This window comes from Paraflavitalea sp. CAU 1676 (assembly GCF_029223285.1).
Taxonomy (GTDB): domain Bacteria; phylum Bacteroidota; class Bacteroidia; order Chitinophagales; family Chitinophagaceae; genus Paraflavitalea.
Genome location: NZ_JARHUJ010000007.1, coordinates 230,686 through 346,028 on the forward strand (window position 1 = coordinate 230,686; position 115,343 = coordinate 346,028).

At 50.9% G+C, this 115,343-nt stretch carries 89 protein-coding genes (2 of these 89 only partly in view); 41 read left to right on the plus strand and 48 right to left on the minus strand.

Translation table 11 applies throughout. From position 1 onward, the window contains the following. The 6 genes from P2H89_RS23375 to P2H89_RS23400 all read left to right on the plus strand — a co-directional run. Positions 1–1,064, plus strand: the 3' portion of a protein-coding gene (locus P2H89_RS23375; protein ID WP_275831494.1) for a FecR family protein. The gene continues 148 nt to the left of window position 1, outside the view; the window shows 1,064 of its 1,212 coding nt (coding positions 149–1,212); its start codon lies beyond the left edge, outside the window; its stop codon occupies positions 1,062–1,064. 210 nt (positions 1,065–1,274) lie between these two features. Continuing rightward, complete coding sequence (locus tag P2H89_RS23380; protein ID WP_275831496.1) at positions 1,275–4,703, plus strand: SusC/RagA family TonB-linked outer membrane protein; 3,429 nt, start codon at positions 1,275–1,277, stop codon at positions 4,701–4,703. A gap of 9 nt (positions 4,704–4,712) precedes the next feature. Continuing rightward, positions 4,713–6,197 carry a RagB/SusD family nutrient uptake outer membrane protein gene (locus P2H89_RS23385; protein WP_275831499.1) on the plus strand — a complete coding sequence of 495 codons (1,485 nt, stop codon included), beginning with the start codon at positions 4,713–4,715 and terminating at the stop codon, positions 6,195–6,197. Between the two features lie 11 nt (positions 6,198–6,208). Beyond that, on the plus strand, positions 6,209–6,937 hold the full coding sequence (locus P2H89_RS23390) for a DUF4843 domain-containing protein (RefSeq protein ID WP_275831501.1): 729 nt from the start codon (positions 6,209–6,211) through the stop codon (positions 6,935–6,937). A 17-nt stretch (positions 6,938–6,954) separates the two neighbouring features. Beyond that, the gene (locus P2H89_RS23395; protein ID WP_275831503.1) at positions 6,955–8,457 is read left to right on the plus strand and encodes a PKD-like family lipoprotein; all 1,503 of its coding nucleotides are present in this window, start codon (positions 6,955–6,957) and stop codon (positions 8,455–8,457) included. 36 nt (positions 8,458–8,493) lie between these two features. Continuing rightward, complete coding sequence (locus tag P2H89_RS23400; protein WP_275831505.1) at positions 8,494–9,603, plus strand: TlpA disulfide reductase family protein; 1,110 nt, start codon at positions 8,494–8,496, stop codon at positions 9,601–9,603. A gap of 140 nt (positions 9,604–9,743) precedes the next feature. Here the strand turns inward: P2H89_RS23400 and P2H89_RS23405 are convergent, their stop codons facing one another. Beyond that, complete coding sequence (locus tag P2H89_RS23405) at positions 9,744–10,223, minus strand: hypothetical protein (RefSeq protein ID WP_275831506.1); 480 nt, start codon at positions 10,221–10,223, stop codon at positions 9,744–9,746. 72 nt (positions 10,224–10,295) lie between these two features. After that, positions 10,296–12,230, minus strand: coding sequence for a UvrD-helicase domain-containing protein (locus P2H89_RS23410; protein ID WP_275831508.1), 1,935 nt, complete (start codon positions 12,228–12,230; stop codon positions 10,296–10,298). A gap of 153 nt (positions 12,231–12,383) precedes the next feature. Between P2H89_RS23410 and P2H89_RS23415 the strand changes: the two genes are divergently transcribed. Both P2H89_RS23415 and P2H89_RS23420 read left to right on the plus strand, forming a co-directional pair. Then, the gene (locus P2H89_RS23415; RefSeq protein ID WP_275831510.1) at positions 12,384–13,517 is read left to right on the plus strand and encodes an Sb-PDE family phosphodiesterase; all 1,134 of its coding nucleotides are present in this window, start codon (positions 12,384–12,386) and stop codon (positions 13,515–13,517) included. Between the two features lie 415 nt (positions 13,518–13,932). Continuing rightward, positions 13,933–15,312: a PQQ-dependent sugar dehydrogenase gene (locus P2H89_RS23420; protein WP_275831512.1), complete on the plus strand. Its 1,380-nt coding sequence runs from the start codon at positions 13,933–13,935 to the stop codon at positions 15,310–15,312. A 99-nt stretch (positions 15,313–15,411) separates the two neighbouring features. Here P2H89_RS23420 and P2H89_RS23425 read toward each other — a convergent pair whose 3' ends face one another. Next, positions 15,412–16,662: an aminotransferase class V-fold PLP-dependent enzyme gene (locus P2H89_RS23425; protein WP_275831514.1), complete on the minus strand. Its 1,251-nt coding sequence runs from the start codon at positions 16,660–16,662 to the stop codon at positions 15,412–15,414. 110 nt (positions 16,663–16,772) lie between these two features. Between P2H89_RS23425 and P2H89_RS23430 the strand changes: the two genes are divergently transcribed. Further along, positions 16,773–17,234, plus strand: a complete 462-nt coding sequence (locus P2H89_RS23430; protein WP_275831517.1) for an Lrp/AsnC family transcriptional regulator — start codon at positions 16,773–16,775, stop codon at positions 17,232–17,234. Here P2H89_RS23430 and P2H89_RS23435 read toward each other — a convergent pair. The 3 genes from P2H89_RS23435 to P2H89_RS23445 form a co-directional block, all read right to left on the minus strand. Then, positions 17,229–18,704, minus strand: a complete 1,476-nt coding sequence (locus P2H89_RS23435) for a TolC family protein (RefSeq protein WP_275831519.1) — start codon at positions 18,702–18,704, stop codon at positions 17,229–17,231. The two genes, P2H89_RS23430 and P2H89_RS23435, sit on opposite strands and share 6 nt — an antisense overlap. A gap of 78 nt (positions 18,705–18,782) precedes the next feature. Beyond that, on the minus strand, positions 18,783–21,962 hold the full coding sequence (locus tag P2H89_RS23440) for an efflux RND transporter permease subunit (protein ID WP_275831521.1): 3,180 nt from the start codon (positions 21,960–21,962) through the stop codon (positions 18,783–18,785). Positions 21,963–22,061: 99 nt separating this feature from the next. Then, positions 22,062–23,186, minus strand: coding sequence for an efflux RND transporter periplasmic adaptor subunit (locus tag P2H89_RS23445; RefSeq protein ID WP_275831523.1), 1,125 nt, complete (start codon positions 23,184–23,186; stop codon positions 22,062–22,064). 806 nt (positions 23,187–23,992) lie between these two features. On the opposite strand from P2H89_RS23445, the gene P2H89_RS23450 reads away from it, so the two are divergent. Then, positions 23,993–25,510, plus strand: coding sequence for a hypothetical protein (locus P2H89_RS23450; RefSeq protein WP_275831525.1), 1,518 nt, complete (start codon positions 23,993–23,995; stop codon positions 25,508–25,510). Between the two features lie 50 nt (positions 25,511–25,560). On the opposite strand, the gene P2H89_RS23455 is transcribed toward P2H89_RS23450, so the two are convergent. Beyond that, on the minus strand, positions 25,561–25,731 hold the full coding sequence (locus P2H89_RS23455; RefSeq protein WP_275831528.1) for a phosphatidate cytidylyltransferase: 171 nt from the start codon (positions 25,729–25,731) through the stop codon (positions 25,561–25,563). Between the two features lie 188 nt (positions 25,732–25,919). Here P2H89_RS23455 and P2H89_RS23460 point away from each other — a divergent pair, with 188 nt between their 5' ends. From P2H89_RS23460 to P2H89_RS23470, 3 genes are all read left to right on the plus strand, one after another. Next, complete coding sequence (locus P2H89_RS23460) at positions 25,920–27,011, plus strand: AI-2E family transporter (protein ID WP_275831530.1); 1,092 nt, start codon at positions 25,920–25,922, stop codon at positions 27,009–27,011. Positions 27,012–27,068: 57 nt separating this feature from the next. Then, positions 27,069–27,542: a 23S rRNA (pseudouridine(1915)-N(3))-methyltransferase RlmH gene (locus P2H89_RS23465; protein ID WP_275831532.1), complete on the plus strand. Its 474-nt coding sequence runs from the start codon at positions 27,069–27,071 to the stop codon at positions 27,540–27,542. 133 nt (positions 27,543–27,675) lie between these two features. Beyond that, the gene (locus tag P2H89_RS23470; protein WP_275831534.1) at positions 27,676–28,317 is read left to right on the plus strand and encodes a rhomboid family intramembrane serine protease; all 642 of its coding nucleotides are present in this window, start codon (positions 27,676–27,678) and stop codon (positions 28,315–28,317) included. Here P2H89_RS23470 and tilS read toward each other — a convergent pair. Both tilS and P2H89_RS23480 read right to left on the minus strand, forming a co-directional pair. After that, entirely contained in the window at positions 28,295–29,722 is a 1,428-nt protein-coding gene (tilS, locus tag P2H89_RS23475; protein ID WP_275831536.1) for a tRNA lysidine(34) synthetase TilS, read from the minus strand. The genes P2H89_RS23470 and tilS overlap by 23 nt on opposite strands. 86 nt (positions 29,723–29,808) lie before the next feature. After that, entirely contained in the window at positions 29,809–30,123 is a 315-nt protein-coding gene (locus P2H89_RS23480; RefSeq protein ID WP_275831538.1) for a tetratricopeptide repeat protein, read from the minus strand. A 131-nt stretch (positions 30,124–30,254) separates the two neighbouring features. Between P2H89_RS23480 and P2H89_RS23485 the strand changes: the two genes are divergently transcribed. The 7 genes from P2H89_RS23485 to P2H89_RS23515 all read left to right on the plus strand — a co-directional run bounded on the left by P2H89_RS23485 (position 30,255) and on the right by P2H89_RS23515 (position 35,828). Beyond that, positions 30,255–30,998 (plus strand): electron transfer flavoprotein subunit beta/FixA family protein, encoded by a 744-nt coding sequence (locus P2H89_RS23485; protein WP_275831540.1) that lies wholly within the window; start codon positions 30,255–30,257, stop codon positions 30,996–30,998. Between the two features lie 78 nt (positions 30,999–31,076). After that, positions 31,077–32,042, plus strand: a complete 966-nt coding sequence (locus tag P2H89_RS23490; RefSeq protein WP_275831542.1) for an electron transfer flavoprotein subunit alpha/FixB family protein — start codon at positions 31,077–31,079, stop codon at positions 32,040–32,042. Positions 32,043–32,136: 94 nt separating this feature from the next. Continuing rightward, on the plus strand, positions 32,137–32,736 hold the full coding sequence (locus P2H89_RS23495) for a bifunctional nuclease domain-containing protein (RefSeq protein ID WP_275831544.1): 600 nt from the start codon (positions 32,137–32,139) through the stop codon (positions 32,734–32,736). Beyond that, a complete protein-coding gene (gene ispE, locus P2H89_RS23500) occupies positions 32,736–33,578 on the plus strand; it encodes a 4-(cytidine 5'-diphospho)-2-C-methyl-D-erythritol kinase (protein WP_275831546.1) in 843 nt (280 codons plus the stop codon). The genes P2H89_RS23495 and ispE overlap by 1 nt, the downstream gene beginning before the upstream one ends. A 14-nt stretch (positions 33,579–33,592) precedes the next feature. Further along, complete coding sequence (locus P2H89_RS23505) at positions 33,593–33,724, plus strand: hypothetical protein (RefSeq protein ID WP_275831548.1); 132 nt, start codon at positions 33,593–33,595, stop codon at positions 33,722–33,724. A gap of 87 nt (positions 33,725–33,811) precedes the next feature. Further along, positions 33,812–35,047: an ornithine--oxo-acid transaminase gene (gene rocD, locus P2H89_RS23510; RefSeq protein ID WP_275831550.1), complete on the plus strand. Its 1,236-nt coding sequence runs from the start codon at positions 33,812–33,814 to the stop codon at positions 35,045–35,047. Between the two features lie 256 nt (positions 35,048–35,303). Continuing rightward, positions 35,304–35,828, plus strand: a complete 525-nt coding sequence (locus P2H89_RS23515; protein ID WP_275831552.1) for a hypothetical protein — start codon at positions 35,304–35,306, stop codon at positions 35,826–35,828. 69 nt (positions 35,829–35,897) lie between these two features. On the opposite strand, the gene P2H89_RS23520 is transcribed toward P2H89_RS23515, so the two are convergent. The 4 genes from P2H89_RS23520 to P2H89_RS23535 all read right to left on the minus strand — a co-directional run bounded on the left by P2H89_RS23520 (position 35,898) and on the right by P2H89_RS23535 (position 40,684). Next, positions 35,898–36,293: a hypothetical protein gene (locus P2H89_RS23520; RefSeq protein ID WP_275831554.1), complete on the minus strand. Its 396-nt coding sequence runs from the start codon at positions 36,291–36,293 to the stop codon at positions 35,898–35,900. Between the two features lie 319 nt (positions 36,294–36,612). Continuing rightward, the gene (locus P2H89_RS23525; RefSeq protein WP_275831556.1) at positions 36,613–38,154 is read right to left on the minus strand and encodes an arylsulfatase; all 1,542 of its coding nucleotides are present in this window, start codon (positions 38,152–38,154) and stop codon (positions 36,613–36,615) included. A gap of 132 nt (positions 38,155–38,286) precedes the next feature. Then, the gene (locus P2H89_RS23530; protein WP_275831558.1) at positions 38,287–39,048 is read right to left on the minus strand and encodes a hypothetical protein; all 762 of its coding nucleotides are present in this window, start codon (positions 39,046–39,048) and stop codon (positions 38,287–38,289) included. 133 nt (positions 39,049–39,181) lie between these two features. Continuing rightward, positions 39,182–40,684, minus strand: coding sequence for an alpha-L-fucosidase (locus P2H89_RS23535; protein WP_275831560.1), 1,503 nt, complete (start codon positions 40,682–40,684; stop codon positions 39,182–39,184). Between the two features lie 303 nt (positions 40,685–40,987). On the opposite strand from P2H89_RS23535, the gene P2H89_RS23540 reads away from it, so the two are divergent. Further along, a complete protein-coding gene (locus P2H89_RS23540) occupies positions 40,988–41,566 on the plus strand; it encodes an outer membrane beta-barrel protein (protein ID WP_275831562.1) in 579 nt (192 codons plus the stop codon). A gap of 2 nt (positions 41,567–41,568) precedes the next feature. Here P2H89_RS23540 and P2H89_RS23545 read toward each other — a convergent pair whose 3' ends face one another. Together P2H89_RS23545 and P2H89_RS23550 are read right to left on the minus strand one after the other, a co-directional pair. After that, positions 41,569–42,678, minus strand: coding sequence for a hypothetical protein (locus P2H89_RS23545; protein ID WP_275831564.1), 1,110 nt, complete (start codon positions 42,676–42,678; stop codon positions 41,569–41,571). Between the two features lie 183 nt (positions 42,679–42,861). Continuing rightward, complete coding sequence (locus P2H89_RS23550; protein ID WP_275831567.1) at positions 42,862–43,752, minus strand: hypothetical protein; 891 nt, start codon at positions 43,750–43,752, stop codon at positions 42,862–42,864. A gap of 394 nt (positions 43,753–44,146) precedes the next feature. Here P2H89_RS23550 and P2H89_RS23555 point away from each other — a divergent pair, with 394 nt between their 5' ends. After that, a complete protein-coding gene (locus tag P2H89_RS23555) occupies positions 44,147–45,040 on the plus strand; it encodes a class I SAM-dependent methyltransferase (protein ID WP_275831569.1) in 894 nt (297 codons plus the stop codon). A 68-nt stretch (positions 45,041–45,108) separates the two neighbouring features. On the opposite strand, the gene yiaA is transcribed toward P2H89_RS23555, so the two are convergent. Both yiaA and P2H89_RS23565 read right to left on the minus strand, forming a co-directional pair. Further along, a complete protein-coding gene (gene yiaA / locus P2H89_RS23560) occupies positions 45,109–45,555 on the minus strand; it encodes an inner membrane protein YiaA (RefSeq protein ID WP_275831571.1) in 447 nt (148 codons plus the stop codon). Positions 45,556–45,708: 153 nt separating this feature from the next. Then, positions 45,709–46,272 carry a Crp/Fnr family transcriptional regulator gene (locus P2H89_RS23565; RefSeq protein ID WP_275831573.1) on the minus strand — a complete coding sequence of 188 codons (564 nt, stop codon included), beginning with the start codon at positions 46,270–46,272 and terminating at the stop codon, positions 45,709–45,711. A gap of 184 nt (positions 46,273–46,456) precedes the next feature. Here P2H89_RS23565 and P2H89_RS23570 point away from each other — a divergent pair, with 184 nt between their 5' ends. Further along, positions 46,457–51,613: an Ig-like domain-containing protein gene (locus tag P2H89_RS23570; RefSeq protein WP_275831575.1), complete on the plus strand. Its 5,157-nt coding sequence runs from the start codon at positions 46,457–46,459 to the stop codon at positions 51,611–51,613. Positions 51,614–51,618: 5 nt separating this feature from the next. Then, complete coding sequence (locus tag P2H89_RS23575; RefSeq protein ID WP_275831577.1) at positions 51,619–52,647, plus strand: type IX secretion system membrane protein PorP/SprF; 1,029 nt, start codon at positions 51,619–51,621, stop codon at positions 52,645–52,647. A gap of 5 nt (positions 52,648–52,652) precedes the next feature. Here P2H89_RS23575 and P2H89_RS23580 read toward each other — a convergent pair whose 3' ends face one another. The 5 genes from P2H89_RS23580 to P2H89_RS23600 form a co-directional block, all read right to left on the minus strand. Further along, on the minus strand, positions 52,653–53,489 hold the full coding sequence (locus P2H89_RS23580) for an alpha/beta hydrolase (protein WP_275831579.1): 837 nt from the start codon (positions 53,487–53,489) through the stop codon (positions 52,653–52,655). Positions 53,490–53,648: 159 nt separating this feature from the next. Then, a complete protein-coding gene (locus P2H89_RS23585) occupies positions 53,649–54,155 on the minus strand; it encodes a hypothetical protein (RefSeq protein ID WP_275831581.1) in 507 nt (168 codons plus the stop codon). A 132-nt stretch (positions 54,156–54,287) separates the two neighbouring features. After that, positions 54,288–54,821, minus strand: a complete 534-nt coding sequence (locus tag P2H89_RS23590) for a hypothetical protein (protein WP_275831583.1) — start codon at positions 54,819–54,821, stop codon at positions 54,288–54,290. Positions 54,822–54,983: 162 nt separating this feature from the next. Next, entirely contained in the window at positions 54,984–55,283 is a 300-nt protein-coding gene (locus tag P2H89_RS23595) for a hypothetical protein (RefSeq protein ID WP_275831585.1), read from the minus strand. Positions 55,284–55,534: 251 nt separating this feature from the next. Further along, on the minus strand, positions 55,535–56,587 hold the full coding sequence (locus P2H89_RS23600; protein ID WP_275831587.1) for an endonuclease/exonuclease/phosphatase family protein: 1,053 nt from the start codon (positions 56,585–56,587) through the stop codon (positions 55,535–55,537). Between the two features lie 429 nt (positions 56,588–57,016). Between P2H89_RS23600 and P2H89_RS23605 the strand changes: the two genes are divergently transcribed. Next, positions 57,017–58,609, plus strand: a complete 1,593-nt coding sequence (locus P2H89_RS23605; protein ID WP_275831589.1) for an ATP-binding cassette domain-containing protein — start codon at positions 57,017–57,019, stop codon at positions 58,607–58,609. Positions 58,610–58,716: 107 nt separating this feature from the next. Here P2H89_RS23605 and P2H89_RS23610 read toward each other — a convergent pair whose 3' ends face one another. After that, positions 58,717–59,436 carry a hypothetical protein gene (locus P2H89_RS23610; RefSeq protein WP_275831591.1) on the minus strand — a complete coding sequence of 240 codons (720 nt, stop codon included), beginning with the start codon at positions 59,434–59,436 and terminating at the stop codon, positions 58,717–58,719. A 312-nt stretch (positions 59,437–59,748) separates the two neighbouring features. Here P2H89_RS23610 and P2H89_RS23615 point away from each other — a divergent pair, with 312 nt between their 5' ends. Then, complete coding sequence (locus P2H89_RS23615) at positions 59,749–61,206, plus strand: M20/M25/M40 family metallo-hydrolase (RefSeq protein WP_275831593.1); 1,458 nt, start codon at positions 59,749–59,751, stop codon at positions 61,204–61,206. A 113-nt stretch (positions 61,207–61,319) separates the two neighbouring features. Here P2H89_RS23615 and P2H89_RS23620 read toward each other — a convergent pair whose 3' ends face one another. From P2H89_RS23620 to P2H89_RS23665, 10 genes are all read right to left on the minus strand, one after another. Further along, positions 61,320–61,931: a c-type cytochrome gene (locus tag P2H89_RS23620; protein WP_275831595.1), complete on the minus strand. Its 612-nt coding sequence runs from the start codon at positions 61,929–61,931 to the stop codon at positions 61,320–61,322. Positions 61,932–61,970: 39 nt separating this feature from the next. After that, a complete protein-coding gene (locus P2H89_RS23625) occupies positions 61,971–62,909 on the minus strand; it encodes a helix-turn-helix transcriptional regulator (RefSeq protein WP_275831597.1) in 939 nt (312 codons plus the stop codon). A 145-nt stretch (positions 62,910–63,054) separates the two neighbouring features. After that, positions 63,055–63,882: a hypothetical protein gene (locus P2H89_RS23630; RefSeq protein ID WP_275831598.1), complete on the minus strand. Its 828-nt coding sequence runs from the start codon at positions 63,880–63,882 to the stop codon at positions 63,055–63,057. 115 nt (positions 63,883–63,997) lie between these two features. Beyond that, positions 63,998–65,059, minus strand: coding sequence for an amidohydrolase family protein (locus P2H89_RS23635; protein ID WP_275831600.1), 1,062 nt, complete (start codon positions 65,057–65,059; stop codon positions 63,998–64,000). 15 nt (positions 65,060–65,074) lie between these two features. Beyond that, a complete protein-coding gene (locus P2H89_RS23640) occupies positions 65,075–66,406 on the minus strand; it encodes a hypothetical protein (RefSeq protein WP_275831602.1) in 1,332 nt (443 codons plus the stop codon). Positions 66,407–66,439: 33 nt separating this feature from the next. Further along, complete coding sequence (glsA, locus tag P2H89_RS23645; protein WP_275831604.1) at positions 66,440–67,462, minus strand: glutaminase A; 1,023 nt, start codon at positions 67,460–67,462, stop codon at positions 66,440–66,442. A 104-nt stretch (positions 67,463–67,566) separates the two neighbouring features. After that, positions 67,567–68,877: a porin gene (locus P2H89_RS23650; protein ID WP_275831607.1), complete on the minus strand. Its 1,311-nt coding sequence runs from the start codon at positions 68,875–68,877 to the stop codon at positions 67,567–67,569. Between the two features lie 12 nt (positions 68,878–68,889). Further along, positions 68,890–69,936 (minus strand): type II asparaginase, encoded by a 1,047-nt coding sequence (locus tag P2H89_RS23655; RefSeq protein ID WP_275831610.1) that lies wholly within the window; start codon positions 69,934–69,936, stop codon positions 68,890–68,892. A 20-nt stretch (positions 69,937–69,956) separates the two neighbouring features. Further along, positions 69,957–71,435 carry an aspartate ammonia-lyase gene (locus P2H89_RS23660; protein ID WP_275831612.1) on the minus strand — a complete coding sequence of 493 codons (1,479 nt, stop codon included), beginning with the start codon at positions 71,433–71,435 and terminating at the stop codon, positions 69,957–69,959. Positions 71,436–71,470: 35 nt separating this feature from the next. Further along, positions 71,471–72,679, minus strand: a complete 1,209-nt coding sequence (locus P2H89_RS23665; protein ID WP_275831614.1) for a DcaP family trimeric outer membrane transporter — start codon at positions 72,677–72,679, stop codon at positions 71,471–71,473. Between the two features lie 160 nt (positions 72,680–72,839). On the opposite strand from P2H89_RS23665, the gene P2H89_RS23670 reads away from it, so the two are divergent. After that, a complete protein-coding gene (locus P2H89_RS23670) occupies positions 72,840–73,865 on the plus strand; it encodes a DUF481 domain-containing protein (protein WP_275831617.1) in 1,026 nt (341 codons plus the stop codon). Positions 73,866–74,060: 195 nt separating this feature from the next. Further along, the gene (locus P2H89_RS23675; protein WP_275831619.1) at positions 74,061–75,182 is read left to right on the plus strand and encodes a hypothetical protein; all 1,122 of its coding nucleotides are present in this window, start codon (positions 74,061–74,063) and stop codon (positions 75,180–75,182) included. 117 nt (positions 75,183–75,299) lie between these two features. On the opposite strand, the gene P2H89_RS23680 is transcribed toward P2H89_RS23675, so the two are convergent. The 6 genes from P2H89_RS23680 to P2H89_RS23705 form a co-directional block, all read right to left on the minus strand. Beyond that, entirely contained in the window at positions 75,300–77,825 is a 2,526-nt protein-coding gene (locus P2H89_RS23680; protein ID WP_275831621.1) for a DPP IV N-terminal domain-containing protein, read from the minus strand. A 188-nt stretch (positions 77,826–78,013) separates the two neighbouring features. Beyond that, a complete protein-coding gene (locus tag P2H89_RS23685) occupies positions 78,014–81,205 on the minus strand; it encodes a glycoside hydrolase family 2 TIM barrel-domain containing protein (protein ID WP_275831623.1) in 3,192 nt (1,063 codons plus the stop codon). Positions 81,206–81,290: 85 nt separating this feature from the next. Further along, positions 81,291–82,268 carry a DUF1735 domain-containing protein gene (locus P2H89_RS23690; RefSeq protein ID WP_275831624.1) on the minus strand — a complete coding sequence of 326 codons (978 nt, stop codon included), beginning with the start codon at positions 82,266–82,268 and terminating at the stop codon, positions 81,291–81,293. A gap of 32 nt (positions 82,269–82,300) precedes the next feature. Next, on the minus strand, positions 82,301–84,091 hold the full coding sequence (locus P2H89_RS23695) for a RagB/SusD family nutrient uptake outer membrane protein (protein WP_275831626.1): 1,791 nt from the start codon (positions 84,089–84,091) through the stop codon (positions 82,301–82,303). Between the two features lie 26 nt (positions 84,092–84,117). Beyond that, complete coding sequence (locus tag P2H89_RS23700; RefSeq protein ID WP_275831628.1) at positions 84,118–87,420, minus strand: TonB-dependent receptor; 3,303 nt, start codon at positions 87,418–87,420, stop codon at positions 84,118–84,120. An 87-nt stretch (positions 87,421–87,507) separates the two neighbouring features. Beyond that, a complete protein-coding gene (locus P2H89_RS23705; RefSeq protein WP_275831631.1) occupies positions 87,508–88,674 on the minus strand; it encodes a FecR family protein in 1,167 nt (388 codons plus the stop codon). Between the two features lie 250 nt (positions 88,675–88,924). Here P2H89_RS23705 and P2H89_RS23710 point away from each other — a divergent pair, with 250 nt between their 5' ends. From P2H89_RS23710 to P2H89_RS23720, 3 genes are all read left to right on the plus strand, one after another. Beyond that, the gene (locus P2H89_RS23710) at positions 88,925–89,467 is read left to right on the plus strand and encodes an RNA polymerase sigma-70 factor (RefSeq protein ID WP_275832094.1); all 543 of its coding nucleotides are present in this window, start codon (positions 88,925–88,927) and stop codon (positions 89,465–89,467) included. Between the two features lie 158 nt (positions 89,468–89,625). After that, entirely contained in the window at positions 89,626–90,048 is a 423-nt protein-coding gene (locus P2H89_RS23715; protein ID WP_275831633.1) for a VOC family protein, read from the plus strand. A 194-nt stretch (positions 90,049–90,242) separates the two neighbouring features. Further along, a complete protein-coding gene (locus P2H89_RS23720; RefSeq protein WP_275831635.1) occupies positions 90,243–91,283 on the plus strand; it encodes a BF3164 family lipoprotein in 1,041 nt (346 codons plus the stop codon). Positions 91,284–91,309: 26 nt separating this feature from the next. Here the strand turns inward: P2H89_RS23720 and P2H89_RS23725 are convergent, their stop codons facing one another. After that, on the minus strand, positions 91,310–92,194 hold the full coding sequence (locus tag P2H89_RS23725; RefSeq protein WP_275831638.1) for an AraC family transcriptional regulator: 885 nt from the start codon (positions 92,192–92,194) through the stop codon (positions 91,310–91,312). 140 nt (positions 92,195–92,334) lie between these two features. Here P2H89_RS23725 and P2H89_RS23730 point away from each other — a divergent pair, with 140 nt between their 5' ends. Further along, positions 92,335–94,809, plus strand: coding sequence for a glycoside hydrolase family 95 protein (locus tag P2H89_RS23730; protein WP_275831640.1), 2,475 nt, complete (start codon positions 92,335–92,337; stop codon positions 94,807–94,809). 88 nt (positions 94,810–94,897) lie between these two features. Here the strand turns inward: P2H89_RS23730 and P2H89_RS23735 are convergent, their stop codons facing one another. Beyond that, the gene (locus tag P2H89_RS23735; RefSeq protein WP_275831641.1) at positions 94,898–96,127 is read right to left on the minus strand and encodes an MFS transporter; all 1,230 of its coding nucleotides are present in this window, start codon (positions 96,125–96,127) and stop codon (positions 94,898–94,900) included. Between the two features lie 160 nt (positions 96,128–96,287). Between P2H89_RS23735 and P2H89_RS23740 the strand changes: the two genes are divergently transcribed. Next, entirely contained in the window at positions 96,288–97,139 is an 852-nt protein-coding gene (locus tag P2H89_RS23740; protein WP_275831643.1) for a polysaccharide deacetylase family protein, read from the plus strand. A gap of 55 nt (positions 97,140–97,194) precedes the next feature. Here P2H89_RS23740 and P2H89_RS23745 read toward each other — a convergent pair whose 3' ends face one another. The 4 genes from P2H89_RS23745 to P2H89_RS23760 form a co-directional block, all read right to left on the minus strand. Then, complete coding sequence (locus P2H89_RS23745; RefSeq protein ID WP_275831645.1) at positions 97,195–98,472, minus strand: TCR/Tet family MFS transporter; 1,278 nt, start codon at positions 98,470–98,472, stop codon at positions 97,195–97,197. 114 nt (positions 98,473–98,586) lie between these two features. Beyond that, positions 98,587–101,001: a mechanosensitive ion channel domain-containing protein gene (locus tag P2H89_RS23750; RefSeq protein WP_275831647.1), complete on the minus strand. Its 2,415-nt coding sequence runs from the start codon at positions 100,999–101,001 to the stop codon at positions 98,587–98,589. Between the two features lie 47 nt (positions 101,002–101,048). After that, entirely contained in the window at positions 101,049–101,900 is an 852-nt protein-coding gene (locus P2H89_RS23755) for a hypothetical protein (protein WP_275831648.1), read from the minus strand. A gap of 49 nt (positions 101,901–101,949) precedes the next feature. Continuing rightward, on the minus strand, positions 101,950–102,990 hold the full coding sequence (locus P2H89_RS23760) for a DUF4421 family protein (RefSeq protein WP_275831650.1): 1,041 nt from the start codon (positions 102,988–102,990) through the stop codon (positions 101,950–101,952). Positions 102,991–103,198: 208 nt separating this feature from the next. On the opposite strand from P2H89_RS23760, the gene P2H89_RS23765 reads away from it, so the two are divergent. The 5 genes from P2H89_RS23765 to P2H89_RS23785 all read left to right on the plus strand — a co-directional run bounded on the left by P2H89_RS23765 (position 103,199) and on the right by P2H89_RS23785 (position 108,972). Beyond that, positions 103,199–103,486 (plus strand): hypothetical protein, encoded by a 288-nt coding sequence (locus P2H89_RS23765; RefSeq protein ID WP_345799376.1) that lies wholly within the window; start codon positions 103,199–103,201, stop codon positions 103,484–103,486. Positions 103,487–103,908: 422 nt separating this feature from the next. Then, complete coding sequence (locus tag P2H89_RS23770; protein WP_275831652.1) at positions 103,909–105,324, plus strand: OmpA family protein; 1,416 nt, start codon at positions 103,909–103,911, stop codon at positions 105,322–105,324. A gap of 324 nt (positions 105,325–105,648) precedes the next feature. Beyond that, positions 105,649–106,857 (plus strand): glycosyltransferase, encoded by a 1,209-nt coding sequence (locus P2H89_RS23775; RefSeq protein ID WP_275831655.1) that lies wholly within the window; start codon positions 105,649–105,651, stop codon positions 106,855–106,857. Positions 106,858–106,867: 10 nt separating this feature from the next. Next, the gene (locus P2H89_RS23780) at positions 106,868–107,956 is read left to right on the plus strand and encodes a glycosyltransferase (protein ID WP_275831657.1); all 1,089 of its coding nucleotides are present in this window, start codon (positions 106,868–106,870) and stop codon (positions 107,954–107,956) included. Beyond that, a complete protein-coding gene (locus P2H89_RS23785) occupies positions 107,953–108,972 on the plus strand; it encodes a glycosyltransferase family 4 protein (protein WP_275831659.1) in 1,020 nt (339 codons plus the stop codon). Before P2H89_RS23780 ends, P2H89_RS23785 begins: the two co-directional genes overlap by 4 nt. On the opposite strand, the gene P2H89_RS23790 is transcribed toward P2H89_RS23785, so the two are convergent. Then, a complete protein-coding gene (locus P2H89_RS23790) occupies positions 108,967–110,436 on the minus strand; it encodes a glycoside hydrolase family 130 protein (protein ID WP_275831660.1) in 1,470 nt (489 codons plus the stop codon). The genes P2H89_RS23785 and P2H89_RS23790 overlap by 6 nt on opposite strands. Before the next feature lie 195 nt (positions 110,437–110,631). On the opposite strand from P2H89_RS23790, the gene P2H89_RS23795 reads away from it, so the two are divergent. Continuing rightward, entirely contained in the window at positions 110,632–110,901 is a 270-nt protein-coding gene (locus tag P2H89_RS23795) for an RNA-binding protein (RefSeq protein ID WP_275831662.1), read from the plus strand. 327 nt (positions 110,902–111,228) lie between these two features. Beyond that, complete coding sequence (locus P2H89_RS23800; protein WP_275831664.1) at positions 111,229–111,408, plus strand: hypothetical protein; 180 nt, start codon at positions 111,229–111,231, stop codon at positions 111,406–111,408. Positions 111,409–111,518: 110 nt separating this feature from the next. Here P2H89_RS23800 and P2H89_RS23805 read toward each other — a convergent pair whose 3' ends face one another. Beyond that, positions 111,519–113,453 (minus strand): IPT/TIG domain-containing protein, encoded by a 1,935-nt coding sequence (locus P2H89_RS23805; protein WP_275831666.1) that lies wholly within the window; start codon positions 113,451–113,453, stop codon positions 111,519–111,521. Positions 113,454–113,739: 286 nt separating this feature from the next. Between P2H89_RS23805 and P2H89_RS23810 the strand changes: the two genes are divergently transcribed. Next, positions 113,740–114,609: an alpha/beta hydrolase gene (locus P2H89_RS23810; RefSeq protein WP_275831669.1), complete on the plus strand. Its 870-nt coding sequence runs from the start codon at positions 113,740–113,742 to the stop codon at positions 114,607–114,609. Positions 114,610–114,737: 128 nt separating this feature from the next. Here P2H89_RS23810 and P2H89_RS23815 read toward each other — a convergent pair whose 3' ends face one another. Continuing rightward, positions 114,738–115,343 carry the 3' portion of a DUF488 domain-containing protein gene (locus P2H89_RS23815; protein ID WP_275831670.1) on the minus strand. The gene runs 279 nt beyond the window's last position, so the window shows 606 of its 885 coding nt (coding positions 280–885); its start codon lies off the right edge, out of view — the gene reads right to left on this strand; it ends in the stop codon at positions 114,738–114,740.

Consider the following 115,343-nt stretch of genomic DNA (forward strand, 5'->3'; position numbering starts at 1 on the left):
AGGGCGGCACCGTACCCGCCACCATCGCCCAAAAGATCGCCAGCCGCATCCAGGCACACGAACAACAGCAACAAAAAGCAAAGGTCATCAGTCTCGCGAAATGGCTCACCGGCGCCGCAGCCGCAGCAGCCATCGCTGCCATCGTCTGGATTACCTGGCCACTTAATAACAAAGCGCCCCAGGATCAACTCGTCACCAACCACCCGGCCAATGATCGCCTGCCCGCCACCGAGGGCGCAACGCTCACCCTGGCCGATGGCAGCACCGTATTGCTCGACTCGCTCACCAATGGAAATATCGCCACGCAGGGAGGTATACAAGTGTCTAAACAGGGCGGACAGGTCATCTACAGCGCACCGCCCGCAAACAACGACAATAATGCTCCCATCGCTTACAATACCATGGCCACTCCACGCGGACGCCAGTTCCAGCTCGTATTGCCCGATGGCACCAAAGTATGGCTCAATGCAGCCTCTTCCATTCGTTATCCAACAGCCTTCAACGGCAACGAACGGAGAGTATCTATAACAGGAGAAGCTTATTTTGAAGTAGCGAAGCTCGCGGGCAAACCCTTTAAAGTGAACTTCTCGTCACCAGCCGCAGGCCCCGCCGAAGTAGAAGTGCTCGGCACCCATTTTAACATCAACACCTATAGCGACGAATCCGCCAGCCGCACCACCCTCTTCGAAGGCAGTGTGGTCATGCGCCCCGTCGATACCACAAGTACTATGCCCATGGTGGGGCTCAAACTTACACCGGGCAGGCAGGCTGTGCTCCATCGCAAAAACGATCAGCCACAACTCCAGGCATTCGATGCCGATCCTGGATCGGTACTCGCCTGGAAGAACGGACGCTTCCGCTTTCAAGACGCAACCATTCAGCACATCATGCGCGATGTATCGCGCTGGTACGATGTGGACATCATATATGCCAAAACCATCCCTGAAAAAAGATTTACGGCCGACCTATCCCGGCAAACCAGGTTATCAGATTTCCTGAAAGTGTTAGAACTAAGCGGATTCCGCTTCACCATCGATGCAAAAACGCTGACGGTCGCACAGTAACGATCGTCGCTTCGGTTCGCTTGCTCAGAAATAAACCTTACAAACAAATTCCGTACAGGAGCTTGTAAACAAAAAACCGCCCCGGCTGCCACCGGAGCGGAAAACGTTCAGGCTGCCTGCCGATCCCGGAAACGAATCCGGATTATCGGCTGCATCATGCTATCCCCATTCCGGGAAGATTGACATTGTTAACCCAAACTAATCGAAGTTATGCAATTACGCGCAACCATAGCCCTGCGTGACAAGGGGCTATTTCTAAAAACGCTGGTGATCATGAAACTGACAGCCCTGCTACTGCTTACAACCGCCCTCCATGTCGCAGCCACCGGTTACTCGCAAACAGTAACCCTCAGGGAGAAAAATGCGCCATTGGAGAAGGTGTTTAAATTGATCCAACAACAAACCGGGTACGATTTCTGGTTCGAAAGCGCCCTGCTCCAAAAAGCCGGCGCCACACACCTCGAACTCAGCAAAGCATCCCTCACCGAAGCACTCGATGCCGCCCTGAAGAACAGCCCGCTCACCTACGAGATCGTTGGCCGCATCATCGTCATCAAAGAGAAAACCATCACCCCCGCACCACGCAACTTCGCCGATATCGTTTACATCACCGTAAAAGGAAAAGTAGTCGACGACAAAACAGGCGAACCCATCGTGGGCGCCAGCGTCATGATCAAAGGATCGCAACGCGGCACTTCTACCAATAAGACCGGCGAATTCTCTATCACCGCCATCGATGGCAACCGCCTCATCGTGAGTTTTGTTGGGTACGAAACCAAGGACCAACTCGTAAAAGACGGAGAAACAGTCCTCATCCGCCTCACCACCTCGCCCAGATCGATGCAGGAAATGGTGGTAACAGGTATCTTCAACCGGCCCAAGGCCAACTTTACCGGAGCAGCCTCCTCCTTTACGTCGGAAGACCTCTCCAAAGTCACCAATGGCAATGTGCTCAATGCCCTCCGCGCACTCGACCCCTCGCTGCAAATAGCCGAGAACATATCCCTCGGCTCCAATCCCAACGCCATGCAGAACGTTGTGCTGCGCAATGGCAATAGCCTGGTCGACCTCAGCCAAACCAGCAAGCCCAACCCATTCAACTACGCCAACTCACCCAATACCCCCCTCTTCATACTCGATGGTTTTGAAACGACGCTGCAGCGCATCAATGACCTCGACATGAACAGGATCGTAAAAGTAGACATCCTGAAAGATGCCGCCGCCACCGCCATCTATGGTTCACGTGCAGCAAATGGCGTAATAGTCATTGAAACACTTCGTCCACAAACTGGCCGCCTTCGTGTTACCTATACCGGCAACCTCGAAGTAGAAACACCCGACCTCTCTGGCTACGACCTGCTCAACGCCAAAGAGAAACTCGACCTCGAACAAAAAGTAGGCGTTTACAATGACAGCTGGGGCAGCAATGAAGAAAACCTCTCTTACTACTACTCCGCACGCCATAAAGCAGTAGAAGCAGGCGTCAATACCGATTGGCTCGCCCAGCCCCTGCGCACCGGCATCGGCCACAAACACAATGTCTATATCGAAGGAGGCTCTTCCGATGTACAATACGGCATCGGCGGCACCTACCAGAACCGTGCCGGCGTCATGAAAGGCTCCTATCGCGAAAACATTACCGCCAACTCTTACCTGGCCTATCGCTACGGCAACTTCAATATCCGCAACGATTTCTCGATCGCCTTCAACAAAGGAGTAAATTCTCCCTACGGAAGCTTTCAACAATATACGCAGCTTAATCCCTACTGGTCGCCCTACGACAGCACCGGCAACTACGCCATCTACCTCGAAGAGGTAAAGAACAATGTAGGCGCCAGGCTCACCAATTTCGACCAGTTCAATAACCTGAACGGACAAACAGGCGGCCGCCCCCTCAATCCCCTGTACAACGCACAGTTGAACTCGAAGGATCAAAGCAGCTACCAGAACATCTCGAACAACCTGCAATTGCAATGGCAGGCCGCACAATGGCTGCGCATCTCGGGCCGCCTCGCTTATACCCGCCAGGCCGATGAGTCCGACCTCTTCCTGCCGGCTCAGCACAGTTCCTTTTACGCAACGCCTACCTTCGAGAAAGGGTCCTATACAAAAGGCTATGGAAAGATGACCCGCCTCGAAAGCATGCTCACCGCAGATGTGAACAAGCGTATCGACAAGCACCTCCTCTTCGGTACCGCCGGCATCAACGTACAGGAAACCAAATACAGCACCTCCGGTTATAAAGTGATCGGCTTCCCGAGCCCCAACCTCAGTCAGCCCATACTCGGCAACCGGTTTGTAGATGGATCCAAGCCCAGTGGCACCGAAGCCATCAGCCGCCTCGCCGGCTTCCTCAGCAACCTGAGTTATGCCTACGACAGCCGCTACCTGCTCGATCTCTCCTGGCGCCTCGATGGCTCCTCTCAGTTCGGAACCGCCAATACCTTTGCGCCATTCTGGTCAACCGGTATCGGATGGAACCTGCATAATGAATCCTTTGTGCGCAACCTCAATTACGTCACCCGCCTCAAGTTGCGTTACTCCGTAGGATATACCGGCTCACAAAACTTTGCCAGCTTCCTCGGCATACCCACCAGCCAGTATTATACCGGGCGCGATTACCGCGGCATCATCGGCACCTACCTATTGGGTTATGGCAACAAGAACCTGCAATGGCAGAAAACACTCAAGCACAATATCGGAGCCGATATCACCCTCTTCAACAAACTCGACATCACCGCCAACTACTTCATCGAAAACACGGAAGGAAGTATCGGCGCCGTAACCACGGCCCCATCCAGTGGCTTCAGCCTCTATAGCGAGAACATTGGCGACATTGCCTCCAAAGGGTGGGAAGTACAGGCCCGCTTCAACATCATCAGCAGGCCCGCTACGCGCGATAACTGGTCAGTGTTCGTGAACATGATGCACGTGCGCGGCACCATCGAGCGGGTATCCAATACGCTCGAAGAGATCAATAAGATCGCCAACACCACCAAGACCACTACACCGGTTACCCGCTATGCCGTTGGCCAGTCTACCAGCGCCCTCTGGGCCGTTCCTTCCCTGGGCATCGATCCCTCCACCGGGCTCGAGATCTATATCAACCGCGATGGCAAACTCACCAACGTATACGACCCGCGCGACCAGGTAGTAGCCGGCGATACCCGCTCCGATGTGGAAGGGGTATTCGGTACCAACCTCGAACTGAAAGGCATCGGCTTCAACGTATTCTTCAGGTTCCGCGTAGGCGGTCAGGCCTATAACCAAACCCTGGTAGACCGCGTGGAGAATGTATCTTATAGACTCTACAACGTAGATCGCCGTGTGTACCAGGAGCGCTGGATGAAACCCGGCGACCTCGCCTTCTACAAAGGTTTCATCAACGCCGCCGGATTCACTACCGAAGCCACCAGCCTCACTACCCGCTTTGTGCAGGACGATAATCTGCTCAGTTGCGAAAGTGTCTCCGCGTACTATCGTTTCGCCGAGAAGTTCAATAAGAAATGGGGATTGCAGAACACCCGGCTCACCTTCTATACGAGCGACCTGTTCCGTATCTCCAGCATCAAACGCGAAAGAGGTATCGACTACCCTTTCAGCCATACTTATACCCTTCAATTCCAAACCACTTTTTAATTGAAGCACATGACAAACAGATCACGCTATATAACCTATATGATCGCCGTCGCCTTCGCTGCAGGATCACTGAGCTCCTGCAAGAAATGGCTGGCCGTGGATCCGCAAACCGTCGTCAAGGAAGAGAAACAGTTCGCCAACCAACAGGGCTTCGCCGAAGCACTCACAGGCGCATACATGAAGATAGGCACCGATTCGCTCTATGGCCGCCACACCAGTTTCGGCACGCTCGATGTATTGGCGCAGTATTACGAGAACAAGACCAGTACCAACAACGTATATGGACAAACTGCCCGTTACAACTACCTGAACGAAGGGCTCAACGCGACCGAAAATACCCGCGCCAACATTAATAATATCTGGGCCGGCATGTACAATGCCATCGCACTATCCAACTACATCCTGCAGAATGTGGACAACGGCGCCATCAAGGGCAATGCCTATAACATCATCAAAGGAGAAGCGATCGGCCTGCGCGCCTTCCTGCACTTCGATCTGCTGCGCATGTTTGCCCCGGCCTACCTCGACGGCGCCAATGCGGGCAAACCAGCCATCCCTTTCCTCGATCAGTTTACCGTGGTGCCCCAGCAAAAGAAAACCGTGGGCGAGATCATCAACCGCTGCGAAGCCGAACTGCTCCAGGCACAACAACTGCTCAGCGTACATACCGAGATCGACCAGATAGCCGCCAACCAGGGCTCTACATCGCTCGACCTCTTTTTGATGTATCGCCAGAACCACCTCAACTACTGGGCCGTGAAAGCGACCCTCGCCCGCCTCTATCTCTACAAAGGCGACAAGGCAAAAGCCCTGCAGTTTGCCAAGGAGGTAATAGACAGCAAGAAGTTTGGCTTTGTCACTACGGCCGAACTCAATACCGATCCCACCCACATCAATTCCGACCTTACGTTCACGAAAGAACATATCTTTTCGATCTACGTATCGGGCTTGAAAACAAATGCCGATAACTATTTCAAACAAACCGGCATTTCCGTAGAGGTGGCCGACCTCTTCAGCACCCGCGCCAAACTCGACGCGCTCTACGAAACCACCGTCACCGGATATGGTTCCGATTACCGCCGTGTAGACCTTGGCCGCCTGTGGACACAGGTCACTACCGCCGTTGTCTATAGCAAAAAGTACCTGGTGGAGAACCTCACCAATGTAAAACAGCGGCTGGTACCCAACCTGCGCCTCTCCGAAATGTACCTCATCGCGGCAGAAGCAGCACCTTCATCAACAGAAGGAGTAGGCTACCTCAATACGTTGAGGGCAGCCCGCCTGCTACCCGCACTCGATGCGGCCATTACCCCGGCCAACCTCGACAATGAGATCATGAAAGAGTTCAGGAAAGAAATGTATGGCGAAGGGCAGGCATTCTTCTTCTACAAGAGAAGGAACACCCTCAACATACCCGATGGCGTAGGCAACCCCATGAGTGAAGCCAAATATGTATTCCCCTTCCCCCTCGCCGAAATCCAGTTCGGAAAATAAAAACAACAGCAATGAGAACAACGACATACATCCTATCATGCATCACGGCAGTACTGCTCCTTGCAGCCTGCAAAAAGGCGGAGGAACTGAAGTACCAGGAGGATCCGCGCGTCTATTTCACCAAATACGTCACCAATCCCGATAGCATCATCTACTCCTTTGCCGTGCAGCCCAACGACGTCACCACCACTACGGTGCCGCTCACATTCCGCATCATGGGCACCGCCGTTAACCGCGACCGCGTCATCAACCTGCAGGTAGATGATTCCAGTACGGCCAAACTGGGTTATCATTTCACGCTCGGCAAATTGGTAATACCCGCCGGCCAGTACCAGGCCGAAGTGCCGGTCACCATTTACCGCAAGCCGGGACTCAAGGACAGTCTGCTCAACGCCTACTTCACCGTGAAGGAATCGGCCGACTTTAAACCCGGCTACGATGATTACGCCAGCAGCCTGAATAAGAAAACACGCTTGCAGTACAAGATCACCGTCAATGATTACCTGCTCAAGCCAACCAGTTGGGAATGCTGCATCGCCGGCTACCTGGGCGCTTACTCGGCCACCAAATTCCGCTTCGTGATCCTGGTAACGGGTAAAACCTCGTGGGATTCCGGGCTCGACCGTACACCCGGTATCATGAACTTCGTAACCACCACGGCCAAGAATGCCCTGCGCGATTACGAAGCAGCCAACGGGCCCATGCTCGATGAGAATGGCCAGGTAATCACCTTCCCCTAATCAAAAAACGACAAACCATGATCCGGAATCAATCACTATATAAAAGCCTGCTCGCTGCCTCCCTGCTCACCGCTGCTGCTGCCTGCTATAAAGACAAAGGAAATTATTCCTATACCGAAACCAATACCGTGACGGTCGCCATCAGCAATATTGAGACCAATGGTACGCTCAATGTGAACCAGGCCGATACCCTGCGCATCACACCCGTCATCACCCAAACCCTCGGCAAAGACGAGAGCCGCTTTGCGTATGAGTGGAAGATATTCGACAACAGCCCCACCTCGTCCTATACCGAGCCACGCATCGTGGTATCCAAAAGCCGGGATCTTAAGATACCCATCATAGCCCCCAACTTCACGCTGGGGCAACGCTATCGTTTTTCCTATAAGGTAACCGATACCGTAACGCAGATCACGGCCATGTACACCTTCAATGTACAGGTAGTGAACCGATTTGCCACCGGCTGGGTGGTATTGCAGGATCTTCCCAATGGCGGCGATTTCTCCATGATCTTGCCCGGCGATGTGGTCGACCACAAGATCTTTGCCCAAACCAATCCCGGCACACCCCTCGGCAGCGGTACACCGGTGCGCATGGATATCCCCTTCCCCTCGGTAGATGACGCCATCTCATCGCCCGGTAAGAAGTTCTTTGTGTATCATCCCAATGGAGGCATAGAGCTGGACTACACCTCACTGAAGAAGCGCTACGACCTGCAAACCATGTTCTTCAATCCACCCGCAGTATTGAAGCCGCAGGGCATTTCCTATTGGACCTATCCCAACCAGGTGGCGTATGCCTCTTTTGGCACCTTCGTGAGCAACCGTAAAGTGTATATCTCTGAAATGGGTGGCTATCCCGGCGCCAAGAAGTTTGGCAGCGAACTGGCCATGGCCAACAACTCCAACGACTACGAAGCAGCGCCCGATGCCTGGCAGGGCATCAGCTGGCCCATCGTGTTCGATCACAAGAACAAACGTTTCCACATCGTGCGACCTACCAAGCTCGACAACTTCCCCGATACGGTGAGCACCGTGGCCAACCTCAACAACCTGAAGAAGGACCTCGTGTACATGGATGAATCGAATATCGTGCGCGCCTACAACGCCATCCTGAAAGACGATGCAGGGCAACGTCACCTGCTGCGCATAACCTTCTCCAGCACCGATTATATCCTCACCTCCTTCATCCAGGCGATGAATGCACCGGACATAGAGCAGGCCACGGCTTTTGCCTCCAATCCAACCAGCCCGCATGTCTTCTACGGAGCAGGCAACAAACTCTACCGCTATGAAGTAACGTCCAACAGCAGCACACAGCCGTTCACGTTCCCGGCCGGAGAAAGCATCACGCATATCCGCTTCCGCGGCGGTCCCGAAATGCTCGTAGCTACCTGGAATGGCACCGAAGGCAAACTATATCGTTTCACCATCAGCAATACCGGCGCCATCAGCACCGGCACGTATATCAAAGAATACACCGGCTTCGGCAAAGTCATCGACTTGAAGTATAAAGGATAAACAAAAACATCATTCAATAAAACCATCAACCATATCATGAACAGGCATATCGCGGCCATTACCCAGATCACGCTCTGCACCCTCATCGGTGCAGCAGCCCTCGGACAGCAAAAGAAAACTACCGGCTATACCATCACCGGCCATGTAAAAGGACTGGCCGACCAGAAAGTCTATATCAGCCACTACCTCGACGGCGGGCAGATCCTCGACTCCACCGAATCGAAGAACGGCGCCTTTGTATTGAAAGGCGTATCCCCCGGCGCTTACTGGCATTATGTACGTGCCGAAAAATACCGCGGCGGCTTTCCGCTCTTTGTAGAGAATACGACCATCACGGTCGAAACCGATACCACCTTCAAGGATCCGCAGGTTACTGGCTCCGCTACACATATACAATACAAAGAGTTCGCAGCCATCTTTCAAATGATCCACGAGAAAGCAGCCTCACCCCATTACAAGTTCATAGAGTTCGAAAAGACCAAAGACTCGGCCGTATATCGCCAGGCCAAGAAGGAATGGGATGAAGTGGGTCAGGAAGCCGACAGCCTCTTCACCGAATTTGTAAGGAGAAACCCCTCCTCCCCCGTAGCGGCCTTCGCCATTCAGGATCGGTTTGTGAACTACAACAACCCGATGAAGATCGAAGAATGTTACAAGCTACTAAAGCCAGGTGCCCTTAACAGCACTTATGGCAAGCAGATCACGGAATACCGTAAGATTGCGGCGCTCACCGCCATCGGCGTTAAGCCCTCCTTTACCGTGGTCGATACTACAGGTAAAAAGGTTAGTCTGAAGAATTTCAAGGGGCAATATGTACTGGTCGATTTCTGGGCCAGCTGGTGTGGTCCCTGCCGCAAGGAAAACCCCAATATCGTGAAGGCCTACCAGAAATACCACGATAAAGGATTTGAAGTAGTAGCCATCTCCCTCGATGATAAGCGCGCCGCCTGGATCAAGGCCATTCAGACCGATAAGTTGCCCTGGATCCACCTGTCCGATCTCCAGGCCTGGAAGAGCGACCTCGTGATGCAGTATGGCATCAAGTCGATACCCACCAGCTTCCTCGTGGATAAGGATGGAAAGATCATCGCAAAGAATTTAAGGGGGAAGGACCTCGAAGATACGCTGGCCGGTTTGCTGCAGTAACTGGTGCATGGCAAACAAGTCTTCCCCTAAAGAGCCCCCGTTTAGTTTTTAATCCTGCCTTCAAACTAAAAAAGTCACTCGCCATGAGTGATTTTTTTTATAGGTAATCTTGCAGCCTTTTGATCCCGTTTCATGATGCGCTACAAATTAGCCCACCACTCCCGCATCTCTTTTATAAACCCGACGAGGCATAGCAGCGCAACGACCCCAAAGAGTATTCCCCACCATAGCGGGCCTTTATCGCCGGTCTTGGCTTTTTCCTGCGACAGCTTGTTCGCAAGATCAACATAACTATGAGATGGATTTGCTTTCCAATAATACACTTCTATCGTAGGAGACTTGGGGAGTTCCAGAAAGGAATGAGAGCCACTATAGGTGGCACTGTCCACCTGATAACTATAAGTAAATTCGTACGAATTGGCCCGGAGCCCTTTAATGGAGACGTTGGTTTCTTTGTATTCCTTGCTGAGTACCGCAGTAGCGCGGCCATCGTCGGCAATCACTTTTTCATAGTGAGTGATCAGGTCGGCATCACTGCCTTTCAGGTAGTCCGAAATACATCCCTTGGATAGATAGGAAAAGCCAATAATGGCAATGATCGCATAGATTTTACTCAACATGTGACGAAGGGTTTGAGGGTTATAACGTGAATCTACAACCTTTTCCCCATGTCCGCAATACCCATGCCTCAGCTAGTCCAGCCCCAGCTTCCTGATCCGCATTTGCACTGCACCTTTCGTGCGGCCAAAATGTTCCGACAGTTCGGCCAGGCCTACCCCGTCGCCATACATGATCGTGAGTTCATCGTCCATCGTATTGGTCCAGGCTTTATTCGCCGCTGCATGTTCCCGGCTCGCCTGCTCATACGCTTCCCGCGCCTGCTCCTCCCCGGTCACCAACCGCTTCAATAGCTTTAATTTGTCAGCCACCCCACCTACCCTGCCAGCTGGCAGTTTGTTAACCGATTCATTTCCTATGGCTCGGGAACCACCGCCACTCCTGTACTTCACCTTATCGCCATCCGGTTTATCCCAGCCTTTTTCCAGCTTCTTCCAATTTCCGGTAGCAGTACCACCCTTGCTGCCAGGTTTTACTGCCTCCTTCACCCCCAGTCGCTTCTTCATCGGCAAAGCCTTGATATGCGAAGTGAAGGAAAACCCCTCCGGCATCATATCATCGGGCATATACAATAATCTTTTGGCGCGGGTTACTGCTACGTACAGCAGATTGATCTCTTCATTCAACCGCGCCAGGTCCACATCCTCCTTCTTCTTATCGTCTTTGATCTTCTTGAGGCGTACTTCGGTGATGAAGTCATCAGCCAGCGTCACCTCATCGTATTCGATACCCTTACAGCGATGCACCGTGGAGAACACCATATCGGCCTTATCCTTGTCATTATCGCTCACGTGTTTGGCACGGATCGAATTCAGGATGATGGGCAGCTCATTGCCATACTCCTTCACGATCTCCACCATCATACCCAACTGTTTGTCTTCTGTTTTTTCGATGTACTCTTCGAGGTCTTTCATATCCTTCATGCCACCGATCATTTCATCGCGGATCAATTGCTTCTTATCATTGTACAGGTTGAGCACATCGTACAAGGAAGCGCCTTCATCGGCATACGTATAAGAATTGAGGTTGCCCTCGAAATAGATCTTCTTTAACTTGCCTTCCTGCACCTGCCCGATCGCCGCCAGCAACAAGCCCAGGTTCGAGCGGGCGATCACCGCTTTTGATTTCATGGTTGTGCCCGCGCCTTTACCATTGATCGTTACCTCAATCTCCTGGTCGATATGCGCTTTATAGCTCAACACCCGCTTCGCTAAGTCGGCAATATCCTGACCAAAACGGAAGCTCGTCGACAGTTGATAGGTCTTGAAGTCTGCCTTCTCGAGCGAGTTCACCGCAAAACGCCACCCGTAGATCTGCTGGTGCGTATCGCCTACGATCACTTTAGTGGCCGTTTGCCGGAAGAACACATCCAGCATCGCCGCCGATGCATCCTGCCCCTCATCAAACAAAATGAAATCATAAGGAAGCCTGGGCGCCATGAGCTGAAACTTCTTCAGGTAAAAATCATGGATGATCTCCACCTCCCCCTTGTCCATCATCGCCAGCAGGCGACGTGTACCCATTTCAAGGGCTTCGTAGTGCTGCTTCACGAACTTCTGCGCTACTTTGTCGGTAACCAGTTCGGCATAATTAAGGTCCTGCACACGCTGTTTATCGCTGTTGCAGAAATAAGCCACGAATTTGATGATATGGTTGGCGAGGATATGTTCGGCATGCCGCTCACCGCTGCTGCGCAAGCTCAGCATCGACACGATCTCGGCGGTCTTATACCCTGCCGCGCGCACCTTGTAATTATGTTTGAAGACGACCGCCTTATAGGCAAGCGAATGCGCCGTCTCTACTTTCACATGGCCCAATTGTTGGGCTTCGAATTTACGGACAGCCTCGAGCTTCACCGCCTTGTTGAAAGCGAGGTACAGGATACGGCTATTGGGCCGCGCCTTTGCATATTCAATGATCGTGGAGGTCTTGCCCGACCCCGCCACCGCATTGATCCTGATATCACCCTTCGATTGAATAATTGCCTTTTGCTCCGCCGTCAAAGTCATGGTGCGAAAATACACCACCCGCTCAAAACCCGGCTGGCATATTTTAGGACAGCATTCACCACCCGCAAAAAAACGCACCAATAAATAATGCAGCCTTAACGAGGCGGTTTCCCAAAATCCATTACCTTTTACCCCTTAAAATCGCTATCCCGCATGCACAAACTATCCCTGCTGCTCCTTTGCCTGTTATCATTGACAACATTTGCACAAGAGGAAGAAGAAGCGCCCCACAGCCACCGCATGGGCCGCAGCCTTAAGTTTCCCGATGTACCGGGCTACAAAGTCTTGAAGTGCGACCTGCACATGCATACCGTATTTTCCGATGGCAGCGTGTGGCCCGATATCCGGGTGGCCGAAGCACTCAAAGACGGACTCGATGCCATCTCCCTCACCGAGCACCTCGAATACCAGCCCCACAAGGCCGATATCCCCCACCCCGATCGCAACCGCTCTTACGAGCTCGCCCTCAAAGAAGCAAAAGACCACAACCTGCTCATCATACGCGGCTCCGAGATCACCCGCAAAATGCCGCCCGGCCACAACAATGCCGTCTTCATCCAGGACGCCAACAAAATGCTGATCCAGGATTCGGTAGAAGTATTCCGCGAAGCAAAAAGGCAAAACGCCTTCACTTTCTGGAATCACCCTATGTGGACCAGCCAGCGCCCCGATGGCGTAGCCACCCTCACCCCCATGCACAAAATGCTTATTAAGGAAAAACTCCTTGATGGCATTGAAGTAGTGAACGACAATTCCTATTCCGACGAATCCCTGCAGATCGCCCTCGACAACAACCTCACCATCATGGGCACCAGCGATGCGCACAAGCTCGTCGACTGGACCTTCGGCATTCCCAAAGGCGGCCACCGCCCCGTTACCCTGGTATTCTCCAAAGATGCCACGCCCGAAGGGATCAAAGAAGGATTGATGAACCGCCGCACCGTGGCTTTCTTCAAAGACCTGCTCATTGGCCGCGATGAATACCTGATACCACTCGTGAAGGCATCGCTTACAGTGACCAGCGCCAAATACATTGCCAAAACATCCGTACTCTCTGTAACCATAGAAAACCTTACCAGCGCCGAATTCACGCTGATGAACCGGTCGAAATACACCTTCCATGAACACAGTGATCTCGTCACCATCCCGGCAGGCGGCAAAACAGTGATCAAAGTGAAAACAAAAGATAAGATCAGCTCCATCGATCTGGCCTTCGAAGTGCTCAACGCCATACACGCCCCCAATAGCCACCCGTCCATAACCATTACTGCACAAGTCAGTCAGTAGATATACACCCCAGGAAGAGAACGTCTCCCATCAAGAAGACGTTCTCTTCTTTAGGTTACCCTATAATGCTGGTGCTGATCGGCTTTTATTCTCTTTCACGCTGTGGCAGTATCCTACTGTGCAATTGCTTCCACAACTATTCTCCTCCTGCGGTGGACCACATCCCTTAATCAGCGGCCGCAACAACCTTTCCATTACATTAACCGTATTCTTATTGCTACCAGTCAAAACTTGTTGACTATCACATTCCCCTTTTTATTCCCCGCTCTCTTTAAACCGGCCTGAAAGCTATTCATTAAAGCACGCCCTGTTTCCCTTCAACAGTAGAATTATAAGCAAAAGCATAGGCTGCAGTGTAGAGAAATCTGCTGCGTCTGCTGCAGGGAATCTATTTACTCACCAAAATTCACTAGTCATGAAGTATAAACCAGCTAATGATGCCTCCCGCAAAATCAGGAGGTTCGCAGTATTGTGCGTTGTCGTATGGCTATTCATACTCCCGTCATGTAAGAAAGATGATGACCACCCCGACGAGCAAAAAGCAGTGGATATAAAAGAGATCGCAAGCGGCTTTGTTTCTCCCATCCAATTAGTGGCCTCCCCCGACGACACCAAACGCTTATTTGTCATTGATCAGGTTGGTAAGATCTGGATCATCGACAAAGACAACAACACCCTACCCACTCCTTTTTTGGATGTCAGCAGTACATTGGTGCCTTTGAACCCCGGTTTCGACGAACGGGGATTGTTGGGCCTGGCTTTTCACCCCGACTACAAAAACAACCGCCGCTTTTTTATCTATTACCAACTACAGCCACGTAGTGGCGGACCAGCTTCAGGCGTCTTATGGAATAACCTCAGCCGTATTTCGGAATTCACCACATCTGGCGACCCGAACTTAGCCAATACGGGTAGCGAAAAGGTCTTGTTGGAATGGGACGATCCGCAATTCAATCACAATGGCGGAACACTGGCATTCGGCCCTGACGGATTCTTGTACATATCCGTTGGCGACGGTGGCAGTTCCAACGACACAGCGGTAGGCCATGTGGAAGATTGGTATGTAGCTAATAAAGGAGGCAATGGCCAGGATGTTGAAGCCGACCTATTGGGCAACGTATTGCGTATTGATGTAAATACCGGCACGCCCTATGGCATACCGTCCGATAACCCGTTTGCCAATAAGACGGGCCGCGACGAAATTTACGCCTATGGTTTTCGTAATCCTTACCGCTTCTCTTTTGATATGGGTGGATCACATCAGCTGATCCTCGGAGATGCCGGACAGTTGTTGTGGGAGGAGATCGATGTGGTGACCAAAGGTGGCAACTATGGATGGAATGTGAAAGAAGGCAGGCATTGCTTTGATGCTGCCAACAGCCTGTCGATACCGGCATCCTGTCCCGCAGCAGACAACCTCGGAAATCCATTGATCGATCCCGTGATAGAGATCAACAACTGGCAAAATCCGTCGGGCGGCAGGGCCACCACGGTGATTGGCGGACATGTTTACCGCGGCCAGGATATCGAAGGCTGGGATGGGAAATACATCTTTGGAACATTCTCTCAAACGCCAACAACAACGGATGGAGAGTTATTTTCAGCGATGCCTGCCGGTAATTCGTGGACTTACCAGGAAGTATCACTGAAGAGCCATCCCGACGATATCGGTTACTACCTGAGAGGGTTCGGACAAGATAATGCAGGAGAAATATACCTCACCGTATCTTCTTCGATAGGCCCGCAGGGCACTACCGGCAAAGTCTTTAAACTCGTACAAGTACCCGGAAATTAGGAGAATTGCTGTCTCAAAACCAACACCGGCACAGGATGAATTAATTTTGAGACAGCTTTTTCATGGCTATACTGGCTGCCCGTCAGCTGAAGTATAAAATTATTGAGAAACGATCGTTTCTATCGCTTCCATGAACCGATCAATCTCCTCCTTCGTATTGTAATAATGCGGTGAAGCACGGATCGCCCAACCCACTCCCTTCTCATCGAAATCAAGTACGCCAAAAGCGCGATAGCTCGGCACCACATTGATCTTGCGACGGTGCAACGCCTGCACCGTCTCTACCGGATCTCCACCTGCTATATGAAACGTTACCAGACCACCCAATACAGGCCCGCGATCCAGCACCCTTACCCGGCTAAGCCTGCCCAACGCTTCGCGCATCATGCCCGACAACCACTGCACTTGCTGCCATATACGATCTTCTCCGATCGACCGGCAGTAAGCGATCGCTTCCATCGTTCCGATCACCGTAGCATAATTGAACTCCCAATCCTCAAAGCGCTTCGCATCCGGCTGCTGACGATATCGATCCTTACTCGTCCACTCCGCACCGCGCATATCGATGAACAACGGCTCCAGGCCGGCCCGCAAGGCATTATCCGAAATGTACAGCGCGCCCGTACCCCGCGGTCCCCGTAAGAACTTACGGCAGGTAACGCTTAAAAAGTCACAGCCCAACGCCTGCACATCGAGCTTCATTTGCCCGGCACTCTGGCAGGCATCCAGGATATACCAGGTCTTGCCCGGATGCAGGTTCACATAAGAGCGGTACACCGCCGCAATCGCCTCCACCGGTTGTACCAGGCCCGAATTGGTAGGCACATGCGTAATGGCCAGCAACCGCGGCCGGTAACGGTGCAGTTTCGCTTCGAGATCCTGCACGTTCACCCCGCCCAAGGCAGCATTGTCGATATGCACGATCACCACCCCCAGTCTTTTTTGCAGGGAAAGGAATTGAATTTGGTTAGATACAAAGTCGTCGCGGTCGGTGAGGATAACATCCCCCTTTTCAAAAGGAATGGACGACAAAGCCCTGGTATAGGCATCTGTGGCGCTGGCCGTAAAGGCGATCTGGTCTGCCCGGCAATTGAACAACAGGCCAGCCTCTGTATAAAAGGCCTTGATCAGGTCACCCTGCCAGGCAGCGGCCTCATACCCGCCCATCGTAGCTTCCAGCTGAAGATGGTCCAGTTGCACCTGCAGCACACTGTCCGGCATCAGTCCGGCCCCGGCATTATTAAAATGAATCACCCGCTTCGCACCCGGCGTATCCCGCCTGAACTGTTGCAATTCCCTGTCCGAAAAAACACTGCCCACCTGCGTTAGCGTAGAAGATAAGTTAAGCATAGCCTTATGTTTTATCACACAAAGCTACCAGCGCAGGCACGCACAATAAACGCACAGTTGGCTCCCGCGCGCCCAAATTCATTTATTTTTACCGGTACAACGCATAAACTATGCAACCACTCGATGAACAGGACAAACAGCTGTTAAAACTCCTGCAGCAGAACAACCAGCTAACCACCAGCCAGTTGGCGGAAAAGGTCAACCTCAGCCAAAGTGCCGTACAGCGCCGCGTAGCGCGGCTGCGGAAAGAGAAGATCATAGAAGCGGATGTATCGATCATCTCCCCCGCCGCTGCCGGCATCGGCATCACCTGTGTAGTGGATATCATATTACATGAAGGCGGATCAAGATCCATTGATCAGTTCAAACACAGCATGCAGAAGGCCGAAGAAGTTGCCCAATGTTATTATGTGACCGGCACCTACGATTTCGTGCTCATCGTCAACACACGCGACATGCAGCATTTCGAACAGTTTTCGAAGAAACAACTGATGGACAACCCCAACGTAAAACACTTCTACACCCATGTGGTCATGGACCGGGTAAAAGCAGGATTCCACATCGCGTTATAGCGACTGCCAACCCCCTCCCAGCGAACGGTACAATTGCACCTGCGCCACATATATATCCCTTTGCTGACGGGCCAGCTGCAATTCAGCCTCCAGCACGTTCTTCTGTGCCGTGATCACTTCCAGGTAATTCGCATACCCCGATAGGTACAGGTCCCGTGCCGTAACCACCGCCTCTCGTAACTGCGTCACTTCCTGATCTTTCATCTGCCACGAGGCACGCGTATTTTGCACCGCACTCAGGTTCGTCACCACTTCGCTATAAGCATCCAGTAAGGTTTGCTGGTATTGGAACACTGCTTCCCGGTTAGCCGCATTCGCGATGGTATATTGCACACGCAGTTCGCCCTGGCGGAAGAAAGGCGCCGTAATGCCGCCCAGCACACCATACGTAGCAGAGCCACCCTTGAACAAAAGCCCCGGCGTAAAGGCATTGAGCCCCGCATATGGACTGATCACCAGCGAAGGCAGAAAGGCTTTCCGCGCCGCCACCACGTTCTCCTGCGCCGCCTGCAGTTGAAATTCATACTGGCGTATATCCGGACGGTTCGACAGTAAGGCAGCCGGCACGCCGGCCGCTATCGTGGCACCAAGCCCCTTCATCGCACGGGCCGTATCGCGCACGATGTGCTGTGGATAGTTACCTGCCAATGCATTCAGCTCATTCTCTACACTCACTCTTTCCTGGCGGATGTTGAATTCAATAGATTTTGTATTGAGCAGTTGTGCGTTGAACTGCTGTACCGCCAGTTCAGTAGCGCGCCCTCCCTCTTTCTGCACCTTCACGATCTCCAGCGCTTCTTCCTGTAGCTTCACGTTACGTTGCACGATCACCAGTTCCTGATCGAGCGCCAGCAAGTGATAGTATCCCTGCGCCAGCTTCGACACCAGGTTGGTTACCACAAACTGCCGCGCCTCGCGGGTAGACAGCACTTCCGCCTGCGCCGCTTTCTTCAAATGCTTCAGCTTACCCCACACGTCGATCTCCCAATTGCTGCGCAGACCGATGAACACATCTGTGGTGGGGCCCACCGGTATCCGTTGATCCTTATTGATATTGGGCGAAAGATTGGTATCGAAATTACCCACGCCATTCAACGTGTAGTCGCCATAACGGTCGGCACTACCGCTTACCACACCATCCAGCGAAGGCAACAGGGCGCCGCGCCGGGCCACCAGCCTCGCCTCTGCCACGATCACCCGTTGCAGGGCGATCTGCAGATCCGTATTACGCTTCATAGCCGAATCGATGAAAGTCACGAGGTGTACGTCGGGAAAGAAACGCCGGAATTCCAGTACAACAGCATCGGCTCCAACGCCCTGCTGTACGGAATCCTGCCGGCTGTACTGCTCAGGCAGCGCCCTGATGGCTGAAACAGGTTGCGGCGCCATCACCTTACAACCGGCAGGCAGTACACCCATGACAAGAACAAATAAGTATAAATAATTACGATGCTTTATCAAAAGGTTCATTGGTTCTCTGTTTGAAATTTGAAATCACCGGCTTCAATGGCTCGTAGCCTCGATGCCTTGTTGCCTCGATGCCTCCCGTCACCCATGTACTTCGTCCGGCACCAGCCCCTCCACAGGTCCTGTATTCCTCGTTGCCTTGTTGCCTCGATCACTCGGTGCCTTCTTCGATGCAAACAACACATACAAGCCCGGCACCAGGAACACGCCGAGTATCGTACCCGTCAACATGCCCCCTGCCGCTGCCGTACCAATCGAGCGATTACCCATGGCACCCGCGCCCGATGCTACACACAAGGGTATCAAACCCGCAATAAAGGCAAAGGAGGTCATGAGAATAGGCCGCAATCGCGACACCGCACCTTCCCGTGCCGCCTGCAGCACAGTAAGCCCCTCCTTTTGTCGCTGCACGGCAAACTCCACCACCAGGATGGCGTTTTTACCCAGCAAGCCAATGAGCATCACCAGCGCCACCTGCGCATAGATATTGTTCTCCAGCCCCGCCACCAGCAGCAACGCAAAGGCGCCTGCAATACCAGCCGGCAATGAAAGGATCACCACCAAGGGCAACAGGAAGCTCTCATACTGAGCCGCCAGCAGTAAATACACGAACAACAGGCAGATCATGAAAATATAAATGGCCTGGTTACCCGACAGGATCTGCTCCCGCGTCATACCGCTCCATTCATAACTATAGCCGCGCGGCAATACACTGTCGGCCGTTTGTTGAATGGCCGCAATGGCCTGCCCGCTCGTATACCCCGGCGCCGCATCCCCATTGATCATCGCCGCCGTGTACATATTGTATCGCGTGATCTGCTCCGGACCAAACACCTTCTCCATCTTAATAAAGTTGCTGTAAGGCACCATTTCGCCCTTATCGTTCTTCACATACAGCTTCAACACATCTTCGGGATTCGCCCTGTACTGCGGCAATGCCTGCAGCATCACTTTGTACATCTGCCCGAAGCGGATGAAATTGGTAGCATAGTAACTACCCAGCAGCGTTTGCAGCGTACTCATCGCATTATCGATCGTAATACCCTGCTTGGCCGCCATCTCCTGGTCAACATGAATTACGTATTGCGGAAAGTTGGGATCAAAGCCCGTGAACGCACCGGAGATAGCCGGGTTGTTGTTGACAGCTGCGAGAAAATCTTCCGTCACCTTAGCCGTTGCCCGAAGATCATCGCCCCGGTTCTGGTTCAACAGGCGGAATTCGAAACCTCCCGCATTACCGAAGCCCGGCACCGTGGGCGGTGAAAAGAAATCGATGGTCGCATCGGAGATATGCCTTGTCTTATGCTGAAGCACTTCGATCAGTTCGGGCACGGTCTCCTTCCTTTTCTCCCAACTCTTCAGGTTGATCATCGCCATGCCATACGATGCACCCGTAATGTCACTCATCAAACTGTACCCGGCCAGCGTGCTCACGTTCTCGATGGTACTCATACCGCCAATCGATTGCTGTACGGCATCCAGTACCGCTTCGGTACGCTCTACCGTAGAACCGGGCGGCGTGGTCACGTTCACATAGATCATGCCCTGGTCTTCCGAAGGAATGAAACCGGTAGGCAATACCTTGCCCGAGATCCAGATCGCCCCCACAAAGAACACCAGCATCAACGCCGTCACCAGCCTCCGGCCCGCCATCCACTGCACCATGCGGCCATACTTACGCTCCGTGCCATCATATACTTTATTGAAGGAACCATAAAAGCGTTGTAACAAATTCTTCTTGCGCGTGCCCGGTGGTGTGTGCTTCAACAGCAAGGCACACAAAGCAGGCGTCAGCGTCAGTGCATTGATACCAGAGATCACGATCGCCATGGCCAATGTTAAAGAGAACTGGCGGTAGAATACCCCTACTGGTCCACTCAAAAAGGCCACCGGCACAAACACGGCCGACATCACCAGCGTGATCGCTACGATCGCACTGCCGATCTCCTTCATCGCCGCCACCGTAGCATCCATCGCACTCATATGAAACTGCGTCATCTTTACGTGCACCGCTTCCACTACTACGATCGCATTGTCCACCACAATACCGATCGCCAGTACCAACGCAAACAGGGTTAGCATGTTAATGGAGAAACCCAGCATTTGCATAAAGGCCAGCGTACCCACCAGCGCCACCGGCACCGCCAGTGCCGGGATCAGCGTAGAACGGAAATCCTGCAAAAAGATGAACACCACCAGGAACACCAAAAGGAATGCTTCCACCAGCGTTCGCAACACCTCGTTAATACTCGCATCCAGAAAGCGGCTCACATCATACGCATAGTTGTACACCATGCCCGGCGGAAATACCGTAGACTCCAGCGTTTCCATCTTCGCTTTGATATTGGCGATCACCTCCTGCGCGTTCGATCCCGGCCGCTGCTTGATCATGATCGACGCCGATGGCCGGCCATCCGTCTTCGACACCATATCATAACTCACCGTACCAAACTCCACATCGGCAATATCCTTCAACCGCAATACCGACCCATCATTGTTACCACGCAACACCACTTGCCGGTACGCTTCGGGCGTATTGAACTTGCCCGTATACTTTAATACATATTGTTTGGCCTGCTTGTCCTTGCCCGAGTTCTCACCCGTAACACCCGGCGCCGCCTCGATATTCTGCGCACGCAGGGCCGCAATGATCTCTTCCGTCGAAATATTATACGCCAATAATTTGTCGGGCTTCAACCACACCCGCATGGAGTAATCGCGCGAGCCCATAATATCTACAAACCCTACCCCATTGATCCGCTTCAGCTCCTGCAGGATATTGATATCCGTAAAATTGTAAATGAACTCTTCATCGGCCGCACTGTCCTTACTCATTACATTCAGGTACAGCAGCATACTGTTCACTTCCTTCTCGGTCGTAACCCCGGCCTTGATCACTTCTTCGGGCAACTCATCGAGCACCGTCGTAACCCGGTTCTGTACATTCACCGCTGCCAGATCGGGGTCCGTACCCACTTCAAAGAAGACCTGCACCAGCGTAACACCGTTGTTACTGCTTACCGAGTTCATGTAGGTCATGCCCGGCACGCCATTGATGGCGCGCTCCAGCGGCGTAGCCACTGCTTTGGCGCATACCTCGGCATTGGCGCCATTGTAACTGGCCGTGACCACCACCGAGGGCGGCACGATATCGGGAAACTGCGTAACCGGTAAAGTATATAAAGCCAGCACACCGAGCAGCGTGATGACCAAAGAGATCACCAGCGACAACACCGGCCTGCGTATAAATTTTTCAAGCATGAGTAATAGTTAAGATTGAAACATCACATAGGAAAAATCATGACCACCGCAACAGGCCACCACCCGTTACGCTCGCCGGCACTACAAAGCCAACGCAGGTTATTCGGCGCTTTCCGCCATCACCGATTGCATAGAGATCTCCCGCGGCACCACCGTGTTGCCTTCACGGATATTCTGTACACCTTCATACACGATGCGGTCTTCGGCCGACAAACCCGATTTCACCAGGATAAAATCCTCCACCCGTGTATCGGGCACAAAACTTTTCATCTTCACCCGGTTGCTCTTATCCACGACAAACACATAGTTTTTGTCCTGTATCTCAAAAACCGACCGCGAAGGGATCATCAATGCATTAGGAACCGTGGAGGTCACCATCACTTTACCACTGGCGCCATGCTTTAGTATTTTAGACGGATTGGGGAAACTAGCGCGGAAAGCAATAGAACCCGTAGCAGGCTCAAACTCACTTTCCATCGTTTCTATCTTGCCCTCATATTTATAATGGGAGCCATCGGCCAATACCAGGTTCACCGTTTCACCAATGCGGTTACCCGCCTGACCGGCCTTTATATAATGGAGGTATTCGTTTTCCGACACATTGAAATAGGCATGCATGGAGCGGATGTCTGATACAGTGGTCAGCAGCGCTCCCTCCGCGATGAGGCTGCCCAGCTTATGCGGAATACGATCGATGATGCCATCAAAAGGAGCGCGTATCATGGTATAGGCGAAGCGGATATTGGCCTTTTCTAACTGCGCCTGCGCTTCAGCTACCTTCGCATTGGCCACCGCTACGCGGGCCTTGGCCAGTTCCAGTTCAGAGGCCGGCAACACATTTTTACCCACCAGGGTCTTTACGCGCGTCATCTCCACTTCAGCCGCTTTTACTTCGGCGCCTGCACTCGACAACTGGGCCGATGCTTCCGAAACAGCTACTTTAAACTCCGCTTCATTGAGCCGGAACAGGGGCTGTCCTTTCTTCACGAGCTGACCTTCATCCACCAGGATCTGCTCCAGGAAACCATCCACCTTGGCGCGCAATTCAACATTCTGGAACGCATTGATGGTAGCCACGTACGAGCGGTGCAGCAGGGTATCCTTATACCCCAGTTGCAAAACCGGTAATTCAAGGTCCTTTTGTTTTTCTTTGGTATTGCCTTTTACCGTACAGCCAGTCAGATACAACAGGGCCAGTACAGCGGCAACTTGTACAATCTTCATAACAGATAATATTGATGTAGAGTAATGCCAGAATTAGGCAGCAATAAGCATCGCTGCTACACAGCCCAAGCCATATAGCGCAATGCATCACCGTAGATGTTTACGACATGAATAAAAGCCTTAACAAGGCATGATAGGGAACAATAAAAAGGAAAACGCCCGGTCAGAAAGGAGTAAACCGGAACAGGAAAATATAGTAGAATGGAAAGATCTTATGTGCGTTGCCTGCGGGAAGTGCCACAGCAACATCCCGATGTTCTGCAGATCGTGTATCACCCGAAGGCGCCTGTACAGAAACCAGGTAAGGAGAAATAGCCCGCAAACGAAGCCGGTGTTTCAGTTGCCGGGTTATCGGCGGACGGCCGCTGAAGCACTCATTGTCGTCCTGGTGCATCGCCGCTGCCTGTATCCTTTCGAAGTTCGTGCAGCAGGCATGATCGCAGGCTTTCGGCTGCGGATCAAAACGAGGCCCTTCTGCGCGGGAAATACTTCCCAGCAGAACACAAAGAACAACTTGTATGACGAATCTTATATGCACAATGATAGCCGCGGCAAAAGTAAGGCGATACGATCATATTGACCAGCTTCTAATCAACTCTTAATACACGCCTTAAGATAATCTTAACATACCACCTTATATATAGGATCAGCATAGCCACGCATAACGATTTTGGCTCATTTTAATAAAGTCATTCCGGCAATGGGAATAAAACAATTGGCATACGATACATAACCCGCTGGTCGTTAAGCACCTGAATTGTGGCACGCCGATGGGAACATAGGCATTGTACTCAAATCCGTATGTCATGTACCCTTTTTACAAGTTGATCAGATCATTCCTTTATTCACTGCTCCTGATGCTGGCTGCATTAACAGTCCATGCACAGCCTTGCACTCCGCAGGGTGTTGAATCGGTGTATGGTACCAACAATACCTGGATCGGTTATGTATACGAAGGAAGAAATTTTGAAACCTATAAAGGCTATATCAATGAAGGCAACGCAGCAAGCGCTACGTTCAATGAAACCTTCGGCGGCGACCAGGTGAACTTCGCCACCAATGGTTGCCCGGTATATACCGAAGAGTTCAGCGTTCGTTTCAGGCTCACAAAAACATTTGCCAATGCCAACTACAACTTCACCGTTGGCGCCGATGATGGCTACCGCCTCAGTCTCGATGGCGGCAATACCTGGGTCATCAACCGCTGGAACGATCAGAGCTATACGGCCACCAGCTATGAAACAAGCCTCAATGGCACCTACGACCTCGTCGTGGAGTTTTATGAGAACCATGGCGGCAACCGCGTCTCCTTCGATGTAGTGGCCATCTGTACCGGCGATGGCAACCCATCGGATTATGGCAACAACAATACCTGGACCGGCTACCTCTACCAGGGCACCAACTTCAACAAGTATAAAGGGTATATCGCCCGTGGCGATGGCATCAGCCTCAACTTCGATGAGAGCTTCGGTGGTTCAAACGTCGCCTTCATGACCAGCAATTGCAGCATCACCACACAAAACTTCAGCGCCCGCTTCCGCTCAAAGACCACGCTGAACGGTAGCTACCAGTTTACCGTAGGCGGCGATGATGGATACCGCCTCAGCCTCGATGGCGGCAACACCTGGATCATCAACCGCTGGAACGACCAGGCTTACTACTCCTCCACGCAAACCATCTACAACCTAAGCGGCATCTACGACCTCGTATTGGAATATTATGAGAACGGCGGCGACAACAGGCTTACCTTCTCCGCGTCACAATTAAGCTTACTGCCGGTTACCCTGCTAAGCTGGAATGCAAAACCTGTCAACAACAACCAGGTGCTGCTCAACTGGAAAACAGCCGATGCGGTCAACTTCCATCATTACATCGTGCAAAAGAGTTTCGACGGACAGGCATTTCAAAACATCGGGCAGGTAACCCCACAATCCGGCAGCGATGTACAAACGTACAGCTTCACCGATCAGCAAGTCAATGGTGGCCGCATCTGGTACCGCCTCGCCATGGTCGATAACGATGGATCGATCCGGTACTCAGTCCTCGCATCTGTAATGCTCCAGGAAATAAAAGCTATGCGCGTATTCCCCACCATCGTGGAGAACAACCAAGTGTATGTAGAAAGTCCCGCCAACATGAACCGCGCCCTGGTAGAATGGGTCGATATGAACGGCCGTTTATGGAAGACCGAGCAACGCGCACTCGTTGCAGGCCGCCAGTCATTGAACCTGCCAGCCATGGCAGGCAAGGCAACCGGATCGTATATAATACGTATCACAGGAGAGAACGGACTGCGTTATAGCCAGCACATCATTATAAAATAAGTACAGGAAGGCGAACCATCAACAGGCTGCCGGCGAGTTCCGGCGGCCTGTTACTTTTTACCAGCCATACGGGCAATAATAAATATGATGAGCCCCACCACGGCAGCTACGATCAAAATACCGGTCCATACCCCGGCTTTAAAGATACCTCCGATCACTTCACACGAACTTAACCCCACCATCGCGCAAACGGCCAGCAGTAAATAATTTAAACGGATCATAAAGAGAAGTTTAGATTGACCATGCAAAACCATTGCCATGCGCCTGCATGCCCCCTCCCATCTTCTTCCACGCCCACCCCTCCTATAGCCCCCTACTACTTCCTGCGATGCCTGTTTACCCCCGGGGCACAAGAATTGATAGCAGTACGGTATTCGTAATAAACCAACTGACACCTAAACACTTATCGATGACACCACAACAGCCCTTCTACTTCAGGTTCACCATGGTGCTGCTGATGCTTGCACTGATCGCCGCCTTCATCTCCCTCGGCAGCGACCTTATCGTACCATTTTCCCTGGCTATGCTGCTGGCCATCCTCCTGATGCCCATCTGCAACTGGTTGCAGCGAAAAGGGATCGGCCGTGTACCCGCAGTATTACTGTCCCTGCTCGCTGCCTTCCTGTTGATCGGCGGCGTATTCTATTTCCTGTCATCGCAGATCGCCTCCTTCTTCAACGATATCGACCAGATCAAGAAAGGCATCAATATGCACCTGCACACCCTGCAAAACTGGGTCAAACAACAATTCGGTTTTTCCTTCAGGGAACAGGAACAGCTGGCTACCGATTTCGTGAGTTCGATGAAGAGCTCCGGACAGGGAGCGCTGGGCAGTACCTTTAGTTCACTGATGGATGTGGTCATAATACTGACCCTCTTGCCGATCTATTCTTTTTTGTTGTTATATTACCGGTCACTGATCAGGCAATTCCTCATCGATGTATTCGGCAATACGCCGCAGAAAGACGTGGCCGCCATCCTCAATGAATCGCGCGTGGTGGTGCAGAGTTATATGATCGGATTGGTCATTGAATTTGTGATCGTTTCTGTGATCAATTCCATTGGCTTCCTGATTTTGGGCATCAAGTATGCCATCTTCCTGGCTGTATTTGCAGCGGTGCTCAACATATTGCCTTATATCGGCATGCTCATCGCCTCTATCTTTTGTATGGCGGTCACCCTCACCACCTCCACCGATATCCGCGATCCGCTTTGGGTGCTGATTGTGCTGCTCGCCGTTCAGTTCGTCGATAACAACATCATCATGCCAAGGATCGTAGGCTCCAAAGTAAAGCTCAATGCGCTGATGACGATTGTAGGGGTAGTCGTGGGCGGACTTCTTTGCGGCGTTCCCGGCATGTTTCTCTCCATACCAGCCATCGCGATCCTGAAGATCATCTTCGACCGCATTCCCGAACTGAAGCCCTGGGGCAATTTGCTGGGCGATGAACAGGACAGCTCGAAAAGCACCCCGAAAAAGAAAACCACAGCGGCCACCTGAAACACAACCATAGCCGCCGTTTCTTGGCCATAACATTATCTTCTTTAGTTTTACAGTATGAAGATCCAATTCTGGTCGGTCGGTAAAAAACATGAGACCTACGTCAATGCAGGCATCGAAGATTTCACCCACCGTATATCGAAATATTATCCGGTACAGTGGACCATCATTCCCGTTCCTAAAAATGCGGGCATGCTGAGTGATATGGACCTCAAGAAAAAAGAAGGCGAAACCATCCTCGAATGGCTCGAGCAGGGCGATTACCTGGTAGCCCTCGACGAAAGGGGTAAAATGCTGAGCTCGGAAGGATTGGCCAAACTGGTACAAACCCGCGCCAACGAAAGCACCAAAAAGCTGGTATTCCTGATCGGTGGGGCCTATGGCATCGATGCGGCCGTTCTGAAACGCGCCAACTTTACCTGGTCGCTCTCCGACCTTGTATTTCCCCATCAACTGGTGCGCCTTATCCTGGCCGAGCAGGTATACCGCGCTTGTACCATCATCCGTAATGAAAAATATCACCACAGTTAAGCTGCCCGTCTTCATCGCAACACATCCCGGTCGCACCAGTAAACCTGTTGAACCTCACTATCCGGCGTGAAAAGTTGCACCAGAATTGGTACTGTCCACTTTTTGAGTAGATTTGAGCCCAATAGCAACAGCCATGAGCATTACTTTAATAATTATTATAATAACGGTACTGATCTCGATCTCGGCCTTTTCGAATGATAAGATAAACAATGACCTGATCTTTTACCCGCCTGCGGTGACCTATCAGAAGCAATGGTACCGCTTCTTTAGTTGCGGGCTCATCCATGCCGACTGGATGCACCTCGGCTTTAACATGCTTGCCCTGTATTCATTTGGTGAAGCCACGGAACGCTTCTTCACCAACAGCATGTTTCACGAAAAAGGGAAATTGTTTTACCTGCTGATGTACATAACAGCACTGGGAGTTTGTTTGCTACCTACCTATGCCAAACACAAGGATGATTCTAGTTACCGCAGTCTCGGTGCCTCCGGAGCCGTTTCGGCGGTGATCTTTGCTTACATCCTGATCGACCCCATGGCCGATCTTCGCTTTTTTTTCCTCCCCATCCCAATGCCTGCCTTTGTCTTCGGGTTTATATACCTGGGTGTTACTTCTTACCTCGACAAACGCGGTGGTGGTAATATCAATCACTCCGCCCACTTATGGGGGTCTCTGTATGGAATTGCATTCCTGATTGTAATGGGTGCGATCTTCTCGGACTATCCCGTATTGGCCATGTTTATTGAGAGTGTCAAGAATTGGCGTCCGTTTTAGCAGAAAGTTCAATAACCACTTGCGTATGAGGGGTGATCTTGAAACGGTCATCGATGCGCATGCCCACCACCCAAACAATGCGTTTGTTGCATTCCAGCACCCATACCTTTTCTTTATCCGTTTGAGATAGTTTAAGGTCGATGAGGAAACGCGCTACCTTTTTCTTCTTTTGCATACCCAGGGGGTAGAAGTAGTCGCCCGTTTTCCAGCGCCTCAGCAGCAACGGAAACTCCAGCAACCGGCTATCGACATAAGCAACCGGGTTGTAGGGAGAAGGTACTTCTGCTTTACCGGCACCCTTTTTCTTTTTGCCGGTAGCCGCAGGTTCAGCAGCACTGGTAGCAGGAGTGATCACGGGAACATCCGCCAATGAAACGGATCTGATCGTTAGTTGTCCGCCTGCAAAATCCACTTGCCCCTCAGGGCCTTCTACCAATACATGCGTTGCTTCCTCATTCGCAAGGGGCGCAATGATAAGCCAGTTGCGGTTGCGAAAGATGCGGTGCGAAGCGGAAGCTACATAGCGCCCTGTTTCGCTGTCGAGCAAAGCCAGCATATCGCCCGTTTGCGCAGGCGAAAAGCCAAAGGGTTTGGCCATTTCATACAGCAGCGTAGCTGCAGCCGGGGCCTTTTTCAGTTTCAGCACCGGGATATGTATTTCGTTGCCCTTTACTTCCAGCAACTTCTTTACATGGTGCACAACAGACTCCTGGTACAGGGTCTCCACATCGCGGAACCGGGATATATTATCAGCGAGATTCGTCATTACTTCGGGATAGATCTTTTGTAATAGGGGCGCCACCTGGTGCCGCAGGTAATTGCGGCTATACTTATCCTGGGCATTGGAACTGTCTTCCACCCAGGTCAGTTGTTCCTGACGGGCAAATTCCACCAGCTCCTCTTTGGTGGCAAACAAGAGCGGGCGCACCACCATCGCCTGTTTGGGCAAAATGCCGCGCATGCCGGCAATGCCCGTGCCTTTGAAGAAATTCATTAATACGGTTTCGATATTGTCGTCGAGGTGATGGGCGGTGACGATGCAGGATAAGTTACTACTTTCCACGGCCACTAAAGACCTGAACCACGCATACCGCAGTTCGCGCGCCGCTACCTGTATGGATACTTTATGTTCATCGGCGTAAGCCTTTGTGTCGAAGGAACGCACCAGCACGGGCTTATCATACTTAGCGGCCAGACTGCGTACAAAAGCTTCATCCCGGTCGCTTTCGGCGCCGCGGAGCTGAAAATTGCAATGGACGATCACGAAATCGTAACCCGCCGCAGCGCATAGTGCACATAGCACGGCCGAGTCGACGCCGCCGCTCACGGCCAGCAACAACACATCGCGTCGATTGAACAGATGCTCCCGTTCCACGAATTCCGTAAATCGCTTCTGAAAATCCATTAATAAAGTAACTATCGATGATCAAATATCCAGGTCATATACCCACCCCTCGTTGCCTCCGTTGCCTCGATGCCTTGGTGCCTTCTCTATCCCTCCTCGAGGTCATCATACGCCCCCTGCAGCTCGCCCAGCGCATGCCGGTCGCCGGCCGCCCGGGCCGCCGCCATCCCTTTCTCGTACCAACCCAACGCCTCATTGGGCTCCCCCACCCGCTCCAGCAACTTGCCCAGGTGGTAGTAAGAACCCACGTAACCGGGGTTGCGGGTCAGTATCTCCTCAAATAATTTACGGGCAGCGTTTTCGTCGCCGAGCTTCACATATTCCAACGCCAGTGCATGTTTCAGGAAAGGATCGTCCGGACTGGCCTGCAGAAATGTTTTAAGTTTGTCAATTCGTTCCATCTTTTTCCCCCATTAAATTATTTCAAAACTATCTTTGCGGCACTTATATTTGTATAAGGATTGGTTGCATAAACAACCATCAATCCCACCCTGCAACGATTGCCAAAGCAGGGCTACAAAAATTAAACGTTATGAAGATTTTAGTTTGTATCAGCAAAACGCCGGACACAACGGCAAAAATAGCCTTCACGGATAACAATACGAAATTCGCGACCGATGGCGTACAATGGATCATCAATCCGTACGACGAGTGGTATGCACTCGTACGTGCCATCGAGTTGAAAGAAAAAGATCCTTCCACGGTATTGCACCTCGTTACCGTAGCTGGTGCTGATACAGACCCCGTGATCCGCAAGGCACTCGCCCTCGGCGGAGACGAAGCCATCCGCGTAAACGCCGATAGCCACGACAGTTTTTATATCGCGGCACAAATAGCCGAAGTGGCAAAACAAGGTAATTATGACCTCGTATTTACCGGCCGCGAAACCATCGACTACAATGGATCATCCATTGGTGGTATGGTGGCCGAGCTGCTCAACCTGCCTTACGTAGCCCTCGCTACCAAATTCGACCTCAATGGCACCACCGCCACCATCACCCGCGAGATCGAAGGCGGCGAAGAGATCTGCGAAGCTTCCCTCCCACTGGTAGTAAGCTGCCAGAAAGGAATGGCCGAACAACGCATCCCCAACATGAAAGGCATCATGGGCGCCCGTACCAAGCCGTTGAAAGTGGTAGAACCCGCAGCCACCGACGCCCTCACGACCATCGTAGGCTTCGAACTGCCGCCAGCCAAAGCCGGCGTAAAACTGATCCCGGCCGACAATCCTGCCGAACTGGTAAGATTGCTGCACGAAGAGGCCAAGATGATCTAAGCGCAGGCAGGTACGCACCAACAGGCGACCGCCCGCAATATGGTTCACCCATTAATCAACACTTCAAACAAAAGATTCATGTCTGTTTTAATATACATCGATCAGGCCGATGGCCACGTAAAGAAAGCATCTCTCGAAGCCCTCAGCTATGGCGCTAAAGTGGCCGCGCAACTGGGCACCACTGCCGAAGGCGTAGTACTGGGCACCGTTACCGAAGACCTCGCTGCCCTTGGTAAATACGGCGTTAAGAAGATCCACCACGTATCCAACGATACCCTCAATCACTTCGATGCACAGGTGTTCACCGCCGTGATCGCCCAGGCAGTAACCGCTGCCAACGCAACCGTCGTGATCTTCTCCAATAATGTAGATGGAAAAGCCATCGCCCCCCGCCTCTCTGCCCGCCTCAAGGCCGGCCTGGTGAGCGGTGCTGTGGCCCTGCCCGATACCAGCAATGGATTTGTGGTAAAAAAGAACGTATTCTCCGGAAAGGCATTTGCCAATATTGGTCTCAATTCGGCCATCAAGATCATTTCCCTTAACCCCAACTCGTACAAAGTAGAGGCAGGAGAAGGAACAGCCGAGGTAGCGGCCCTCAATGCCACCGTAGAAGCTTCCAAAGTAAAAGTAACCAAGGTTAATAAAGTGACCGGCGAAGTACCCCTCAGCGAAGCAGAGATCGTGGTAAGCGGTGGTCGTGGTTTGAAGGGACCCGAAAACTGGGGTCTGGTAGAAGAACTGGCGCACCTGCTGCACGCTGCAACCGCCTGTAGCCGCCCTGTGGCCGACGTACACTGGCGCCCCCACCACGAGCACGTGGGTCAAACCGGACTCGCCATTGCCCCCAACCTGTATATTGCGATCGGAATCTCCGGCGCCATCCAGCACCTGGCCGGCGTAAACCGCAGCAAGGTGATCGTGGTGATCAATAAAGACCCCGAAGCACCCTTCTTCAAGGCAGCCGATTACGGTATTGTAGGGGATGCGTTTGAGGTAGTGCCCAAGATCATCGAAGCAGTGAAGAAATTGAAGGGAGTAGCTTAAAATTCAGCTATTTCTATACAATAAAACTTGTAAATGCGGTTGATTGACAACCGCATTTATTTTTAGCAAAAAACCCTTAGTTTCGTGCTTTCGTATGAAAAAAATTGAGTTGGAAATAGTCGCGCTGTCACACAGCATCACCCAAACACATTCCTATGCAGTCGTACTGGGTGAAGTGAACGGACTGCGCCGGTTGCCCATAGTCATCGGCGGTTTCGAAGCACAGGCCATCGCGGTTGCCCTGGAAAAGATGCATCCCAGCAGGCCCCTGACACACGACCTCATGAAGAATTTCATGAATGCTTTCACCATTGACCTCCAGGAAATCATCATCTGCGACCTCCAGGAAGGTATTTTCTACTCCAAGCTGGTATGCGTTAGCGAACACGATACGGTAGAGATCGACTCCCGCACCTCCGATGCCCTCGCACTCGCCGTGCGCTTTGGCTGCCCCATCTATACATACGATAATATCCTCGAAAGCGCCGGCATCCTCATGGAAGACCCCTCCGGCAAGAAAAAACAGCCCAAAGAAGCCGTGGCCGCCGAAACAAGCGCCGGCTCCAACGAAGACCTCCGCGCCATGACCCTCGAAGAGCTCAACACCCTCCTCAATGAGGTATTGGACCAGGAAGACTATATCCGGGCCATCGCCATCCGTGACGAGATCAACAGCCGCAAAAGAGGCCGGTAATGATCCTTTTTCCCAATTGCAAGATCAATCTTGGCTTACACATCACCCGGAAGCGGGCCGATGGATACCACGACCTGGAAACAGTGTTCTATCCCCTCCCCCTGCGCGATGCAGTAGAGATCGTCCACACGCCCACCTCTGCCCAGGGATTTCCCCTGCACGAAAGCACCGGCGCCGTCGACCTGCACCTGACCGGATTACCCGTAAAAGGTCTCCCGGCCGATAATCTGTGCGTGAAGGCCTGGCACCTGCTGAAAAAGGACTACCCAGGCCTGCCGCCCATTCAACTGCATTTGCACAAGCATATACCCATGGGAGCCGGACTCGGTGGAGGTTCTGCCGACGCAGCCTTTACCCTCGTGTTGCTCAACGATAAGTTCAAGCTGGGTATATCCACCGACCAACTGCTCGACTACGCCCTGCAACTGGGCAGCGATTGTCCCTTTTTCATCATCAACAAGCCCTGCGTAGCCACCGGCCGCGGCGAACTGATGGAGACGATCTCCCTCGACCTGTCGAAATATACCTTCCTGCTGGTGTATCCCGAACTACACATCAACACCGGCTGGGCTTTTTCGCAGATCACCCCTGCCCCCGGCGCACAGCCCCTCAGCGACATCGTGCAGCAGCCTGTCGAAACCTGGAAAGATACCCTCATCAACGACTTTGAAGCACCAGTTTGCCAGCTCCACCCGCAATTGCAGCATATTAAAGACACCCTGTATGCAGCCGGCGCCGCCTACGCCTCTATGACCGGCAGCGGCTCCAGCTTTTATGGCCTGTTTGCTGACGGAAATGTACCTACGGACTTATTTCCCAGCTATAAAAGCTTTATTATATAAGCATATTTGGCATCATGCCGACACACCTCCCCCTTTCACAATCCGGTCAAAAGATCGTATCTTCGTTACTCAATCATTTTATTATCAACACAGGCACTTACATAGTTTACTTCCTGTTGCAGAACCTCGATCTGCTCAATCACTAAAGCTGCACCCGGCGGCCGGCAGCCTCCTGCCGGACCATAGCTCACGTCCTGTTGGTTCCCATTTTCATCACGTTTACGCTCATTATTATGCAACCTACTATCATGCTGTCCGATAAGACAAAATATTACCTCGATCTCGAAGAAAAATACGGCGCCCACAACTATCACCCGCTGCCTGTGGTATTGAACCGCGGCGAAGGTGTTTTTTTATGGGATGTGGACGGCAAACGCTACTTCGATTTCCTGAGTGGCTACTCGGCCGTAAATCAGGGCCATTGCCACCCTACCATCGTTGCAGCATTGATAGAACAGGCACAACAGCTCACACTTACTTCACGCGCCTTTCACAGCGACTTGCTGAGTGAGTTCACACAATACATCACCCGTTATTTCGGGTACGATAAAGTGTTACCCATGAATACCGGCGTAGAAGCAGTGGAAACCGCCATCAAACTGTGCCGACGCTGGGGCTATGATGTAAAAGGTATACCCGCCAACAAAGCGAAGATCATCGTATGCGCCCATAACTTCCACGGTCGCACCAGCACCGTCATCTCTTTCAGCACCGATCCTTCGTCGTACGATCGCTTCGGCCCCTTTATGCCCGGCTTCGAAGTAGTACCTTATAACGATCTCGCAGCGCTCGGCGCTGCCTTGCGCGACAAGGACGTGGCAGGCTTTCTCGTAGAACCCATACAGGGAGAAGCAGGCGTAGTAATACCCGACGAAGGTTACCTCGCCACCGCCAAACAATATTGCGAAGACGCCAACGTACTCTTCATCGCCGATGAAATACAGACAGGCCTCTGCCGCACGGGCAAAATGCTGGCCTGCGATCATGAAGATGTACGCCCCGATATACTCATCATCGGTAAAGCGTTGAGTGGCGGCACCCTGCCCGCTTCTGCCGTACTGGCCGACGACCCCATCATGATGAACATCAAACCCGGCGAACACGGCTCTACCTATGGTGGCAACCCACTCGCCTGTAAAGTATCGATGGCAGCCCTCCGTGTGTTGCAAGACGAAAACATGGCTGCCAACGCTACAGAGATGGGCGACCTGTTCCGCCGTGAACTGGTAGCTATCCACTCACCACACATCAACCTCATTCGCGGTAAAGGATTGCTGAATGCGATCGTGATCGATCATCCCAATCAGGAAGCCGCCTGGGATCTTTGCCTCGCCATGAAAGACCGTGGCCTGCTGGCAAAACCAACGCATGGCGATAAGATACGCCTGTCGCCACCACTGTGCATCAACCGCGATCAGGTACTCGAAGCAACTGCTATCATCATGGAGAGCTTGAAAATACTGGATTAAAGTACAAGCTGCCTCCATTTCACAAGTCGGTCATTCAATCCAAAGCATTGCCTGCATGGTGCTGAAATGACGGCCTTGGAGCGCTGTCTTTTTCCCAACAACGATTAGAATTCCCAATTCTGGATTCCCGCCCCGCTTTGGTGTCTGATGCACCCCAAAAACGGACGGCCTGTAATACCATTTCAGGCCAGGCGGCGTTATTACCCTCAGGTAGGATTTGTATCCACCACCCATTCATAATCCTAAACAAGTATCAATGAAGAAAACCATCCGTTCCCTTATGCTCGTATTGGGCACCGCAGTACTTTTTACGTTTTGTAAAAAGGAAGGCAATAGCTTCAAAAATTCATTTACCGTAAATGGCAATAGCTATTCGACCAACTATGCCATCAATACCGGTTACGAAAACAGCAACGGCGTCGTGACCTATTCCGATTTCTTTATCTCCTCAATCGATTTTACCTCCCCCAACTTTAACGGCAGGGTAAACGGCGTAGGCCTCACCTTCGATAATGCCGAACCAACACCCGGCACTTATACATTCAAAGATGACTCCGATCCCAGCTACAATCCTGCCACGAACTTCTTCGATGCTTATGCATTGGTAGATGTTGACTGGCAAACGGGCGGAGGTACCGAGTACGGTAACATCACCAGCGGCACAGCCACTGTTACGGTGAGCGGATCGCGGGTAACGATCAATTACGACCTCAACTTCAACGGCACCCGTTTAACCGGCTCCTACAGCGGTGCGGTAAAAATGGTCATTGAAGAAGAATAAAATATCTCCCATACAACAACAAAAAGGCCGTCGGGGAACCCCGACGGCCTTTTCCTTTATTAAAAGTCCTTATTTTTTATTCTCTATCACCTTCATATCCGGCAGCAGCGTCATCACCAGCAGCCCGGCAGCTGAAACCAGCATCACCCAGATACCCGCCAGCTTGGTAGGACAAATGCCCTTATAACAGCCGGTAAACACGATAAAACTCTTGATCGCATAAGCCAGGGTGAGCGCCCCCACCAGTAGGTTCCAGCGTTTGGCCCATACCCGGGGCACAAGGAAAAAGACGATCGCTACCACCGCCATCACCACAAACACCTTACCCGGCTTACCGTAGTTATTGTTCTCGGAAAAGAACCCCGTAAACGACTTGTTGAGGTCGGGATAAAAGGCCCAGGGTATAAAACAGCTGATCACCAGTAAAATTGCGGCACCGATGCCGATCCATTGAGAATACTTCATAGTTGAAAAAGAGGCGGCGAAGATAAACAAAACAGTGGAGCCGCAAGCAGCTGCTGCATCCCCCTGCTGAACAATTAAAAGCAACAAACTGCAGTAACGGTCAACAAATGAGCTGATTATATGAGCTAATCAGGTGGCGCTTCCATCCATTAAGGGCAAAATAATAGCCCGGGTAGACACCCAGGCTGACCAAAACTAACTGCTAATATGAGAAAATGCACTTGTTAGACTCTTTCGCATTAGCCGGGATTGCGGCCCGGCCACATTAAAAAATACGACCATCCTTTTAATATGGTTGGGCAAAGCCCGGTGGTCTTCCCTATTTCTTTTCCAGCACGGGTATCAGGAACTTACTCACTTCGGGTGTATGGTGCTCGTTCAGCATAATAGCCTCCATCCGCCGAACGATATCGGGATATTGCGCCGCCAGGTCACGTTCTTCACGCGGATCCTTTTCCAGGTCGTATAGCGCTGTTTTAATGACCCCCTTCATCAGGTTAAGACGAATGGCCTTCCAGTTGCCCATCCGCACAGCCTGCTGACCACCGTACTCGGGAAACTCCCAGTACAGATAATCATGCTGCTTTTGCGCCGCCGGTTTGCCGAGAATGGTTGGTAAAATGCTCACACCATCTATATCCGCCGGAGGCTTGACACCCAGCAACTCACAGAGGGTGGGCATCATATCGATATTCGCCGAGACCAGGTCGGACGTTGAACCCGCCTTCACTTTCCCGGGCCATTGAACGATAAATGGTTCGCGGATGCCGCCTTCATGCAGGAAGCCTTTGCCATAGCCAAATTGGCCACGGAAGGGACCAGCACTGTTGAAGAACACCGGATCAACGCCTGCATTACCCGCCGGTCCGTTATCGCTGCAGAACATGATGATGGTATTGTCGTACACCCCGGTCCGCTTCAATTCAGCGATTAGTTGCCCCACCTGCTCATCGAGCGTGGATATCATCGCTGCATATGTAGCCCGCGGGTAGCGGCAGGGGAAATAAGAATCGCCTAAGAAAGGTTTTTCATCGCCAAACTTCTGGTGGTAATAATCCACCCACTTCTGTGGCGCCTGCAGCGACACGTGCGGCAGCGGAGAGGGATAATAGAGAAAGAAGGGTTTGTCTTTGTTTTTATCGATGAACTTCACCGCTGCCTTGATGAGGAAATCGGGCGTATAGTCTCTTTGCTGGTAGATGGCATAGTTGGCCGGGTTGTTCGGATCAAGGCTATCAGGGAACTTCACCGCCGGGTCCATCACTTTATTGCTCAACGCCACGCGGTCTTCATTTTCCCACAGGTGACCAGTATAGTAGGTATGATCCTGCCGTTGGCAGATGAAACCATAGAAATAGTCAAAGCCCTGGCGATTGGGCACGCCGCTGGTAAAGGGAGCGCCGAGCCCCCACTTACCTACCATGCCCGTGGTGTAACCGGCACTTTTAAGCACTTCAGCAATGGTGAGGGTTGAATCGGGAATTGGCCTTTGCCCTTCGAGAAAGGGATTGGCCTCCATGGCTTTAAAATCCCATACGGGACCTCGCTCACCCCATTCGTCGTTGCCGCGGATATAGGCCCTGCCGGAGTGCTTGCCCGTCATGAGCAGGTAGCGCGAAGGCGCACAAACAGGAAAAGTATAATGCTGCGTGAAGCGCATGCCGTTCTTAGCGATCTGGTCGATATGGGGCGTTTCGATCTTCTGTTGCCCGTAACCCCCCAGTTCACCATAACCGAGATCATCGGCCAGGATGTATACGATATTGGGCCGGCGGGGCGATGTCACTTTCGGTCTGGCAGATTGAGCCAGCGTACTAAGGACAGAAAAAGTCAGCGATAGCAGTAACAGGTATTTGTACATAGTGCGGAAGCTTTATAGAGGGCCGAGCCGCATACATTGCAGCGGCAATAGCCGGTTCAGCACCCTGAAAATAAAGGAATTTAGCTTCGCACGAAGCAAACTTAGGTGTGCACACGTTTGCGCTGAGGACGCTTAAAAATTGAAACCTATGTGGATGATGTAGCGGTATCCGAGGGTGCTGGTGCGCATGACGCCATTAGCATCGATCTGCTCATCACTGAAAACATAGTTCATGCCTGGAAACTTTTGCGTAAGCGCTTGTTTCAGTCCGTCTACGATTTGTGCTTTGGTGGCAGGATCGATATTGCTATCAAAGGTTGCCTTGTAATTGTAGATCCCCAATCCTGGTCCGGCCAACACGAGGTCCAGCGCAACACGTTTCCAGAATATAAACTGGTACCCTAACTCAAAACCGATGGTGTGGATGGAGAACTTTGAATTGGACGTCACACTATTCGTAGCGGTGCTGTTTTTACGTTGCCATTCCAATTCATTCTTAAACTGATTGAAGGAGTAATAAGGACCTATATACAAGCCATGCGGTGCATGATGTTTATTTTCGCTGGCGAGGTAAAAACGGTAATCGATCGAAAGATTAACGCCACTTCTTTTGCCATCTTTTTCTACGTGAAAACTATCGGTCGAGATGCTGACCAGTTTGGGTAACGAAATGCGACCCACATTAACAGAAATGCTTTGCCGGTGCGAAAGGAGCCGCTCGTATCCAAGAACGACATATTGATCGGCCCCGAAAATGAGCGCTCCGGACAGATTGTACCTGATAATATTTTTTCTATAAGGAGTTGTATCGCTTGTGGCGTTTGTTTCCTGCGCTGTGCTGCCTTGGGCAACCAGGAGAAAGGATAAGAGGCAATATAAAAATGTTGCTCTCATATTGATGGCGCGTATCAAAGACACTGCCGAAATACCTGTTCCGCCAACAGCGAAATAGATTGTTTTAGCTTTTCACCCCAGAAAGGCAACCTGTGTTGCTGCGTCCTATCCGGGAATGCTGAGTATCAGCCGCTTACTTCCTATTTCCCCTATCAATCACATGGATCTCATAAATCGAAGGAGGCGCCGAGGCTTTGGTGATGCGCAGGCGCAGCTTGCTGCTGCGGTAACTCCGCACCAGCCTGATCACTTTGCAGTCGCCCATCGGTTCCTGCCCCAAATAGACCGTTTGCCATTGACCGTTCAGCCAGGCATCCACACTGTACTCCTGGATGCGCGGCAACCTTACCTGCGAAAAACCATCGGGCAGCTCTTTTGTATCCTTGTACTCAAAGATGCTGATCTTATTGAAAGACTGTGCAGGATTCAGCGCGATCTCGATCGTCGCAAGCGTATCCTTCGAAGCCCAGCGGCTATCGAGGTTGCCATCGGTGAGTTTAGCCGCATCATAACGGTTGTCATTATCTGGCCAGGTGCTGGTGGCCGTTGCCGGTTGCAGCAGCGAAATAAACCTGCCATTGCGCGGTAATGGCTTGCCCGCCGTAATGCCCAACCGATTGCCCAGTTCGATCACGGCATTTGCTTCATATTCGCGGATGCGACCCGTTTGATCGGGTGGCACATTAATGACCAGTGAGTTCTGGTTATCTGTACACCAGTAAAACAATTCCTCCAGTTCGTCAGCTTCACGTACCGGTAAGTTCATCGACTTCTGAAACCAGTTCCACCGGTGACTGAGACACAATGTATGTTCGAAAGGAAGATAATACGACTTGCCCTCGTGCAGGTATTGCTTCTTGTCGGCTTTATTGGCCAGCTTGGGATCCCAGAGGCGAAAGTCGGAGGGAAAGTATTGGAAGTAGTATTTATTATCGACCGTCATATCAGCAGGCGGTGTAAACTTACGCTTCCCCTCCTCATTAACGATGGTATGGTTTACGCTCACCGCACAGGCCGGACTGTATTTCTTCACCAGCTTATAGATCTGGTCCACACCCCACTGCTCCGGCTTACGATCCCACCCGCCATCGAGCCACAACTCGCAAATGCTGCCATAGTTCGTAAACAGTTCCGTAAGCTGGTTGAGCATGTAGTTGATATACACCTGCGGATCTTTGTCTTTGTACGAAGCTTCATGCCGGTCCCACAATGAATAGTACACCGCGAACTGGATACCATATTTTTTGCAGGCATCCGATACCGCCTTGACCACATCGGTCTTAACAGGCGAGGAGGCCACATCGTAGGTCGTGTACTTACTATCCCACAAACAAAACCCGTCATGATGCTTCGTGATCAGCAACACATACCGGAAGCCGGCCTCTTTAGCCGTACGCACCCATTGCTCCGGATCGAGCTGCGAGGGATTGTATTTCTCAACGGGAATCGAACCGTCCGACCATTCCATATCGGTAAACGTGTTGACGCCAAAGTGAATGAACATGCCATATCCTCTTTTGATCATGGCCTGTTGCGCCAGGTTGGGACTCGTCGCTGGTAATAAGGTTTGGGCAATACTGACATGCAGGCTGATCAGGGCCGGGAACAGGAAGCTTAAGAACCGGATGGTACGCATCGTTGAATGGGGGTGATTGGTAAAGCTGCGTGCCGGCCCTCAGGCACAGCGCAGCAGCGGATAAGCTCTAAGATAATGAAAGGCCGACAAAGGTCATGCGCAACCGGGTGCGCAGGCAAATTTAGATTTCTACAAGTCAGCTAATTACAATATCTTACAAACTCATCGACGTAGTTATTCTCACCTCCCCTTTTTTCCCTTTCCTTTTCGACAACTGCCTTTCTGTTCCGGGTCTGATCCTGTCAATCATTCTATTAAACTATAGCCCATTGGCTCATTAGCCGGTGGTTCAAAATCAATCGTATGAAGTTTATTTACCTGGCTTCGGCCTGCCTGACTTTGATTGTAAGTACTTCCCATGCTCAACTCGTTATCAAGCCTGCACTCGGCATCAACTTCACCGATTTCTCGAAAGACCCCGGCACGGGAGAATACAAATCAAAAGTTGGTTACCAGGTGGGTGGCAGTGTGGAGATCGGTCAGAAACTGTATTTCGAACCCGGCCTTTACTGGACCCACAAGAGTACCGAATACACCACCACCAGCAGCAGCGGTCAGAATATCGATTACAACATGAGCGGCATTCGTATTCCACTCACAGTTGGCTATAGTATACTCGGCGGCACAAAGTCCCTGGTCAATGTAAGGGCATTGGGTGGCTTCTCCGGATTCTTCCTCACCTCGATCAGCGATCTTGATAAAGACGCGTTTAATACAGCTACCTGGGGCCTGTATGCCGGCGCCGGCGTCGACATCATGATGTTCTATATGGATTTCCAGTACGAGTGGTCACTCAGCAAGGTGGGCGATGATGTTACCGTAGCAGATGTGGGTAAGACGAGAAGTTTGTTCATTAATGCGGGAATTCGGTTCAGGTTGTAATACTATTGTAACAACGACTGCAATTTTACCAGATCGAGGGTTGCCTGGATATCCGCAAACAGCTTTTTATCAGCTACTGAGAACATATATTCCTTCGCGGGTTCATATTTAAAGAGATCGATTACCAGTATCTGCAAAGCGGAAGGTGGAAGTTTCGGATCAAAGAAGCCCGGATTGATCTGCATATACTGCCGGCTGTTAGGTCCTATCATGGGTTCCACCTTCTCCTGAACCGAAAGACCTGCCAGCTCCTGCTGCAACTTCTTAACGTCGGCATCGAACTTATCGACCATCTGCTGCTGGTCGCGCAGGCTTTGAATTTCACAGGCTTTGTACATGCTATCCTGTTGCCGGATGCCCTGGAGAAATTTTTCCTTATTGGCCTTTGCCTTCACGGGGTCCTCTTTGGCCGCCCATTCAAATCCTTTCATAGCCGCCTCTATATTCTTATCCTTGCTCTTCAACCATTGTTGATAGGGACTACCCTCCCGGAAACTCTTCTTTACCTCATCCGCCCGCTTTTGCGCAGCAGCGATCTCTATCTGAAAGTATCGCTCCTTCGGCAACGGAATAAACAGCGGCTCTTTGCGTTTGGTAATCACCACCAGGTTGCCGTATACGGGAAACCCCTGCTCCTGGCGCGTTAAATATGGTTCTTCAAAATATTCATCTTTACCAACGGTGATACGGCTCACAATACGGCCTATGCTGTTGTAATGAATATTGAGCGAGGGTCCTTCAGCATCCCTTTCCACAACCGTGCTATTGCCTCTCCGGAAATACTCCTGGAAAATAAGACTTGATTCAGCGGTTATCACCTTACCGCCATCACAATTGTGTTCGCACAGCGTGGCAAAAATGTCTACTTCATACCCCCTGGGCGGATTAAGTACCGGCAACTGGTGGATCAATTCAACCACGCTGGCCATATTGGCGCGCATTTGCAATTGCTGTTGCTGGTTGAAACCGAAATACGCCGCCCGGCTGAACGAGATACCCTTCATGGGTGCAGGGTTCCAACTGAACTTTTCCGGCACATTGGTATATTGGGCAGATGCAACGGTGTGGATAGTCAGTTGTACAAGCAGCAGGATCGCCAGACTTGGTCTCATGGTACATGGTATTACGGAGCAATAATACTGATCGGCTTGCATCGCACAGGCGCTCCTGCGACGAAGTACGCCTTCATCAGCCCAAGCGACTAAATAATACGACCACTGCGGGCAGTCGACCCGCAAAAAAAAGCAGCCAGGGCAACTGGCTGCTAAAGGAAGGCGACTGATAAAACAAGCCTCTTATTGTAATACTGACTGTATTTTGAGGAGGTCGAGGGTTTCCCGGATCCCGTTCACCAACGCTTTCTCATGGTCGCAGAACGTCTGATCATAAAGCCTCGTACCCTTTTGGTATTTGTACAGATCAATCAACACAAGCTGTACCGCGGAAGCAGGTAATTTGGGGTCATAGAAATTCGGATTGACGCGCACCAGGGTTCTTTTGTTGAAGCCTATCACGGACTCCTTTTTCTGTTCGGGTGTCAGCGCTGCAAGTTCCTTTTGCAGCTTTGTAAGCTGGTCCGCCCTTTCCCATTCTTTTGCCTCGGCAATGTCCAACTTCAACTTATGCTCACGCGTGATCGGGATGAACAACGGTTCTTTGCGTTTGGTGATCACCACAAACTTGCCATAGATGGGAAACCCCTGCACATAACCATCAATCTCCGGCTCATCGAAAACAGCCTCCGGATCAACGCCCGTATTATTGATCAACCGGCCGATATGATTGAAGTGAACATTCAGCGAAGGGCCTTCCTGGTCCGTTTTGACCGGCCCGTTGCTGCTCACCCGGCTATACTCGAGAAAAATGGCGCCCGACTCTCCGGCAATTACTTTTTTACCTTCGCAGCCATATTCACAGAGCATGGCGTATAGCCCTACAGAATAGCCTTTGGGCGGATATAGCATAGGGGTTTGATGAATAGCCTCCATCACCTTGGCCATATTGGCCCGCATATCCAATTGAAGCTGTTTAGGGAAACCCCAAAAACCAGCCTTATTGAAGTTGATGTTTTGCGTGGGCGCTGGCCGCCAGTCCCCCTTTTCTGTAGCCAGCTCATGCTGCCTGGCCATCACCCCCTGGGCACTCAACAGGGAACCAACAGTCAAAAGAAAAAGCAATGGTTTCATCGTAAACGGATTAGCCCTCAATATTAAGCAGGAAGAAGGGGTACTGCCGTTGCTTTATCACGAATACGCCAAAATATCGCTTGAACCGACAAAATACCGACATAACAAGAATCTCCACATCAATCAATTGACATCGACTACAAAACGGAGTAACAACGACACGAAGCCGGTCGAAAGAACTACCAATCACCTCTAAAGGAGTAGAAATGCCAATGCGGCAAACCATTCATCGCAATATTTACACGTGTAGGTTGCCAAAACCGCACTTAACCCGGAAATAGTTTGATGCCGCCACAATGGTTTGCACTTTTGTTGCCGAAAGGATCAATGCCGGTCATGCAGCAACATCCCTCCTGCATATACCAGGTGATGGCAACGATCCATTTTTAAAACCATGAAAAGCATTTTAGCTATGCAAACAGCCACTATTCCGTTTACCTTGTCTGCCGACCTTATCGAAAAAGGCCCTTTGAAAAAAGATTACGCATTCCTGAACGAATTATTTATCAGCGAGTATGAGCAGGATCCGCAGGCCGTGCTCAGGCAGTTTGAAAACATCCGGCAACAGGGAGGTGTATTCACTTCGCCAGCTTCCATTTCCGGTTTCTGTTACCTGCAGCCTTATGGATATGCAGGCGACTTTCAACTGATCGACCGGCTCTACACCAACTACCGCGGCGCGGGAACTGCTGTTCAACGGTGGGACGATTTTGCGCAGTCGCAACCGGCCGCCGAAGCCGTACGCAACCGTAAAGCTTATTTCATCGATCTGCTGCAAAGCAAACAGCTATCGCGTGTGTTGAATATCGCCAGTGGCCCCTGCCGGGATATCAAAGAGTATTATGATGCGCAGCCCGCATCGGACACCCTCATCGACTGTGTAGAACAGGATGGCCGCGCTATTCAATATGCCCAACACCTCATCAACCACGATGAGCGGGTACGATTCATTCAGCAAAACATACTCACGTACAGGTCTACCCAGCAATACCAGTTGGTATGGAGCGCCGGCTTGTTCGATTACTTTACCGATGCCGTATTCGTGCGCGTGCTGCGCAAATTGCTTACCTGGGTAGAACCCGGCGGCGAACTCGTGATCGGTAATTTCGTAGAGGGCAACCCCAACAAGGCCTTTATGGAAGTAGGCATGAACTGGTTCCTGCACCACCGCAGTCCGGAGCACCTCATCGACCTGGCCCGCGAAGCAGGCGCCACCGATTGGGCTGCCCGCGTAAAGAAAGAACCCGCAGGCATCAACCTGTTCCTGCACCTGCAGAAACCTGCTTAATAGATTCACTATAAAAAATGGGGCGTCTCATCTATTTGAGACGCCTCGTTTTTGTATGCGAAAACATATTATGCTTGCTTATCGCCGGGCATACCACCAGTAGGACGTTCGTCTGGCTTGGCCGCTTTCATATCGCGCGTATTCTTTTGCACCGCAATAGCACCAAATATGGCGAGCGTATACGACATCGCATAGAAGCCTTTTTCACTTTTGTTAAGTTCCGCATTCCACAACCCAATCGTGAGCAGCAGGATCGATAACAAGGTAGTGAACCAGGCTATACCATAGTACAGGTTGGTAACTGGTATACCTTCAAGTTGGTCGCGCACGGATTTTTGAACCGAAATGGCCGAGAACAGGCCAAACATCAGTACTGTGAAGTAATATCCTTTTTCATTCAGCGCCATCTGGGCATTCCATAAGCCTACATTGAAAGCGATCATACCAGCCAGCAGGGCTATCCACGAAGCGGCAATAAAGGCGGCAGAAGGAGCAAGGGTTTGCTTGGGTTCCATATGTTTGTTTTAGGTTCCCAAAACTAACACGGACAAATGGGGCTTTATTTGACAACAGTCAAATAGCGATCAAGGAAATGTTAAAGGCCCGAGGCCATGATTTACAACTCACTATGCACAGGTTACAGGTCAACGCTATTATCCGCACCTGCCCTACAGCTTACTGCGTATCCGGCTCAGTGTTTCCTGCGATATACCAAGATAGGCAGCAATATAACCAAGTGGCACCCGGTCGAGCAGGTGAGGCGATTGCTCCATCAGTTGCAGGTAACGTTCAGAAGCTGTGCGGAACTGGGCGTTGACAAATCGCTCTTCCAGCCGGATATAATACTTCTCGTAAGCAATGCGCACCAGCCGCTCGATATCATGATGATCATTAAACAGGGCGGTTAGCCGCTCCTTCGTGATCGCCCACAATACACAGCCTTCCATCAACTGAATATTTTCCACAGCAGGCACTTCAGTGATAAAACTGTGAAAAGAGGTCACAAAGTCGTTCTCAAAGCCAAACCAGTGGGTGATCTCCTTGTCGTCGAGGTTATAATACCCCCGCAGACATCCCTGCTCCAAAAAATACAGGTGCCGGCAAACCCTTCCCTGGCTGATGAGGTATTCGTTTTTGGGCAATACATGCTTGGTAAAGCATTCAGCCAACGCTTCCCGGGCTTCATCGGTGAGGTGGTAAAAATTCTTCAGGTGGCGAAACAATTGGTCCATACAGTCACGGGGTTACACATTAAAAATAGTGCAATAGCTGGCAAATCCGGGTAAGAATACGTAAATTAATGGTGTCTGACAAGAACTCCCGGAAAAGGGGGTACATTCATAGTAGTAAACTTCACTATCTATCTTCAACTTCCTATCGAACTACCTGTTGTCCGCGTAATCACTAAAACGATACATGACTGCGATGCAAACCCGTCTACGCAGCATATACCGGTTGCAGGCCCTGCTCGCCCTGTTGCTGCTCGCAGCACAACAAGGCGACTCACAACTGTATTCTCCCACACGTAGCAATAGTACCCGGGCGGCAGCAGTGCCCACCCTCAGCAATAGCACCAACTGTCCCGGCAGTATACTAACGGTCAACAGCAGCATCGCCATCCAAAAGATAGAATGGCAAAAGAACAATGCCCCCCTGCAAACGGTCAATGCCACCTGGACTGGCATCACCGTGGCCGGTAATAATGGATCGGGCAGTGGACTGAAACAGTTCGACAGCGCCCTGGCCATGATCATGGATGGAACAGGTAACATATATGTGAGCGATTACAACAACCACCGCGTGCTTAAATTCCCGCCGGGTTCTGATCAACTGACGGATGGTGTGATCGTGGCGGGGGGCAATGGACAGGGCGATCTCCTGAACCAATTGAATAAACCCGCCGGCCTCTTCCTCGATGCAACCGGCAACCTGTTTGTCGCCGACATGAACAATCACCGGGTGCTTAAATTCAGTCCGCCCTTAAGCCAGGCCTCGGTAGGTGTAGTGGTAGCCGGCGGCAACGGACTGGGACAGGCACTCACCCAACTGAACTCTCCCGTAGGATTGTATATCGACAATGCGCAACGACTGTATGTGGCCGATCGCGACAACCACCGCGTACTGCGGTATCCGAACGGGTCCACTTCCCTCACGGCAGGCGTACAAGTAGCCGGTGGCATTGGTGACGGCCCGGCATTAACGCAACTGGATCAGCCGGTCTCCATACTAATGGATGCCGCTGGCGATCTGTTGATCTCCGAATACGCCAACCACCGTGTTACCAAATGGACACCGGGCGCCTCCCCCTTAACTGGTACCGTGGTAGCCGGCAACAACGGCCCGGGCAATGCACTCAATCAACTTCGCTCACCAGCCGGTATCATCTTCGATGCCGATGGGCAGTTGCTCATCGCCGATGCCAACAACGATCGCATCGTACGCTGGAAGATCGGCGACGCGGCGGGCGTGGAAGTGATCAATAACGGCGAAGGCGCCGGCCCGGATCAACTGAACCTGCCCTTGGCCATACAGCAAGATGCGGAAGGACATTTCTTTGTGCTGGATGTGCTTAACAACCGGGTACAAAAGTTCTTCCCCACGATCGTGAAGACCCTTACGGCTGCCGGTGAAGGCGATTACAGCGCTGTGGTCACCACGGTCGATGGATTGCTCGCCAGCACAGGTGTTGTAATGATAGATCCTAACCTCACCCCTGCTGTGACTGTTGCACCTGCAGACGCCGCCGTTTGCCAGGGTAAGATCACCACTTTCACGGCGGCACCTGATCATGGCGGCAACACGCCCATCTATCAATGGAAACTGAATGGCCTCAATGCAGGTGCAGGCACCAATACATTCATACCCGCCGTACTCGCCAATGGCGATATCGTTTCCTGTATCATGACAGCTTCTGCAGATGCGGGCTGCCTGGCACAACCATCCGCTACCAGTAATAATGTGGTGATGATCGTTAACCTGCCACCAGTCATGCAGCCCATCACAGGCACTACTACGCTATGCAGCCAGACTACCTCGCAACTAAGCAATACCACCCTCAACAATAGTGCGGCCTGGAAAAGTCTCTCACCAGCCATCGCAACAGTCAATAACAGCGGTCTCGTAACCGGCGTATCAGCAGGCACGGCAGTGATCCGGTATATCGCCACATCGGCCAATGGCTGTGTGGATAGTGTAGAAACGACTGTAACGATAGATCCCCTCGTAACGCCGATCTTATCCATCGCACCCGTAAACACGGTGATCTGTGCAGGCACCCCCTTCCAACTTACTGCCAGCAGTCGCTTTGCCGGTACAGCGCCCACCTATCAATGGATGTTGAACGGCACACCAACCGCCATTACCGGAGCCAACTTCAGCAGCTCTACGCTGCAGGATGGCGATGCAGTGACCTGCGTATTGACACCCTCGGCAGATGCCGGCTGCCTCGCCAGCCCTACCGTTACCAGTCTACCCTTTGTGATGACCGTATACCCGCGCCCTGTGATGCAACCTATCACGGGCAACCAGGGTATTTGCCCGGGTACTACCCTTCAGCTGGCCACTGCTACCGTGAGCAGTACGGCGATCTGGAAAAGCCTGCAACCAGCCATTGCCGATGTATCGGCATCGGGATTGGTAACGGGCCTAACGACCGGCTCCACGATCATCCGGTACATCGCCGGCACGGCAAATGGCTGTGAGGACAGTACAGAAATTACGATCACCGTCAGCAACGTAGTACATCCTTCTATCACGGTAAGTCCGTCGGCAACGGCCATCTGCCCGGGCAGTGAAGTAAGCTTTACCGCCAACAGCGCAATGGCAGGCATCACACCCAACTACCAGTGGTTGCTGAATGGCTTACCAGCCGGCACTACGGGCACGGTGTATAAAACCACCACCCTCAACCCCGGCGACGAAGTAAGCTGTATACTCACGCCATCTGCGGATGCAGGCTGTGTAGTCAGTTCCAGGATCACCAGCCCACCCATCGCCGTTACGGTGCATCCATTACCCGCTATGGTGGCCACTACCGGCAACCTGAGCATCTGCCCCGGCGCTACCACGCAACTAACCAACGCTACAGCCAACGCCACCGGCCAGTGGAAGAGCTTGCAGCCGGCCATCGCAACGATAGCTCCCGGCGGCCTCGTTACGGGGGTGTCTACCGGTGCTGCCACCATCCGGTACATTGCCACCTCGGCGGCGGGCTGCCAGGATAGTATAGATATCGTGCTCACCGTGAACGCCCAGGTGCAACCAACGATCACAGTTACACCATCAGCCTCCGCGATCTGCCCCGGTGGCACCGTCAGCTTTACTGCCAGCAGCACATTAGCCGGCAATACGCCTGCCTACCAATGGCTATTGAACAATGCAGGTACCGGCATCACCGGCACCGCTTTTTCACCCGCAACATTGAAACCGGGTGATGCAGTAAGTGCAATACTGACGCCTTCTGCCGATGCAGGGTGTATAACGAGCGCCACCGTCACCAGTGCTCCCGTATCCGTCACGTTCAATCCCAGCCCCACCATGGCCCTCACCACCGGCAACTTAGGCATCTGCCCCGGCGCCACGACGCAGCTGACCAATGCCACCGCCAACGCCACGGGCCAATGGAAGAGCCTGCAACCAGCCATCGCCACAATTTCATCCAGTGGTCTCGCTACGGGAGTAGCTACGGGTGCCGCTACCATCAGGTATATAGCCACCTCAGCCGCCGGTTGCCAGGACAGCATCGATATTACGCTTACCATTAGTGCCCAGGTGCATCCCACCATCACGGTCAACCCATCAGCAACCGCCATCTGCCCCGGTAGCCCCATCAGCTTTACAGCCGTGAGCACACTGGCAGGCAATACGCCCGCCTATCAATGGTTACTGAACAATACAGCTACCGGCATCAGCGGCGCCAGCTATACACCCTCAACATTGAAACCGGGTGATGCCGTAAGTGCTGTACTGACTCCGTCTGCCGACGCAGGATGCATAGCAACCACCACAGTAACCAGTGCACCTGTTTCTGTTACCATCCATCCAACCCCCACCATGGCGCCCATTACCGGCAACCTGGCCATATGCCCCGGCGCTACCACCCAGCTGTCCAATGCAACCGCCAATGCCACCGGCCAATGGAAAAGCCTGCAGCCCGCCATTGCTTCCATATCAACAGCCGGCCTCGTCACCGGCCTGGGTACCGGCACAGCAACCATTCGCTATATCGCTACATCGGGGGCAGGATGCCAGGACAGCATTGACATCAATGTTACCGTGAATGCGTCGATCACCCCTACGGTTACCGTCAACCCCTCCGCTACCATGATCTGTAAAGGGGCGGTGGTAAACTTTACGGTCAACAGTCAGGGCGCTGGCACCAACCCTGCCTACTCCTGGTTATTGAATGGGAAGGCAACCGGAGTAACCGCCAATACCTATAGCAGCATTTCGCTGCAACACGGCGATGCAATAAGCTGCGTCATCACCCCGGGTGCCGATGCCGGTTGTGTTACCAGCACCTCCGTAACCAGTGCGCCGGTGGCCATCACGGTCAACAACCCGCCGGTGATGCTGTCAACGACCGGCATGCTGTCGGTCTGTAAAGGCAGCACTACCCAGCTGGCCAACGCTACCCCCAATGTAAAGGGCACCTGGAAGAGCCTGCAACCTGCTATCGCCACGGTGAACAGCAGTGGCCTCGTTACCGGGCAAAGTGCCGGCACCGCGGTTATCCGGTACACCGGCACCACACCCGGCGGCTGTGCAGACAGTACAGATGTGCAACTCACGGTGCGCCCCGCCGTTACCCCTGCCATCACCATCCGCAGCGACCACAACGATACCTGCACAGGCACACTCATCGCTTTCGAAGCCATGGGTACAGAAGGTGGTTCGCAACCCACTTACCAGTGGCAGGTGAACAGTCAGCCTACCGGCAGCGGTACCACGTTTAGCACCAGTCAGCTTCATCAGGGCGATGTGGTAACCTGCGTACTCGCCAGCAATGCCGCCTGCGCCGTTCCGGCCACCGCTACCTCCAACATCATTACCATGACGATCTATTCGTTGCCCGAAGTGAATGCGGGATCCGACAAGACCATCCTGAAAGGCGAAACAGTATTACTGGAAGGAAGATTAAGCAGCGATGTAACAGCTATTCAATGGCTGCCGCCAACCGGTTTGCAAAATACCAACTCAGCCACACCAGTAGCTAGTCCTGCTACCACCACCACTTACCAGTTGGAAGCCACCACCGGTCATGGCTGTAAGGCGACAGACGCCGTAACCGTGTCGGTGATCACGGGCATCAGGATCCCCAATGCCTTTTCTCCCAACGGCGATGGCATCCACGACACCTGGGAGCTTACTGATCTGCAAAGCTTCACCTCGGCAGACATACAGGTATTCAACCGCAACGGCCAGGCTGTATACCACGCCAAGGGATTTCAACCGGGCCGCGGCTGGAATGGATCGTACAATGGTTATGTACTGCCTGCCGGCACCTACTATTATGTAATCGACTTAAAGAATGGGAAGCCTAAACTGTCTGGTTCAGTCACCCTCTTAAAATAGTCAACATGCGCAGATTTTTACCATATGCCGTTTGTTGTTGCTTATTGAGCATGCAGAACCTGCAGGCACAACAGCTGCCGCATTACACGCAATACGTGCTCAATAACTTTATACTCAACCCCGCCCTGGCGGGTATTGAGAATTATACGGATGTGCGGCTAAGTCATCGCCATCAATGGTCGGGCATCGAGGGTGCTCCCGTCACTACTTACTTAACGATACAAACACCTTTGAAGAAAGATGAATATGGCCGCATCACGGCTACCGGTTACCAACCCTCCAACGGCAAGGTTTTGGGCGACCCCTATTTTCGTACCTATGAGGCGCCGCCCGCCCATGCGGGCATTGGCCTCACCGTACTCAATGACCGTACGGGGCCGTTGAACAGGTTTACCGCCTATGGTACCTTTGCTTACCATGTACCGCTGGGGCCGCAGCTTACGCTGGCCATGGGTGCCAGTGCCGGCATATCGCAATGGAGCCTGCGGCAGAACGAAGTGGATTTTGGAGATGGCACGGTCGATCCGGCTGTATCCGGACAGGGTACCATCAATAAATTAAAGCCCGAAGTAAATGCGGGCTTGTGGTTGTATGGACGTAACTTCTTTGTAGGTGCCTCCGTTCAGCAACTGGTACCCGCTAAACTGTCCTGGGCCGATAACTATGTAGTGCCCATAGCCGGCAAACTGGTACCGCACACTTTCATTACAGCAGGATACCGTTTTTTCCTGAGCGAAGAATTCAGCCTGCTGCCTTCGGTGATGATGCGGTACGTAGCGCCGCTGCCACTTGGCGCCGATGTGAATGTGAAACTGCAATACCGGCAGCTGGCCTGGATAGCGGCCACCTACCGGCACGATGAAGGATATGCCGGCATGGCGGGACTCACGATCGCCAAAGGCATTGTCATGGGCTATGCGTACGATTATACCATCACTCCACTCAATACCGTGAGCCGCGGAAGTCATGAGCTCATGATCGGCTTTATACTGGGCAACAAGTATGCAGATGATTCGCCCAGGAATGTATGGTGAACCATTTATTTAGCCTGCAGAAATGCTGACACCACCGGTAGCGCCGGCAGCAATGGTTGTACGCCGGGTTTCAAACTCGTGAGCTCGCCAATATAATCACCATGGCCTCCGGGAAAAATAGCCAGTTGTGCATGCTCTATCTGTTGTTTCATTTCCAAAGCATGTTCCAGCGTATTGACATCCTGGTTGCCACAGATGATCAGGGCAGGTGCTTTGATGCCTTTGATATCAGCCTCTTTGATCTCCGGGAAATTTTGCATGCGGGCAACATCCCGTTTAAACATGGCATAGAGCGCATCCTGCTTGCCGGGATTGATGTCGAGGAACGCCTCTTTAAAAGGCTGGGGCATTTCATCAAAGCTGGCCTTCGCCATCATCGGAAAGAACCAGGGCTGCGCGCCCGTCTTCTTGTAGAAAGTAGAAGCCACAATGATCTTGTTCACCAGTTGAGGATGGCGGATAGCAACTTCCAGCGTAGTGCTGGCGCCATTGCTGAAACCAAAAATATCGGCTTTGGCAATATGCAGCTGTTTCAGCAGGGCGGCAATATCATCAGCGTCCTGAGTAAAGCTAAGGGGGCGGTCTATATCGGGCGTGTGACCATGCGCCTGCATTTCTACGGCAATCACCTGGTGCGTTTGGGCCAGCAGGGGAAGCATACGCCCCCAGGTAGTACCGATCGTTGACCCGCCACCATGTATCAGCACAAGCGGAAACCCTGTGCCATGAACTTCGTAATATAGTTTGAGTCCGTTGATGTTGGCATACTGTCCGGTGGCAGTTTGTGCGTTGGTCATGGTAGTAAATGTTGTCATAAATAACAGTGCAAGAAGTTTTTTCATCATGGGTATTTTGCCCGCTAAAGGTAAAGGCCCCGCTAAAGATACGAACGGGGGCATTGCGACAAAACCACTGGCCTTTTACGAAGGCAATCAATAAAAAAGGCTCCGCTGGGTGGCGGAGCCGCTCGGCAGCCATTGCTGCCGGGTGCATTGACATGATCATTCGTTTATTTTATCCGCCTCATTGGGATGTGGTGCAAAAGCAAAATGCTGGAAGAAATAACCGATGCGCGGCAGGTACCTCTTCAAGGATCCAAAAAGACCAATTGACAGGAAACCAGGCGCTGGCGCAGGCAAGCTAACCGGCAACTCTTCGGTCCATCTTTTTGTTTCACTGAATATCCTTGAATTCAGCTTAAAAGCAATATGCCGGATCTTGTCGAGCGTACGCGCATCCGGATCGTTCACTTCTATGGCGCCGTCAATATAATCGAATAGTATTTCGCGGGGCGCAGATTCGCCGGGCAATCGATCGAGCCAAATGGCTGTGCCCGGACTCGTATATGTATAGGTGCTGCCGTTGTCAAGCGTTACCGTCGTCGCATTATCCAACCTCATCTCCGGATCTCTTCCGGCAAAACGACTCCACTCTTCCAGACTGATACCACGGCCGTTTGAATGCTCAAACAAATTGCTCTTCCTGGTGATGTAGATCTTCTCTTCCATAGTAGTGCGGTTTGATGTAAGGAAAAGCAAACCGACTGCCATTTTACCCGTACCAGCAACCGCATTGAGACTCAATGCCCGTGATAAAAAGCGGTCACTCAATCTGGGTACTAAGCACCCCAGTTCAATAAATTATTGGTCTTTTGTTTTATCATCCGGATTCCGCACTATTTTCTCCGGACTGTTGTTGAAGAGCGAGAAGATCGATTGCTGCAGGGAATGTGCCACATGCGTAAACACTTTCCTGAAAGGCGTCATCATCGTAGAAAAACTAAACCGGGGCACCAATACCGGCTCCTCGGCGATAATATGTCCCGTATCGTGGGGTGTTTCCTTGAACACGCGGGTATTTAACTTAAACGCAATATGCTGGATCTTCTTTAAGGTGGCTGTATCCGGATTACTGATCACGACATTCCCCGATTCATAATCGAACAATACTTCGCGGGGACTGGCCTGACCGGCTTCCCGGTACAACCAAACCGCTTTGCCGGGACTTGGATAGGTATAATCGCTTCCATCCGGCAGCTTTACAGTGGTTTCATTTTCCAACCGCATATCCGGGTCCATCTTCACAAAACCCATCCACTCCTGCAGGCTGATCTCTGTCTTGTCAGCATGATCCCTCAAGTCCTCCCGTCGGGTGATGTAGTACTTATTTTCCATAGCAGCGCGGTTGAATTGTTAATAACACAATGGGCCATCCAATTAATCATAATACAGAAACCCATGATATACACAATATACGATATTCCATCATCAACTGTATGGGTATAATCTGCCACACACAATGTTAAAGCCTGCAGAAATAATAATAGACGAAGGAGATTAGCGGTCGCCGGACATAGCCAGGTGTAACAGGTCCTTTTCACCATGGTCGAATAAGGATAATGTCGCACCATTGGGCATGCGTACAAATGCTACGGTGAAGCTTTCGCGATGACGCCCGAAGAATATCAACAAGCGGTCTACCGATTCACGGGTAGCGCTCAGTATGATGGTAATTAGAGATTCGGTGGTGAATTGGTTTATATGTTCCATTTTATCTTTCTCGAATTCCAGACTGATCAAATCATCCAATTCCTGATCTGCTGTTCTAAATCCGAAAGTCAAAGCACCAGGTATCATAGGTCGCACATTTTAATGGTTCACAAAATCACAATTAGTCCTGGTGCCCTGCAGTAGTAAAAACCATACCAGCTTTATGATGCAGCTACATCGCGCAGGGGAAACACGAAGATAAACAGATCCCGGCTCCTGCAGGATTAAGTTATTATGATATGTGCACAAAAACATAAACGCTGCCAGGACGACAGCGTTTGCCAAATAGTCTTATCCAACGATAGACTTATAACATTCCTTTAGTCTTTTACTGCGATTTATTCTTTGTGCTTCAACATTTCTAAATAACTCTCGGTATGGTCGGTATTCATCTCCACCCACAATGGCAGGTGATCGCTCATTTGATACGTCTTAAAATCGTCGAATGCTTTTTGTGTGGTCACCTTACTGCTGTGTTTACGCGCCCTTTTGGCATAGGTCTTATAGTTGTCGAACACCACATCGAAAAAATTGAAGATGCCGGCCTTCCTGAACGTAATATCATTGTAGCGGTTGTAATAAAGGATCTGGTCATAGATCTTATCCTGCTTCACATTGCTGCCGGGTAAGTTTTCTTTAAGGATAGCAGCGGGTATCTGGAACACGGAAGAAGTGGCCGCTTTGTACGTTTCGCTTTTCCGGTCTTCAATATTGAAATCACCCAGTATGAAAAGGTTATTCGCTTCTTTCTTTTCAACATAATGACGGGCAAAAAAATCCACCAGTTCGGATATCTCCCCTACTCTTCGGTGGTACTCATCCGAAGTTTTGGTGGCATTGCCGTAATAGATATGCGCCGTACAAATATCGAATTTCAGCCAGCCCGACTGGAATCGTACGATATACGGAGAGCGGGCAAATTGTGTTGTATCGCCGGTATCGGGTAAAATGACCTGACCGGCAATGTTCCTGAACGTTACAGTTCTTTTATCATACAGGAAGGCCAGCCTTTCCTTATTGCCCGAAGCGCCAATGGTAACAACACTGGTAAATACGCCCCAGTCGTTGCCCAGTATACGGCAGATGCTGTTAAAATCGTTCAGGTTATCCCTTACTTCCTGGATAGCGATGAGATCGAACCGCGAAATAATTTCGGCTATATAATACAGCGATTCCACCATCCGGCCTTCGTATTTACTGTTACCGAACTCCCGGATATTCCAGGTACCCAGGATGAGGTTGCCGGTAAGTTTCTTTTCGGGAATGCCTTTGTTCTTATCGCTGAGTGCAGCGCGGAGGGTGATAAGATTGTCGATGACGGTGTTTCGGTCCGCTTTGTCGTCAATAAAAAGGAGTTGCTCCTTAACGGGGTTAAGATAGAAATAGTTCATAGTCGAAGTTTATCGGTAAGGAGATTGATGCACGGCTCCCTACCAGGCACTATGAATTTACCAAATCTGTCAGGACACAACAAGAGAATTGTACCCGATTTAGATTAAAGACTTGTGAAAATCAGGTTTTTCTACAGCCCCCGGAAAAATTCAACAGGCATCAGTGGTGGCCAACTTGGATATTTCCCTAAAATAATTACCTTTGCGCCATCATGAAATGCTAATTCTCCCATATCAGTTCATACTGAGCCATTGAATGGCCGCTTCGGCCTATCTAATATTTTTCCCAAACATTCAGACAGCAGTATTTTACCCTGCAGCATTTTTTCACGAATAATTTTATCATGAAAGCCATCCCTGCTTCTACAGCCAGCTATGCAATGTCTTCCCTCCAACGGAAGCGATCTTTTTATTTATTCAATGGACATCATGCTTATCAATCTTCAACATATCAGTTATCAACTTCCCCACCAGGAACCTATATTTCAACAAATTAAACTTACACTGGCGGCAGGCGAAAAAGCCGCCATCGTTGGCCGCAACGGGGCCGGCAAGACCACCTTATTGCAGATCATCGCTGGCAGGCAAACTGCCACTACCGGCGACATACAGTTACGGGGGTCGCTTTATTATGTACCCCAGCACTATGGCCACTACCGCGACCAGTCGATCGCCGAGGCCCTGGGCATAGCGCATTGGCTCACCGCACTCGAAGCAGTAGAGAACGGTGATCTTAACCCGCATTGGTACGAGGTACTGGACCAGCATTGGGATATACGGGCACTCAGCGAAGCGGCCCTGGCGCAATGGGGACTACAGGAGCTCGACCTCAACGATCCATTGTGGTCGCTCAGCGGCGGCATGAAAACCAGGTTGTTTCTATGTGGCATTACCTTGTACAACCCCGACATCGTGTTGCTCGATGAACCCACCAATCACCTCGACAAGGCAGGCCGCGAGCAGCTGTATCAATGGTTACAGCACACCGGCACGGCCGTACTGTTGTGCAGTCACGACCGCCAGTTGCTGCAGTTATGCAATCCCATTTACGAGCTCGATGCCAAAGGCATGCACGCCTATGGCGGCAACTATGAGCTGTATGCCGCGCAGAAAGCAGCCAACACGAACGCCAAAGAACAGGAGCTGGCGCATCATGAAAAGGCATTGAAAGAAGCGAAGCAACAGCAACAACAGGCGCTGGAACGCAAACAACGGTCCGATGCCCGGGCAAGTAAATTAGCCACACAGGGCGGCATCCCCAAGATACTGATCAACGGGCGCCGCAACAGCGCAGAAGGATCCACGGCAAAACTACAGGCAACACATACCGGCAAGATCGGCCTGCTGAGGCAGCAACTGCAAAACGCTGCAGCCATGGTAGAGATCGAACGTTTGATGAAAGGGCACTTCGAAGCGCCCATGTTGCCCAACGGCAAGGTACTGGCAGCCGCCGATGCGATCAACCATGCCTATACCTCCGACAATTGGTTATGGCCACAACCGCTCACCTTTACCTTGCGGTCGGGCGAACGCCTGTCCATCAGCGGTGCCAACGGCAGTGGTAAATCAACCTTGCTGCATTTGCTGCTCGGTAACCTGAGCCCTGCAGCAGGCTCGCTGCAAAGCACACCCGTGCGGGCCCTGCTGCTCGACCAGGATTACCAGCTCATCGACCGCCATAAAACGGTACTGGAACAGGCCATGCATTTCAACGAACGAAAACTGGAACCAGCCTGGGTACATACCCTCCTGGCCAATTTCCTCTTTTTCCCCGCCCAATGGCATCAATCCTGTGCCAGTTTGAGCGGCGGTGAAATGCTCCGGTTATCCTTATGCTGCATGGTACTGCAAGCCAAAGCGCCGGATGTCATCTTCCTCGATGAGCCCACCAACAACCTCGATCTTACGAACATCACTATGTTGGAAAAGATCTTCGCAAATTACCGGGGCACATTGGTAGTGATCTCACACGACCAGGCCTTTCTCGATGCCGTAGGCATCGATACAGAATGGAATTTGTAATGCAGCAGCGTGCGCGTACTGAAGATCCCAGGATGGTACAGTAAGCGCACCAGCAGGCAATCAACGATAACCGGGCAATGCCCCACCCGCATCGCCCGGTTATTTTTTTATTTTGAGCTCAGCTCCGGCCGCGAAAACAACATCTCGCTCCACCTGCGCTCCACCGCATTGGCATACGATTTCAGGAAATCATTCCAGGAATTGCCCCCATTGGCCTCGGCATATCTTTCGGGCATGGGTTTGCGGTAGGTAGGTTCCAGTTCTTTAAGTCCCTCTTTCAACCTGGTAACGATCGCCAGCTGCGGCTCACCCGAGAAACTGGCTTCATAGACCGCCACACTCTCCTTACCCACCTCCCATGCCTTCTTCATCTTCCCCACCATGTCCTTCAACTCATTCACCATGCCAGGCTTGGGATACACGTGGTTGATGATGATCTTATCGGCATAGTCAGTTACCTGCACCGTACTGTACTCTTCGAGAAAACTAACAAAAGACTGTGTACCCGCACCGGTCGTTAATGGCGCCACCATATTGTTCCAATCGGCCATATGCGCAGCGCCGAGGTCTCCGCGGGTATCGAAATCGGTCCAGCTGAGCGGGCCTTCTATTACCTGGTAACCACCGGCATCCGGTCCGGTTTGAATATCGAAAACGCGCCACTTCCAGTTACCCGTATGGTATTTTTTACCATGGTCGGCAAGCGCTTTTTCCAGTGCCAATCCTTTGTCGGGCTTTGGGAATACCCGGAAGAAGTTTATTACATTTTTAGCCTGGCCCCAGGCCAAAGCAGGCAGGAGCAAACAGAGAGAGAGCATCTTTCTCATGACGTAGATTTTTAATGCGTAAATAAAATTGATAGGCGGGTATAGATACCATAGGCACACGGGAGCGATAAGGCGCGTGGCATGAGGTCAGCTAGCCAGGTAAGGACAAGGTGGTAAGCCAGGTGGATCTTTTACGATGAAACTGGTACGTGAAAGTAGAAAACGGGATGATACTTATGGTGAATGTGAGGTTGGTAGTTTAAATGTAAGTCTTTTTTTCTATACCATACAGGCTATTACCCTTGCCGCCCGTACATGCAGCCATGATGCAATCAATATTTTCCTTATTTTCATCGCTTTCAACCTATACACATGAGACGATCCATACTAACTGGTTTACTGGCCTTGGGTGCCTTCACCGTATCGGCCCAACAAGACCCCTCCTGGGAACCCGTGTTCCGCAAGATCAACGACGAAGTACAACAACATTCAAAGGCTTACAGCACGCTGAAAGACGCGACCGAAACGATCGGCCACCGGCTCACCGGCTCCGAGAATGGTAAGAAAGCCGAGACTTATGCATTCAACCTGTTGAAATCTTATGGCTTCACCGATATTCAATACCAACCCTTCGAGGTAGAAAGCTGGAGCCGCGGCCAACTGGCAGTGAGTGCAGGCAGCAAAAGCAACCTGCAACCGGTTAAATCGGTATCGCTGGCGCATTCGCCTGTAAAGGTCGACCTTACGGCCGAACTGGTCGATATGGGCAACGGACTCGATAGCGACTATGTCGCCAAACCTGGCATCGCCAAAGACAAGATCGCTCTCGTATACCTCGGCACCCTGCCCGGCACTACCGGCCGTTCACTGCATCGCTCCGAGAAGACAGCCATTGCCATCAAATACGGCGCTAAAGGCATTATCGTGATCAATACCGTAGATGGCGGCACCTTGCTCACCGGCACCGCTTCCGTCACCGGCAAGCTCATTCCCATACCCGCTGTGTGCATCGGCAAGGAAGATGGCATGCGGTTAAAAGAACAATTGAAGACCGGCGCCTTGTTTAGCCGCATCAATATGACCAACTTCTCAGGTAAGATCAAAGCACGCAATGTCATCGCCACCATCAAAGGCAGCAGCCTGCCCCAGGAAAAGATCGTCGTGGGCGGCCACCTCGACAGCTGGGACCTTGCCACCGGCGCCATCGACAACGGCATCGGTTCCTTCTCGGTACTCGACATGGCGCGCACCTTCCAGCAACTGCAATTGAAGCCCAAACGCACCATCCAGTTCGTTATGTTCATGGGCGAAGAACAGGGACTGCTGGGCTCCAAAGCCTTTGTGCACGAAGCCATCAAAAATAAACAGATCGATCAGCTGCGTTATATGCTCAACTTCGATATGACGGGCGATGTACGGGGCTTTTCCTCCAGTGCGCCCGAAGCACAGCCCTTGTTCCAGGCCATTGGCAGTATTGCCCAACAGATCGATACCGTCTTCACCAATAGCTTTTCGAGCCGCGCAGGCCTGCACAGCGACCACCAGCCCTTCATGCTGCAGGGCGTGCCTACCGGCGGTGGCGGCGGAGGCCGTGGCGCCAACGGACCTGCCGGTTGTTACCATGCCGATTGCGACGTCTTTAGCCTCGTGAACAGCGAACAGGGCATGAAGAATACGGTAAAGTTCGTCAGCATGTTGTTGTATGGATTGGGAACAGCCGACAGCATCCCTGCCAAAAAACTCAGCGATGAAGAGACCAAACAATTCCTGCTGAAGCATAACCTTAAGGAGCCGCTGCAATTGGAAGGAGAATGGCGCTGGAAGGATTAGACAGCCGAAGCATCACAATGCCCAATCGGGCATGCAGATAAGAAAAATACTCAAACAGAAAGGGGCCATCACGGCCCCTTTTCTCATGTACTCACAAGCGAAAATTCAATAGTTCAATGTACCGCCGAAGCAGCAGATGGTGGAGCAGCACCGGGAGGCGGATTCAATTGAGCCGCAGGAACCAGGTTCTTCACCGGTTTGATGGTCTTCAGGTAGCTGTAGATCGCCTCGACATCTTCATCGGTAAGGTTACGCAGCGACTCCACCGGCATGGGCGGCATCAGCGGACGGGAGTTCTCCACGCCACGATACTTTCCTCCTTTGATGGCCCTGCTGAAATTCTCCAGTGTCCATCCACCCAGTCCGGAATCGTCGGGGGTAAGGTTGGCGGCATACGTGATACCCCAGGGGCCCACCGCAGCGGTGAGGTCTCCCTTCAGCAAGGCCCACCGGCCATCTTTGGTCATGGCGGTATCGAACTTCCCCAGTTCGGTGCCTGCCTGGTAGCCCGACAGGAATTTCTCCATATCCGGCACAGGACCTCTTTCGGTCATAATTTTAGGCGTATGGCAATCGCCGCAACCGATCACCGTGACGAGGTATTTACCGCGCGCGGCAAGGGCAAGCGTGTCGTTGGCAGGCTGATCGGGCTTACCGGCCGTTTCGTTACAGGACACAAAGGAAACACCCATGGCTATAGCAGCCATGTACATGAATTGCTTCATTGTTGATAGTTATTTTACTGGTTAATTAAATGGCGGTGGTTATTCTGTGATGCTGGAAGTGGTCGTGTATTTATTTGAATAGATCGAGGTGCTTAACTGATAGAACGCACCATTCTTTTCGATCAGCGTTGGGTTCACACCGGAAAACTCCTTGAAATCCCTGATGAAATGCGCCTGGTCGGCATATCCATAATCATACGACAAGGAAGCCCAGGATATCTTTTTCTCGGCCGAATGGCGCACATGCCGGTATACGTTTCTGAATCGGATGATACGGGTATAGGTTTTTGGACTGGTACCCAGCACATCGCGAAAACTCCTTTGCAACTGCCTTTCGCTCACGTAAAGATCTTTACAAAGCGACTCGATGGATATATTGCCTTTCGATTCCCGGATGATCGAAGCTGCCTGATCGAGGTAATGCCCGCGTTGGCGGGAATGACCAATCCTTTGCAGCAGGGACGATTCAGCGATCAGTATAAGCTCGGCTGCATTGGTAACACCATACATTCTTTCGGCCATTTCAGTGATGCCGGCATTCATGAGGTTGCCGATATCGGTGTAGTCGTTGAAGAGCGCGGCCGCCGGCACATTGAACAACCGGGCAAAGATCTCCGGCTTCAGGTTTACGCCGAAACAAACCGAACAGCCTTTCGTTCTCCAAGTAACGGCATCCTTATAGATACCAACAAAGAAAGCATCGGGCAGTTTCTGCCAGTTACCATCCACCAGTACCCGGCAATCCTGCTGGTATACATGAATGATGATCTGCACCATGCCCAAAGGCAGACAAACCTGCGCCGGCGAATCTTCGGCGGCATCACCGTCGAATACCTGGTACCAGTAGTTCTCTACATAGGGCTGCAGGGCAACAGAAGGCAGAAACTCTTTATATGAAATGATCATCATACTATGTAAACTCCCGACAAAGATATACGGGCGCCGGATGCCGTCATTGAAGAAAAGCGACATCTTCATGTGATTTTGACAATTTTCGACACCTCCTGTCCCATCATATTCACTCCACCCAACAAAACAGCCCTTTGATCTGATCAAAGGGCTGAACACACAGAAGGATACGTATTTGAATCACTGTGACGCCTTATAATTCCACATTAATAATCTATTGTCTGGCAAATAACACTTCCACCTGTCGCATCAGGTCGGCACATACCTGATCCTGGATCTCGAAGATCTTGGCGGCCGACGCCCGGCACTCCAGCATCCGCGACCAGGTTTGTTGGGCAGTATTACAATTGATCATTTGCACATTTACACGTACTGTTTGTTGCAGGTGCTGTACACTGCCGGTGATAATATGATTGAAGTGCAGTACACTGCTCAGTTCTTTCAGGTCCATATTCCGCGTGGTCATACTTTTCACCATCTGGTAACCCAAAACGGACACCTGCTGCATTTGAGACAACGCCGTGCAGATCTGCAAACAAAGCGTATCGCTGAAAGACCTGATCAACTCATTGCCCGAAACACAATGAAAGGGAAGAATAGCGAAGGTCACCGGTTCTTTGACTGAAGCAAAAGCATGATCGGAGATATCAGCCTGATGCCTCCTTTCCTGGAGCCATTCGTGCCGGTCCATGAACACCGGAATATACTTACCCTTGGGCATTCCAATGATGATCTGGTCTTCGACACACATGTCGTTATAGTAGTGCGCCAGCGCTTTGCGGAGGCGGCCCGCATGAATGCGAACCACACAGTCTTTTTGGGGATTGAAAGTCGCAGGTTTTTCGAGCACTTTCAAAGCAATGGTATACTCCTTCAGCCAGTTGGCATTGCCCGTAAGGGTTTCCTTCACGACAAATGACAGGAACTTCCTCAGAATATGGGAATTGCTGAAATCGGGGTGTAGAAAGATCTTGTCGAGCTGCTGCTCGATGGCGCCCTCGGTAAACCTGGGGGAAGCCATAGTCGAAACGGCGGTGCCCATAATTTGTTAGTTTAATAAACGGTTGTTATTAGGACACCGATCCAGTCCTTGTTCCGCCAAATCGGGGAAAATCGCAGGCGCTATTTTACAGAAATACTTAAACAATTGATAATCATCATTTATTTGCAGCCTCCCATTTCCTTACCTTGACCCTGGCTGCGTCGAACAGCCGGGCATAATTACCTTTCAGCAGGCTCTGTTTGGTAGCGGGCGAAAGTTCCTTGAACAACGGCTCGTACATATTGTACACCTTGAGGTACTTATCCTGCGTGGCGGGCGCCACTTCATCGGTCCCAAATAAGAACCTGTCTGGATATTTATTGATGATGGCTGCCGTTTCCCGGATGGTTTCGGGCGACGATATAATGTATTTCGCTACCTCATCCCAGGAGATATCGATGTGTACATGTTTGAGCGCCGGATCGGCCAGGGCATACTCCACGATCGTTAGCTGTTCTTTCACTGGACGCACCACCCTGCCCAGCCCGCAATGCGCCCAGATAATGGTCGTATTGGGATGCCTGCGGAACAGATCCGCCAATTGCGTTAACAAGTAGGGCTCCTGCCCTGCTTTCGGATAGGGCATATCGATATCATTGTGCAGCAATACCACCAGCCCCGTTTCGGCCGCAAAATCCAGGATGCGGTCCAAAGCCGGATTGATGAGGCTTGCAACCTCTCCTGCAATCTTAGACGAAACAAATTCTTTGTGGATCGTGAATTCACCGATACCGGTAAACACACCGGGAAAAGTTTTAAGTACCCGTTTGATGTGATCGGCGGCATACATATCGGCCGGATTGAAACCCGTGATCATCGGATCGAATCGTTGTTGCTCTTCTTTCGAGAGCGACCGGTATGCCATCGCAATAAAAGCATCCGTAAAAGAATAATAATACAAAGGAGCATCTGAAGCTAAATAATAAGTGGGTGCAAATTCGCCTGAATTACCGTGAGACCATTGTTGCTGAAGCGGTATACCAAACAGGGTAGACCGCCCCACTTTATCGCCCATCACTTTGAGAAATTGCTTCACGTCGAGGCCCTCCTGCACGTAATTGGTCAAATGAAAATGACTGTCATAAAACAGCGACTTGTCGGCCGAAGCTGGTTGTGCAGCAGACTGCTTTACAAACAGAAAGGCCAGCAACACTACGCCTGCAATATATCGCGACATAACTGATTCATTTTTTTATAACAGAATATCAGCACCGATCGTAATCGTTGTGCCGGTTTGCCCGCTGGTATACAACCCAAACGTGCCGCCTGCGGAACTCTTGTACACATGGTGTAGCTGGGCATTGAGCCGCCAGCTTCTGGATTTCATAGGGTATATATTCACACCGCCCCCTATTTCCCAGGGGTGGCGTTTGAACTCATCGAAGAAATAAGAGTGAAAGCCGTATAAGGCCAACACTTTGGGAACTACCATCTGCGAAGCCTGAATGCTATAACCCCGGTCACGGATGAAGTTGATGGGTACCGGACCATCCGCATCAAAGTCCGACAGCTGGCGTTCATACAACTCCACTTGCAGGTTGAACCCCTTGTACTTGAACCCAAGATCAATAGCGAGCATATCGTAATCTGCTTCCTGCACGGTAACGCCATCGGCCAACGCGCCGGTTTCGAAGAACAATACGCCATCAGTCATCCGCACCTGTGTATTGTCGGGCGAAGGCTGCCCCGTATTATTGAACCGGTTATCCCGGTCATGCGTAAAGTTGACACCAAAGCGGGTAGCCAGTTTCTGGTGTTTTTCAAAGTCACCCAATCCTCCTCGTGGGCCATATTCGCCCGTAGTAGGCATCCAGATGAGCCCAGCACCTTGAGAAAGGGTTCGCGTAAGTTTGGCAGCCTGCACACCCAGGGTGCTCAGGTTATTACCCAGCATCAAAATATAATTTAATCTCGGCACTACTTCCCCTTTCAGGAAAACACCGTTGGTAAAACCAGCCCGCAAGCTCTCCTCTCCCATAGTGCGGTCAGTAGAATTATAGAAGGGAAACGGCCCCTGCATAGACCGGATGGAGATATTGGGCATGATACCCGCACCCACCGTAAAATATTTATTGAACCGGTATTGAAGGTTACCATATACCAGGGTTTGTTGAGTCGTCATTACCGTCCACACGGTGGCGGTATAAGTCAGTTTGGGCGTCAGTACGAAACCAGAGAACCAGATCATGGCACGATGCCAGTGGAAATCATTCCGCCCGGTAAAGTCCCTGTTACGGCCTAGATGATCCTGCCAGGTTTGTTCACCCGGCAATTGGTTCAGGTAGCGGACTATCGCATATAAACTGATATTGAGGGTTCCATATTTGGTCTTCACCAGGCTAAAACCCTTACCGGGCGATAGCTCGCCGGCAGTTTCGTTACGGTATACGGAATCTCTCAGCGTTTTACTAATAGTATCCAACGCCTGTGCGTTCTGGTCGAGCTGGGCATGCAATTGGTTTACGCAAAACAGCATCCACATACATAGTCCCAAAGTCCTTAGTCCGGTCTCTATACGGATCATAACAGTATTGCTTAAGTTGAATGAATGCCCTGCTTATTTAGGTTGTACCAGGTAGGGGTTAGCTTTCAATTTATCGATCACATAACTAATGGCCTTCTGTGCTTTCACACTATTACCGGCTGCATCGAGCGGAGGGGATACAACGGCGATGCCGAATTTGCCTGGACATACTGCCAGCAAACCACCCCCTACCCCACTCTTGGCGGGCAGTCCCGTATGGTACAGCCAGATACCGGAGTTATCATACAGTCCGGCAGTCGACATTACCGCCAGCGTGTGCATGACAGTTTCGGGCGAAACGATCTTCTTTTTGGAAACGGGATTCACGCCTCCATTGGCCAGCGTAGCCGCCATCGTAGCCAGGTCTTTGGCCGATACGTTTATGGCGCATTGCTTGGTATAGATATCGGTAGCCTGCACCGGATCGAAATACATACGGCCATAGGCCAGCAACAGGTGTGCGATAGCCTGATTGCGCAGGTTATCACCTGCTTCACTAATGTACACGGGTCCGTTTACCGTGAGGGGTCGTGCCGCAAAATCGCTATGCACCTGTAAAATGTTCCTCCATTTAGCTGCGGAATCGGCGCCGCTGATCAGACTCGACGACGCGATGGCGCCCGGATTCACCAGCGGGTTGATCTCTTTACCTTTTTGCAGTTCCACCGCTACGATCGAGTTGAAGCGCATACCGGTGGCATCCACGCCAATCTTATCCTGCACCGCCTGTGCCCCCTGTTCTTCGATCACCTTGGCCATCGTAAATACCTTTGACACGCTCTGTATGGACACCATAGACGTCACATCTCCTTTGGTATACACTTTCCCATCGGTGGTAATGAGGGCGATACCAAATATCTCAGGATCCACATTGGCGAGTTCCTTGATATAATCCGCATTCTTCCCCTCCTTCAGGTTTCGGAATTTATTATAGGCTTCATTCAGCGCGTCTTCGATCGCTTTGGGCGTCTGCGCCTGTGCGAACAGGCACAACGACAAAGCAGCTGATAAAAGGAATAACCACAACCTGCTATGAGAACGGCTTGTTTGTTTCATAATAGTCATATTTATTATTGACGTTGCACTACGCTTGTTTAAACACAAGGTGCGGCATGGGTGAAGACACACGTCGCACGAACTTTCCGCCAACCGGCGGCAGATCACATCACCGTAAGTTGGATACGGGTTTCGAAAAAACTGACATGCCCTTTGAGGTTGAAACGGTCCAGGGTGCCATATCCATAAGTAAGCTCCCAGCGCAGAAAACTGGTCAAATACCAGTTAAACATGGGCGTAATACGGGTAAACCGGCCTCCTTTGATCGAACGGTCATCGAGATTGAAGGTAGAAGCATGTAAAACGAACTCTATTTCACCCAATCCGCCCTTAAAGACCGACTTCTTAACCGGTACAAAACCATAAATGCTTCCTACCGTCTTGTAGGGCCGGCTTGTTTGGGTGAGGAAAAAACTGAACACCGCGTCGCCACCAAAAAATTTGTGATTCTCTCCATTGTCTGCGTAGAAATGATGCTGCATTACTTCAGAACCGATCATGAACCGGCCTTTATTGTAATAAATTTCGGCGCCGATGCTCGTAGACTTATCGGCTGCAAATGAACCAGTATTGATCAATTGAGGTGTGGGATTCGATTCTGGTCGCGATTTAATAGTAAACTTTCCATCGAGCGGCTTCCCATACCGCAGGTTGGCCGCTATATGCATCACCCCGGCTTTATCGGGGGCATTGAAAGGCATCCAGCCAATACGTGCATCATATTGCCAGGCAAAAGTGGAGAAACCTTGTCCCTTCGATATAAAGTCATTGTAAGCGCCCAGGTTCAGGAACAGGCGCGACTTGGGAAAATAGCCAAAGTATTTAATTCCATCTGCCAGAATGGGAATGGGATCAAGGGCCATTTGCCGTTCATTGGTAAGTCCGGAGTGACCGTTCATGACCTTGATCATGGAAAACCCTTCTTTCGTGCGCCCTACAAAGAAGTATCCCTTCAATTCGGGCATGGAGAAAGTAAGACCCGTTTCCCGCACCATCCACACTTTTTCATCACCATCGTACATGAAAGCAAACTTCCAGGAAATATGCCGCCGGGTCTTCAAATACCGCCCGCTGGCCAGTATCCTGAAGTCGCGTGTCTGGTACCGGGGATCGAGTGAAATGTTGAGGGAGTCCATCTGCTGCTTGAACGTTGCGTTCTGCGAGTATGCGGTGAAGTCACCTATATAGCCCAACCCAACGCGGAATGTGGAGTACGTACCCGCGAATTCATTAGGCTCCAGCGCCTTCGTTTTATTGACGAACGTACTGTCGGCCGCCCTGATCGGGAATACCAGGCCATCTGTTCCATTGGGTACAGTTCGTACGGTATCTTGTGCGTGTGCCCCAAGGGGAATAGTCCATCCAATCATATACACTATTCCCCTCAGGCACATGGCTTCAAAGGCGCGGGCCATGCTTTGTTGGTATCAATATTTGAAGAAATATTGTTGCAGCTGTTTCCGGTCTTTCGTATTCAAGAGCCCCAGCATGAGCATCACCCTGGCCTTTTGCGGCGTCAGATCATCCGACACAATGGTGCCTAACTCTTCGTCATTGATCTCATCTTCCAGCACTACCCTGCCCGATGGCGTACGGCTGGCACGACAAACGATGATACCGGCACTCACTGCACGTTTAACAGCGTCCATATAGGCTTTATTAAAGTTCCCATTGCCAACACCGGCGATCACGATACCATCCACTTTTTTATCGATAAGTGTATTCAGCAGGTCCGGTGGCGCATCGGCATACATATAAACAATGTCTACCCTTGGGAATTTGGTATTGGCTGTTACGGCGAAAGGTGTTTTTACATTTACCTCGCGCATGGAGGTCATGTAGTATTCAACCTTACCATCATACACCTGGCCAATGGGGCCCGAGTTCGGAGAACCGAAAGCATTCACCTTGGTTGTACTTAGTTTCATCACCTCACGGGCATCAAAGATCCCTTCATTGAAACTGATCAACACACCACGCCCCTTCGACTTGGGACTCACCGCCACCGTAATAGCGTCATATAAATTTTTGGGGCCATCGGCGCTGATCGCCGTAGCGGGCCGCATAGAACCCGTGAGCACTACCGGCTTTGCATGGGCTACCACCAGGTCTAGGAAATAACCTGTTTCCTCTTGCGTATCGGTACCATGGGTTACCACAATTGCATCTGCTTCGTTCTTGGCAAATATTTCATTGGCGCGCACCGCCAGTTTTCTCCAAATATCGATCGTCATGTCCTGGCTGCCCACGGAAGCCACTTGCTCTCCTGTGATATCGGCAATCTTTTTCACCGCAGGGATGCCACCAATGAGGTCATCGATCGGTATTTTGCCGGCAGTATAACCAGCCCTGGTCGCCGAAGCACCGGCACCGGCGATAGTGCCACCCGTAGCCAGGATAATGACCCTGGGCAATTGGGCCAGTGCGCTGAATACAACAAATAGCAACACCGTTATGGAAAGTATTTTCTTCATATGAATGGCTTTAATGTAGGTTATTTCTTTTGTTGGTTGGTGGGTCCGGTCGGCGATGTCAGCTTAACAGGATCCAGCAGGTCCTTGATCTGCGCCTCTGTAAGCAGTTTCTTCTCCCGGATCAATTGTAAAATACCCTTGCCACTTTGCAACGCCTCTTTCGCCAGCTCAGTGGTCTTATCATATCCCAATATTGGATTCAAAGCGGTCACGATGCCCACACTACGGTTCATATAGTCCTGCAACACTTTATCGTTGATCGTGATGCCTTCAATGCACTGCGTTCTGAAAAGCGGCATCGTTTTAAAGAATAAACCTTGCGACTCCATGATACAAATTGCCACCACCGGCTCATAGGCATTCAGCTGCAGTAACCCATCCTGCGAGGCCATCGTAACGGTGAGATCATTGCCTATAGCCTTAAAGCATATTTCATTCATCAGTTCAGGCATCACTGGGTTAACCTTGCCGGGCATAATAGAAGAACCGGGTTGCAGCGCTGGCAGGTTGATCTCGAAAACACCGGCCCGCGGGCCCGTAGCCAGGAAGATCAGATCACTGCTGATCTTCGATAAAGCAACCGCCAGGTTCTTCAACGCAGAGGAATACATTACAAAGCCCGCCATACTGGAAGTGGCCGCCACCAGGTCTTTGCTTAGCACCATGGGTTTACCAGTGATCTGCGCCAGGTGTGCGGCACATTTTTCGGCATAGCCCGGCGAAGCCGTGATACCAGTACCAATAGCCGTAGCACCCATGTTCTCTTCATACAAATAGGCTTCCGTTTTAACCAACACGCCAATGGCAGCATCGAGCTGGTTGCCAAATCCATGAAATTCCTGCCCCACGGTCATCGGCACCGCATCCTGTCCTTCCGTGCGCCCCATCTTGAGCACCTTGCTGTATTGATCACCTTTCTTGTGAAAGGCCGCAGAGAGCGCTTTCGCTTCATTAACTACCTTATCGTTGTGTAATAACAAAGCAACCTTGATTGTCGTAGGATATACGTCGTTGGTAGATTGCCCCATATTGAGATCATCGTGCGGTTCTATCGAATGATAGTCGCCTTTCTTTTTACCCGATAACTCCAACGCAATATTGGCCAGCACTTCATTGGCATTCATGTTGGCCGAGGTGCCGGCACCACCCTGGTAAAGATCAACCAGGAACTGATCATGGTATTTGCCATCCATCACCGCCTTGCAGGCCTGCTCGATAGCTGCCAGTTTCTCTTTGCTGAGCCTGCCCACATCGGCGTTCGCCCGGGCAGCGGCCAGTTTCACCATGGCATATGCCCTCACATAGTCGGGATAAGAACTGGTGAGTTGTCCGCTCACCCGGAAATTCTCCAGTGCCCGGGCTGTTTGAACGCCATAGTAAGCGTCTGCCGGGATCTGCTTTTCACCCAGCAGGTCTTTTTCCGTCCTGGTGGCCTGGGCCTCCACGATGGTCACCAGGGCAATAGCCAGAGCCGTCAACAAAAAGTATCTTTTTCTCATATTGCGTATTTATGTTCGTGAAAGAAAAACAGCCACTAATCATTGTTCTTGTAGAAGACCTGCGAGAAATTATATTTGAAGCCAAACTGGATCTTCACCGCTTCGGAGCTAAATCCATCAGAAAAGTTTTCGCGCTTGCCGTATTGTAATTCGGCAGCTACCATGATATTCTTATAGGGCGTAACAACGAGGTTTACAAGTGCATAGTGACCCTTTCTGTAAGCATTCGGAGACCCATAGTCGGTATTATCGATATCGACACTCGAATATCCGATCGTACTGGATAGTTTATCGTTCCAGGTATGATCGAGAAAGGCCAGGATCCCGGTAACCGGGAGTGCTTTACCCGAGGCTGGTTTGGTAGGACTATTTTGATTAATGATGATACCAACGTCAACAGGAGCATCCTGCATATAGTTTTGTATCCCTTCGCCGTACACGAACGATCCGCGGAATATATCTTTTTTACCGAGGTTCAGCACGGTACTGAGGTTGAGCCCCCAACCGGTAGTACTACCGCTGATATCATAGCCACCGGTCGTATGTATATCTTCCCACTTAAGGAAGCGCAGCATACCGGCCAACTGCACATGTCCCCAATCTCCCGTACGCTTCCAGTGGGCCGAAAAATCGGGCAAATAATTACGTCCTTTCACACTATCCAGCTCCGTGCGATCGGCGAAGGTGCCCAGGTCGGCACTGGCGCCCGGACGTTCCAAAGCAATAAACACCTCATTTTTTCCTTTCAGAGGCGCAAAGCGTAACTGGACATTCCGGAAGAACACCATTCCCGACGGCCCCCAATATTCGATCGAGTTCGGCCATACATCTCCGTCCATAAAGGGAGAGTTTGCCTGTCCTACCAACACAGGGCCAATCTCTCCGTATGCATTTCGTAGCCGCATGGTGGTTTGACCTTCGTCGGGTCCTACGCCAAACAGGTCAAATTCGAAGTTGGTCTTTAATTCACCCAGCGGTGTCTGCGTCCAGCCCCTCACACCAAACCTGGTTTGCCTTACCCCAAAGAAAACCGTACCGTCAGGGGCAAACTGATTCTTGTAACTGGGAAGGCGCGTAATGCGCATCGCATCAAACCAATTGGGGTTGATCTGATCGAAATTGTAGCCGATGTCGGCCATGGCAAATCCATACACTTCCAACACCCTTTGCTTCGACTCGTCCTGGGCTTGCCCCTTCATAACGCCCACCAATAAAAATAGAGATAGTAAATAAGTGCATTTCATAGTAAACATTTTTAGTAGTCATTGGCCAGCATACCGGGGGATCGGAGGGAGTACTTAAAGTTACCTGCTTTCCCAACCGGGAAGGAATTTCAGCAGGTGATTAACAGTTAAATCGGGGAACTGCATGGCCTATTTTTTAAATTCATAGCAGTGTTCAGTTATGAAGCATACATGTTTACTCGTACTCCTGGTGTTATGCATGATTGGTACTAACGCGCAGAAGATCAAGGATACGCTGTACTTTTTGAATGGCAGTAAAGTGATCGGTGAAATAAAGCGGATCAAGCTAGGCGTCATCATTTTCGATCCGGACGACGCCAATGACATCACCGTGCAGTTGCAAAAAGTCAAAACGCTGGCCGCTTTGATGAAGGTATTCAGGATCGAGACAACAGGCCACACGGTCTATTTCGGCAAAATGATCCCTGCCAACCTGCCCGGCTATGCCACCATTGCCACCACCATGGATTCAACCCTTTATCCAATAGAACAAATCTCCCTGCTATATGCCTATCGCAGCACTTTCCGGCAACGATTTGATGGCAAGGTCGCCGGGGGGTTCGACTATACCCGTACGAGTGGACTGGGCCGCATCAACTTCGATGGCACTATCAACTATGTAGCGAAGAAAACAGAACTCACGATCGCTTCTTCGGGTATCTATACGCTCACCGATTCTACCCTTAGCCGGGACCGGGAAGACATGAGCCTCAAGGCGAATTATTACTTCAACACCACCTGGTTCAGCACCGCATTTCTCAAATACCAGCGCAACCTCGAACTGGGCCTAAAACGGCGCTACCAGGAAGGCCTCGGCGCCGGCAATAAATTCATCACCAGCAAGCACGTGTATGCCTGGTCGAGAGTCGGTGGTGTCGTCAACCAGGAGGTTAGTACAGACGATGTAAAGTCCGGAACACTCGTGGAACTGTTTGGTCAGTTCGAGTTCAATTTCTTTCGCTTTACCAAACCCGAGATCAGTATCAGCCTGGCAGAATCAGTTTATTATAGCTTGTCACAAAGCGGACGCGTGCGCAATGATGCGCAACTCACCATCAGTTGGGAGATTATAAAAGATCTCGACCTGTCGCTGAGCGCTTATACCAATTTCGACAGCCAGCCCCAAACAGCTGAAAGCAAGAAATTCGACTTTGGTACCGTATTCAGCATTGGTTACTCATTCTGAACCCTTCGGGCACCACGGCAAGGCCCTGAGCTTGCCATTCCTCCTCCTGCCAAACCCGTATCTAACCTTCTCAACTCATCGCCACTCCCCCAGCGGCCGTTTTTCCATTTAACGGTTAAACCCACCCTTATTTGCTTCTCCCCACACTCACAAGTGTCTTAAGAATGCGTTGACGAACCTTGAAAATCAATTACTATGGCTAAAAAACAGATCGTCCTGACGATCCTGGGTATAGGACTGGCCTTGTGCAGCAGCGCGCAGGTTACTACCGATAAGGTATTGGGGCCTAAACATGAAGTGCTGATCGACAGCCTTAAACACACTACCTATCCCTACCTGCTGCCCATCTGGGGTCAAAAAGTAAAGAATAAGGGATTCAGTATGCCCCTGCCGGTCGGCGCGAGCGTTCAGTACCTCTGGCAGGAGTCGGATATTATCATCAATAACCTGCAGGTGGGTTTCAACCATGGGCCCATGTACAATATGGACGATATTGTACGTATCGAAAATGCGGTCACCACCACCAATGGCTACAATTTCCGGCCCGATTTCTATGTATTCCCATTCCTCAACGTATACGGGATACTGGCGAAATCCAAGACATCCACGGCCATCGATGCCGGTCTATGGATTCCCGATAGCAGCTCATCGTGGAAAAAGATATCTGACTTTAGCACCAAGGCCGACTTCAATGCCACTACCATGGGCTTTGGACTAACCCCCATGATAGGTGTCGGTGGCTTTTTCTTTACATTAGATATGAACTTCTCCTGGTCCGATATCGATGAGCTGGAAAAACCGGCCTATGTGTTTGTACTGGGGCCGCGACTCGGGAAAAATATCCGGTTGAAAAAAGAAAGGTCCATCGCCCTCTGGGCAGGCGGCTTTCGCGTGCACATGAAGAGCGGCACCACCGGTTCGCTCAACGTGGGCGAACTCCTGCCGGTAGCCGAGTGGCAACAAAAGGTCAGTGGTGCGCAGCAAAAAGTTGGTGAAGCACAGGGACAGGTAGACACCTGGTGGGCCGACCTCACCCCCACCGAGCAAAAGAACCCGGTCAATATAGCGAAGCACGAAGCGGCGAATGCAGCCCTCACCAAAACAGGTCAGGTCCTCAACAGTGTATCACAGGCCGTTAACTCAGCTGGCGACGCAACGGTTCAATACTCCCTAGAAAAGAAGCCAAAAGACAAATGGAATTTTATACTGGGATCGCAGTTCCAGTTAACCAACAACTGGATGCTGAGAGTGGAGTATGGCTTCCTCAGCAGCCGCCATCAATTGATAGCAGGCTTACAATACCGGTTTGGGTTTTAATCACTTCGTCTAAACATATCTCTCACCGTAGACTGCACGCTAGTGGACGCCGGCGGTGAGCCCAACGAAAAACGGCTGCCCCACCAGGAGACAGCCGTTCGCTATTACTTAAGACGTTTACCATTCTACTTCTTCATCAGCAGGTCTGCGGCCACTCTGGCCCTTATTGCCACCCTGCTCCAGCTCACGGTTAATTTGCTCGATATCGATCGACCTGTCCGTATTATCACCCATCAGGTGCTGGGTGAAATAATCAGCCATCCGCCAGAAGAAATATTCCGTCATGTCACTGTATCCATGGCGTTGACCAGGAAGTATCAGCAGGTCAAAGCGCTTGTTGGCCTTGATCAGTGCATTGGCCACACGAATGGTACCAGCCGGATGCACGTTGTTGTCGATATCACCCGTCGTCAGCAGCAGGTGCCCTTTCAGGTTCTTCGCCAGGTCCTGGTTCTTATCGATGTTGTAGGCAAAGGTCGTATCCTTCTCGCCGATCACCTCACGCACACCATGGTGCTGCTCACTCCACCAGCGGTTGTACACGGCATTGTCGTGGTTGCCCGAAGAAGATACAGCCACTTTAAAGAAGTCTGGATATACCAGCATCGCTGCCGTACTCATAAAACCACCACCGGAGTGGCCATGGATACCCACACGGTTCACATCAAACCAGGGGTAACGGTCGCCCAGTTGCTCAGCAGCCGCTTTCTTGTCACTCAAGCCGTAATCACGCAGGTTACCATAGCCAAAGTTGTGGTACCATTTGCTGCGGGCAGGATGGCCGCCACGGTTGCCCATCGTGATCACGATGAATCCAAGGTTCGCCAGGCGATCGGTACGATCCATTGAACGGCCGAAGGCTTTGTTCACCGCTTCGGTTTGCGGGCCGGGATATACATACTCGATAACAGGATACTTTTTGGTAGAATCGAAGTCCATCGGCTTGTAAAGCACACCATAGATATCGGTAATGCCATCATCGGCCTTCACCTTGAAGGGCTGCGGGAATTTATAGCCAGTGGCCATCAGCGACGACAGATCAGCCGTTTCCAGGTCCATCACCTTACGGCCGTCGGCAGCATAGAGCGTAGACTTCGGCACCGTATTCACCCTTGAATAATTATCGACGAAGAAACTCTTGTTATCGTTCAGGCTCATCGCATGTTCAAATTCGCCGGGGTTGAGCAATTTCAGCCCCGTTCCATCGAAGTTCACGCGGTAAGCATGCAGGTAGTAAGGATCTTCGTTGGCCTCGCGTCCATTACCGGAGAAATACAATATCCGTTTAGTCTCGTCGATGCCAAGAATATTTTCTACGTGCCAGGTACCGGTCGTGATCTGGTTTTTCAGCTTGCCATTTTCATCATACAGGTAGAAATGGGCCCAGCCATCACGCTCGCTCCAATGGATCATCTCTTTACCGGCATTCACCAGTCCTATCCGGCGCATCTCGATATAGGTATTGAAACGCTCTTCGATCAAAGTCTTCACCGTACCAGTATTGATGTCTACTTTACACACGTCCACTTTCTTCAGATCGCGGCCGGTACGTGTAAAATAGAAATACTCGTTGGTGCCTAACCATTTGAAAGGCCTCCAGTCGTCATCACGGGTGTTTTGCAATCCCGGATCATTCCACACATTCAGGTCCTGGTCTTTGAACATCGACACCTGCATTTCCTTGCCGCTTTTGGCGGTCATATCGAAGAGGTACAAATGATCCACCGGCGATTCTTTCTCCCCGGGCATCATGTATTTATACGTTTCAAGGGTGGGCCTTGGATCGCTGAGCGGGTTGATCACCCACAGCTCTTTTACCTTACGGCTATCGGCGCGGGTAAGGGCAAAGTACCGGCTATCCGGCGACCAGGAGGCGCCTGCAGGTTTGCGCTTGTTCTTATTCGTTTCCTTTTCTACATTGTTCTCGTTGCCATTACCGCTGCCGTGGTAGCTGAAATAATCCACTCCATCGGTAGTAAGGGCATGCTCTACGATGGTGGAGTCGTCTTCTTTTTTCAGGGCCTTCTCATAGTTGGCCTTGTCCATCCAATAGAGGTTGTAATTACGTCCAAAGAGAATGGTGTTGCCATCGGGCGAAATATTGGCCCAGGAGGGTTTGCGCTTGGGTTTCTTGAAATCATTCAGCTCAATGAGTTCACCGTTATCGAGATTGTATTCGAAGTAGAATACTTTCTTCTCGCGGGTGATAGCTGCACTGCCTTTCTTGCCGCCGGTGGTATCTTTCTTCTCCACCTCGGCTGAACTCTTCACTTCAAACTGGATCCAATGCTCATCTTTAATGAAACGCATGCTGTCGATGCCGAGGTGCTGGGCATCGAAGGGGTCCTTGACGATGCGGGTAATCTTCGCGGCGAGGTCGGCATTGTCGAACATCACCTTCTTTTCACCTTTCGCAGGGTCTACGATGTACCACTTCTTTCCATCGGTGGTTTCGTATTCGTACCAGAAGCGGTCGCTTTTCTTCAGCCAGTGCGGATCTACACTCGTACTGAAGACCAGCTTGCCGATCTTACGCGGCGCAAAACGCGCCGCCTGCTGATAATTGGCTTTGGTAACCGGGGTTAACTGAGCGGTGGCTGTTGCGCCAACCAGCAACAGGCTCATAGCATAAAAAAGTCTCATGTGCGTGGGGGCTATTTTTAAGGCCGTGAAGATCGGTAATTGAGGCATTGTAAAAGGGTGTTGCCTCCACCGGTCGTCAGGAAATAGCGCCTCCTGCATAATGCAATGGCGCAACAAGGGCAAAAAAATCCCCGCCGCTCAAACATGCTACTTGCTGGCGACGGGGTGCGCGTATGGAAATGCGAACATTAGTGCGCGGCCGACAGTACCAGCTGATAGCTGAAAGTAGTAGGCCTTACAAATACTTTATAGGGGTCGAGGGGCCTCGGACCACAGCCATGCGAGCCCACGCCCAGGGTTTTATGACTGATGCAAAGCACCGTGCCCTTGCTGGCAGGCAGGTCGATCTTGTATTCAACAGGCGTCATTTCTTCATCGCTATAGGGCGAAACGCCTACCTGGAACACTTCTTTATCCTGCTCAACCACCAGCCCGGCGCCTTTGGCCGACCGCAGCCGTGCCCAACGTACATCTTCATGATTGCCGCTTTCCATCGGCTTTTCATAACCTGTCATCTGCTGTTGCACACTGCTGGCATAATGGCCAATATCGAAGCCGCTTTTGCGATCGCTGTAGTTCTCCATAGGTCCACGGCCAAAATAATCGAACTGGTTGAGCGAACGGTCAAGGAAGAGGCGAACGCCCAGCCTGGCCACAGCGAGGTTGGCATCGGTGCTGCTCACCTCATTCAGTGCATGGATCGTTCCATTTGCTTTGATCGTGTAAGTTACCTGGTGGCGAACCACGTAACCCTGAAAGCCGGTACCGGTGAGGTTGGCTTTGATCGTCACTTCGCCTGTTGCGGTCTTGCTGCTGCTTACATTGTCTGCCACCCAGGTCAGTTTGGTCAATCCTTTTTTCTCCCAATCGGGATAGGCCCACATATCATCTTTTTGATGCGGGGCACGCCACAGGTGCAACATCGGTCCGCCATTGGCCTGCAAAATGTTTTGTCCCTTTTCTACGATCTTCGAAAAGGTGCCCTTCGTTTTATCGAAATCCAGGCTGAAGCCAGTACCCGCCACATGAATGTTGTTGGTTGTTGCTGACAGGGCCAATGTGCCGTTATTGATCCTTTCAGGAGCAGGTACCCGCGCCGGGATAGCCAGTTGCTGCGAAGCCACTTCGTATCCTTTGGCTGCCCACAATTCGTTCTTCGCAAGGCTAAAGGATATACGCAGAAAGTATTCAGCATCTGCTTTCGCAGCTATCTTGTAGGGCACTGTAATATCTTTTTCCTCCCCGGGCGCTATGCTGCCTACAGCCAGCGGGCCGGAAGCAATCAGCTTGCCATTTTCAGTCAACTCCCATCGCGCCTGCAAACCGCTGAGGTTGGTGGTATGATACCGGTTTTTGATGGTGACAAGATTTGCTGCCAGGTCTTTATCCTGGATCGTGATCCATTGGTAAGCATGTTTCAATTCGGGAAAATGGGGCTTCAGCGAACGATCCGAAAACACCACACCCTTGTGAATGAAGTACTGATCGTTGGGATACTCTCCAAAACCACCACCAAAAGCAGTGATAGGATGTTTAGGATCACGCTTGTTATAGATGCCCTGGTCCTGCCATTCCCAGATGGCGCCGCCCAGCAGGGCAGGATATTTATCGAACAGGTCATTGTACAGGTCAACTGAACCCATGGAATTGAACATGGCATGGGCATATTCGCAGAGGTAAAAAGGTTTCTTCAGCGAGGTATCCTTAGCCCTTCTTTCCAGGCTTTCGGGATCGGTGTACATCTGGCTGTCCATCCCCGCCGGATTGCGGGTGCCGATGCCAAAACCTTCATAATGGGAAATGCGGGTATTGTCGATGCGCTGGATGGAGTCGAGCGCTGCACGGAAATTGGTGCCGCCGCTGCCATTCTCATTACCGAGCGACCATATGATCACCGAAGCATGATTCTTGAAGTTCTGCACATTGGCCACGTTGCGTTCGATGATGGCAGCTTTCATCTTCGGCTCTTCATTGAACCTGTTCATGGCGCCATGGCATTCCACATTGGCTTCGGCAACGAGATAAATGCCATATTCATCGCACAGTTCATACCAGCGGGGATCGTTGCTGTAGTGAGACGTTCGAACGTGATTACAGTTGGCCTGCTTGATGAGCTGTATATCGCGGATCATCTGCGCTTCCGTTACGGCATGCCCTACATCGGGCCAGTTCTCATGGCGGTTAACACCTTTCAGTTTGATGGGCCGGCCATTGACCAGCACTTCCCGACCTTTTACGACGAGATTGCGGAAACCAGTGCGGGCCGAGATGGTTTCTACCACCTGGCTGCCATCCAGCAACCGGAGCACCGATGTATACAGCGTGGGCGTCTCAGCCGTCCACGGCTGCGGATTTTTCACTTCTACCCCCGCCTCTACCTTGATCTCTTCACCGGGCGACAACGACTTTACGGGTACGCGGTATTGGCTGATCAGTGAGTCATTTTTATACAGCGCGTACTCCAGTTCGCGGGCTTTCACGGCCCCGTCACCATAGTTTTTGATGTTGGCAAAAGCCACGGCAATGGCACCTCCGTGACCATCGACTGTAGTTGTTTTGATAAAGAAATCCCGGATATGCTGTTGCGGGCTGCTCCATAAAGTAACGTTACGGAAAATGCCGCTCAGCCGCCACATGTCCTGGTCTTCGAGATAGCTACCGGAATTGAAGCGGTACACTTCCACCGCCAGTACATTCTTACCGGGCTTGATGTATTTAGTAAGATCAAAGTCGATGGCATTGCGGCTGTTGACACCATAGCCAACCTTTTCGCCATTCACCCAAATAAAGAACCCTGCATCTACCCCATCGAAAGTGATGAAGATGCGGCGGCCATTCCAGTTCTCCGGCACGGTAAAGTCGCGGCGATAGCTGCCCACCGGGTTACGTTCTTTGTAAGCAGTGAATTTAACCGGCGGCGTGCTCATCACCCGCGGAAAATCGCTTTGAAAGATGTAATTGAAATTGCTGTAATACGGGGTGCCGTATCCTTCCAATTGCCAGTTGGATGGCACGTTGATCTCTTTCCATTTCGACACATCATACGTGGGCTCGTAAAAGTCAACGGGCCGCTTCTGGGGCCAGTCTACCCAATGAAACTTCCACATACCATTCAGGCTGCGGCTGAAAGACGATGCACTGCGTTTCGCCGCCAGCGCTTCTTTCAGACTGGCATAAGGCATCAGGGTCGCATGGGCCGGTTCGCGGTTGATCCCGATATTCTCCGGATCTTCGATCTCAGTAGGCACTAATGCATTGTCTGTGGCCGACAGGCCATTGAAAGGAGCTGCTGTTTGGGCAGACGCCGGTTGATAACCGGAAAACAATAGGGTTAGGATCAAGAGCTTCTGCAGCTCTTTAGCAGAAAGAAAGTTGCGCATAAAAATTAAACTTGAATATTTATCCTGCTTTCGGAGGATGTTGAAAACAACAGCCGGCCCCTGCCGGACTGTTGCACTTTAAAGATCAGAAAGCATTGAGTTCCGACACAATGGTGTATCCACCATTATAGGCCGAATTAATGATCACCTTAAAATAACGGGCCGGCTTAAATCCATTGGGCATAAAAACGGGTTGTACGTTCTTATTATTCTGAAGGGTAAAACTACCCGCATCACTCCAGGTAACATTATCTGTACTCACTTGAACATTCACTTCGTTCGGCTTACCACCGCCATCGTTCTGGCGTCCCTGGAACGACAAGCCATGCAATACTTTTTCACTGCCCATATCGATGGTGATATGGTGTGGCGGACCCGGGGAGGCGCCCTGCCATTGTGTATGCCAGAAGGTGTTGATATTGTTGTCGAGTGCAAAAATGGCCCTGCCATTGTTCGCACCCTCGCCATTCGCTTCCTGCGAAGAGAAATCTATGACCTGCCACACAGCCCGGTCATAATTGGGATAATCCTTCAGGTCGGGCTGCGCCTTCACCACATAAAAAGCAGTACGCAGTGCTTCATTCACTGCCAGCGTTTTCGTCGACAGGGTGATCGGGAGCACATAGGTCTTCAACGCATCCATAGCACCTGCTCCATTGGTCTTGAAGGTGATGGTCAACGGCTCGGTCGCTACCTTACCTTTGGGAATGATGGCTGACGTAGCAGACAATGTATAAGCACTGGCCGGGAGCAGCGGATAGTTCGTGCGGTTGGCGTTGTTGAAACTGTCCACCTTGCTGTTGTTAACGGCAAATGAAACTTCAATATCGGCATCAGGATATCCCTGGCCGCCATAGTTGGCGCCATACACCAGCGTCTGCGCGCTGTCGGTGATCTTGAGCGTACGTACCACCGCACCGTTCACTGCCTGCGGCATATACACCTTTATATACTTCTCAAGCGGCTGGTAAGGGAGATTGTAATCGTCCTTGCAGGCAACACCACTAACAACAATGGCCAGCATCAGCAGCATGAAAAAACGGGAGCTTTTATAATTGTACATGTTTGTAGAATAAAAGTGAATGAATAAAAACCTTACCATCCCGGGTTTTGTACGATCAGTTTCGAGCGGTCGAGATCGTACTGGCTGATCGGGAACCAATAGCTGGCCGGCGAGCGGAACAGGTGTTCACTGGCCACCACCCGGGTGTAAAAGCTATTGTCGTCTTTGTTGATATTCATACCATGCATGGAGCCCATCACCTGCGTAGCGATCTTCCAGCGCCTGATGTCGAACCAACGGTGGGTCTCAAACGCCAGCTCTACTCTACGCTCCTGCCAGATGCGCGTACGCGTATCTGCCTGGCTCACCGGCGCCGGCAAATTGGCCGAACCATATTCAGGAATATTAACACGCTTGCGGATGAGGTTAAGGTATTTCAGGATATCGGGATTGCCGGGATCGGCTTCATTCAATGCTTCCACATAATTGAGGTACACTTCGCCCAGGCGGATCAAACAGGCAGGCCGTTGGTATTGGGTACCATTACCGCCCGATCCATTGTTGGTTTGCGTTGCCACGTTCTTGCGGATCAGGTAACCGGTCTTTGTCCAGTCGGTAGGATGCCCGTTCTTGCCATTAGGCCCGCTGGGAAAAAAGGTGATCGCTTTGGCGCTCGACATATTGCCGCCCTGGAACATAGCATTGTTGTACGTGACCGACGCATAAAAGCGCGGCTCGCGGTTCATGTACATATTGAAAACCTGCACACCGTTTACGGTCGTAAATCCACTTTCCGAATAGAGGTTCGACTCGGTGATCTGTTTCCCATCCGACATGAAGTAAGCGTCCACCTGCTCCTGCGTTACGCCCATACCATTCCATCCACCGGCCTGCCGCGGCATACAATGCACATCCCAGGTAGGAAAGTTATTGTTCTTACGGTTAAAGATCTGTTCGGCATTCCAGGCCTGCTGCAATGAACCCTGGTACGATTTGATGGGATCATTGCCCGGATCGGTGTAGAGTGAATAAAGTCCCAGGTCGATCACCGCCTTGGCAGCATCTGCCGCTGCCTTCCATTTTTTCGCATCATAGGTTTGGTTGATCAGGTTGGCGCCATCCTGGCCTTTGAAACCGGCCATTTCGGTATTGCCGTTGTAAAGCGGACTGGCTGCATATAACAATAATCTTGCTTTCACTGCCAGCGCCATACCAACTGTTGCACGGCCATATTCGATATCGCTGGCCTGGCCGTTGTTGGAAGGTATTTTGGGCAATACGGCAGCAGCTTTGTCCAGCTCGCTCACCACATAGGCCACACAGGTATCGAAGGGTTTCCGGGGCAATTGCATAGCATCCGCCGAAGCATCGGCGGGTATCTCCTTATCACCGATCAGTACTACGGGTCCATACTGACGCATCAGTAAAAAATAATAGTAAGCCCGCAGAAACCTGGCTTCTGCCTTGTATTGATCGATGCGTTCCTGGCCGTTCAGGGACAATATCTCAACGTTGTTATCGACATGATTGATAAAGTAAGTAGCCGACCGTATACCCCGGTAATAATTACCCCAGGTATCGAACAAAGTAGCGGCAGCAGATATGTTGCCGATGTTCAAAGCATAGGTGGGGTATTTTGACCAGGTCACATCCATCTCATCCGAGTTGGCGCCCCAGGGATTGCCCTCCCATTGGCTATAATCGTCGTTGACATAGTTGTAAACATTTGCCAGGTATTGTTCCGTAGGTCCTTTTTTCAGGAACACCTGTTCGATGGTGATACGGTCATTGGGAACCTGCTCGAGGAACTTCTTGCAACCACCAGTACCCAGTAACAGCAGAGCACAGAACCAGGTGGCATATTGTACAGTTATTTTTTTCATACAGCGTAATAGTTTTAGAATGGCTACTATTTGAAAGAACATTTGATACCAAAATTGTACGTCTTGGTGAGCGGATATTGCGCGCCTTTACCGTCGCCCAATTCCACATCCCACATATCGAATTCACTCTTCGTCCACAGGTTGTAGCCAATGAAATACAGGCTCATGTTCGACATGCCCAGGTATTTAAGCCAGCGCGAACGGGCGAAATCATAGGATACCTGCACGGTTTGCAAACGCAGGAAGGCGCCGTTCTTCACCCACCAGGTACTGTTGGCATAGTTCATATTGTCATTACCATAGGTAAGGCGGGGATAGAGGGGCCGGGGATTGGTGCTCTCGGGTGTCCAGCGGTCGGTGATCTGCGCCATCAGGTTGCCGCGCTCGCCACCCTGACTAAAGGGCTGCAGTCCATCGCCATTGAGGGAGATGTCTACATTGCTGATGCCCTTGAACCAACCGGCAACAGAGAACCCTTTCCAGGCAATCGTAGGCCCAAAGCCATACACGATCTCGGGAAACGAACCGTAGCCGATAGGTCCCTGGTCGTACGAGTCGATCTTACCATCGCCATTGAGGTCTTTGTATTTGATATCACCCGCCTTGTTCGTACCGGTTTGGTACGGGCTGTTGGCAACGTCTTTGTCATCTTTGAATAGGCCGAGATCGGTGTACCCGAACCGTTGTCCAAACTTGCGGCCGATGCGTTGCTGCCAGGGGTAAGGCCAGGGCGCATTAGCATCATCGATCACATTGGCTTTCGTCCAGGTAAAATTGCCGCGCAGGCCGATCACCCAGTCGTTACCGAGTTGTTTATTGAGATCGAGCGAGGCGTCGATACCACGGTTGTGTATTTCACCCAGGTTGGCATAAGGCAGTGACAAAACACCCACATAGTTGGGCACATCACCACGCTGGCGAAAGATGGCCGACCTGTCTTCGCGGAAGATGTCGACGGTGAGGGTGAGCGCATTCGACCAGGTCTTCAGCTCGATACCCAGGTTTTGCTTTTTTGCTTTTTCCCAGGTAACACTCACGGCATAATCGCCGATATCCAGTGCATTGAAGGTCTGGTTGGTACCGTTCCTGCCAAAGGTATAGTTACCATCGAGGTAACGGTTGCCACCACCTACTGTGGAAATATAGGCAAAGCGACGACCACCGATGTTGCTGTTACCAACCTCACCATAGGTATACCTCAACTTGAAGAAAGAAAAGATAGTAGAGAGCGGTCTGAAAAAGTTCTCCTCCGAGAGTACCCAACCTACACCATAGGCCGGGAAGAATCCGAAGCGGTTATCGGGCGCAAAGGTTTCGGAACCATTGTACCCGAAATTGATATCAGCGAGGTATTTTCCATCATAGCCGTAGGTGGCACGGCCGGCAACACCCATAAAACGATAGGGAATCGAAGCAATGAAATCGCCGGCAAACGCATCCGCCCGGTCGTACTGGTTGTAAAGAAACATACCAGTCACATCGTGCCTGCCGAAGCGGTTGGCATAGTTCAAGGAAGCCTCCAGGTTGTATTGTCTTGTACCGCCATTGCTGCGCTCATAACCGAGAAAGCTCGTTCCGATAGAGGTTTGATCGAGCAGCAATTTACCGGAGGCATCGCGGCCCTTTGCCAGGTAACCATCCACCGTTTTGGTGCGGCGAATGGTATGGGAGTTATAGTTATCGAACGAATACATCGCGGTAGCCGAAAGTCCTTTAAGTAATAATCCACTAAGATCCTGGGTTACGCGTATGTTACTCCAGAGCTGACTCCTGAACTCCGTTATATAGCCCGTTTGTGTAAGTCTGTTATAAGGATTGAAGATATCTCCGGTGCGCAATTGCGAATACAAACCGTTCGAATAGACCTTGGGGATGAGGATGGGCGGCAACAGGTAAGCGGCATTCCAGATATCGCCTACCGAACTACCGGGATAGTTACCATTGCTGATCCAGCCGGCAGCGCCGAAATCAACCTTGGTCGACTTGGTCACTTTCAAACTGAGGTTGGAAGTAAAGTTGTAACGGGTGAATTTAATGGCCGAATTATAATTGGCCAGTTCATCGGTCTTAAACAAACCATTTTCATCGTAGTATCCTATTGAGAGATAATATTGGGCATTCTCGGAACCGCCGCTGGCATTCACCCGTGCACGACGGTTCTGCCCGGTCTCTTTAAACAGTTCCTTAAACCAGTCCACATTGGGATAGAGGTCCGGATCTTCGCCGCTGATCGTTTTGTCGATCCTTTCCTGCGAGTACTTGGGCATCGGATCGTTGGGGTTACTGCTTTTGTAGGCCTCGTTGGCCATCTGCATATAAGTAACACCATCGGCAAACTTGGGGATCTTGGTAAACTGGGTGATACCCTGGTCATATTGCATATTGATGAGCGGCTTGCCCACCTTGCCGCGTTTGGTGGTGATGATGATCACCCCATTGGCGCCGCGCACACCGTATACGGCAGTGGCAGAGGCATCTTTCAGGATACTGAAGCTGGCAATGTCTTCGGGATCCACATTCGAGAAATCCCTTTCCACACCATCTACCAGCACCAGGGGTTTGCTGTTGGTAAAAGTAGAGATACCGCGTATGTAGATATCGGCATTGTCGTAACCAGGCTGTCCGCTGCGCTGCACGCCCACTATACCCGCTACACGACCCGCCAGCAGGTTGGTCATATTGGCCACCGGCTGCTTGAGGTCTTCTGCCTTTACCGTGCTGATGGCGCCTATCAGACTTACCTTCTTTTGCTGACCATAGCCTACTACCACCACATCTTCGAGGCCGGTAGCCTGCTCGCGCATGGTTACGTTGATCTCTTTCCGGTTATTGACCGGTATTTCCTGGGGAGCAAAACCAACATTGGTAAATACCAGGATGCCATTGGCATCGGGCAGTTTGATGGAATACACACCATCTTTATCTGTCACAGCGGTAACGCTGCCCGCCTTATCCGCCACGGTAACACCAGCCAGGGGCTGATTACGTCCGTTCAATACTTTACCGGTCACGATCAGCGTGACGGCATCGGCTGTTGCTTTTTTCGGTGTGATGAGGATGGTGCGATTGTTGATCGCATAAGTAAATGGCTGGTTGGTAAAGGCCTGCTTCAACGCGTCTTCTACCGTTCCTTCTTTGATGCGAACACTCACTGGCTGTGCGTTGCGGATCAGGGCTTCGTCGTACATAACGCCCATACCGCTTTGCGTCTGGATAGCCGTAAGCACTTCGGTGAGCGGAGCCTTCTCCCTGTTGAGCGTAATTTTCTGGGCATAGGATGCGGAACATAGCAGCATGCACGCAGTCAATAACAATAGCGCAAATCTCATGGCAAGAGTTTTTTAGTCAGCACGGGCTGCACCCGCCGCTGATGGCAGTTAAAATAAAAATGTAAATCGTTCGGTGTTTTGGCTGGATCAGGTTTTGATAATGATCTTTTTTCCTTCTATGGTATACTTAATTCCGCCCGTGATGTTCAGGTTCTGCAGTAACTCTGAAATCTCTTTGTAACGGGATATACTTCCTCCAAATAGTTTGTGTGTGGGAGCCCCTTCAAATTCAACTTCGATGTCGTACCAGCGCGCGGCCTGCTTCATAACCTGTTGAATGGTTTCATTGCGGAACATAAACCAGCCATTCTTCCAGGCTACCACTTCCTCCACATTCACTTGTTTCACGCCAATCGATTGCTGGCCGTTCACGATACGCGCCTGCTGGCCCGGCACCAGCGCCGCTGTTTTAGTCTGGGTATGAACATCCACACGGCCTTCTGCCAACGTTACCCGCAGGTCATCATCATCATCGTAGGCGCTTACATTGAAAGCAGTACCCAGGTCTTCAATGAGCTGCCCTTTGGCCTTTACGCGGAATGGCTGGCTTGCCTTGTGCACCACTTCAAAGAACACCTGGCCGGTGATCTCCACCACCCTTTCCGATCCATTGAAGGCCACGGGATAGGTGATCGAAGAAGCAGCATCGAGCGTCACCTCGGTACCATCCGATAAAGTAAGGTTGTACTTGCCGCCCCGCGGCGTTTTAAGGGTATTATACACAGGTGCCAGGTCGGCCGGCGAGCCGTTATTGGTTTTATAGGCAATCTTACCCTGCTGTACCTGCGCAACCTCTGCATTGCTTTGCGTGGCGATGGTTCCGCTGTTGGACTCACCCAGGGTAACGGTACTACCATCTGCCAGCGTAAGGGTAGCCTTGTCGCTGCCCGGCTTAATGGTGGGGGCAGTCTGACCAGAGGAAGGCTTGCCGTCCACTTGCGCCATATCTGCCTGGCGACCGGTTTGCCTAAACAACACCAGCATAACAATACCCACCACAGCAGCGGCCGCCGCGACCTTGTATAGGGTACGGATCCTGACAACCCGTTTGTTGCCAGCTACGCGATCCCTGAAATCGGCGTACAGCATCTCCACCATGGCATCTTCCCCACCCTGCTCGCGCAACCAGGCGTCCATATTATTGCGTCCGGGATTAAAGTCGTGAAACCACGCATTCAACTCTTCCGCTTCAGCAGGGGTGGCTTCCTGCCGCTCATATCGTTCTATCAAATAAGTTAACCGGGCCTGGTCCATAGGTCTTATAGTTTTCCATAACTGACAGCTTTTTAGGCACTTGCAGTAACATGGCGATAATAAGACGTACCGGTAACGACTTACCGTTACCGGTTCCATAAATATTTTCCGGAGAGTGATAATTCTTGCTAAATTGGTATAGTTAGCGGCTTTGCGGGTATTTTATGTTCGAAAAAATCCCTAATATTGTCCGCGACGATTAACACTTGCATCTATCAAAACGCTCCAACCAAATACTGAACTGGCCCTCATTGAGCAATGGCAACAGGGCGACGAACGCTCCTTCGAACAGCTCTATCACCAGCATGCACTACCCTTATTGAAGATCGCCGTACAAAAGACCGACGACCGGGAGGTCGCCAAAGAACTCGTGCAAACAGTATTCGTTACCTTATACCAAAACAAAGCAGGTGCCCATAAGATCAACTCCCTGCAGGCCTACCTGTACACCATGCTCAAGAACAAACTGCTCGATCACTACAGGCATTTGCTGGTGCAGAAGAAATTTCACCTGCAGTCCACCAACCAGTACGAGCGGGTTAGCAACAACGATGTGGAATCGTATGTAGATACCAGGGAACTGGAGAACAGACTGGGCGAAGAGGTCGCCAAACTGCCGCCACAATGTCAAACGGTCTTCAGGATGCGGCGCGAGCAGGAGATGTCCAACAAAGAGATCGCCACCACCCTGAACATCTCGGAGAATACCGTTGAGCAGCATATGCGCAAAGCCATCCGCCTGTTGCGCGAAGCCTTAAACATCAGTAAAAAGGCATTATTCTTCCTTTTGTAGCCCTGCGGCGCCATTGTCGTATTCACACCCGGTGAATGTCACAACAAGACATGCCCCGACTCCCCTTTTAACCATAGCTTTGTACCATCAACACGGAAGGCCGGCTGGCCTTCCCCAATCATAGATACATTGCTTGTAAACCTATTAAAAAGTTTGTCATGGTATTGAATCCTTATTTGAACTTCGATGGCAATGCAGAAGAAGCATTCCGTTTTTACCAATCCGTATTTGGCGGAGAAATATTCATACAGAAGATGAGTCAGGCGCCCGGCGGTGACCAACTGCCCGACAATGAAAAGAACAGGGCCATGCACGTGGCCATCCCCATCGGGAAAGGCCAGCACCTCATGGCCTCGGATTGTGTGCCCTCCGCAGGCCACGTATTGAACGTCGGCAACAACAACTACATCTCCATTACGCCCGACAGCCGTACCGATGCCGACCGTATCTTCAATGGCCTCTCGGCCGGAGGCAAAGTAGAGATGCCCATGGCCGATATGTTCTGGGGCGATTACTTCGGATCGTTTGAAGACAAATTCGGCGTACGCTGGATGATCAACTACACCGAGCAAAAAAAATAAGCCGGACAGCATATAAGTGAAGGGGCCTGCGGGCCCCTTTTTTATTGCCACCTGTTTTTCAACAAAAACCCGCCCTGCTTTTCCAACCTTTTCTTTGTTGGCTCCTCTTATCTATATGACAAGATCTTATAACCGGCCAATCCAGGCCGCGGGATGATCCTGTTTCATTATTCACCCTAATCAGCCTTTCACATATGAAGCCAATAACATGTTTATTGGGCGCAGTTATTCCTGTGCTCCTTTGCAGCTTTTTGTCCTGGCCGCCCCAAAACGAGGTCATCATCTTTTCGCAGTTCTGGCAGGAGAAAACCTTATCCGAACGCCCACTCGCCACCATCACCGAGATCACGCCCGATGGCCTTGCCCTCCAGGATGACTCCTTGTTGTTTGTCCGCGCCAAAGATGGCAGCAACTACCATTTCTCCGTCATGAACCTGCGCCCCACCCAATGGACGGGCCGGCATATGCCCACGGGTAACGGGCATGGGCAATCATCCGCATTCATCTCTTATGGGTTACACAAGGAGCGACTGTGGGTATATGACCTGTTCAAAGACAAACTGGTCGTAGAGCCACTTCAACCACAGGCCGGCAGCCCGACAGCTGCGCAGGAATTCGCCTTGCCGGCTTTCTATTACTCACTGCAAATGATCAACGACTCTATGGCCCTCGGCAGCGGCGACTACGATGCCACCCATAAACTGGCATTGATCAACTATCGCCAGGGCAGCATCATACGGCAAATACTTCCTTATTACAATCCGGAAGGCAACGACGACCGCGCCTGGAAATCGGCCTATGAAAGTTTCCTGTTCCTGAAACCAGGCGCCGACAAATGCGTACTGGCCTGCCGCTATGCAGATCAGATCGAGATCGTCGACCTGCCATCAGGCCAGTCGAAGATCATCAAGGGACCCGAAAACTATAGTCCGGATGTTACGGCCATCAACCAGGCCGATGGAAAAGAGATCAGTGCGAGGAACTATAAAACAAGGTATGCATTTGTGAAGGGAAAGGTCACCGACCGTTATATCTACTTACTTTACTCCGGCAACAACCACGAAACCAGTCACCGGGAAAACGGGAAATACCTGTATATATTCGATTGGAATGGCGTGCCCTTGCAGAAGATCACCCTACAGCAATACGCGCTCGACTTTGCCGTCAGCAGCAACGACAAAAAGATCTACCTCTATCATCCCGGCAACAAGCAACTCTCCGTGGCCGACCTGTAGCCGTAACAACGGCTGCGGGCACGTCCCTACTGCACCGAAGCCGACAGCTGCAGGCAATCCCCTTTGTATTCGAGCGGCCTTTTGCCCGTGATCGATTTAAACTGGTGAATGAAATGAGAAAGACTGTTATAGCCGCAGGCATACCCGATCTCCGACACGCGCAGTTCGTCTTCTACCAACAGGCGGCAGGCAAAGCCGATACGCACTTCCATGAGGAACCGTACATAGGTCTTATTGGTCTTGCTCTTAAAATAGCGGCAAAATGATTGCGGCGTCATGTGTACCAGGGATGCCACTTCATCAACGGCGATCCGCTTGCTGAAATGTTCAAAGGTGTAATCGAAGATCTTCTTGATACGGTCTTTGCCACCATCGCCGGCATGGCGTGTGAACCCTTTCGAAGACAAACTGGAATAGTCACGACTGGCGGCAATCTCTTCCAGCATCGCCAACAGGAATACCAGCCTCTTGCCCGGAGGCGCATCGAGCATTTTACCAATGGTGCGGCCGATCTGCTGCCGGGTTTTTCCTTTGAGCCGCAATCCATGATGGCTCCTGCTCAGCAGTTCACGAATACCCTCCGCTTCGGGCAGGGATAGAAAAGGAGTACCCAGCGCATCCGGCTCAAACTTCACGCAGATGCTTTCACCACCCTTTCCTTTTTGCTGAACAGTATAATCCTGCTCATGTCTAAAACAATGTGGCAGGTTGGCCCCCACCATAACAACATCCCCACTTCTAAAAGCACCCACATGGTCACCGATCATCCAGGTACCGGAACTCTTCTTGATGAAGAGTATTTCTATCTCAGGATGATAATGCCAGTTGTTGAGCATCTGACCTCCGGTATCCTTTCTAACCAGGAAGGAAAAGTGAGGCGTTGCAGTGATCTTGCGCAATTCAGGTTTCATATAGCATAATTCAAGCAGCGGTAATATAGTACAACTCTTTGAAAAAATAGCGGCACGAACATTAAAACAAAGCGGCTAAGTTTACAAGCGTAATTCCCTACGGGGCTCAGGATTGTATTGTATTGCCTAAACAGAAATTCATGTTCAAAAAAAAGCTGCCTGCCATTGTCATTTTCCTGTTTACTATTATTCATGCACAGGCCCAGTCGCCACAAAAATTATGGTACAAGCAACCGGCCCGTCAGTGGACGGATGCCTTACCCGTTGGCAATGGCCGCCTCGGCGCCATGGTGTTTGGCCGCGTCAGTGAAGAGCTATTGCAATTGAATGAAGCCACCTTCTGGACCGGCGGACCGGTACGCACCAATGTCAATCCCGAAGCCTTTACCTATTTACAACAGATCCGCGAGGCCCTGCTCAAAGAAGAAGACTATAGCAAAGCATACGCGCTGGCAAAAAAGATGCAGGGATACTATTCCGAATCTTTTTTACCATTGGGCGATATTACCATCCGGCAGGCATTCAAAGACACCACCCCCACAGCCTATTATCGTGATCTCGACATCAGCAACGCTGTTGCCACTACCCGATTCACAATAGATGGCGTACAGTACACGCGGCAGGTCATCAGCTCAGCGCCCGACCAGGTCATCGCCATCCGCCTCACCGCCAGTAAAGCCGGCGCGCTCAACCTTACACTGGGCGCAGGCAGCCAGGTGCCGCATCGCAAACTGGCCATCAGCAACAGTGAGCTATCCCTGCAAGGCAAAGCAGCTTCGCATATCGACCCCAATTATGTACGCTCCGCCAATCCCATTACACAAGATGATGCCAGCGGATGCCGTGGCATGCGGTTCGACTGGCGCATCAAAGCCACCAGCAAAGACGGTCAGGTACGCACCGATACCAATGGAATCACCATCAGCAATGCATCCGACGTGGTGATCTATGTCGCCGCCGCCACCAGCTTCAATGGTTTCGATAAGTGTCCCGATGCACAGGGCAAAGATGAAAAAGCATTGGCGGCCCAATACATCAAGAACGCCATCACAAAGAATTGGAACAGTTTACTAGCCCGCCACCAGGCCGATTACCACCGCCTGTTCAACCGCGTGCAGTTTACCCTGGCAGCACCCACCAACAACGGCAACGCCGCCCTGCCTACCGATGAGCGACTCATTGGTTATACGGAAGGCGCCAAAGACCCATCGCTCGAAACCCTGTATTTTCAATATGGCCGTTACCTGTTGATAGCCTGTTCTCGGCCCGGTGGCCCGGCAGCCAACCTGCAAGGTGTATGGAACAAAGAGCTGCGTCCGCCATGGAGTTCCAACTACACCACCAATATCAATGTGCAAATGAATTACTGGCCTGCCGAAGTGGCCAACCTTTCGGAATTGCACGAGCCGATGATCGAGTTTGTCAAACACGCCGCAGCCACCGGCACCGTCACAGCCAAAGAATATTATCATGCCCGGGGCTGGGCCGTGCACCATAACAGTGATATCTGGGCGCTCTCGAACCCGGTGGGCGACCTGGGCAAGGGCGATCCCAAATGGGCCAACTGGGCATTGGGCTCACCGTGGCTGGCACAACATCTCTGGACGCACTACGATTATACGCGCGATAAAAAGTTCCTGAAAGAAGAAGCCTATCCATTGATGAAGTCGGCGGCACTTTTCTGCCTCGACTGGCTGGTGACCGACAAGAACGGATACCTTGTTACAGCGCCCGCACTTTCGCCCGAGAACGAGTTCTTCGACGACAAGGGCAAAAAAGGAAGTGTATCGATCGCCACTACGATGGATATGTCGATTATCTGGGATCTCTTCACCAATATCATAGAAGCTTCCAAAGCATTGAATGAAGATGCAGACTTCCGCACGCTCATAGAAACAAAAAGGGCCAAACTATTCCCCTTGCAGATTGGTAAAAAAGGTAACCTGCAGGAATGGTACAAGGATTGGGAAGATCCCGAGCCGCACCATCGCCATGTATCGCACCTGTATGGCCTGCATCCCGGCCGGCAGATCGCGCCGATCACCACACCCGCCTTTGCCGATGCGGCCCGTAAAACCCTGGAGCTGCGCGGCGATGAGGGCACCGGCTGGAGCCTTGCGTGGAAGATCAATTTCTGGGCGCGACTGCTCGATGGCGACCATGCCTACAAGGTGGTGCGCGACATATTGCGCATAACGGGCCAGGCCGGCACCAATTATGCCCGGGGCGGTGGCTCATATGCCAACCTCTTCGATGCTCACCCGCCCTTCCAGATCGATGGCAACTTTGGTGGCATTGCAGGTATGGCCGAAATGCTGGTGCAAAGCCATCTTGGCGAAATACACCTGCTGGCAGCTTTACCCGCAGCCTGGGATAGCGGCTCGGTGAAGGGCCTTAAAGCGCGCGGCAACTTTACCGTCAACATGGATTGGATCGACGGGCAGCTAAACGGTGCTGTTATAACATCACAGGCGGGCGGGCCCTGTACCTTGCGCACAGCAGCACCTATAACAGTTATGGGAACAAAGGCCACATCGATCGCCGATAGTCATGGTTATACCACCCGTTTCAATACAACAAAAGGCACATCGTATTTCGTAGTGGTCAGAAAGTAATTGACAGGCACACCAATCTCGTTCTGCAAAGCAAAGCGCGTGTACCCATCCGGGTACACGCGCTTGCTGTTTATAGGCGACGTATAAGTTAGTGGGTTGACCTCGTGGTTCTCTTAGAGAGATAAACCACGATGATCACCAGGATGCTTAAGATGGCATAGCTCAGGCCCAGGTGCACACCATCCTGGGCGGGCAGCAGGTTGATGATGCCGTAGCTGAAGGCCGACACCAGCAGAAAGGTAATACCACCTGTGAGGCCACTGGCAATACCCGCATTTTGCGGAAAGCGGGTCATGCTAAAGGTCATATAGTTGTTGAAAGTAAAGCCTGCGCCTACATGCACGGCAAAGGCAAAGCCAACCAGCACAAAGATATTATCGTAGAGGCGCGTGGCAACGATCATCGCAATCACCAGCACGGCCTGCAGGGTGATATTGATGGCCAGTTTGCGGAAGAAAGGCACTTTAATGACACCCTTGCTGATGAACCCGCCGATCATCCACGCAAGCCCCAGTATCAAGGAGCTGTAACCGGTGGTTACCGCATCGAATTGCAGGTGATGCTCGATGATGAAGGGCGCGGTCATGTTGGCGACCATTACCATGGCATAGGAAAGTCCGAGTAAACCAATGCCCAGCACAAAGGGCAGGTGCGTTAACATCTCCTTATAAATGTTTAGCACACGCTTCACGCGGAAGGGCGTACGCTGCGGCAGGGTTTCACCGCTGAAGAAGTATTCAGCTACACCGAGTGCACCACCCAGCACGGCCAGGAACCAGAAATTGGCCCGCCATCCATAGAGCGATTGCAGGTAGCCACCTACAAACGGTGCGATGATCGGTCCGGTAGACCAGATGATGGAAAACAAACCGAGATAATTCTTCAGCTTATCGCCCGTGTAGAGGTCAACAAAAAAAGCACGTTTGCCGGCCACTACAAAGCCTACGGTAATGCCCTGCACCACCCGCATAGCATAGATCATCTCGATGCTGTGTGCGGTAGCTGCCACGATGCTGGAGAGCGTAAACACCACTAGCGAAGCCAGACCACTCTGGTAGCGCCCATAGCTGTCGAGGATGCTGCCGATGAATAGCTGGCTGAGGCCGTAACTAAGCAGGAAAATGGTGATGGTAAACTGTACCTGCACGGCGCTTACGCCCAGGTCGGCTGCCATGCCCGGCAGCGAGGGTAAATAGATATCGGTGGCGAACCCCGATAAAGGTAAGAGGGCAAATGCGAGGAAGTTGGCTATACTCCTGTTAGCGGGTTTGATACCGCTGGCCCATTGCCCCGGGGCCAAAGTATTATACGAATTCATTGTACAAAATTCGTACAAAGAGCAGCCCTTCACTTATGAAATTCAATCCGATAATTATAAAAATCAAAGATTAACAAAGCGCCAACGCTCCTGCGCAGGCCGGGGCGGGTGTGGTGTATATCAATAATTTGTAGCAACTTTAGGCAAACCCGGCTCCACCATGCACAAACTCATCCTTTGCTGGCTGCTTGGCAGCATCACCACTATCGCCTGCACCGCCCAGGCACCTGCCCGCCTCATCATCCGGGGCGACGATATGGGCTTCAGCCACAGCGGCAACCTTGCGCTCATCAAAACTTATAAGGAAGGCATTACCCGTTCCATAGAAGTGATCGTACCCTCACCCTGGTTTCCGGAGGCGGTGAAAATGCTGGCCGATAATCCGCAGATAGATGTAGGCATCCACCTGGCGCTTACCAGCGAGTGGGACAATATTAAATGGCGGCCCATTACGCACTGCCCCAGCCTTACCGACTCCAACGGTTACTTCTATCCCAAAATATGGCCCGATGCGAGCTATCCCAATGGCGCTTTATTGCAACATGCATGGAAGCTGAATGAAGTGGAGCAGGAGCTCCGCGCGCAAATAGAATTGGGTTTGAAGCGCATTCCACGCATCAGCCATGTATCGGCGCATATGGGCTGCACGCGCATGAGCCCCGAAGTGGCGGCACTAGCCAAAAAGCTGGCGATCGAATACAAGATCGATATCGACCTCGATGCACTCGGCGTAAAGGGCGTAGGCTTCAACGGCCCGCATGCTACCCTGGCCGAAAAGAAGAAGAGTTTTATCGCCATGCTTCAATCACTCAAAGCAGGCCAAACCTATATGTTCCTCGAACACCCGGGCTTGAACGATGCAGAACTGCAGGCCATTCACCATATCGGTTATGAAAAGGTGGCGGAAGACCGGCAGGGCGTTACGGACCTGTGGACCGATGCGGAGATCAAAGCCCTCATTCGGAAACTGAATATTCAATTGATCAGCTACAAAGACCTACTGGCAAAATAAAAAGGGGCTTACCCCACACAGGATAATACCCCTCTCAATAATTTGCAAGCTACAACTAGTGTATCGGTGTCTTCGCCGCCTCCTGGCTTCCTGTAAAGGCCTTGGCCAATTCAGGATGCTTTTTCTCCCGGCTCAAAATGCGCCAGGTGATGATCACGCTCAGCAGCATACAGAAAGCGCCGATCAGGAAGTGAATGCCTGGAAAATGGAAAGGCGCTTTCGACGACGTGAAGTAGTTGAAAGTGCCATTCATCAGCAACGGACCAAAGATCGTGGTGAGGCTCATCAAACTGGTGAGCGCACCCTGCAGTTCACCTTGTTGGCTCGGAGGCACATGTCCCGATATAACAGCCTGTAAGGATGGTCCGCAGATACCACCCAGGCAATACGGGATCAGGAAGGCAAACATCATCCAGGAGGTGGAAGCAAAGGCGAATAATACCAATCCCAGGGTATATAGCGATAAACCGAGGTAGATACTCTTTTCATTGCCGATCTTCGGATTCACCACCCGGGTAAGTCCGCCCTGTACAGCGCCTACCAATACCCCCACCACGGCCAATGAGGCACCGATCATGCCTTCACTCCAGCCAAAACGGTATTGCGTAAAGAAGTTCCAGTTGCCTTGTACCGATTGGCCGCCCAGGTAGATCAGGAAAAAGCTCAAAGCCAGTCCACCAATTTCCGGATGCGAGGTCAGGAACTTTAAAGAGCCGAAAGGGTTCGCGCGCTTCCATTCAAAAGGGCGGCGGTTCTCTTTCTTCAGCGATTCGGGCAAAAAGAAGTATCCGTACAGGCAGTTGAGTAAACAAAGGATAGCAGCCGCATAAAAAGGAGCACGCATACCCCAGGTAGCCAGCAGGCCACCCAATGCGGGGCCTAGTACGAAGCCCAAACCAAAAGCAGCGCCGATCAAACCAAAGTTCTTGGCGCGGGAGGTTTCATCGGTACTGATGTCGGCAATGTAGGCAGTGGCAGTGGTGAAGCTGGCGCCGGTGATGCCTGCAATAACACGCCCCACAAACAGCCATCCATAGGTAGGCGCGATCGCCAGGATGATGTAATCGATGCCAAAGCCGAGTAATGAGAACAGCAACACGGGCCGGCGGCCATAACGGTCGCTGAGGTTACCGATCACGGGGGCAAAGATGAATTGGGTTACCGCAAATACCGATAACAACACAGCCCCGTAGGTACTGGCTTCATTAACGGGTATCTTTTTGAGGTGAACGATGAGGTCGGCCATGACGGGAATGATCAATCCCCAGCCCATGACGTCGATGAGTAATGTGATAAAAATAAAAGAGAGAGCAGATTTGCTGGAAGTGGCCATACTTAGTGTGTTTTGTTCCTCGATAAGGGAGCACAAACTTACACCTAAACGGCCAATCCCGCCAGTAGGAAATACGGCATTTTACCGGGCCGATTGCGACGTACACCGGCCATCCTACTCCTTTGGCTGGATAATATGAATATCCGTTTGCGGAAATGGAATTACAATGCCTGCATGGCGCAAGGCTTCATCGATCTGTGTTGCCACTTCGTTACGCACAAGGAGGAACTCGCGTATATTACCTACCCAGAAATAGAGATCGATCACCACCGCACTATCGGCAAACTCTCTTACTGATACAATGGGTTCGGGATACTTCATCAGCCTTTCGTTGCCGCGCAATACATTCTCGAGAAGTTCTTTTGCCTGTTTCAGGTTGGTGCCATAGGCCACACTGATCGAGAGGTTGATGCGTCGCCGGTTATTGCCCATGGTCCAGTTCACCACATGGTGGCTCAGCAGGTCGCTGTTGGGCACTACCAGGCAGGCACCGTCGGATAAGTTCATCACACTGCTACGGAAACCGATCGATTTCATGGTACCGAGCTTGCCGTTCACCTCTACAATATCACCAACGTTTACAGGCTTCTCAAAGGCGATGATCAATCCGCTTACGAGGTTGCTCACCAACCCTTGCAAACCAAGACCAATACCTACACCCAATGCGCCCAATACGATCGTGAGCTTATCGAGTGGTATACCGGCCGCTGCAAAGGCAAAGAATATACCCAGCGAGAGGATGAAGATGCGGATCAGCAGCAACCAGCTGCCTACACCGGCCTTGCGCGTCTTTTTGTCTTTGTTGCGTTGATCGCCCGGCTCGCCGGCAAAAAAAGAAATGATCTGCGAAAGTATGGTCGATACGGCGATGATGAGCAGAAAGATGAAGAGGCTATTGATCGTGAAGGTATAGCTGCCCAGCGTTCGTTCCGTGTCCAGGAATTCTTTGAAAGGAGTCGCCGCCTGTTGAAAGGCGTAAAAGTTTCTGCCTACCAGGATAAACCAGCCCACCACGAGAAACACATAAAAGAAGGTGGGTGCTTTCTCCCCTACCCGGTTAAAGTCGATATAGAAGAACTTCCGGTCGGGGTGCTTATAGATCGTCGCAATGAGCCCGAGCCCTTCATTAATGAGCCGTACGGTCCACAGGAATAAGATCGCGATCACCAGTCCGGCATAGCCGCTCACCAGTAAAGTCTTGGCCAGGTTGTAACGCCCTGCAAGGTTGAAAATGACGGAAGCACTTTCCACGACAGCCACAAAGGCGATGAAGTATACTATATTCTTTTCCCGCAACTCAAGGCGCTTCTTGCTGCGCAGCAAAAAAACACAGTAAATACTGCCGGCCAGGGCCAGCAACAGCATCCACCAGCGTTCGGCGCGCGAGGCCTGTAAAGCCATGTTGGTAACGCCTGCCAATACAAAAAAGAGCAGCATGGCCAACCAGAAGCGCATCCAAAACGCGGTAATGTATTGATGCAGTATGAAAGCTAAACAGATGGCCATGATCAGCCACAAAATGAAACCAAAGATAAAGGGCGGTTGCAGGAAGAGGAACTGAAAGATACTGATCACGATGATCATCGCCGAGGCGAAAGGATAACGCAACACCAGTTGGCCCTTGAAGCCGGGATCGAGCTCCCGCTCTTCCTTCCATTTCTGCTTCAGGGCGTGCAGAAAATACCAGGAAGCCAGTATCAGCAGCAGCAATATCAGCAGGCGACCTATATAGTCATTGAAATAGTATTTTAACACGAGTCGCTCTTTGGCTACCGACAATTGCACGATCTCCTCCATGGGCCGGTGGCGCAGCGCTTCTTCCCAGAGGTAGGGAAATTCTTTGCTGATCAACCGGGCCGCCTGCTGCTTGCGCAATAATTCAACTTCTTCCAGGCGCGACCGCACGGTAAAAACCATCAGGTCATAATCCAATTGCAGCTGTTGCACGGCGTTCGATGATCGCCGCAGGGCGGTGTCGGCCGGGCCCAGGTCTTTTGCGACTACGGCTATCTTTTGAATATAGCGAACGGTTTGCACCGAATCGAACGGAAAAGTATACAGGGCCGAATCGGCCGAGAGTGAATCGATCTGGTTGATGTAGTCCGTCAACGTTTTCACATACCGCACCACATTACCGCGCCGCTGGTTCAATTTATCCAGCAAACCATCCAGTATAGAAGCCGCCACATCGAGGTTGCGGGCAGTTTGTCCCGATCCCTGGTTCACGAATATGCCGTCCTGCACGATCATCAGTTCGTGGCTGGTTGTGCGCAGGTATTTCCGGTAGAAACCGGTGTCGATCCCTCTACGCAGAAAAATGCGTGCCCGTTCGCTGGTGTAGCGAAGCTCCTGCAACAGCTTTTCCTGTTGCAGGGCGATGCGGTCGTTGCGGTATTTTTCAATGCTGCTAACGGTTTCCGTTTTGCCAAACTGGCGCATGCGGTGCAGGAAACCGCTATCGGGGCCTTGGTGCGGAGCTGCCGTATCACCCCGTTGGGCCCGGGCGGCAATGCACAGGCCAGTCAGCATTACCAGGCACAGCAGCTTACATAAATGGGTTAGTGGTGGATGCTGCATTATTTGGTATAAAGCGGGGATCTTTTCAACAGGTATTCCAGCGTGCTCTTGTAGGCGTCCTGCGTATTCCAGAATGAAGTACGGTCCTGCGCATACACGGTGGCGCCTTTATCGTTGTACATGTTCAGCGAAAGCTTGGTTTGGAAGTTCTGCGTAGTGGTGCCGGAAGAATAGTCGCTGTAGGTCTTTTTTGATTTATCGTCTTTGGGATCATCCTTTTTAGTGGTGGTACCGCTGCTGGATTGATAGCTGGTTTGGTTGGTCTTGTTCATATTCACGATGCCTTCTACCACATATTCAACCCCGAGTATATTGCAGATATCATCCATCGTATAACCTTTGATGGATTCCTTGGTAACGCCCGCTTTGATGAGCAGGGCGTTGGTGGTGCGGGGGTTCAGCACTTCAAATACACCAGAGTGTTTGCTCATGAAAGAAAAGGTTTCGTTTTGTACCTGCTCGGCAATGGCATCATCCGCCGCCGCACCATCGCGTACGAAGGTGAAAGGCAGCACAGCTATTTTGTTATGGTGATCGGCGAAGCCCGGGCCGTCTTTAGAAGCGCTGGCGCCGGCCGGCTGACTTTTGGCTTCGGAGGGCAGCGCCGGTTTGTTGTATACCTCGATGCGGCCACTGGCGTAGGTGATCTTCATAATATCGGCCTTCTTGATGTTGTACACGAGCGTTTCGCCGGTATAAGAGAATTCGATGTCGTTGTCATTAATCTTCAGCACTTTGCCATTCAACTCATCCCCATTGAGCTTGAGGATCACATCGTTCTTGGCGGGTTGTTGTGCAGTGGCTGCCAGCATGGTAAACAGGCAGCAAACCATAAACAGCAGTTTTTTCATCGTGATAACATTTAAAAGGTTGAACAGGTTGTTCCTAAAGATAAGCAAATCATTTAATCCCGACTTTGCGCGTGAGGTTTTCGATGCCCGTTTTCATCCAGCGGGGAGCGCGCAGCCGGTACCCGGCAGCGATCTGAAAAGCGGCATAATCGTCATCGGTGCTGGCGCCGGTGTGCCCCTGTCGAAAGCTGGCATTTTGCCAATGCAGGTACGCGCTGGCAAAGAAGCGCTTGCCGTTGTAGCCGATGCCCGCCCTGCCATCGAAGCGGAACATAAAGTTGTCCTGGTGGTTGGTAACGGTGGTCGTTTGCGAGCGGGTATCAAAAGAACTGAAGATATACCCGGCATTGGGCGTAAGGCCCAGCGAGGCATACCACTGCTGGTCTACCACCAGCGTGTAGTGGTAACCGGCACCCAGCAATAGCTCCCAGTTCCTGCCTTTTTGGGTAAAGCCGTTGGGCGATATTTCCGATTGATCGTCGTTGACATAATAGCGATACAGGAATTGCGGAATAAAACTGCCGGCGCTTTTCAATTGCCGTTCCGATTGCGTAGTCACCGCGCTTACGGAAAACTGCGGGTTGAAGTTGTACGCCGTAGCGCCTCTGAATTGCGTAAATACCAGGTCGGGTATCTTCACATAGGGTTTGCCGGGACTCCACGTGGGGTCGAAGTCGCCGGTATTTTCCAGGTAAAATCCTTTGGTTCGTTTGTACGACAGGTCTTGCAGCCAATGCCGGAAGATGAAGCTGGTGGAGATGCCACCGCTATGGGTGGTACCTTTTTCGTCGTCGTCATTATTACCGGGCAAAAAGCGCGGAACAAAACTGATGCCTACATCGATGAAGCGATAGGTAAATCCGAAGCGCGAGCTGGAAATGGCGTTGGGGCTTAGCTTGATGTGCGTGTTGGGCGTCTTCACCGCCAGCTTTTCGATATCGGAGCTTTGGGTGAATTTGAAGGTCATATACTCTTCCAGGGTCTGTATCTTACTGGCAGCAGCACGTGGGCGCACACTATCTGCAGATGGCGCTTGTGCCCATGCCCGGCAGCAGGTGCCTACAAGGATCAGTAAGCAGTATTTGGTCATATAACAAAAATACCTACTTAACACATTTATCCCTACATTTAGCGCGTTAAGTTTAAAAGTGCCTGGCTTTATGATGCGTCGACCAATCCTAACGCTTATTTGTACTGCTTTTCTTATTCAATTCTCACCGGGAAATTGATTTCCCTATGGGTACGATATCACGCATTTCAGCAATGGCCGTACGGTAACGCCCAACCTGGGGTTAAACATGATGGGCTTTAGCTGGGTAAAGCAGGAGCGTTTTTTCCCAGCCATGCATGCCGGCTATGAGTTCATGTTTTGGCAATTGGCCATCCGGCTACAGATAGGCGCTCACCTCAGCAGTATGGGGCGGGCGTTGAAGGGCAATACGTTCATCCGGCCATCGGTGCGTTACAACATCAACAACCGGCTGTTTGCGCAGCTGGGCCTCAAAACCATGCAGGGCGGCACGGCCGATTGGGTGGAGTGGGGATTGGGTTATCAGGTGTTTCAGTCCAGGAGGGATAGGAATTAGTTGCTCAATGTTCTTCAATCAATGGTCCAACATTTCGTACATCATTGTTGTATACTTGATACTGCCACCCTCAGTGGCAGTTTTTCGTAGATATCCACGGTATAGGTTACACACTCGTTGGTGCCTGCCAACAGCACCCAACCTATTCCTGGAAAATGGGCGCCCACTGCCCTATTGCCAGCGTTTTAAATGTGGATGAATGGCAACGGTTTTCCATCGGCTAAGCGGTGGCTTCATTTTTACATAGGCTCCTTCGGCTGTTATGTACAGCTATCAATCGACATACTCCCCGCCCACCGCATCCTGCTGCTGTTACGAGCTATTAACTCCCCCACCCACCATGTCATGCAACATTATCAAACAGGTAACTAACAGGATTGTCAATTAAATACTAAAGTTCAAGCATTAAAAAAGAGTAGATTATGAAGCGTTTATCCTTATTGGTCTTTAATCTTGCTATGTTGTCATCGGTCACCGTGTTCAGTCAGCAAGAAACCAAAACACCACAGCTAATCAAAGAGCGTTACACCATTTCCGGAGGTATCCTGGGGGCCTATAACCTATCGAATATGCGTGTGGGCGACAACAATGGAAACATTGAATCGGGCGATTGGAAATCGGGCTATGCCGGGGGCCTATGGGCCAATTTCCCGATAGGTGGAAAGGTAGTGTCCATCGAACCGCAGGTGCAGTACTCCCGGGTAGGCGGCAAAATAACTACGCCCAACCCCAGTGGCAACCTCGATCAAACATTGGATTACCTGTCTGTACCCGTTTTATTCAAATGGAGTTCCAAGTCGGTGGCGTTGTTCGCTGGTCCGCAGTTCGATTTTCTGCTGGATGCAAAGAATAAGAATACCGACACCAAGAACAAAGATTCCTATGAAAGCAGCGATATATCACTCACGGGCGGGTTGGAGTTTATGCCCCATGGGCGCATATCCATCTATGCGCGGTATATCCATGGCATAAAGAACATCAACAAATCATCCTCGCCCGAGTATTTTAACCAGGGAGGGCAGGCAGGTATCAAACTGAAACTGTTTGGCAAGTTTGTACCGGGCGATAAAGATGCCGATGGGGTCATCGACTCAAAAGACAAATGCCCCACGGTGGTGGGTGTTAGCCGGTATGATGGTTGCCCTATTCCCGATACAGATGGTGATGGGGTAAATGATGAGCAGGATAAGTGTCCCAACCAAACAGGCCTGGCCAAGTACCAGGGTTGTCCCATACCCGATACCGATGGGGATGGCATTAATGATGAGGAAGATAAATGCCCCACTGTGGCAGGCACTGCCAAATACCAGGGATGCCCCATACCGGATACGGATGGTGATGGCATCAACGATGAGCAGGATAAATGTCCCAACCAGGCGGGCCTCGCTAAATACCAGGGATGCCCGATACCCGATACGGATGGCGATGGCATCAATGATGAGGAAGACAGGTGCCCCAATGAACCGGGTGTACCGGAAATGAAGGGTTGTAAGAAGATCGAGAAGTTCGAAGCGAGCCGGGTAACCTTTGCCTCCAGCAAATCGGTACTCACTGTGCAGGGCCAGCGTGAGTTGGATGTAGTGGTGGCCTTTATGCAGCGGGCACCGGAGGGGTTAAAGATCAGTTTGATAGGTCATACCGACAATACGGGGTCCGACAAGATCAACAATCCGCTGTCTCAGGCCAGGGCCGATGCTGCGAAAGCCTACCTGGTGAGTAAGGGTATCGATGGCTCGAGGATCAGCACCGAAGGCCGTGGATCAACAGAACCTATTGCTACGAATGATACCAAACAGGGTAAGATGCAGAACCGAAGGGTTGAGGTATCGATTCAGTAGTTAATTCAAAGCACTTCTGATTTCTACATAGAAGCAGCGAGTGAAGGATAACGAGGTGATCATGTTTATTGATCACCTCGTTTTGTATTATTGAATGGCTTTAATCGCCTGCGGTTAAAGTTGCCGCCGGGTATTTTAATTAGGCGCCACCGTATAATTAGGCTACCTTTACTCGAGTCAGGCTTTATTTCTTCTCTTTTCGTATAATAGTCCTTTCTGTCAATCTACCTATTGCTTTAGGTCCCTCATTTGCAAATCAGGTGTTGTTTTATAACTGCTCTAGTGGCGGTTATGGATCGCGGCATCATTTAAACAGCTAATCTTATGTCAACAGTTATTACTCCCTCCAGGATATTATTGATCAGTACATTTCTCCCTGCCAAATGCGGAATAGCCAGTTTTGCACAGGATCTGTTGGCTGCTGCAATCCTGCAACCGAAGAAGGCTTTTTTGGTCAGCGTCTGTGCATTGGACAAAGAGAAAAATGCCTACCTGTACCAGCCGCCGGTGTCCATGATCATGGATGGCCATCACCTCGATTCCTGTATTAAAGCCGCCGGTCTTATTAACCGGGATGCCTCTATAGAACTCATCTGTATCGAACATGAATTTGGTTTGTATGGAGGTGAAATGGGTGAATACCTGCTGGGATTCCTGGCACTGCTGGAGAAACCATTTGTCATCAGGTTCCATACCGTATTACCTGCCCCCGATAGCAAGCGATTGAAAATCGTGCAGACCGTAGCATTGCTGGCTGATAGAATAATCGTCATGACAAAGAATGCCGCCCGTCTGCTGCAGGAAGATTACCAGATCGGTAACGATAAGATGTGCATCATACCACATGGCACCCATGAAAAAAACAGGACCAACGTATTGCAACTGAAAGCCAAGTACAACCTGAGAAGAAAATTGGTATTGACCACCTTTGGATTATTAAGCCCTAATAAGGGCATCGAAAAAGGTATTCTGGCCATGAAAGAGATCAGCGTAGCTTTTCCAGGGTCTGTATATATCATTGTCGGACAAACGCATCCCAATTTGCTGGCCCAGGAGGGCGAGAAGTACCGTTCTTATTTGCAACAGTTGATTGACGATAATAACCTGCAGAAGAATGTCCGGCTGATCAATGAATATGTGCCCACCGAAAAGCTAATGGAATATCTCGCCCTCACAGATATCTACTTGTTTACCTCGAAAGACCCATACCAGGCCATGAGCGGAACCTTCCTGTATGCTATGAGTGCCGGATGCCCTGTTATTTCCAACAAATTTGTGCTCGCTGAGGAGATGTTGAATGAGCAATCGGGCATCATGCTGAAAGGGAATGATGAACATGAACTGGCAGAGCAGGCTATTTTGCTGTTGCAACAGCCCAAGCTCAGAAAGCAAATGGGCTATCAGGCCTATCTGCAAACAAGAGATACTGTCTGGAATAAAGTAGCATCGATGCACACGGACCTCTTTTGCCAGATCCTGGGTAAAACCCTGGCGCCGGTAACCAGGGTGATCGTATCTCCCGTCAACGATTAAAACAAAAAACATGGAAACAACAATAAAAAGACCAGTCGAAAAGCCACTTGCTTTTACAGACCGGCAATTACCTGTCCTTAATTTTAAGCACATCGGTAGCCTCACCGACCTCACCGGTATCATCCAGCATGCTGTATTTGCGATGCCAAACCGTAAAGAAGGTTATTGCATAGACGACAATGCCCGCGCTTTGCTATTTGCCGTCTGGGCAGGCAAAGGCAGCAAAAAACAGGAAGCCAGCGATTACCTGTCCGTTTACCTGAGCTTCATACACTATATGCAAACCGATGATGGGTACTTTCGCAACTTCATCAGCTATTCCAAAGCAACCCACGAAGAAAGAGGCTCTGAGGATTCCTACGGAAGAACGTTAATGGCCCTCGGCTTTATGGTAAACGAGTGCCGCGTACCGCTGCTTACCAGAACGGCGATAGACATCTTCACAAAAGCTTATCCGCATGCCGAAAAACTCGTTTCAATACGAGGCATGGCCAATTCCATTATTGGGATATGCCAGTTTATAAAATTCAACTACCCGGATGACCTGAAAAGAGATAAAGTGATCCTCTTGTCAGACAAGATGGTCAGCATGTACCGGGCAACAAAAAAAGAAGGGTGGAACTGGTTTGAGCCAGTACTTACTTACGATAATGCCATACTGCCACTGGCTTTGTTGAACGCGTACGAAGTGACCCAGCAAGAGGAGTACCTCGATATAGCTTTTGAGGCCATGGCCTTTTTGGAGTCAAAAGTATTTGTAAATGGAATCCTGCGTCCGATAGGCAATCAGGGCTGGTTATCGATCGATGGTGGCGCGCCTGCCCAGTTCGATCAACAGGGCATTGATGCTATGGCAATGGTTTTGTACTACCAGCAGGCTTACCGGCTCACGCGCGAAGACCAATACCGGGAGTATATGTATAAAAGCTACCAATGGTTCCTGGGCGCCAATGACCTTGCCCTATCCTTGTACGACCCGGCTACCGGCGGATGTGCGGATGGGCTGCACAGTACGGGCATCAACCTGAACCAGGGTGCAGAGAGCACGCTCGCTTATTGGATATCTCACCTGGTGGTAGCTTCAACCCTCGAAGAATGAGAATAGCCATATTATCACCAGTTACCTGGAGAACTCCCCCCAGGAACTATGGCCCTTGGGAGCAGGTGGTTTCAGTGCTCACAGAAGGGCTGGTGAAGAATGGGATCGATGTCACTTTATTCGCTACCGGTGATTCTGTCACAACTGCAAAATTGGAATCCGTTTGTCCCCGGCCGCTGGGTGAATACCCAGCAGACGCCAAAGTCTGCGAATGCCTGCATATTTCGCATCTCATGGAGCAGGCCGCAGACTTTACCTTGATACACAATCACTTCGATTTTTTGCCGCTTACCTGGTCACGCATGGTGCGTACCCCTTTCATCACCACCATTCATGGTTTTTCCTCCCAACAGATCATTCCCGTATATAAAAAATACAATGAGAACTCGTTTTATGTATCCATCAGCAATAGCGACCGTAGTCCGGAGCTCCATTACCTCGATACCGTGTACAATGGAATAAACGAAGAGCTATTTAAACCGGGGCAGGGAAATGGTGATTACCTGTTGTATTTTGGAAGGATACATCCACACAAAGGAGCACACGAAGCAATCAATATAGCCCGCCAGGCAAATAAGCCGCTGGTAATGGCCGGTCTTATTCAGGATGAAGGGTATTACCAGGAAAAAGTAGCTCCATTCATAAATGGAATAGATGTCATTTATAAAGGAAATGTAGGCCCCGAAGACCGCAATAAACTCCTCGGCAACGCCCTCGCTCTATTGCACCCCATCAGTTTTGAAGAGCCTTTCGGCTTAAGTGTGGTAGAAGCCATGATGTGTGGAACGCCCGTGATCGCTTTTGAAAGGGGGGCTATGAAAGAATTGATTGTAGATGGCGTACATGGCTTTTTGGTGAAAGATACAGCTGGGGCTATAGCCGCTGTGCATAAACTACAATACATCGACCGGGAGGCCTGCCGCGCACATGCCCTGGCCAATTTCAGCAGCCAAACCATGGCCAGGCGATACATTGCCTTGTATGAAAAGGTCTCTCTTCACGCAAATGGACTATAGCTCAACCGGTGATAGAAGTAATTCATTTAACAGCATATCTAAGGGTACAGTCGCAAAAGAAGTAGCATAATCCGATACGGCGTAAGGGATGAATAATAGTCCTTCGTGGATCATGGCCCCACACGTATAAACCACATTAGGAACGTACCCCTTCCGCTCATCTTCAGCAGGCAGTAGCAAAGGCTCTTTTAAACGGCCAATCTCCTGGGTAGGATCGTCAAGTTTAAACAAACTGGCGCCCAGGCAATACTTGCGCATAGGCCCTACGCCATGGGTAATGATCAACCATCCTGCTTCAGTTTCAATGGGCGAGCCGCCATTGCCAATTTGCACGAACTCCCAGGGGTATTTAGGTTGTTGTAATAAGCTGGCTGTTTCCCAGAGATAAAGGTCGTCCGAGAACATGATGTAATTGCTGATGCCGTCTATCCGGGATAGCATTACATACTGTCCATTAACCTTCCTGGGAAACAAAGCAAGGTTCTTATTTACGGCCATTTTTCCGTGCAGCGGAGATATCTTGAAATGCAGGAAGTCTTTTGTTGTTATCAGGTGCGGCAATATGTAAGTTCCATCATAGGCGGTGTAGGTAGCCAGGTACAGGAACGAACCATCGTCATCCACAAACTTTACGAATCTTGCGTCCTCAATACCGTTTTTCTCTGTAAAGGTCGCAGGAAAAATAACCTGTTCAGCTAATCGTGAATGTGCAGGAAAGTTGATCTCATAGCTTGTATTTACCATGCTCAGGATATCGTATCGCAGCTTGTTTCTTTCTGTGGCAGAGTCAATCGACAGCAATGCCGATCGTAATAATATTTCGATTTCTTTATAGGTAAAGCTATCCTTAAGTGTAGAAAGAATATAGGTGCGGATGTCTTCCGGTAAAGCAGTCTGCAGAAGAAGTTCCCCAAACACATCCTTCTTGTTTCTTATTACTTGTGTAATGGCACCCTCCCCCGAAAAATTGGCTGAAGGCTCTATTTGCAGCCATGCATCTTTAGTCAATTTGCCACGTTTAAATACGACCGACGAAATATGACCCTCTCCCGTAGCCCGGAGGCTGATGACCACATTCTTTTCGCCCGGCGCTGTACCCGATTGGTCCGGATCTTCTACGATCGAGGGATTGAACAAGGCAGCTGCTTCAAGCGAGTATTCCATCGTAAAATAGGAACCCATTAACATTTTCTTTTCCCGCGAAAGTTGTGGAAGTTCAGCTTCAGGTAATAAGTACTGAATTAATTGAAAGTGTTTATAAAAGATGATCTCGATGTCCCGGTACCTGGCACAGAACTCTTCCATAACACATTGCAGTAATTGAGCTGCTGCCGATTCGGGCATTTCCAGCACCTTTTGGATCAATGCCCGGGAACGGGCCTCACCTATATTGAAAAATCGTGGAATGACCCTGGAAAGGTCTGGATTCAACCTGATGCCTGTTCTGTTTACGGTTATTGCCATAGATGATGAAATACTGGTGTTGCCGGTGAAGGTAGAGGAATAAACCCAGCTTGACTGAAGTGAAATAGAATAGGCAGGGTCAACTATTAAGGTTATCTTACAGGAGATAACAGTTTGAGTTTATCAGCATCTCGTAATCCGAATATTACCTCCTGCTTTTCTCCTCAGCAAATTTTTACTTCTAAATTGATCAAAATGAACATTTATGTTTCTAATCTGGGCTTCACCGTGCTGGTGGATGACCTGAAAAAGCTATTCTCCCCTTATGGTATTATCTCTTCTGCTGCTATCATCCTTGATAAAATGACCAACCGCAGCCGTGGATTTGGCTTCATTGAAATGCCGAATCAGCAGGAGGCACAGAAAGCCATTCTTGCCTTGAACGGCTCTGCGCTTGATGGAAGAGTGCTTAAAGTGAATGAGGCCAGGGAAAGAGAAGATCGCAGCAGGAATTCCATGTATTAATAATACGGTTTCGTTACTGCTCAAAGGATGTTTCATGAAAAGAGGCATCCTTTTTTATTGGAGGGTGCGGCGCCAACGACCTGCTACCCAGGTTATCACTAAGCAGCAGATCCCGAACCGGACGGGCGCATGATCGCTCGTCTTTTCCCTGCCCTGCACACCTTTGCCTACTCCCTTCGCTTGTCAAATTTTTACAATTATGCTGCAAAACCTTATCTGTAGTATCAAAATGTTACGTCAGCCGCCTTTAACTTCATCGGAACAATTCGAAGCAACAGATACCTAGAAAAGAATGGAAGAACTAAGATTAGCAGTATTGATCTTCGTATGCTTGTTCTAAAAACAATAAAGGGAACACTAACGGGAATAATGGAAATGGAAGCCAGCACTGGTATGCTTTTAAAAAAAGAGACAACTATTCGGTTTTCTGGAAAGGTGAAAATTGGAGCAATCGAACAAATAATTACAGTTGAAGAGACGGATACGATTCATGGCATGAGGAAGTGAATGCGGGAAGCCCTTCAATTTGCAGAAGAAAGCCTTGCCAAAATAAGAGACAATATAAGCCGCCCGCAGGCAGCTTATATTATCTGTGGAACAGGTCACTTTTCTACGGGTTATTTTATAGAAGGTATGATCACTGCTATTTTACCAGTTTCTGAAATAGCGTATAATTTATCATCGATCACAGCAGCATACCTGGAGGCGAATCCTGCACTGGCCAAGGTCTTCCATTTATTGGCATTATAATCATACTCAAAAAGATCCCCGTTTTGTGTCAGCACAAATGCCTTATTAGCGATGGTAAAGCCATTGCAATACTGCACGGCTACCGGCAGATCGGCGATGGGGGTAGTTTCCCTGGTGCTGAGGATTGTCTTGAAGAATTTATTGTTCGCTTTGCTTTCGCAGGTGTTATAGCCGGCTCCCATGATGATCGTTCCTCCATAAGCAAAACCTGTTCCGTCGATCAGGCATCCCCCTGTTTGCGGAACGTCAACGAGTTCCATCCAAAACCTATAGGTAGAGCCGGAGCGGAATTGGTAGATCTTACCATTCCCGGTACCAAAGCCTGCATAGATTTCATTAGCGTAAGCGGTTACCCAACTATTCGATATATTGGTGGGAAATTTTATCTCAGAACCAACGAAGTAGCCTCCATCAGGCTGGTAGTATCTGTACCAGGCCCCGTCCTTAGTTCCATTTTGTCGAACTCCGTTGCCGAAGTATACCTCGCCCCACCAGTTTACAATGGCAGCGTGGTTCATTTTAACGAGATCGGTGATCTGATACCCTTTGGTCCATTCGTTTGAAGCAGGGTTAAATACCTGCCAGTTGGCAAGCATGGTACCGTTGTCGTTACCAAGGCCCCAATAGATGAGGTTATCGTGACTAAAGGCAACTCCTGCAGCCAGATTGGTGATTAGTGGGTTACGATCTTTCAGTACCTGCCAGCTGCCTGTAACCGTGTACGACAGTAAATAGTCTTTCTGATAACCATATTGGTAAACGGAGATCTTCCCGCTTTTACCATCAGCAGGCACTTTAAATGCGATGCTGGTAGCGGTATTTGTTCCTTCAAAGCTCGTAATCTCCCTGCCGTTCAGATACACCCTTAATTCCGCCGGGTCGAAATGCCTTCCTGTAAGGGTTACCAGGGCACCTCTTTCGCTGCTCTCGGGCGAAAAGCTGATAAGAGCAGGAAGCACTTTCGACTCATCCTTATATTCAGCTACCTGCCCCCGTACTTCTACCTTAATTTTCCCGGTGGTGGCGCTTTCGGGCACTTTTGCTCTCAATTCAGTAGTAGAAACATTGGTCACCTCACTTGAAATGCCGGCGCCAAAACTCACTTTATTTTCACCGGCAACCCTGCTGAAGTTGGTACCCTGGATGGTAATCTCCTCCCCTTCTTCGATGGCCCAGTTTGATATTGCAGTGATTGTTGGCTTGAGCATAAAGTCAACGGCACTGATGGCTTCGAATGAGCCACATACCACCTTCACTTTGCCAGACACAGCGTCTGCAGGCACTTTAACTTTCACTTCCGTTCTGCTAACGACAGTGATATCCGTGGCAGCCTTGCCGCCAAAAAACACTTTAGTATCGGGCGTAAAACGTTTACCGGTAATGACAACTTCAGTACCAACATCACCGCGGTCGGGGCTCAGGGCAGAAATAATGGGCGCACTCTGTACCACGGTGAAGTCCGTTGTAGTCGTGACAGTCTTATCCCCCACCGTAACGGAGATCTTGCCCGTGGTGGCGCCGTCTGGTACGGTAACGGTCAATTTTTGTGCGGTGGCGTCTGTAACCTCCGCAACAACATCATGAAACTTAACCGTGTTTTTAGACTTATCGGTATTGAAGGCAATACCGTTGATCTCAACGGTGCCGCCTTCGGCGCCTTCTGGTGGAGTAAAAGAGGTGATGGCAAGGGCCGGACCATCATTCTTGCGGCAGCCAACAAAGAGTGTAGCGGAGGCTACCAGCCCTATGGCCATACAGCTAATTGTTGTCCGCTTCAGTTGGAAGAAGTACAAGTTTTTCATATTTGAATATTTGGAATGCCGCCTGATATGCAGACAGCCTGGCCAAAATAGGTCAGGCCAAGGCGTAGCCAAAACGAATATGTATGAAGCGCATAAACAACGGGGTGATTCTGCGTAATTGATGAGTTAAAGCATAACCACTATTATAACCGGGCTAAGAATAGCAATAGACCGGTTTTAGGCGTAAATAACCCCCAGCGAAGTCCTTTTTACACCCGGTCAAATCCTCCGGTGAATGCTAGTTTTGTATGGTCAACTATACTCAAACTGAAATTCAACCAGCATAATGAAAACACTTCATACAACACGTAAACCGCTTACATCGATACTGCTCATGGCAATGATGTTTGCAGCATTTCGGTCAACCGGACAAATCAAACCTTCCAACAGCGGGTATGCGCCTGTTAATGGCATCAAGGTATATTACGAAGTATATGGCGAGGGTAAGCCTATCGTCTTACTACATGGTGCATTTATGACGATCGATATGAACTGGGGGCAATTGATCCCGGAGCTGTCAAAAACCAGGAAGGTAATTGCTGTCGAATTGCAGGGGCATGGGCATACACCCTATTCGGATAGGAAACTACAGCATGCTACCTTGGCCAGTGATGTAGATAAAGTAATGGAGTACCTGAAAATTGATAGTGCCGATGTCGTTGGATATAGTTTTGGCGGGTCTATTGCTTACAAGCTGGCTATACAAAGCCCTAAGAGGGTAAGCAAATTAGTGATCATTTCTGCTGTTCATAAAAGCACAGGTTGGCTACCCGAAATAGGCGAAGCCTTCAAAGGCATGAAGCCTGAATTGTTTGCCAACTCTCCTATGCAGGTGGGATACGAGGCGGTAGCGCCTGATAAAACAAAATGGACAAAGTTCCTGGAGCAGATGATTGCGTTGGCCCAGGAGCCGTTCGACTTTGGGGACGCCAATATTTCGAAAATCGCTGCACCGGTACTGATCATATCGGGAGATAACGATGGAATGGATAAGATCGAGTTGGCCAAAACCTATAAATTGTTGGGCGGGGGTGTTATGGCTGATATGGGGGTGATGCCAAAATCGCAATTGGCCGTAGTTCCTGCGCAATCGCATGTGAGCCTGATGATGCAGACGGCGACGATTTTGAACTACCTGAACGGGTTTCTTCAGTAATCCCCCATATCAGCCTATCAAAAGATGGAGGCGAATTCCTGCCGTACATACTAATTCGTCATCTCTGCGGAAAGGTAGCGGATATGCTGTGCCGGTAATAAGAACTTTCCAGCTGAGCATAGCAACGGTTAAATATGTTTTACCTCATACCTAAACGCGGGCAACTCGCTAATCGCATTTGCCAGGTGACTTCTATGGCATTGACAATGATTTGCCTCAAAACAAGTTAAAGCAATTCGTTTTTTGGTTTGCAATAACTGCAGAATACGATTTTGCGTGGTAGCTGTATAGGGCAGATTATTCTTTCTATAATCGGCAAATAATCTATCATAATCAGCCTGCGTATTCAATGCTTGCCTTTTGTCAGACACAATACCAACCTCCGGAAAATGCATATACGATATGTCTAAGTTTTCACAATAGTTTTTCAGTTGGCCCTTACTGAATCCAAATTTCATGCTTATGGGATTATTGCGAACGTCCACTAAAACCGCCACATTATTCTTTAGCAACCGGTTAAGATAATTCTCCAAACTCCCACCTTCGTAGCCAATTGTAAACAAAACTGTATTGGAATCAAGCGGTCTTTGCTGCTCTACCAGTTCAAGTTCCTCATTCGTAAGTATCGACTTCGCGCTAACGCTTTTTATGGCCCAATAAGGGTAGTTCTGATAAGTATACTTCATAAGCCCACTGCTATCCATACCTCCGTAAAGAGATTTTATACGCCTCAA

Excerpts from the sequence above, each read along its gene's own strand:
- P2H89_RS23430 (WP_275831517.1), top strand. The coding sequence starts at position 16,773 with ATGCAACCACTCGATGAACAGGACAAACAGCTGTTAAAACTCCTGCAG.
- P2H89_RS23750 (WP_275831647.1), bottom strand. The coding sequence starts at position 101,001 with ATGCTGACTGGCCTGTGCATTGCCGCCCGGGCCCAACGGGGTGATACG.
- P2H89_RS23590 (WP_275831583.1), bottom strand. The coding sequence starts at position 54,821 with ATGGAAAATAAGTACTACATCACCCGACGGGAGGACTTGAGGGATCAT.
- P2H89_RS23725 (WP_275831638.1), bottom strand. The coding sequence starts at position 92,194 with ATGAAACCTGAATTGCGCAAGATCACTGCAACGCCTCACTTTTCCTTC.
- P2H89_RS23675 (WP_275831619.1), top strand. The coding sequence starts at position 74,061 with ATGGCTAAAAAACAGATCGTCCTGACGATCCTGGGTATAGGACTGGCC.
- P2H89_RS23630 (WP_275831598.1), bottom strand. The coding sequence starts at position 63,882 with ATGGGCACCGCCGTTTCGACTATGGCTTCCCCCAGGTTTACCGAGGGC.
- P2H89_RS23520 (WP_275831554.1), bottom strand. The coding sequence starts at position 36,293 with ATGAAGTATTCTCAATGGATCGGCATCGGTGCCGCAATTTTACTGGTG.
- P2H89_RS23605 (WP_275831589.1), top strand. The coding sequence starts at position 57,017 with ATGCTTATCAATCTTCAACATATCAGTTATCAACTTCCCCACCAGGAA.
- P2H89_RS23730 (WP_275831640.1), top strand. The coding sequence starts at position 92,335 with ATGTTCAAAAAAAAGCTGCCTGCCATTGTCATTTTCCTGTTTACTATT.
- P2H89_RS23760 (WP_275831650.1), bottom strand. The coding sequence starts at position 102,990 with ATGACCAAATACTGCTTACTGATCCTTGTAGGCACCTGCTGCCGGGCA.
- P2H89_RS23545 (WP_275831564.1), bottom strand. The coding sequence starts at position 42,678 with ATGAGACCAAGTCTGGCGATCCTGCTGCTTGTACAACTGACTATCCAC.
- P2H89_RS23495 (WP_275831544.1), top strand. The coding sequence starts at position 32,137 with ATGAAAAAAATTGAGTTGGAAATAGTCGCGCTGTCACACAGCATCACC.
- P2H89_RS23505 (WP_275831548.1), top strand. The coding sequence starts at position 33,593 with ATGCCGACACACCTCCCCCTTTCACAATCCGGTCAAAAGATCGTATCT.
- P2H89_RS23565 (WP_275831573.1), bottom strand. The coding sequence starts at position 46,272 with ATGGACCAATTGTTTCGCCACCTGAAGAATTTTTACCACCTCACCGAT.
- P2H89_RS23755 (WP_275831648.1), bottom strand. The coding sequence starts at position 101,900 with ATGAAAAAACTGCTGTTTATGGTTTGCTGCCTGTTTACCATGCTGGCA.
- P2H89_RS23800 (WP_275831664.1), top strand. The coding sequence starts at position 111,229 with ATGCTTGTTCTAAAAACAATAAAGGGAACACTAACGGGAATAATGGAA.
- P2H89_RS23390 (WP_275831501.1), top strand. The coding sequence starts at position 6,209 with ATGAGAACAACGACATACATCCTATCATGCATCACGGCAGTACTGCTC.
- P2H89_RS23635 (WP_275831600.1), bottom strand. The coding sequence starts at position 65,059 with ATGTCGCGATATATTGCAGGCGTAGTGTTGCTGGCCTTTCTGTTTGTA.
- P2H89_RS23695 (WP_275831626.1), bottom strand. The coding sequence starts at position 84,091 with ATGAAAAAAATAACTGTACAATATGCCACCTGGTTCTGTGCTCTGCTG.
- P2H89_RS23705 (WP_275831631.1), bottom strand. The coding sequence starts at position 88,674 with ATGGACCAGGCCCGGTTAACTTATTTGATAGAACGATATGAGCGGCAG.
- P2H89_RS23540 (WP_275831562.1), top strand. The coding sequence starts at position 40,988 with ATGAAGTTTATTTACCTGGCTTCGGCCTGCCTGACTTTGATTGTAAGT.
- P2H89_RS23770 (WP_275831652.1), top strand. The coding sequence starts at position 103,909 with ATGAAGCGTTTATCCTTATTGGTCTTTAATCTTGCTATGTTGTCATCG.
- P2H89_RS23775 (WP_275831655.1), top strand. The coding sequence starts at position 105,649 with ATGTCAACAGTTATTACTCCCTCCAGGATATTATTGATCAGTACATTT.
- P2H89_RS23405 (WP_275831506.1), bottom strand. The coding sequence starts at position 10,223 with ATGTTGAGTAAAATCTATGCGATCATTGCCATTATTGGCTTTTCCTAT.
- P2H89_RS23465 (WP_275831532.1), top strand. The coding sequence starts at position 27,069 with ATGAAGATCCAATTCTGGTCGGTCGGTAAAAAACATGAGACCTACGTC.
- P2H89_RS23670 (WP_275831617.1), top strand. The coding sequence starts at position 72,840 with ATGAAGCATACATGTTTACTCGTACTCCTGGTGTTATGCATGATTGGT.
- P2H89_RS23690 (WP_275831624.1), bottom strand. The coding sequence starts at position 82,268 with ATGTACAATTATAAAAGCTCCCGTTTTTTCATGCTGCTGATGCTGGCC.
- P2H89_RS23745 (WP_275831645.1), bottom strand. The coding sequence starts at position 98,472 with ATGGCCACTTCCAGCAAATCTGCTCTCTCTTTTATTTTTATCACATTA.
- P2H89_RS23680 (WP_275831621.1), bottom strand. The coding sequence starts at position 77,825 with ATGAGACTTTTTTATGCTATGAGCCTGTTGCTGGTTGGCGCAACAGCC.
- P2H89_RS23785 (WP_275831659.1), top strand. The coding sequence starts at position 107,953 with ATGAGAATAGCCATATTATCACCAGTTACCTGGAGAACTCCCCCCAGG.
- P2H89_RS23795 (WP_275831662.1), top strand. The coding sequence starts at position 110,632 with ATGAACATTTATGTTTCTAATCTGGGCTTCACCGTGCTGGTGGATGAC.
- tilS (WP_275831536.1), bottom strand. The coding sequence starts at position 29,722 with ATGGATTTTCAGAAGCGATTTACGGAATTCGTGGAACGGGAGCATCTG.
- P2H89_RS23805 (WP_275831666.1), bottom strand. The coding sequence starts at position 113,453 with ATGAAAAACTTGTACTTCTTCCAACTGAAGCGGACAACAATTAGCTGT.
- P2H89_RS23665 (WP_275831614.1), bottom strand. The coding sequence starts at position 72,679 with ATGAAATGCACTTATTTACTATCTCTATTTTTATTGGTGGGCGTTATG.
- P2H89_RS23585 (WP_275831581.1), bottom strand. The coding sequence starts at position 54,155 with ATGGAAGAGAAGATCTACATCACCAGGAAGAGCAATTTGTTTGAGCAT.
- P2H89_RS23765 (WP_345799376.1), top strand. The coding sequence starts at position 103,199 with ATGATGGGCTTTAGCTGGGTAAAGCAGGAGCGTTTTTTCCCAGCCATG.
- P2H89_RS23435 (WP_275831519.1), bottom strand. The coding sequence starts at position 18,704 with ATGAACCTTTTGATAAAGCATCGTAATTATTTATACTTATTTGTTCTT.
- P2H89_RS23570 (WP_275831575.1), top strand. The coding sequence starts at position 46,457 with ATGACTGCGATGCAAACCCGTCTACGCAGCATATACCGGTTGCAGGCC.
- P2H89_RS23600 (WP_275831587.1), bottom strand. The coding sequence starts at position 56,587 with ATGAACTATTTCTATCTTAACCCCGTTAAGGAGCAACTCCTTTTTATT.
- P2H89_RS23460 (WP_275831530.1), top strand. The coding sequence starts at position 25,920 with ATGACACCACAACAGCCCTTCTACTTCAGGTTCACCATGGTGCTGCTG.
- rocD (WP_275831550.1), top strand. The coding sequence starts at position 33,812 with ATGCAACCTACTATCATGCTGTCCGATAAGACAAAATATTACCTCGAT.
- P2H89_RS23480 (WP_275831538.1), bottom strand. The coding sequence starts at position 30,123 with ATGGAACGAATTGACAAACTTAAAACATTTCTGCAGGCCAGTCCGGAC.
- P2H89_RS23625 (WP_275831597.1), bottom strand. The coding sequence starts at position 62,909 with ATGAAGATGTCGCTTTTCTTCAATGACGGCATCCGGCGCCCGTATATC.
- P2H89_RS23470 (WP_275831534.1), top strand. The coding sequence starts at position 27,676 with ATGAGCATTACTTTAATAATTATTATAATAACGGTACTGATCTCGATC.
- P2H89_RS23650 (WP_275831607.1), bottom strand. The coding sequence starts at position 68,877 with ATGGCCCGCGCCTTTGAAGCCATGTGCCTGAGGGGAATAGTGTATATG.
- P2H89_RS23640 (WP_275831602.1), bottom strand. The coding sequence starts at position 66,406 with ATGATCCGTATAGAGACCGGACTAAGGACTTTGGGACTATGTATGTGG.
- glsA (WP_275831604.1), bottom strand. The coding sequence starts at position 67,462 with ATGAAACAAACAAGCCGTTCTCATAGCAGGTTGTGGTTATTCCTTTTA.
- P2H89_RS23700 (WP_275831628.1), bottom strand. The coding sequence starts at position 87,420 with ATGAGATTTGCGCTATTGTTATTGACTGCGTGCATGCTGCTATGTTCC.
- P2H89_RS23810 (WP_275831669.1), top strand. The coding sequence starts at position 113,740 with ATGAAAACACTTCATACAACACGTAAACCGCTTACATCGATACTGCTC.
- P2H89_RS23445 (WP_275831523.1), bottom strand. The coding sequence starts at position 23,186 with ATGAAGATTGTACAAGTTGCCGCTGTACTGGCCCTGTTGTATCTGACT.
- P2H89_RS23790 (WP_275831660.1), bottom strand. The coding sequence starts at position 110,436 with ATGGCAATAACCGTAAACAGAACAGGCATCAGGTTGAATCCAGACCTT.
- P2H89_RS23415 (WP_275831510.1), top strand. The coding sequence starts at position 12,384 with ATGCACAAACTATCCCTGCTGCTCCTTTGCCTGTTATCATTGACAACA.
- P2H89_RS23410 (WP_275831508.1), bottom strand. The coding sequence starts at position 12,230 with ATGACTTTGACGGCGGAGCAAAAGGCAATTATTCAATCGAAGGGTGAT.
- P2H89_RS23595 (WP_275831585.1), bottom strand. The coding sequence starts at position 55,283 with ATGATACCTGGTGCTTTGACTTTCGGATTTAGAACAGCAGATCAGGAA.
- P2H89_RS23420 (WP_275831512.1), top strand. The coding sequence starts at position 13,933 with ATGAAGTATAAACCAGCTAATGATGCCTCCCGCAAAATCAGGAGGTTC.
- P2H89_RS23395 (WP_275831503.1), top strand. The coding sequence starts at position 6,955 with ATGATCCGGAATCAATCACTATATAAAAGCCTGCTCGCTGCCTCCCTG.
- P2H89_RS23620 (WP_275831595.1), bottom strand. The coding sequence starts at position 61,931 with ATGAAGCAATTCATGTACATGGCTGCTATAGCCATGGGTGTTTCCTTT.
- P2H89_RS23740 (WP_275831643.1), top strand. The coding sequence starts at position 96,288 with ATGCACAAACTCATCCTTTGCTGGCTGCTTGGCAGCATCACCACTATC.
- P2H89_RS23515 (WP_275831552.1), top strand. The coding sequence starts at position 35,304 with ATGAAGAAAACCATCCGTTCCCTTATGCTCGTATTGGGCACCGCAGTA.
- P2H89_RS23385 (WP_275831499.1), top strand. The coding sequence starts at position 4,713 with ATGACAAACAGATCACGCTATATAACCTATATGATCGCCGTCGCCTTC.
- P2H89_RS23440 (WP_275831521.1), bottom strand. The coding sequence starts at position 21,962 with ATGCTTGAAAAATTTATACGCAGGCCGGTGTTGTCGCTGGTGATCTCT.
- P2H89_RS23610 (WP_275831591.1), bottom strand. The coding sequence starts at position 59,436 with ATGAGAAAGATGCTCTCTCTCTGTTTGCTCCTGCCTGCTTTGGCCTGG.
- P2H89_RS23400 (WP_275831505.1), top strand. The coding sequence starts at position 8,494 with ATGAACAGGCATATCGCGGCCATTACCCAGATCACGCTCTGCACCCTC.
- ispE (WP_275831546.1), top strand. The coding sequence starts at position 32,736 with ATGATCCTTTTTCCCAATTGCAAGATCAATCTTGGCTTACACATCACC.
- P2H89_RS23715 (WP_275831633.1), top strand. The coding sequence starts at position 89,626 with ATGGTATTGAATCCTTATTTGAACTTCGATGGCAATGCAGAAGAAGCA.
- P2H89_RS23485 (WP_275831540.1), top strand. The coding sequence starts at position 30,255 with ATGAAGATTTTAGTTTGTATCAGCAAAACGCCGGACACAACGGCAAAA.
- P2H89_RS23525 (WP_275831556.1), bottom strand. The coding sequence starts at position 38,154 with ATGTACAAATACCTGTTACTGCTATCGCTGACTTTTTCTGTCCTTAGT.
- P2H89_RS23550 (WP_275831567.1), bottom strand. The coding sequence starts at position 43,752 with ATGAAACCATTGCTTTTTCTTTTGACTGTTGGTTCCCTGTTGAGTGCC.
- P2H89_RS23660 (WP_275831612.1), bottom strand. The coding sequence starts at position 71,435 with ATGAGAAAAAGATACTTTTTGTTGACGGCTCTGGCTATTGCCCTGGTG.
- P2H89_RS23685 (WP_275831623.1), bottom strand. The coding sequence starts at position 81,205 with ATGCGCAACTTTCTTTCTGCTAAAGAGCTGCAGAAGCTCTTGATCCTA.
- P2H89_RS23380 (WP_275831496.1), top strand. The coding sequence starts at position 1,275 with ATGCAATTACGCGCAACCATAGCCCTGCGTGACAAGGGGCTATTTCTA.
- P2H89_RS23455 (WP_275831528.1), bottom strand. The coding sequence starts at position 25,731 with ATGATCCGTTTAAATTATTTACTGCTGGCCGTTTGCGCGATGGTGGGG.
- P2H89_RS23780 (WP_275831657.1), top strand. The coding sequence starts at position 106,868 with ATGGAAACAACAATAAAAAGACCAGTCGAAAAGCCACTTGCTTTTACA.
- P2H89_RS23450 (WP_275831525.1), top strand. The coding sequence starts at position 23,993 with ATGTACCCTTTTTACAAGTTGATCAGATCATTCCTTTATTCACTGCTC.
- P2H89_RS23555 (WP_275831569.1), top strand. The coding sequence starts at position 44,147 with ATGAAAAGCATTTTAGCTATGCAAACAGCCACTATTCCGTTTACCTTG.
- P2H89_RS23615 (WP_275831593.1), top strand. The coding sequence starts at position 59,749 with ATGAGACGATCCATACTAACTGGTTTACTGGCCTTGGGTGCCTTCACC.
- P2H89_RS23535 (WP_275831560.1), bottom strand. The coding sequence starts at position 40,684 with ATGCGTACCATCCGGTTCTTAAGCTTCCTGTTCCCGGCCCTGATCAGC.
- P2H89_RS23580 (WP_275831579.1), bottom strand. The coding sequence starts at position 53,489 with ATGAAAAAACTTCTTGCACTGTTATTTATGACAACATTTACTACCATG.
- P2H89_RS23655 (WP_275831610.1), bottom strand. The coding sequence starts at position 69,936 with ATGAAGAAAATACTTTCCATAACGGTGTTGCTATTTGTTGTATTCAGC.
- P2H89_RS23425 (WP_275831514.1), bottom strand. The coding sequence starts at position 16,662 with ATGCTTAACTTATCTTCTACGCTAACGCAGGTGGGCAGTGTTTTTTCG.
- P2H89_RS23575 (WP_275831577.1), top strand. The coding sequence starts at position 51,619 with ATGCGCAGATTTTTACCATATGCCGTTTGTTGTTGCTTATTGAGCATG.
- P2H89_RS23530 (WP_275831558.1), bottom strand. The coding sequence starts at position 39,048 with ATGAGAGCAACATTTTTATATTGCCTCTTATCCTTTCTCCTGGTTGCC.
- P2H89_RS23735 (WP_275831641.1), bottom strand. The coding sequence starts at position 96,127 with ATGAATTCGTATAATACTTTGGCCCCGGGGCAATGGGCCAGCGGTATC.
- yiaA (WP_275831571.1), bottom strand. The coding sequence starts at position 45,555 with ATGGAACCCAAGCAAACCCTTGCTCCTTCTGCCGCCTTTATTGCCGCT.
- P2H89_RS23490 (WP_275831542.1), top strand. The coding sequence starts at position 31,077 with ATGTCTGTTTTAATATACATCGATCAGGCCGATGGCCACGTAAAGAAA.
- P2H89_RS23720 (WP_275831635.1), top strand. The coding sequence starts at position 90,243 with ATGAAGCCAATAACATGTTTATTGGGCGCAGTTATTCCTGTGCTCCTT.